Here is a 115343-nt window from a genome sequence, read left to right as displayed (position 1 = left end):
TTCAAGCAAGGTTTCCTGTGTAATTGCGCGCTTGCGTCCACATGAAAGTGGCGCGCTGCTGCCGGGTCGCACGCATCGCATGGAAGTGCTTGGCATCGGTCATCAGCGTTCGCGCGGTGTGAAGTCCGGTGTCATCATTGATCTGGATGCGGCTGAACAGTCCATTCGTCTCGCAGTTGATGCTGCCGAGCGCATGGCTGGGCTGACGGTTGATAGCCTTATCGTCAATATTTCTGCTGGACGCCTCAAGAGTGAAACCTTTACCGCGAGCGTCAATCTCGGCGGTCATGAAGTCGAGCAGACTGATATTCGCCGAGTACTGGCCGCTGGCGCCAAGCAGGCTCTTGCAGCAGAACGTCACCTCGTTCATTCGCTGCCGGTTGGCTACACACTTGATGGCGAACGCGGCATTCGCGATCCGCTCGGAATGCTGGGCGATAGCCTCGGCGTTGACATGCACGTGCTAACCGCTGATGCAGCGCCATTGCGCAATCTCGAACTCTGCATCAATCGTTGCCACCTTTCGGTCGAAGCTATCGTTGCCACCCCTTATGCGAGTGGCCTTGCGGCGCTCGTAGGTGATGAAGCTGAAATGGGTGCGGCTTGCATCGATATGGGCGGTGGCACGACGACGATTTCGGTCTTTTCCGAAGGTAAGTTCATTCACGCTGATGCTGTTGCCATTGGCGGCAATCACGTCACGATGGACGTGGCACGCGGCTTCTCCACCCGTATGGAGGATGCTGAGCGTCTCAAGGTCATGTACGGCTCGGCGCTGCCAAGCGCTGCCGATGACCGCGACCTCATCTCAGTTCCGCCAATCGGCGACGACGAGCGTGATGTACCCAATCAATATCCGCGCTCGGTACTGACGCGGATCATCCGTGCAAGAGTGGAAGAAACACTGGAACTGGTTCGCGACAGGCTGAACCAGTCCGGCCTCGGACATATTGTCGGCAAGCGTGTTGTCCTGACAGGCGGCGCAAGCCAGTTGCCGGGCATGCCTGAAGCTGCGCGACGGATTCTTGCAAGAAATGTACGTATCGGGCGTCCGCTAGGCATAGCGGGATTGCCTGAGGCGGCTAAGGGTGCGGCTTTCTCCGCGACCGTCGGACTTCTGATCTACCCTCAGGTGGCAGGCATTGAAGAACGGTCAGTGAAGGCAGCCTCCTCCGGTCTTATGACTGGTACGGGCGGGCGGATTCAACGTGTCGGCCAATGGCTGAGAGAGAGTTTTTGAGTACACATTGAGTGATTTGATTGCGTGATGTGGGCGTAACCATCAGCGTAATAACCAATTAGCACCGCGGCGGCGAAGCGGTGAGAGGCTTAAGAGGAACGAGAACCATGACCATTAATCTGCAAAAGCCGGACATCACCGAGCTGAAGCCTCGCATCACTGTATTCGGTGTCGGCGGTGGCGGCGGCAACGCGGTAAACAACATGATCAATGCCGGTCTGCGCGGCGTGGATTTTGTCGTTGCCAACACCGACGCGCAGGCTCTGACGATGTCAAAGTCTGAACGCATGATCCAGCTTGGCGCTGCTGTCACCGAAGGCCTCGGTGCTGGCTCCCAGCCAGAAGTTGGCCGCGCAGCCGCTGAAGAATGCATCGATGAAATCGTCGATCATCTTAACGGCACGCATATGTGCTTCGTAACGGCAGGCATGGGCGGTGGCACCGGTACAGGTGCCGCTCCTGTTGTGGCACGTGCAGCACGCGAACGCGGTATCCTCACCGTTGGCGTTGTTACCAAGCCTTTCCACTTCGAAGGTGCTCGCCGCATGAAGACGGCTGAGTACGGCATCGAAGAACTGCAGAAGAACGTCGATACCCTGATCGTCATTCCGAACCAGAACCTCTTCCGCATTGCCAACGACAAAACCACCTTCGCTGACGCCTTCGCAATGGCCGATCAGGTGCTCTATTCCGGTGTTGCCTGCATCACCGATCTGATGGTCAAGGAAGGCCTCATCAATCTCGACTTTGCTGACGTTCGTTCTGTCATGCGCGAAATGGGCAAGGCGATGATGGGCACCGGCGAAGCTTCGGGCGAAGGCCGTGCGATGGCTGCTGCTGAAGCCGCGATTGCTAATCCACTGCTCGACGAAACTTCGATGCGCGGTGCAAAGGGTCTCCTGATCTCGATCACTGGTGGTCGTGACATGACCCTCTTTGAAGTCGATGAAGCTGCAACCCGTATCCGCGAAGAAGTTGATCCGGAAGCCAACATCATTCTCGGCGCGACCTTCGACGAAGGCCTCGAAGGCGTCATCCGTGTATCCGTTGTTGCAACCGGCATCGACAAGCAGATTGGAGATGCGGCCCCGGCGCCGCTGGAATTTCGCCAGCCAGTAAAACCAGCCGCTCAGCAGGCAAAGCCAATGGCTCCGCATGGCGCTCTGCGTCTTCCGGTTACTGAACAGCCACGTCAGGCTGAATCAGCCGCTCCGGCTGCTCAGTCGATCGAAAGTGAAATGCCAGCTGCGACTGCTGCACCTGCAGCTTCGGCTGCTCCAGACTTCCGTCCGCAGAGCCGTATTTTCCAGGCTCCTGCTGCTGACAGCTTTGAACGCGCACCTGTTGCCCGTCCTGCAGCTCCACAGCCGCAGATGATCAACAATCAGGCGACGGCTCATGCGATGCAGCCGCAGGCATACCAGCAGCCACAGCAGATGCATGCAGAACCAGCTCCACAGCCACGTCCTGCTCCACGCATGCCGGCGGTGTCTGACTTTCCCCCAGTCGCTCAGGCAGAAATCAATGCACGTCGTGCAGCGCCTCAGCAGCCTGTTCAGGAAGAACGCGGACCGATGAGCCTTCTCAAGCGCCTGACCCATGGTTTGTCGTCGCGCCGTGAAGAAGAACAGCCAGCAGCTCGTCTGGAGCCAGCGCAGCATCGTGAGCCTGCAATGCGCCAGCCGGAACAGCGCCGCCCAATGCAGCAGGACAGCTCGATCTATGCTCCACGCCGTGGCCAGCTCGATGATCAGGGTCGTCGGCAGCCACGCGCTGCCTCAGAAGAAGATCAGCTCGAAATCCCGGCATTTCTGCGCCGCCAGTCGAACTAATCATCTGATCCGACTCTGAAATAGAAAAAGCCGTGGGATTCTTCCCACGGCTTTTTTCGTTAGATACCGTTGTTCACAATTGTTGCCTCAAGCGCTTCAGCTCGTGGTTTTGAAGCATGTTGTTGTGGGAAAGCCGTCCTCTGCATTTCCATGACGGGCTTTATACCAAGGTGCTACGATGCTGACGCATCACGCCTTGAAAAGGTTCAATCGCCACACGGACTTAACCAAAGTCCGATGAGTCTTACTCAATGAACTTTGGTATTAGTAGCCGTCGTTATACTTTGTAAGAAAGCGTGATTTTGAACAGCTGCCGAGCATCACTATTTTCTACGAGATAGCATGATAAGGTTCGCATATGGACGCGAGCCACTTTTCGTGCGTTCGTCGCTATTTTCGCCATATCTATCTTATTATAGAAATACATGACGGAAGCTGGTGATTGCTTAATACAGGCACTGCACGCTCGGTGGGGGCATCTCGGTAGAGGTTTCGCTCTTACTTCATATGATAATTAGATTGGACTGGTTTTGAGCGCTTATCAAAAAACAATCGGTCGCGCGGTGACGCTATCTGGCGTTGGCGTTCATGGCGGAGCGCCCGCGTCGGTGACGTTTCTACCGGCTGATGCGGATGCGGGTATCATTTTCCAGCGCTCGGACCTGGGGACTGCTTCGCGCGACATCCACGCTCATGTCTCGGAAATTGGTGCGACGGATCTGTCTACCGCACTGGGGCCGCAGGAAGCACGCGTCAATACCGTTGAGCACCTGATGGCCGCAATCGCTGCGGTTGGGATCGACAATCTGATTATCGAAGTGGATGGGCCTGAAATTCCAATTCTCGATGGAACGTCAGCACGTTTTATAGAGTCTTTTGACGAAGCCGGTATCGTGTTGCAGGAAGCAAAGCGGCGCTTTATTCGCATTTTGAAGACAGTGCGCGTTGAAGCCGGTGGTTCATGGGGTGAATTCCAGCCGTATTCTGGGACACGCTTTGAGGTCGAGATTGACTTTGAGTGCCCGCTTATCGGTCGACAGAAGTTTGCTGCCGATATGTCGGACGAAACCTTTCGCAAGGAGATATCGACGGCACGGACCTTTGGCTTCATGAAGGACGTTGAGCGCCTCTGGGCGGCAGGTCTGGCTCTTGGTTCCTCGCTCGATAATTCTCTTGTGATTGGCGACGATAATTCAGTAATCAATCCCGGCGGATTGCGTTTCAAGGATGAATTCGTGCGTCATAAGATGCTGGATGCCGTGGGCGATATTTCGCTTGCTGGTCTTCCGTTTATTGGCTGCTTCCGTTCTTATCGCGGTGGTCACAGATTGAATGCGGAAACCGTCAAGGCACTACTTGCTGACAAGTCGAATTACGATATCGTCGAAGCAAGCGGTGTGCGCCGGAATACAGACAGCTCGGATTTTGTAGCTGCACAGCCAAATATATCTGCGCCTTGGGCGCTTTAAAGTTCGTGTAGAAGGCTCGGACGTTTATGGCCATAATTGGGCCGTGATCGCCGGGTCTTCTGCGCTTTGAGTCGGCGTATTCGTTGTGGACTGACAGGCAAGCCTCTGCATTGGATGAGGAAAAGCCATTGGTTTGCATAGATATAGCTTTAGGCCGAGGTATTCATGCCTTATGCGCGCGAAATTCGGACGATTGATCAGCTTGACGATTGCCGATTTCGCCAGCATGTGGTTTATGAACTGCCAAAACAGCCTCGGCTATGTTTACCTATGCGCTGATGCTGATGTATTGGGAAGAATGGGGAAAGCCGTGAATTGAAGAGTTCACGTTGCTCCAGACAGAAAAGACGTTGCCAGATGGCCGGAGACCGCATGACGAGTTCGAAATTCCCGGTGAAGACGAAAACCGCGCTGCTAGCCAGCGCTCTTGCCGTTTTTGTTCCGCTTGCGGGATGTGCTAGCAAAAACGACGATATCGATCTTTCCAAGTATGTGGAGACGATCGATCCGGCGGACAAGCTTTACAACGAAGGTCTTGCTAACCTAGATGCAGGTCGTCTCGGCGAAGCTGCGAAGAAGTTTGCCGCTGTTGATCGTCAGCATCCTTACACTGAATGGGCACGTAAGTCGCTCGTCATGGCTGCCTTCACGAATTACCGTCAAGGTAATTACGAAGAAGCAATCAGCATGGCCAAGCGTTACAACACGCTTTATCCGACTTCGCCTGAATCTGCTTACGCTTACTACATCATCGGCTTGAGCTATTTCCGTCAGATTCCTGACGTGACACGTGATCAGGCCGCAAGTCGTCGTGCAATTGCCGCGATGCAGGAAGTGGTCGATCGCTTCCCGACCTCCGAATATGTTGACGACGCTAAGACGAAGATTCGTGTTGCTCGTGACCAGCTCGCCGGCAAGGAAATGCAGGTTGGCCGTTATTACCTTGAGCGCAAAGAGTATCTTGCCGCGATCAAGCGCTTCCGTCTGGTTGTTGAAGAGTATTCCAACACTCGACAGGTGGAAGAAGCATTGGCTCGTCTGGTGGAAGCCTATTATGCGCTTGGCCTGACTTCCGAAGCCCAGATGGCTGCATCGGTGCTTGGCAAAAACTTCCCAGACAGCCGCTGGTATAAGGATTCTTACAAGCTCTTGCAGAGCGGTGGTCTTGAGCCACGTGAGAATGGCGGTTCGTGGCTCGCCAAGGCCTCGGCACTCATCACGGGTGGCGGCGCCTAAGCCGATACCCGCATGCTGTCGCACCTATCGATCCGCGATATTGTCCTGATTGAAAGGCTCGACATCGAGTTCAAGACCGGCTTGTCCGTACTTACGGGCGAGACCGGTGCGGGCAAATCCATCTTGCTCGATTCGTTGTCGCTTGCGCTTGGCGCACGCGGCGACGCTTCTCTGGTTCGCCACGGCGCGGACCAGGGGCAGGTGACTGCCGTGTTTGACGTGCCTGGCGTACACCCTGCGAGAAGTTTTCTCCGTGATAATGGTTTTGATGATGACGGTGACGTTATCCTGCGTCGTCTCCAGATGGGTGATGGCCGCACGCGCGTCTTCATCAACGATCAGGCTGCAAGCGTTGCGCTGCTGCGAGAACTGGGCAAACGCCTTGTTGAAATCCACGGTCAGCATGATGACCGTGCGCTGATCGATATCGATATTCATCGTACATTGCTGGATGCATTTGGCGGACTTGATTCCGAGACCGCTGTTGTTCGCGAAAGATTCAAGGCTTGGCGCGATGCTGAAAATGCTTTGTCAAAACATCGTGCGCGCGTCGAGCAAGCGGAACGGGAAGGTGATTATCTACGCTCGTCTGTTGCAGAACTGACCAAACTTGATCCGCAGCCGGGCGAGGAAGACGAACTCGCAGAACGCCGCGCAATCATGATGAAATCTGAAAAGATCGCCGGTGACGTGAATGAAGCAGGCGAGCTTCTGTCGGGAAATGGTTCGCCGGTTCCGACACTGGCAAGCCTCGTGCGTCGCTTGGAGCGTAAAATTCCTGAAGCACCGCATCTTCTTGAGCCGGTTTGCAAGGCAATTGACGAAGCGCTCAATAGTTTGGCCCTTGCGCAGGATGGCATTGACCATGCCATGCGTGAGATCGACTTTGATCCGCGTGTGCTGGAACAGGTGGAAGAGCGACTTTTTGCTCTCAGAGCTGCTGCCCGCAAATATTCGGTCGCGGTTGAGGGCCTGCCAGCATTGCGCGACAAGATGGATGCAGACCTTGCCGATCTTGATGCGGGTGCGGAAAAGCTGATCCAGCTGGAAGCACAGGCAACCGAAACGCGTGCTTCTTTCGATACTGCGGCGAAGGCTCTGTCTGAACGCCGCAAGGACACGGCTGATCATCTAAAAGCTGCTGTTATGGCAGAGCTTCCGGCACTCAAGCTGGAACGTGCCGAGTTCATCGTGGAAATGACCACCGATGCCAATGCGCGCGCTGCTGAAGGTATTGATACGGTTGAATATTGGGTTCGCACCAATCCGGGCACCCGTGCTGGACCGATGATGAAGGTCGCCTCGGGTGGCGAGCTATCGCGCTTTCTGCTGGCGCTGAAAGTGGCGCTTGCTGATCGTGGTTCTGCCCCGACGCTTGTGTTCGACGAAATCGATACTGGCGTGGGTGGTGCGGTTGCTGATGCGATTGGTCAACGTCTGGCGCGGTTGTCGTCTCGCGTGCAGGTTCTTTCCGTCACCCATGCGCCGCAAGTTGCCGCGCGTGCCTCGACGCATTTCCTGATAGCGAAATCCGCGACCAATGAAGATCGCATGTCGACCTCAATTCGTTCGATCGGGGTTGATGAGCGGCAGGAAGAAATCGCGCGTATGCTTGCCGGTGCGAGCATCACTGATGAAGCGCGCGCTGCTGCTGAGCGTTTGCTGGCCGAGAACAGTGCACTCGCTATTTAGCGAGCTGTCAGCAGTCTGTGTGCGATTTGCTGTTTTCATAGGCGTAGCCTCTTTTCTTGTTTATGTTGGGCAAAATTGAATCAGCAGGTTTTGCCACGCATATGTCCGATATCTCCGTTGAAAAACTGACCGACCTTGAAGCTGTTGCTGAACTGGAGCGGCTGGCGCGCGAAATAGCTCATCATGATGAGCTCTATCATGCGAATGACCGGCCTGAGATTTCGGATGCAGATTATGACGCGCTGAAGCGGCGCAATGATGCAATCGAAGAGCGCTTTCCACATTTGGTGCGCACAGATAGCCCATCTTTACGCGTTGGCAGTACGCCGGTTTCAAAGTTCGCGCAGGTTGTTCATGCGCGTCCGATGCTTTCGCTTGGCAATGCGTTTTCTGATGAAGACGTGCGCGATTTTGTGGGCAGCGTTTATCGTTTTCTCGGACAGTTGCCGGATAATTCAATTGCTTTCACGGCTGAACCGAAGATCGACGGGCTTTCCATGTCGATCCGCTATGAGAATGGCGTCCTGGTCAGTGCTGCCACGCGTGGGGACGGTACGACCGGCGAAAATGTGACGGCCAATATCCGCACCATCGGCGAGATACCGAACAAGCTTCCGGCGGGTGTTCCTGCGGTCGTGGAAGTCCGCGGCGAGGTCTATATGGCCAAAAGCGATTTTCTTGCGCTCAACGAGCAGATGGCAGCTGAGGGCAAACAGACTTACGTCAATCCGCGCAATACAGCAGCGGGATCGCTGCGCCAATTGGATGCCAAGGTAACTGCAAACCGCAAGCTCAAATTCTTTGCCTATGCCTGGGGTGAGATGTCGGACATGCCTGCTGATACCCAACACGGCATGGTCGAGGTGTTCCGCAAATGGGGCTTTCCAGTCAATCCGCTGACGAAGCGGCTTAATAGTGCGGATGAGCTGATTGTGCATTATCGCGCCATTGGTCTTGAGCGCGCTAAGCTAGATTATGATATTGATGGCGTTGTCTACAAAGTGGACCGGCTGGATCTGCAAACGCGGCTTGGCTTCCGTTCACGCAGCCCGCGCTGGGCCATTGCGCATAAATTCCCGGCAGAACAGGCGACGACGATCCTGCGTGGCATAGACATTCAGGTTGGACGTACAGGCGCGCTGACACCGGTTGCACGACTTGAACCTATTACCGTCGGCGGTGTCGTTGTCACCAATGCGACGTTGCATAATGAAGACTACATCAAGGGAATTGGCCTCAAGGGCGAACGTATCCGCGATGAGGAACACGACATTCGCATCGGCGATACGGTGATCGTGCAGCGCGCCGGCGATGTCATTCCTCAGATTGTCGATGTGGTGTTGGAGAAGCGCCCAGCAGATGCTGTGCCGTTCCATTTCCCGCATGAATGCCCGGTCTGTGGCAGCCATGCGGTGCGTGAAGAAGGCGAAGCGGTCTATCGCTGCACAGGCGGTTTGACTTGCGCTGCTCAAGCGGTAGAGCGCATTCGTCATTTCGTATCGCGCAATGCGTTCGATATTGAAGGGCTTGGCGAAAAACAGGTCGAGTTCTTCTTCCATGCGGAAGATGACAACCTCAAGATCAAATCGCCTGCGGATATTTTCACGCTGCAAAGGCGACAGGCTGAATCACCCTTAAAGAAGCTCGAAAATATCGAGGGCTTTGGTGCAACTTCCGTGAAGAAGCTCTATGATGCGATCAATGACCGGCGTGAGATTGCGCTGCATCGGTTCCTGTTTGGACTCGGTATCCGCCATGTTGGCGAAGTGAATGCCAAGCGCTTTGCGAAGGCTTATCTCACCTATGATAAGTTTGCCGAGGCCGCGACATCTGCTGTTCCGCCGAAAGAAGGCGACCGCGCCGACAAGGGCAATGAAGCGTGGCAGGATCTGATTGCTGTCGAAGGCATCGGCGGTATTGTTGCCGAGGCTGTCGTCGATTTCTATGCCGAACCGCATAATGTGCAAGTGCTGAATGCGCTTCTGGCCGAAGTGAAGCCGCTCGATGAAGCAGCGCGCGTCGCAACTGGCTCGCCAGTGGAAGGCAAGACGGTGGTATTTACCGGCAGCCTTGAACGCATGTCGCGTGACGAGGCCAAAGCCATGGCCGAGCGGTATGGAGCCAAGACGGCAGGTTCTGTTTCGAAGAAAACTGATCTGGTTGTGGCCGGCCCGGGTGCCGGATCAAAGCTTGCAAAGGCTTCTGAGCTTGGCATTGAAGTGATTGACGAAGATGCGTGGCTCGCATTGGTTGGGGAAGGCTGATGGCTCCGTTCAAAGGTTTCGGCGACAAGGCCCTTCCCTTTCTGAAGGCGCTCGATTTTCATCAAAACCGCGAGTGGTTTGTTGAGAATAAGGACCTGTTTGAAGAGCACCTCAAGGAGCCGCTTGGCGATTTGGTTGAGGAGTTGACGGGGCGGTTTGAAAAAGCCGGGCTACCGTTCAAGGGAGATCGTGTGAAAGCGCAGTTCCGCATCAAGCGGGACACGCGTTTTTCCAAGGATAAGGCTCCTTATAACCGGCATTTGTCAGCGCTTCTCTCGAACTCTGGCACCAAATGGGACGAGAGCGGTTGCTTCTATGTCTGCATCGGTTTGCCGGGTGTGCGGGATTGCTATGCAGGCGTTGCATGGTGGGGGCCGAAGAAACAAGTTCTGCAAGCCATCCGCGATGCAATTGTCGAAAAGCCGGACGACTATCGCACTGTCGTGGCAAAGCTCAAGAAAAGCGGTTTGCAGATCAGTGACAATGATCGGTTAAAGCGCACGCCGCGCGGCTTTGAAAGCGTGACAGAACCGGATTTGCTCGATGCTATTCGTAACCGGCATTTTGCGGTGCGCCTGGAAATCGATCCGAAAACGATCACTCGTGCAGACTTGTCTGATCGATTGTTCAAGTTTGCCGAGCAGTCGCGCCCGCTGATAGATTGGGTAAAAAAGATTGAAGGCACGGTTCCGCAAACATCAGAGTAATGCATTGATCCATCATGCTTTCTTATAGGTGATGCTGAAATGCAGCTGATCACGGGCAATTTCTTGTCTGGGATTCTTATAGTATGATTTTTTGCGAAAACTGATTTCAACTTAGCGAAAAATTTCCTAAGCACACTCTCATATTAAGGCACGGAGATGCTCGCGCACCGCGCCTCGGTATGATTGAGGAGTGATTTTTGTGGATCAGGGTTTTCGGTCGGCACCGGCTTCAGCACGCAACGATTTTTGGGTCGGCGTCAAACGAGGTGTTCCCATTGTTGCCGCAGGCGCCCCGTTTGGCTTGTTGTTCGGTGCTGTAGCGCTCGATAACGGTCTGTCGATCAGCGAAGCCGTGTTTATGAGTGCGATGCTCTATGCGGGTGCGAGCCAGATGGTCGGGCTCGATCTTTTCGGCCAGAACATTGCGCCATGGATGATTGTTCTGTCGATCTTTGCGGTTAATTTCCGCCATGTGCTTTATTCTGCGACGGTCGGGCGGCGTATCCGCCATTTCACATTCATGCAGAAAGCGGCAGCTTTTTTTCTACTGGTTGATCCACAATATGCCGAGGTTGAAATCCGCGCCGAGGCGGGGAAGAAGATCAGCTTTGCCTGGTATATGGGCTTGGGCCTCACGATCTATGTCTGCTGGCTGCTTGAAACGCTTATAGGGGCGCTGTTCGGCAATCTGATTTCTGATCCCTATGCGCTCGGCATCGACTTCCTGCTGCCGATCTATTTTCTTGGCATGGTGATGAGTTTCCGCCATCGCGAGCACTGGTGGCCGGTGGTTATCGTCAGCGCTATTTGTGCTGTGGTTGCCTATAAACTTGTCGGCTCGCCGTGGCACGTGACGCTGGGTGCCGTAGGTGGTGTTTCGCTTGCAGCCATCCTCGCAAAGCCGCAAACAGGGGAGGCTTGAAACCATGTCAACGACGATCTGGATCATTCTTGCAGGTGCGGTCTGCACCTATCTCACCCGCGTCGGCGGACACCTGATTTTATCGCGATTTGAGCGTGTGCATTATCGCGTCGAAGCGGCATTGAATGCAGTGCCTGCTGCAGTTTTGACGGCAATCGTTGCAGCACCTGCATCGGATCATGGTTGGCGCGAACTGCTCGTGCTCGTCTTCTGCGTTTTGCTGTCATTGCGCGTTGGCATGATGACGATGTTTTTTACGGGCGCAGCGCTGTTGATCGCGCTACGCCACTTCTTTCCGGCCTAATTTTAAAGAGCAGCCGTTGCCGTCTCTAGCCACTTGGCCTGCGCGCCATCGAGATGACCGATAAGCTTCTCACGCACCCTTGCATGATAGGCGTTCAACCAGTCAAGCTCTTCCTGTGTGAGTAGTGTTTTGTCGATCAGGCGGCGGTCGATGGGGCAGAAGGTGAGCGTTTCAAAGCTCATCATCGGCAGATCACCGCCTGCTGGCACTTCCGCTTCTTTCACGATGATCAGGTTTTCGATGCGGATACCGTAAACGCCCGGCTTGTAGTAGCCCGGTTCGTTGGAAAGGATCATGCCGGGCAGAAGCTCGTGTGCGCCTTTCTTGGAAATGCTCTGTGGGCCTTCATGGACCGAGAGGTAGCTACCGACGCCGTGACCGGTGCCGTGCGCATAATCAAAGCCTTGTTTCCAAAGTGCAATTCGCGCCAGCACGTCGATGTCCTGTCCGCGCGTGCCTTTCGGGAAACGTGCGGTAGTGATCGCAATCATGCCTTTGAGAACAAGCGTGAAAGAACGGATCGTTTCAGGTTTGATAGTGCCGATTGCAACCGTGCGGGTGATGTCGGTTGTGCCGTCGCGATATTGTGCACCAGAATCGATCAGATAAAGCTCACCATCTTCGAGTTTGCGATTGGTATCGGTGTTGACGCGATAATGGATAATTGCGCCGTCTGGGCCTGCTCCGGAAATCGAATCGAAGGAAAGCTCTTCGAGCGGCATCTGGAAATCGCGACCAGCCTTGTCGCGGCTTGCTTCCAGTTGCTGCGCGGCCGCGATTTCATCAACTGTGCCAGGTGTCTTACCGTCAAGCCAGGACAGGAAACTGACCATGGCCACGCCATCACGCTCGTGGGCGGAGCGGGAGCCGTCGAGTTCAGCCTTGTTCTTAATTGCGCGGGGCAGGCGGGCGGGGTCCTTGCCGTGGATCACGCTACCACCAGCGGCTTCAACTGCAAGGCGCAACTTTTCTGCAGCTAATGCCGGATCAAGCAGGATGGTTTCGCCTTGTGCTGCCCGCGCGCTCAGGTGGCCTTCAAGCTTGGACGGTTCGCAAAGTGTGGCGAGCTGCGTGAGATAGGCGCGAGGTTCGATGGCAAGCTTTCGCTCGTCAATGAACAATTCAGGCTCACCTTCTGCCGGGATGATCGCAAAACTCAATGGAAGGGGTGTATTGGAGACGTCTTTTCCGCGAATGTTAAACACCCATGCGACGGATGACGGGTCGGTCAGCACGGTCGCGCTTGCGCCCGTGCTTGCCACGGCCTTCTGCATCTCCTTGATCTTGTCTTCTGCTTCATGGCCAGCAAAGCGGGCAGGCTGAATAGTGACCGGCGCAAGAGGCACTTCCGGCTGATCATCCCAGATGAGATCAACCAGATTTTGGGCGACTGGTACGAGCTTGCCGCCTTGGCTTTCCAGAGCTTCGCGCAATGCTGCCGCTTCCGCAATCGTGTGCAACCACGGATCAAAGCCAATCGTCAGGCCTTTGCCGTTTTCTGCGAGCCAGCTTGCAGGCGGATTGGTGACGAGGCTTTCATAGGAAAATACATTGCCATCAGTCTGATTGCGAACCTGCAATTCATAACGTCCGTCGATGAAAATGTAGGCGAGTTTTTTCAGGATCAGTGCTGCACCTGCCGAGCCCGTAAAGCCTGTGAGCCAGCTAAGGCGCTGGGCGCGTAGCGGTACATATTCGCCCTGATGTTCATCGGCGCGCGGAACGAGAAAGCCATCAAGGCTTTGCTCGGCCAGCTTCGTGCGTAGCAAAGCTACACGCGGCGCACCATTGGCCGGATCGGTGGTTACATCAAAAGTCTGAAAAGCCATGAGCGTAACTCGCAAAAATAAGGAAAGCAGCGTTATTTCAGGTGGCCACTAATTCAGGTGGCCATTATTTGAGGCGGCCATTATTTGAGGTGGATTGTGACCCAGCCTTCGCGATGAAAGGTTTTTTCGTGGGTAAGACCCTGCGCCTGATAGGCTGCAAGCACCATATCATGCTGGCTGACGAGGATGCCCGAAAGGATGATCGAGCCGCTTGGTGCCAGATGTGACTTGAGTGATGGTGCTAGTTCCACCAAAGGATTGGCAAGAATATTGGCGACGATCAGATCAAACGGTGTGTAAGAGCGGAAGATCGGATGGTCAAAGCCTTCTGCCGTCGCTGTGATGACGTGTTCACTCACATCATTGAGAACGGTGTTTTCGGCTGCAACGGTGACTGCAATCGGGTCGATATCTGTAGCGAGAACCGGGATCGGTGCAAGCTTGGCTATAGCGATTGCTAGCACTGCGCTTCCCGTTCCAAGATCAAGCGCATTGGTTGGATGCTCGCGCTCCACCACTTCCTCAATCATTTCAAGGCAGCCGGATGTGGTGCCATGATGGCCAGTACCAAAAGCAAGTCCGGCATCGATCAAAATCGGGATTTCGTTTGGCTGCAGCTTGTCGCGATCATGCGAACCATGCACGAAGAAACGGCCCGCACGAACAGGCTTCAGACCTTCGAGCGAATGTGTAACCCAATCAATGTCTGGCAGCTCTTCAGTTTCAAACTTGCCCGCGCCGACCAGGGCGTCGATACGTGCTGCAAGCTCTTCAGCCCCGTCCTCGGTATAGACGGAAACTTCAGAAATCTGACGGTCTTCATCGATTTCGGTAATCGCGATCGGAAAGCCGTCATCCTCGAACGCGCGTTCGAGGATGTCATAGATTCGTTCTGCTTCCGTCTTGTCCACTGAGAAGAAGAGGCGTGATTGGGGCATGGGTAAAAACTCTCTAAAAGATTCAGAGTAGTTCTTTAACCGTTTGCGCGGCCCTTTGCCAGATTCTTCAACTTTTGCAGTGCTGTATCTGCATTCTCTTGATAAGCGATAGTGCCACGGAAGCGTCCGCCCTTGTCGAGCAGAAACACGGAAGCCGTGTGATCCACGGTATATTCGCCATCTTCAGTCGGAACCTTCTTCGCATAGATGTGGTAAGACTTCACCACTTCAGCGACGCTTTCAGGCGTTCCGGTCACGCCAATGATACGGTCAGACACGTTGCTGACGTATGTTTTCATGATTTCCTGCGTATCGCGTTCCGGATCTACAGAGATGAAATACGCTTTAATATCAGCGGCTTCCGGACCAAGCTGTTTCAGATAGCCGTCCAGCTCGTAAAGCGTGGTTGGGCATACGTCCGGGCAATGTGTGAAGCCGAAGAAAACCAGAGAAGGTGTGGCGCGCAGATCTTTTTCAGTAAAAGGCTGTCCGTCCATCGCGACGAGATTAAACGATCCGCCGAAAGGCTCGTCGGCTGCGTTGCGGTCACGCAGCATATTGAAGCCAGCCGCACCGACAATTACGATGATGAAGGCGAAGATGAAGATGGGCAGGAATTTTTTCATGTCCAGTCAGCCTTGAATTTTGTTTTGCGTTTATCGCACATAAGCGCGCTAATTAGAATTTACATCGATCTGCGACAGGAAAGCGCTTATATGCAAGCACTAACTCGCCGCTGCAAACGATGTTGGAACGATAAACTCAGTCTAGCAGAATACAAAGATTTCAGAAAGTTTTGAAATGACGCAGGGTGAAGACCTCCGTTTCCAGAATAGCGAACCCCGTATTCATTCAACAGCACAGCTTAAAGCTTCGAAACTGGGCCGTTATGCCGACATTGGCGAGCGCGTGATCCTGCGTGAAGTGACGGTTGGCGACTTCACCTATTTTGAACGAAACGGCGAGGGGATTTACGCTGAAATCGGCAAATTTTGCTCGATTGCGGCCAATGTGCGTATCAACGCGCTTGAGCATCCAATGGAACGGCTGACGACCCACAAGGTGAGTTATCGCCCCAACGAGTATTTCCGTTATCTGGGTGTGGATGGTGATTTTCGTGCAAGGCGGCAGGCGAAGCGTGTCACAATCGGAAATGACGTGTGGATCGGCCATGGCGCAGTGATTACTCCGGACGTGACAATTGGTCATGGCGCAGTGATCGGCGCCAATGCTGTGGTGACAAAAGATGTAGCGCCTTATCATGTGGTCGGGGGCGTTCCTGCGCGTATCATCCGTAAGCGCTTTGACGAGAAAATTATCGATAAACTGCTAAAACTTTGCTGGTGGGATTGGCCGGTGGAAAAGCTCTATGAGGCAGTACCGGATATTCAGGCACTTGAAATCGAAGCATTTCTGGAGAAATGGGGCGATTAAGCATGACTCCCAAAAGTCGGAACCATTTTTGGGATAAACTCGTGCTTGAAAACAAAGAATTAAAGCGTGTCGCAATATTATGATCAAACGCGACACGCTTTAAGTGCGGCCGTCTTGCATTGCCTGATTTGCTTCTCCACTTGTCGTGTGGAGATTGTTGGAGATATCGAATGTCCAAATTGAGTAAGCTTGCCGGATTCCTAGTTGCACCGATGTTACTGCTCGGTGCCTCAGCAGCTGTTTCTGCCGAGGAGGTTGGCCAGGTTGGTGTTGACTGGCTTGGTAATGACATTGTGGTAGATGCCGTGCAGGACCCGAAAGTGCAGGGCGTAACCTGTTATCTCGCATCGTTCTCACGCGGGATGATCGACCGATTGCAAAAAGGCAACTGGTTTGAAAATCCTTCGAACGCCTCCATTTCCTGCGAGCAATCCGGCCCGATTACCATTGGCGACATCAAGCTCGGCAAGGGTGGCGAGCGGGTCTTTTCAGAGCGTACGAGCCTGATCTGGAAGAAGCTGGTCATCACGCGCATCTACGATCAGAAAAACAATACGTTGCTGTATCTCGCACACGCTACGCAGGTGCAGGACGGATCGGCCAAGACATCGCTCTCAACCGTTCCGCTTTTCAAGGGTGATGTAACTTGGGAACAAGGAAAGCCGGAGTAGGCCCGGCTGTTCTTATCTTAGGGATTATGCGCGCTGGACGAAGCTGTCGAGAACACGCTTTTGGCCAGCTTTGTCGAAATCGATGGTGAGCTTGTTGCCGTCGATTGTTGCGATTGTTCCATTGCCAAACTTGATGTGGAACACGCGGTCGCCAACGAAATAGTCTGACGGCTTGTCGGCTACCGATTTCGCAACCAGTTCACCGTCAATCGTGCGGCCTTTGACAGAACCACGACCGGCACCAAAGCCGGAATCCGTCTCGCCATATCCGATGCGTTCTACCTTGCTACCGGAACGTGAGCCCCAATTGTTACGCGTCGCTTCCGTGCGGTTCTGTTGCGCGCGCTGCCAGCCGGGCGTTGAATAGGTGTTCTGGAACGGATCGGCCTTGTCGAAGCGCGACTGTCCATAACCGCTATTGCCATAGCCACCGTAGTTGCCTTCCATCTCGGCCACTTCCACATGCGGCTCAGGAAGCTCTTCCAGAAAGCGTGACGGAATGGTCGATTGCCACATGCCATGGATACGACGGTTGGAAACGAACCAGATATGCAGGTTCCTTTTGGCCCGTGTCACGCCCACATAGGCAAGACGGCGTTCTTCTTCCAGGCCTGAACGTCCGCCTTCATCCAGTGCGCGCTGGTGCGGAAACAGTCCTTCTTCCCAACCGGGCAGAAAGACGGTTTCAAATTCCAGACCCTTTGCGGAATGGAGCGTCATGATGTTGACGGCATCCATATCTTCGTTCTTCTCAGCATCCATGACGAGCGCGACATGCTCAAGGAAACCGCGCAGGCTCTCATATTCCTCCATGGAACGGATAAGTTCCTTGAGGTTCTCGAGACGTCCCGGTGCTTCTGCCGATTTGTCGTTCTGCCACATGGCGGTGTAGCCAGACTCATCCAGAATGTTTTCTGCTAGTTCCGTATGCGGGGTATTGTCGATGAGCGACTGCCAGCGGCGGAAATTATCGACCACTTCGCGCAGAGCCGAGCGTGGCTTGGGCTTCAGTTCTTCGGTTTCCACCAGATCGCAGGCGGCAGCAAACATCGAAATGTCACGTGCACGGGCATAGTCATGCACCTGACGGATTGCTGCCTCACCAAGGCCACGTTTCGGCGTGTTGATGATGCGCTCAAGGGCCAGATCGTCTGCGGGTTGGGCCACGACGCGCAAATAAGCCATTGCATCGCGGATTTCGAGGCGTTCATAGAAACGCGGACCACCGATAACCCGGTAATTGAGGCCGAGCGTCACGAAGCGATCTTCAAATTCGCGCATCTGGAACGATGCGCGCACGAGGATCGCCATGTTGTTGAGCAAATGGCCCTGTCGCTGCGCCTGTTCGATCGCTTCGCCAACTGCACGGGCTTCTTCCTCAGAATCCCAAGCGGCGTGGATTTTGACTTTCGGATCGTCGGGATTTGGTGCTTCGGTGAAAAGTGTCTTACCGAGGCGTCCTTCATTGTGCGCGATCAGATGAGCGGCTGTGCCAAGAATATGCGCTGTCGAGCGATAGTTGCGCTCAAGCTTGATAACCACTGCGCCAGGGAAATCCTTATCGAAGCGGAGAATGTTATCCACTTCCGCACCACGCCAGCCATAGATCGACTGATCGTCGTCACCAACGCAGCACAAGTTTACTTTGTTTTCGCTCGCGCCGAGTTCGCTTTGATCACCGGCTCGCACTGGTGCCGTCGTCCTTGATTGCGGTCGCTGAGCAAGCAGGCGAAGCCACATATATTGGGCGGTGTTGGTGTCCTGATATTCGTCCACCAGAATGTAACGGAACTTCGCATGATATTCGCGCAGGATATCCGGATGCGCGCGGAAAATGCGGATTGGATGCAGCAACAGATCACCAAAATCGCAGGCGTTCAGGGTGCGTAAGCGTTCCTGATAGGCATGATAAAGTTCGCGACCTTTTCCGTTGCCGAACGAACGCGCATCGCCTTCCGGAATATCTGCAGGGCCAAAGCCTTTGTTCTTCCATCCATCGATCATGTTGGCGAAAGTGCGAGCCGGCCAGCGCTTATCGTCCAGACCTTCGGCCTGAATAAGCTGCTTGATCAACCGGATCACATCGTCGGTATCGAGAATGGTGAAATCAGAAGTGAGGTTCACCAGTTCCGCATGACGGCGCAAAAGCTTCACACCGATAGAGTGGAACGTGCCGAGCCATGGCATTCCTTCAACGGCGCCACCGACTAAATGGCCGATACGCTCTTTCATCTCGCGCGCAGCCTTGTTGGTAAAGGTCACTGCAAGGATCTGGCTTGGATAGGCAAGGCCAGTCGTCAGAATATGCGCAATGCGTGTGGTGAGCACGCGCGTCTTGCCAGTGCCTGCACCCGCAAGAACCAGAACCGGACCTTCGGTGGTCAGAACGGCCTGGCGCTGTTCAGGGTTTAGCCCCTGCAAATAATCGGGTTCACCGCGTTGCTGGTTGCGCGCTGCCATGGCTCGCGCGGCAATTCCGCCAGCCGTAGGTGTGCGGTCAACCGGTGCTTCATCGCCGAAGAACGGCATATCATCAGGGAAATCGGACATTGCTACCGAATGTAGTGATTCGCCGATGAAAAACCAGCGAAAGCGTTAAACTATTCGAGCTGCGTGACGCGGCGGTCGGTAAAATTGAGGCGGTGTGAAGCCAGAGCTTCGACCAGACCACGCATTTCCGGCTCGCGACTGAGCAGGTCGTCGAGTTCTGTCATCTGGTTCATTGCGATCAGACGAAGGATGTCATCGCGGATCGTACCATCAGCCCGACGCGGTAAATGTGCTACCGGCTGGATGAGTTCGAGTTTGGTGCCTTTGAGGCGCGCGCGCAGGCTCTTTTCGTCCGCATCCAGCGTTTCAACGAATGCATAAAGGCCAACGCCTTTCGCTGGCAGCGAATAAAGCGCCAGCGCCACATCCTTTACGCGCGGATCGGATTTGAGGGTGGCCATGATGGTTGGGCCTTCATTGTCGATCCGGTCGCCTGTGCCTTCACCATCTGACCAATTGAAGATACCGCGGGTGACGAAATTATAAACCTTCTTGCCGGTTGCCAGCCAGATACGCGACGGCAGCGAACGGCGTGCAAGAATGCGCTTCTCGGTCGGCGTCATCAGATCGGCAGCAAAGGCGCGCTTCTGCTTGATGAGATGGCGAAAATCTTCATAGGCCAGCAGGCGATAAAACGCACCACGACGACGATGCACGCTTGCAAGCTGGAAATCAATGACGGCTGCTTCGCCTTCTGGCGTCATAAGCCAGTTTTGCGGCTTCGCAAGGTCATTATGTGTAACGCCAAGGCGCCGCATGTCGCGTAGAATACGGTGTGCTGTACGATACCATTTTGGATCGGATGGACGCGCAAGATGCAGCGGTGTGCCTTCCGTCCACGAACGATAGAGCCCATCGCGGTCGGTATAAAGAAGCTGTGGAACACCTTCGATGCCGCGCACGGTCTTAAGGCCACGGATTTCGCGCCGCGCCAGAACCCATGCAAGCGGCTTCGACCACCATGGTGCAGCGCTGACCACACGACGGATGATACGTGTGTCGGGTTCGCCTGCAAAATAGCCTGCGCGAGTTTCGGAAAATACATCGCGTTTAAAGACGGCGGTTTCCACAAACTCCGGTATGCGGTCACCTTTTGCGGGTACATCAATATTTGGGTTCTGAGCCATAAAGTTCCACTAGCCGCTTGTGTCCCATCAATCAAGTTTGATGACACTGTTCGCCTGTTGCAATCATGTGAATGAGGGCGCAAAAGAACTCACATTGAGCTTAAAGCGCGCTGCGCTTTAAATTTTATTTTCAGCATGTCGTTATGGGAAAACCGGTTCCCACTTTTCCGCGACGTGCTCAGGGGAGAAAATTGATCATGCCGCAGAGTGACGATATCAAGCAGATCATCCGACAGGAGCAGGCGCTGATTTTCACGTCTTTTAATGAAAACGACGCGTTTTCGTTGGGCCAGCGGATACGTGATCTGGCTGTAAAGCAGAAGCTTCCAGTCGCCATTGATATATCGCTCTGGGATCGCCGTTTGTTCTTCGCTGCGACAGCCGGAACCACGGTCGATAACACGGAATGGCTTCGCCGCAAGTTCAACGTGGTGCGTCGCTTTCATGCTTCGAGCTATCGCCTTGTTCTGGAGCAGAACCGCGACGACAAAATGTTTGCCGCACACAAGGCGCTGGATGTAGCGGATTATGCATTGGCGGGCGGAGGCTTCCCAATCCATGTTGCAGGAGCGGGCGTTATCGGAACGGCCATTGTTTCTGGTCTGCCGCAACGCGAAGATCATAACCTTGTCGTGCGGGCCATTGCCGAGCATCTGGGACAGGACCCGGTCGCGCTGGCTTTGACCGCTGTTTGAAAATTGAAATACGGAGAATGAACGATGTCGCTTCAGAATGTGGTTGCCCTTCAGCGAAATGAGGAGGGCATTGCAGCCGCTGTTGCTATCCTGAAACAACGTTTTGGTGAACGCGCCCAGACCGGGCAGGCAATCCGCGAGCAGCATGGCCACACGACGACATATGTGCCGACGCAGGCACCCGACATCGTCATTTTCGCACAGACAACACAAGACGTGCAGGATGTCGTTCACATCTGCGCCGAGCATAAGGTGCCGGTGATCGCATTTGGTGCCGGTTCCTCGCTTGAGGGCCAGGTAAATGCACCTGCCGGTGGCGTGTCGATCGATTTGACTGGGATGAATCGTGTTCTGGCGGTTCATGCAGAAGACCTCGATTGTGTGATAGAGCCGGGCATTACGCGACGCGAGTTGAATGAATATCTGCGCGATACAGGGCTTTTCTTCCCCATTGATCCGGGTGCGAATGCAACGCTTGGCGGCATGGCTTCTACACGCGCTTCCGGTACAAATGCGGTTCGCTATGGCACCATGCGCGAAAACGTAATGGCGCTCAAAGCTGTCATGCCGGATGGTCGCCTGATCGAAACATCGAAGCGCGTGAAGAAGACCGCAGCGGGTTACGATCTCACCAGACTTTTGATTGGCTCGGAAGGTACGCTCGGCATTATCACCGAGCTTACTTTGAAACTGCAGGGCATCCCGCAGGCAGTATCGGGCGGCATCTGTCCATTCCCCGATGTTGAATCGGCCTGCCGTGCAGTGATCGAAACCATTCAGATGGGTATTCCGGTGGCACGCATTGAGCTGGTCAACAAGCTTCAGATGGAAGCGTTGATCCTGCATTCCAAACTGCCTTATGAAGCACAACCCTATTTGTTCGTAGAGTTTCACGGCACGGAAACCGGCGTTGCTGAGCAGGCGGAAATTTTTGGTGAAATTGCTGCCGAAAATGGCGGAGGTGAATTTCGCTGGACCAATGATCCTGAAGAGCGCGACCGGCTATGGCGTGCGCGGCATGATGCCTATCTGGCCTCCTTCCTTCTGCGTCCGGGTGCCAAGGGTGTCTCGACGGATGTTTGCGTACCGATTTCGCGCCTTGCCGATTGCATCGCAGAGACCGAAAAAGACTTGGCTGAAAGCGGACTGATCGCCCCGGTGGTCGGCCATGTCGGCGACGGTAATTTCCATCTTCTTCTGCTACTCGATACGGATGACGCAGCGGAAATGGCGCGGGCGGAAGAGTTCATGGATCGACTGGTCAAGCGCGCTCTGGCTATGGAAGGCACTTGCACGGGCGAGCACGGTATCGGCCAGGGCAAGATGAAATACCTCCCCATGGAGCTTGGCGAGGCGACTGATTACATGCGCATGATCAAGAAATCGCTTGATCCGGACAATATTATGAACCCCGGCAAGATTCTTATTCCGTGAATCAAATCAGCGGTTTGGTGAGCGTTTTTCAGACGTTGATTCAATCAGGTTTTTAATTCGGCTCGGCGTGAGGCACTTTGTCTTGTTATCGCCGGGCCTTGTTATCGCCGGACTGATGTCGTTTTTGCAGAAATATGATTAGACCCGAAAAGCATTTCACACTTTCCGGGCTCATGCTTTATGTTGCGCTGTAACGAGAGCGTGATTCACCGTTTGTTTTCGTGTAATTCTGAAATTCGCACAATACCGGAGTTTTTTCTTGGGCCGCATATTCGTCATCGTCGGAGGGCTTTTGGTGTTGCTTTTGACGGCAGCGCTTGTCGTGCCGCCCTTTGTTGACTGGAGCGGCTACCGTGCCGATTTCGAACGTGAAGCAAGCCGGGTACTTGGCCGTCCGGTGCATGTGACGGGTGATGTGAGTGCGCGTCTACTGCCTTTTCCTTCTGTGGCATTTTCCGATGTCCGCGTAGGTGATGTCGCCCGTCCGGTGATGACGGTTGATACGTTTTCGATGGATGCAGAATTGATGCCGTTTCTGCGCGGCCAGCTCTTGATTTTCGATATGCGCGTTGAGCGCCCGCAGGCCATTGTTTCCCTCGATAAGGACGGTAAGGTGGATTGGGCAATTCGTCCTTCCACGCCAATTGATCCGGCCCATATCAAGGTCGAGCGGCTTTCAATTCTGGACGGCACAGCGACCCTACATGATGAAGCAAGCGGACGTCTTCATACGGCGACATCTATCAATGCGGTGATGTCTGCGAATAGTCTTTCCGGGCCCTGGCAGGCCAATGGTACTTTGGATATTGAAGGGCAGAAGCTCGCGCTTGATCTCAACAGTGGTGAGGCAAAGCCCGATGGTTCGTTGCGACTGCGGGCACGTATTTCTCCCGATGCAATTCCCGCATCCTTTGAAACAGATGGCGATATTACTTTGAAGGAGGGGCGTCTCAACTATGCAGGCAACTTCTCGCTTCGTTCGGCGGATGCCGTTGCACTGAATACCAAAAATCAGAAGACACCAACTGAGAAGCCGTTTTTTAGCGATTTACGGCTGTCGGGCAAGTTCGAGGCGGACAGAAGCCGGTTTGATGCCCGCGAATTCCGTATGGAACAAGGGCCTGCCGATAATCCTTATGTGGTAAACGGCAAGGCATTTATTGATTACGGCGACACGCCGCGTTTTGATATCAGCGCCGATGGACAGCAGATTTTCTGGGGTCCCGTCGAAACCACGGAAGACCAGCAGGCTGTTACACCCGTGCCGCTCGGTGATCGTGTGGCACTTGTCCGCCGTATGCTTGAACAATTACCAATCCCCGGAATGCCCGGCAACGTGGAACTGCGTTTGCCTGCGGTGATTGCCGGTGGCACCACAATTCGCTCCGTGACGATCAGTGCAGGCCCTGACGGCAACGGCTGGAATATCCGCCAGTTTTCCGCTGATCTGCCGGGACGCACGAAGGTTGAAGCAAAGGGCAAGCTTTCTGTTGGTGAGGATTTTGGCTTTGCAGGCGATATGCTTGTGGCTTCGCGCCAGCCATCAGGACTTGCCTCATGGCTCAATGAGACTGTCGATGAATCGATCCGCAAACTTGATAGCGTCGGCTTTTCCGGCAACGTCGATCTGCGTGATGGCATGCAGAGTATTGACGAACTTGAAGTCGGATTGGGGCAAACGTCGCTGAAAGGCAGCTTCCTGCGACAAGTCGCTGGCTCTGCTGAGCCAGCTGTTACGCTTAGGCTTCATGGTGGCGCAGTCGATAGCGATGCGTTGCGGGCCTTTACAGGCTTTTTCTCAAGCGGTCATGGCATGGCTTCTCTTGAAGGGCAGGCGCTTGATATCGGTTTCAAGGTAGGGCCAGTTCAGTACGAGGATATGGAAGCAGGTAGTGTTGATCTTGCCGTGCGCGTGCATGGTGGACGTTTTGATTTTGATCGCCTGATGGTCAACGATGTAGCCGGTACGACTTTAACGGCGACGGGTGCCTATGAGCCGTTTGCGTCTGCGCCGTCAGGTACGCTGGATGCGACTTTGCTGTCTGCAGATCTGTCGCATTTTCTGACGCTGGTCGCGCATCGTCATCCACAAATCCCATTTTTCAGGTCGCTTTCGGCACGTGCGGACAATTATCCGGGCCTGTTTGATGACACCGAAATTAACATTATTGCCAATGCAGTCGCAGCGCCGAATGGTGATGCTGCGCCAGTCGCTTCTGCAAACAACAGTGCTGGCAAGAATGCTGGCACAGACAAGAGTGCGCGGACCAAAGAAGCGAACACAAAGACCCCCGCCAAGGGCGGTGAAGCATCTTTCAGCGTGACCGGCAAAGCGGGCGGGATGAAGCTGGATCTCTCAGGCACCACGAGTGGCGGGAGTTCCGAGAGTGATCCGATGCAGATGCAGCTGAACGGAACTGCAACATCTCAGAACGGAGAAACTGTTCTCGCGCTTCTGGGCCTGCCGTCACTGCCTTTGGGGCTTGCTGGTGAGTTGACGGCGGATTTAACCATGCAGGGTGCGCCGAGCGCAGGTATGCGGACACAACTTAAGCTAACGGCGCCCGATGGAACGGCTGCCGCCGATGGCATCCTCTCGCTAGTTGGAGGCGATATTGCCGCAAGCGGTAAGGCTCAGTTGAAATCTGACGATTTGCAGCCATTTATCGCGACAGCTGGTTATTCTTTGCCGGGATTTGGCGAAGGGCTGTCCGCTGATCTTTCCAGCGATTTCCAGTTTGCAAAAGGCCTTCTTCGCTTTCCGAACTTTTCTGGCAAGCTCGGCGGAGATGATGTTTCTGCGCGCATAGAAGCAAATTTTTCCGATAGCGGTCTGCCACAAATCAAGGGTGAGGCCAAACTGGCTTCTATCGAGCTTGGTAGTCTGGCAGCGATCATGTTGGGGCAGGAGGCTATTGAGCCTGTAAAGGCATCAAAAGTATCGATCTGGCCAAAGACACCATTTTCTGTGCGACCATCCTTGCCGTTGCTCATTGATATGAAGCTTAACGCAGCACAGGCTCATATGGATGGGTTTGGAGTTTTGAGCGATTTTTCTACCCGACTCCAGAAGGGCATGGATGATCTGACGCTTGGCGAGCTGACAGGTAATTGGGCCGGCGGCTATCTGGTTGGCAATGTTTCACTGCGCAACAATGATAAGACTGCGCTTTTGACCTCCGATCTCAAATGGAGCGGCGCTGCGCTTCAGGATTTTTACCGTCTGCCAGACGGTAGCAATCCCTTCTCAGGTACGGTGAAAGCCGCTCTGTCTTTGAATGGTAGCGGTACGAGCGTGGCCGATCTTGTTTCATCTCTCGCAGGATCAGGCAGTGCAGATGTTGAAAACTTTGCGATCAATGGCCTTGATCAAAATGCTTTCGCGGGGATGCTTACAGCGGCTGATGCCATGGGCGATCAACCTGCAGGCGCTTCCCAACTAGATGCAAAGCAGTTTGCGGCGATTGCAGACAAGGCAGTCGGTCAGGGAAGCTTTGCTGCTGGTAACGCACGGTTTGATTTCACTGTCGCCGGTGGCATTGCCCGACTGGCACCGATTAGCTTTAATTCCGGTGACACGGTGCTGGCAGGGGATTTACAGTTGGATCTCTCCACATTGAGTTTGAGCGGTGAAGGCAGCTTCTCTTTCAAGCAGGCTGAAGATACGCAGTCTGGCAGTGCGGCCAATCTCAGGTATTCAATCGGTGGGTTTTATGAGGAACCATCGGTTCAGTTCGATCGTCAGCCGTTGGTCCAGTTCCTAACGCAGCGCGCGCTTGAGCGGGAACAGGAACGCGTCGAGGCCATGCAGGCCAGCATCATGGAGAAGCAGCGCCTGCGTCGTCAGCTTGATCTGCTTTCATCGGATGCGCAGGAGCGTGAACGTTTGAGGCTGGAAGAAGAAGCACGTCGCAAGGCGGAAGCCGAAGCACGCGAACAGGCTGCACGAAACGCTCTCGAGGCACAGCGTCCCGCGGTTGGCGGCAATCCGCCAGCTCAGCTCAACGGGCAGCAGGGTGGACAGTCGTTAAATGAGTTTCTGAAGGATCTGGAGCAATCGCCGACTACGGCGCCAAGTCCACAGCCTTAGAGCGCGTTTCGATCTGATTGAAGCAGATCGGCGCTCTACCGCATCTTATTCGAAGCATAATCTTATCGATCCTCGGGTCACTCCGGTCGGATTATGTTCTAAATCTGAAGTCTCGATTTCAGCCAGTCGAGAACATAGAGGCGCAAGGCGGATGACAGGTTGATCGTGCGATCACGCTGTCCATCGATCCCGGCAATCAGTGATGCCACGGAAACCTGTCGTTTCTGTGCTATTTCTTCAAGGATTTCGAAGAACGGCTCTTCAAGCGTGTAGCTCGTGGCGTGGCCGCGAATAGTGACAGAGCGCTTTCGCAAGCGGGCTGACTGATTCACGTGTTCTCATCCGGTTTATCGCGCGAATCGAGCTTGTTGTTTGCGAGAAAGTTTTCGGTCTTACGGGTTTCTGCTTGCGCGAAATCTTTCTCGGCCTTGGTCCTGCCAAACAGAACTCTGTTCTGTTCAGCTTGCTTTTCCTTGGAGGCACGCGCCTTGTTCTTTTTGAACTGGCGCAGATTGATGATCTCACTCATGAATGCCTGCTGTAGCTAAGCCGCCAGAGGGATAACGGCCTCGACGCTTCTACTTTTCTGGGGTTTTCGGATTGGTGAACCACCATATCAGCAGTGAAAGTATCACGAGCAGAAGTAGTCCGAAAGTCATCTGCCACAGCGGAAAATTCGGCGCGTCTTTGGCGACAAAGAAGCCCGCAACGATGCCGCTAAACCATAAGACAATTTGAGCTATTAAACGCAGCATATTAAAACCGATCCAGATGAGTTGCCGTCGAGCCAGAACATTTCCAGTTTAAATTGAATCATTAGAAATGCTCTATCTTTTGTTTTTACGCACATCTTGTTCCGAAAACCCGTTCCCACTTTTCGGATGTGCTCCAGTATTTACAGAATAATAATCTGCACGCTTTGATTAAAGTCAATTACCATGCGATGGCCGATGACGAGTTAGAAATTTTAAAAACACAAAAAGCAAAACGCCGGCAGAAGTTTCTTCTACCGGCGCATAGAATGTTTCAGAATAAGATAAGACTTACTTTTTGCGGAAGGAGTCGAGCGAGACAACATCTGCAGACGGCTTGGGTTCCGTATCTTCTCCGTCAGCTGCTTCTTTATCCTTGGCGGCAGCATCTTCCTTCTCAGCCGCAGTCTTACGCGGCTTGGATTTTGATTTCGGCGACTTTGCCGGAGCTTCCTCAGAGGAGATCAGCTCAATCGAAGAAATATTGCTGCCTTCATCATTGTCGCTCGTCGGCTGGACAACGGACACATCGAATTCCAGCTCGAAATTCACTGATGGGTCATAGAAACCGCGAATAGCGGCGAAGGGGACTGTCAGCTTTTCAGGCACATCGCCGAAGGAAAGGCCGATTTCAAACAGCTGGTCCGTAACCAGCATGTCCCAGAACTGGTGCTGCAACACGACTGTCATCTGCTCAGGATATTTTTCCTTGAGGCGCGATGAAATGCGTACACCAGGCGCTCCCGTGAGGAACGTGATGAAGAAGTGGTGGTTTCCAGGCAAGCCAGTCGTCGCCACTTCCGCAAGAACCTTGCGAATGACGCCACGTAGGGCTTCCTGAGCTAGAATATCATAACGGATCAGGTCCTGTACCATATTTTGCTTATCCCACGGATTCGCGGGTTGATGTCAAGTTTGTTCTCAGGGGAATTGAAAATTATATCGTGAAAAAGCTCAACTCCCACGATGGTGGGACTGAAAGAGCAGTCAGGGCGCGAATTTGACGATGCTGAAAGGCAAAGTACGCAGCTTATGAGCGCTTACCAAAAGCCATCAGAAATGTACGCACGCCATTTATCGAGCTTTGCTCAATTATGGAATCGTCGATGCTTTGGCCTGTCAGGAGATGGTAATGGATATCGGCATTGATAAGCGCCAGATAGTGACGGGCAGCAAGGTCTGGGTCTTCGATCAGCAAATCGCCCGCAAGAGCAAGTCGCGCCAGATGGGCTGCAATAGCGGGCACACCTTGTGCGGGGCCTTTTGTGCTGCAAAGCTTTGCACCCAGTGGAAGAGCGTCCTCGTCGGATTGAAACACTTTGCGTAAAAATGCAGTCGAGGGATCATAAACGCAATTGCGACTCATCCTGATGGAGAAGGCGATAAGGTCGTCTTCAAGATTTTCGCTCGATTGCGGAAAGGTTGCGAGGACAGCAAAAAGGCTCGACATCATCCTGTCGAAAGCGTCATCCACAACGGCCGCCAACAGTGCTTCTTTATCACGATAGTGATTATAGATCGTCTGGCGAGATACACCGGCCTCACTGGCAATCAGATCGATACTCGCACCCTGAAAGCCATCGCGATAAAAAACGCGAGCAGCAGCGCAAAGAATGAAGTCGCGCTTCATGCATTGCCCCGGCTTGATGACCGTGGAACTCACCCCTTTGGGAAGGGTAGCGGGTCTATCCGATAGAACGGCGATATCGAGCATGTCAGTAGGTTTCATATCTTTAACATAAGACGACTTGACGGTTTGGACAATAGTGTCTAATTTTACAGTTGTGTCAAAACGGTTTTGACGATCCGTCCATTGTGGCGATTGCTACACTATTTTTAAAGGCTGGGATATCCGGTTGGGGGCCGGAAATGTCACGGAAATTATTAAAAATATGCAGCAGTAACATGTGGATAGAACATCTGTTGCGATATTTGGACTTTGGCTTTCCCATCCTCCCAAGCGGTGCCGCGGGCCTGAATGTGTCCAAAATCGCAACAGGCGACTCACGAAACATTGATGAAAGCGCTCCTCCCCATGACTTCTGGTCTCGTGCGCAATGCGATTATTCTCGGCCTTTTGTCCGCTATTGGTCCGTTTGCTATAGATATGTACCTGCCTGCACTACCGACAATCGCTTCAGATCTCCATGCGGAGACGAGCGCGGTGCAGATGAGTCTGCTTGCATTCTTTCTGGCATTGGCGCTGGCACAACTTTTCCTTGGACCTCTTTCCGACATGATCGGACGCAAGCTGCCGCTTTATGGCGGTCTGGTTCTGTTTTCCATCGGTAGTATCGGATCAGCCTTTGCATCGGATATTGATATTCTGGTGTTGTTCCGTTTTGTACAGGGCATTGGCGCTGCGTCCGGCTCCGTTATTCCACGCGCGATTGTGCGTGATTTGCACACCGGAGTGGATGCGGCACGCCTCATGTCTCTGCTGATGCTGGTTTTCTCCATCTCTCCAATTCTGGCACCACTCACCGGCTCTGTGCTGATCAGCTTTTTTGGATGGCGCAGCGTGTTCTGGGCGGTGTTTATTGCGGCGCTGATTGGCATTGCGCTTATTGGATCACTGCTCAAAGAGACACGTGGCGCGGAAGCGCGACTTGAGAGCAATATTAGTAGTGCGCTCAGCGGCTATGCGCGCCTGCTCAAAGACCGCTACTTCCTTGGCCTGGTAAGCATTGGCGGTTTTGGTATCTCGGCATTCTTCGTCTATCTGGCGAATTCATCCTTCGTGCTTATCGACCATTACGGTCTGACGCCGAGCCAATATGCGATCGCGTTCTCCGTCAATGCAGTGTCATTCTTCGCGGCTTCTCAGCTCAATGGGGTGCTTGGTGCACGCTTTGGACTGCGCCGTGTGGTCAAGATGGCAGTAACCGGCTTTGCCACATCCATGGTGGCGCTACTCGCAGTCATTCTGCTGGGCTATCAGTCGCTTTATGTGATGGCGGCGTTCCTGTTCGTCGGCTACGGCTTTTTAGGCTTGGTCATTCCGACAACGGCAGTGCTTGCGCTTGAAGATTATGGCGAGATCGCCGGAACTGCATCTGCATTGATGGGTACATTGCAGTTTGTCATTGGCGGTTTGGCCATTGCCGTGACGAGCGCTGTCTTCGACGGATCACCATTGCCGATGGTTGCTGGTATAGCGGCTTGTGCTGTCCTTGCATTCATCATCGCAATGATTGCACTTTCGTCCAAAACACAGCCAGCGGAGATAGAGGTAACGGAAACACAAGTGCCCGAAACCGAACCAGCTATCGTCTGACGTTGCTAAAGCGTGTCGCATTTCAAGTATGATCATGCGACGCGCTTTAAGCTTTATCCAGCGCGAAATGGCTTCGCCTTAAAAGGCCCGAAGACTAAAAATTCAATTGATGAGGGAAAGTGGAGGCTTCTGTTGCCAGGTGCCTCCGAACCCCGCCTTAAGGTGCTAACCCTAAGGGCTTTAGAGTGGGTTTCCCGCACCGCCATTAGGCAGCGAGAGCGTAACCCTGAGCTTTGTTGTCATTTGCAACTACTCAATTGACCCGATAACGGTGGTATCATGCCGAGCAAAAGAGCGATCTTTACACCCTTGTCGATCCTATTTCGCCCCCGCCACAGCACAACTTGCTTCTGAAGCATCTTGTGTTCTGGTGGAGGCGCCGGGTACCGCCCCCGGGTCCAATAGGTTTATTACATCGTCCATTTATCACCATAGTCAGCTTGCGCTGACACGCCGTATATAGGCGTCCTTCCTCGTGATTGGAAGAGGGTAGTTGTGATTTTACAGGTTGTTGGCGGCCGACTGGCTTCGCTTTTTGCGTTCATTTTTCATTGACAGCCAGCTTCCGCTGGTCAATCCTCGTGACACTATCGGTGCATGGCTTGATAGGGATCGAAATTCTCCGGCTCTGGCGGAGGTTTAAACGGGGCAAAGGCCCAATCGAAGGAGAGTGGATATATGAGTGAATATCTCGCGGATGTCCGTCGTTATGATGCTGGTGCAGATGAAGCCGTTGTCGAGAAGATCGTAAAGCATCTCGGTATTGCGCTGCGCAATCGCGATTCCTCTCTCGTTTCGGCGACGGACCCGGAAGAATTGAAGCGCGTTCGCGATAGCTGGGTGGCGAAAAAGCTCGGTGTTGCTGATGCTGCAAAAGCCGAAGAAGTGGTCAATCACGTGGCGGAAGTCATGAAGGGCGATCGCAACAAGCACCGCGTTACCTTCTATTATCTGGTAGCCAAGCAGCTCGGTAAGCTCGGCGACCTTTGATCTTTTTACTCCCCTGTGGAGTTTGAAACCTCGGTGCCTCGTCGCGCCGAGGTTTTTCTTTATAGTGGTGTCAAAACGAATCGGCCCGGAAAGTAATCCCTATGCGCACCTATCTCGACCTTCTCCAGCATGTGCTCGACAACGGTTCTGACCGTGGGGACCGCACCGGAACAGGCACGCGCTCGGTGTTCGGCTATCAGATGCGGTTCAATCTGGCCGAAGGCTTCCCGGTTCTGACGACGAAAAAGCTGCATCTGCGCTCAATCATCCATGAACTGCTGTGGTTTCTCAAAGGCGATACCAACATCGCTTATCTCAAGGAAAACGGCGTTTCGATATGGGATGAATGGGCCGATGAAAATGGTGATCTCGGTCCGGTCTATGGCTATCAGTGGCGTTCGTGGCCTGCACCAGATGGCCGCCACATTGACCAGATCGCGAATCTTTTAAAGATGTTGCGGGAAAATCCTAATTCACGACGTTTGATCGTCTCTGCGTGGAATCCGGCACTGGTCGATGAAATGGCTCTGCCGCCATGTCATTGCCTGTTCCAGTTTTATGTGTCGGACGGCAAGCTTTCCTGCCAGCTTTATCAGCGTTCGGCGGATATTTTCCTGGGCGTTCCGTTCAACATCGCATCCTACGCGCTGCTGACGATGATGATCGCGCAGGTGGCAGACCTTGAGCCGGGTGACTTCGTTCACACACTGGGCGACGCGCATATCTATTCCAACCATTTCGAGCAGGCGCGTCTGCAGCTTACCCGCACCCCGAAGCAGTTGCCGACGATGCGGATCAATCCAAATGTAAAAGACCTGTTTGATTTCCGTTTTGAGGATTTTGAACTTGTTGGATACGAAGCCGATCCAACGATCAAAGCTCCGATTGCGGTGTAAGACATGACAACTCGGAAGCCGATTGTATCGATCATCGTGGCTGCTGCTGAAAACAATGTCATTGGTCGTGACAACGACATGCCATGGAAGCTGTCGACCGATCTCAAGCGATTCAAGGCACTGACATTGGGCAAACCTGTCATCATGGGGCGCCGCACATGGGAGTCCATCGGTCGCCCTTTGCCGGGACGACCCAATATCGTTGTGACACGCGACGCCGCGTTTAGTGCGGAAGGCGCACTGGTTGTCGGTTCGCTTGAAGATGCAATAGATATCGGACGCAAGCTTGCAGCTGAGCTCAGTGTCGATGAAGTCTGCATTATTGGTGGTGGCAACATCTATGCTCAGGGGCTACCATTGGCAGATGTGGTGCATCTCACCCGCGTAGTGGCCACGGTCGATGGTGACACATATTTCCCTGAAATCGATTCGGAAATTTGGCAGGCCATTTCGACCGAGGACGTGCCCGCAGGTGAAAAAGATAGCCATCCAACACGCTATATTCGGTATGAACGGCGTGTTGCGTAAATTATAACGCAGGAAATTTGCCGCCTTACGTTGAAAGCGGCCCTCGCGATGCCTATAAAACGGTAACATTAGTTGATGACGGGAGGTGGCGCTTGCTTTCCCGTCTCCCGGACGAGAGGTGAGGATGCCCTGGAGTAATCAGAACGGCGGCGGTGGCCCATGGGGTGGCGGCGGCGATAATAATAACAATAACAATAATAACGGCGGCAACGGCGGCCCCTGGGGGCAGGGACCGAAAGGACCGCGCGGTGGTGGACAGAACACGCCGCCTGATCTCGAGGATATTCTTCGCAAAGGCCAGGACCGTCTGAAAAAGGTTTTCCCAGGTGGCGGCGGTGGCAAGGGCGGCAGCAATCGCGGCGTATTTTTCCTCATCGGTGCCGCGGTGCTGGGTTTTTGGCTTTTCCAGTCCATCTATACAGTACAGCCGGACGAGCTCGCAGTTGAACTGCGCTTTGGTAAGCCAAAGGCAGAGGTTTCGGAGCCGGGCTTGCATTTCCATTGGTGGCCGATCGAAACCTATGAAAAGGCGCAGATCGTCGAAAAGCAGATCAATATTGGCGGACAGGGCTCGCGTAACGCCACGCAGGGCTTGATGCTGACGGGTGATCAGAACATCGTCAACGTTCAGTTCTCGGTTCTTTACCGCGTATCCGACCCACGCGCTTATCTGTTTAACGTTGATAGCCCTGACTCGATGGTCCAGCAGGTTTCCGAGAGTGCGATCCGTGAGATCGTCGGCCGCAGGCCGGCTCAGGATGTCTTCCGTGACAATCGTGCAGCTATTGCGCAGAGCGTTCGCGAAATCGTTCAGGCTACGCTTGATCGGTATAATGCCGGTATTCAGGTGAATGCCGTTTCCATCGAAGATGCAGCGCCGCCACGCGAAGTGGCTGATGCCTTTGATGAAGTGCAGCGTGCGGAACAGGACGAAGATCGTTTCGTTGAAGAATCCAATCAGTACTCCAACCAGCGGCTTGGTCAGGCACGCGGTGAGGCAGCCCAGCTTCGCGAAGAAGCGGCAGCTTACAAAACCCGTGTCGTTCAGGAAGCAGAAGGTGAAGCACAGCGTTTTACCTCGGTTCTTGGTGAGTACCAGAAGTCGCCGGAAGTCACCCGTAACCGTCTTTTCCTTGAAACGATGGAACAGGTACTGAAGAGCACGAAGAAAGTTATCGTGGAACCCGGAAAAGATGTCGTGCCTTATCTGCCTCTGAATGAACTTATGCGTCAGCAACCGCGCCCCGGTGTAAACGCGACTACGACTGGCGGAGGTGCACAGTAATGGCTCAGAACAGGCTTCCGATTATTGGCGGTATCATTGCCGTCATCGTCTTCCTTCTCTACTCGGCGACGTTCATCGTCACCGAGCGCCAGCAGGCAATCGTACTGCGCTTCGGTCAGATCGTTGCCGTGAAGACCGAGCCGGGCATCTATTTCAAGCTGCCGTTCGGCTTCCTTGATGCAGATACAGTGCAGTTGATCGATGATCGTCTCCTGCGTTTCGACCTCGACGATATTCGCGTTCAGGTCTCGGGCGGCAAGTTCTATGACGTGGATGCATTCCTCGTCTATCGCATCACCGATGCCCGCAAGTTCCGTGAAACGGTTTCCGGTAGCACTTTGCTTGCCGAGCAGCGCCTGCGGACACGTCTTGATGCAGCATTGCGCGGCGTTTACGGTCAGCGTGGCTTTGAAGCGGCGCTTTCCGAAGAGCGTGGCGACATGATGCGTGAAGTAGCTAACCAGATGCGTGCCGATGCGACTTCACTTGGTCTGACCATTGAAGACGTTCGTATTCGTCGTACAGATCTGACTGCTGAAGTTTCGCAGCAGACCTATGACCGCATGAAGGCAGAACGTCTTGCCGAAGCAGAACGTCTCAGAGCTCGTGGTCGTGAAGCAGCTCAGCGTATCCGCGCTATTGCTGATCGTCAGGTTGTCGAAACATTGTCTGAAGCGCACAAGGAATCGGAAATCCTTCGCGGTGAAGGCGAAGCGCAGCGCAGTGAAATCTTCGCTCTGTCTGCCTCGAAAGATCCGGGCTTCTTCGCCTTCTATCGTTCGATGGCCGCGTATCGCGAAGCGCTGCAGACGCCCGACACAACGCTGGTACTTTCACCGGATTCGGAGTTCTTCAAGTTCTTCCGTGATGCTGGTGGAAAACTGGCAACGCCGTCGCAGTAAGAGAGATTATCGCAAATGAGCGATTTTCTAGCCGCCGTAGGACTTCTCTTCGTCTTCGAAGGGCTGCTCTACGGCGGCTTTCCTTTTTTCGCCAAGAAGCTTGCGCGGGATGCATCCGAGGCACCCGAAAGCATGTTGAGGATTGCAGGGCTTTCAGCGCTGGCAATCGGCGTCTTTATTGTCTGGCTTGTCAGGGGATAAGCCACTTCATCCGTTATATTTCTGCTCACCACTCTATGCGGGGCCGTAAACAGGCCGTATTTTGCAGCGATCTAATCCTTTCGATTTATTACCGCAGACAGAAACGGAGCAGAGCTTCATGGCAATTGCACCCAAGGCGGGATTTGCTCGCACCCTTTTAGCAACCGTAGCTCTTGGAGCGATGAGTTTTACAGGGACAGTGGCGATTGGCATGCCGCCAGCGGTTGCTCAGCAAGTTGGGGCACAACAGATTGCGCCGGTACGCCAAGGACCTGGCTCCGTGGCCGATCTTGCCGAAGGGCTCCTGGATGCGGTCGTAAACATTTCAACATCGCAGACAGTCAAGGAAGACGGCGAAGGCGATGGCGGCGTACCAATGCCGCAAGTGCCGGAAGGCTCACCTTTTCAGGAGTTCTTCAACGACTTCTTCAATGACAAGGATGGCAACAAGAGCAACGATTCGCGCAAAGTGCAGTCGCTTGGTTCCGGTTTTGTGATTGACGCCGAAAAAGGCTATATCGTCACGAACAACCACGTCATTGCCGATGCCGATGAAATCGAAGTGAATTTCGTTGATGGATCGAAGCTCAAGGCCGAGCTTGTCGGCAAAGATACAAAAACTGATCTCGCTGTGCTGAAAGTTGATCCGGCCAAACATAAGCTCACCGCTGTGCAGTTTGGTAATTCTGAGAAGGCGCGCATTGGCGATTGGGTTCTGGCGATCGGCAACCCGTTCGGCCTTGGTGGCACTGTTACAGCCGGTATCATTTCGGCCCGCAAGCGCGATATTCAGTCCGGTCCTTATGACGATTTCATCCAGACAGATGCCGCGATCAACCGGGGTAATTCCGGCGGTCCACTTTTCGATATGGATGGCAAGGTAATAGGCATCAATACGGCAATCTATTCGCCGTCGGGTGGTTCGATTGGTATTGGTTTTGCAATTCCTGCCGAAATGGCTGTCGGTGTCATCGATCAGCTGAAAGAGTTTGGCGAAGTGCGTCGTGGCTGGCTTGGTGTACGCCTGCAGCCGGTTACCGAAGATATTGCGCAGAGCCTTGGTCTAAAAGAAGCGAAGGGCGCGTTGATCGCCGGACTGATTGAAAATTCAGGCGTCGACAATACCGCCATCAAGGCTGGTGACGTTGTGATCCGCTATGATGGCAAGCCGGTTGAACGCGCGCGGGATCTGCCGCGTCTTGTGGCCGAAAGTGCTGTCGGTGATGAGGTTGATGTTGTTGTTGTTCGTGATGGTGAAGAGAAAACCATAAAGGTCAAACTCGGTCGTCTGGTTGAAGACGACAAGAGCACTGAAGCGGCGACAGAAGATCAGGCTCCTCCACCAGACATGGAAGAGGGCGAAGAGAGCGCAGAAGCGCCCGATGCGTCAAAACCCGATACTCAGAAAAAAGACCAGAAAGAGCAAGCCGCTACGACTGTGATGGGCATGAAGCTTGCGGAGATCAATGATGATGTTCGTGGTGAATTTGGCATCGCTGAAGATGTGGAAGGTGTTGCCGTGCTTTACGTCGCTCCGGGATCCGCTGCCGGTGAGAAGCGCGTCGAAACAGGTGACGTTATTGTCGATATCGGTCAGGTCACTGTGAAGACACCTGCTGATGTGAAGAAGCGGATTGATGCTTTGCGCCGCGAGGGCCGCAAGAATGCACTTCTGATGCTTGCTTCGCGTTCAGGCGAGCTGCGTTTCGTGACAATCCGCATCGATTAAGCTTTCGTCGCGTTACAAACAAAAAAGGCGTTGCGGTATATCGCAACGCCTTTTTTGTTTGTGTTCTGAATCGCTTAGGGGATTCCGTTACGAGTGCGATTCAGTCTTCGCAGGCTTGCCGATCCGGTAAACGACATGGCGCTTGAGATGTGGCGTCTCGTCCGGCACGCGCGGATGATCGAAGTCGCTGGCCGCATCGCGAACCATGTTGATGCGCTGCATGACTGATGTCGAGCGGTCGTTGTTGAAGACCGCGAAGGACACGACTTCAGGCAGTTCTAATGCTTCGAAGGCATAGGCAAGCAGCGCTTTGCTTGCTTCCGTCACATAGCCTTTGCCCCAGAATGGCCGCGCGAGACGCCAGCCAATTTCCACAGTGCCGTTTGGGAAATATGGTTCCAGATCGGTGCGTGCCAGCCCCGCAAAGCCGATGCATTGTCCGCTTTGTTTTTCTTCGAGAGCGTAAAAGCCCAAGCCGGTTTCTGCGATCATGGTTTGAAGAAGCTCGAACAGCTTATCCGATTCAGCACGATTGCGGCGGAACGGAAAGAAACGCATTACCTCATCATCGGAGTTGATTACGTGAAGCAGTTCACGGTCACGATCTTCCCAATTACGGATAGTGAGGCGAGGCGTTTCCAAGATGATCATTCAACGAAATCCGATTTGCGATAGCCCTGGATATAGAGGAGGGCGGTCAGATCGCCATGGTCAATGCGTACCTTGGCCTGAGTTGCGACTGCAGGTTTTGCATGAAGGGCAACGCCTGTGCCTGCAAGTTGGATCATGCCAAGGTCGTTGGCACCATCACCCACCGCGATAGCGTCCTGTGGCGTAAGACCGAGACGATCGGCGATCTCAACGAGCTTTTCAACTTTCGCTTCGCGTCCAAGAATCGGATCGGAAACGCTGCCGCTCAAATGTGCGCCATCGTGAAGGAGCGTGTTAGCGCGATCTTCATTAAAGCCGATCATTTCCGCAACGCGACGTGTAAACGAGGTAAAGCCCCCGGACACCAGCGCGGTATATGCGCCGTGCTTGCGCATGGTACGCACCAGTTCAACACCACCTGGCATTAGTGAGATGCGGGTGGAGATAACCTTGTCGATGACCGACAGTGGCAGGCCCTTAAGCAGAGCAACGCGTTCACGAAGTGCTGGCTCGAACTCGCTCTCGCCGTTCATGGCGCGCGCGGTGATGGCTGCAACGTGCTCACGCAAGCCAGCTTCTTCGGCCAGCTCGTCGATGCATTCCTGCTGGATCATGGTGGAATCCATGTCCGCAATCAGAATTTTCTTGCGTCGGCTATCTTGTTCCTGCACCACCACATCGACAGGCGCACCACCGAGAGAAGCGCGCAGTGTGTTTTCTGCTTCTTCGCGGGTGATCCCCGAGGCAAGTGGTATGTCGCAGGCGATGCCGTCAGCCAGCCAATAAAGTCCGGTTGCATTCACTGCGGCCGAGGCTTTAATCCCCAGCGATGGAACAAGCAGCGCTTTGGCCGGATTGGCAACCAGTGTAGCAATGAGGGAAACGGATCGGGACATGAGGAGCATTTCCTGCGATGAGTGAAGCGGCAAAGGATGCAATCCTGATAGCTGGCCCGACGGCCAGCGGCAAGTCGGCTCTTGCTCTTCATATGGTAAAGAAAACTGGCGGCTTCATCGTGAATGCCGATTCCATGCAGGTTTATGATGTGCTCGACCTGTTGAGTGCACGCCCGCAATCTGATGAGTTGCGTGAGGCTGAGCATTATCTTTATGGGCACGTGGCCCCATCCATTTCCTATTCCACCGGCAAATGGTTCGCCGATGTGGAGGCCCTGCTATCGCGTTCTGATCTCAAGGGGCGGGTGCCAATTTTTGTCGGCGGTACGGGGCTCTATTTTAAGGCGCTGCTGGGCGGGCTTTCTCAAATGCCGGAAGTGCCTGCTAATATACGTGATCATTGGCGCGGCCGGATGAGCGAAGAGGGGGCGGAGGCCCTTCACGTGATGCTCAAGGAGCGTGATCCTGAGATAGCGGCGACGCTCCGACCGACCGATAGTCAGCGTATCGTTCGCGCATTGGAAGTGTTTGAAGGGACCGGCAAGTCTCTACTACACTGGCAGAAGGCGACGGGCACGGCGCTGGTAGACGATGCGAGCGCGACCAAGATCGTGCTGTTGCCTGATCGCAAGTGGTTGGGTGAGCGGATTGCCCTACGCTTCAATTTCATGTGGGGTCACGGTGCGCTTGATGAAGTGCGCGCATTGATGGCGCTTGATCTTGATCCGGCACTGCCAGCGATGAAGGCAATCGGCGTGCGTGAGATCGCGGCATTCTTTGCCTGCGAGATGACACGTGAAGCAGCCATTGAGCGCTCCGTTATCGCCACTCGCCAATATGCTAAGCGGCAATCGACATGGTTCCGGAATCAGCTGGATGATAGCTGGAATACGTATAATTCCGGTGCTGAAGCGCTTGATAGGCAATAATCTTATCGAGAAAGGGGCTTCGACAGAAGAAAATATCGCGCTTGATGAATTTATGCGTTGACGGCGCGATTTTCGCTGATTAGTCTCCCGACCATGAACAGAACAGCTCTTATTCTTGTGGTACGAATGCGCATGGGCAGGATGGTGTAACCATCCGGCGAAAGCTCCCATGCGCGAAAGACAGGCTCCCTCGGGGGCCTTTTTTGTTATCTAAACACCAACGAAATTGAATATGTAAAGCAGACGGGAAGTGACGACGATGACGGCAGCAAAAAGCGAGGCGGCGACGATCTCCGCAGGGCAACGCGAAATGACCGGCGCAGAAATGGTGGTTCAGGCTATGATCGATCATGGCGTGGAACATCTTTTTGGCTATCCGGGTGGCGCTGTGCTGCCGATCTATGACGAACTCTTCCAGCAGGACAAGGTTCAGCACATTCTGGTTCGCCACGAACAGGGTGCAGGTCATGCGGCTGAAGGCTACGCCCGTTCAACCGGCAAGGTTGGCGTTATGCTGGTTACATCCGGTCCTGGGGCCACAAATGCAGTGACGCCATTGCAGGATGCGTTGATGGATTCCATCCCGCTGGTCTGCATTTCCGGTCAGGTTCCAACATCGCTCATCGGTTCTGATGGTTTTCAGGAAGCCGATACCGTTGGCATCACGCGTCCTTGCACCAAACATAACTGGCTGGTTCGTGACGTTAATGACCTCTCGCGCGTTCTTCACGAAGCTTTCCATATCGCTTCCACGGGTCGTCCGGGTCCGGTTCTGGTCGATATTCCTAAGGACATTCAGTTTGCAACCGGTATCTATACGCCACCGCAAACAACTCCGCGCACCAGCTATCGTCCGACAGTTGAAGGCGACAAGTCGGCGATCGCACAAGCGGTTGAAATGCTGCTGACTGCCAAGAAGCCAATTATCTATTCGGGCGGTGGCGTTATCAATTCTGGTCCTGCCGCAACAAAACTGCTGCGCGAACTGGTTGAAATCAGCAATTTCCCAATTACCTCGACCTTGATGGGATTGGGTGCCTATCCGGCATCGGGCAAGAACTGGCTCGGCATGCTGGGTATGCATGGTACATACGAAGCCAACATGACTATGCATGATTGCGATGTTATGCTGTGTGTTGGTGCACGTTTTGACGACCGTATCACCGGCCGCCTCAACGCTTTTGCCCCGCATTCGCGCAAGATTCACATCGATATCGACCCATCTTCGATCAACAAGAATGTTCGAGTTGATGTTCCGATCATCGGTGATGTCGCGCATGTTCTAGAAGATATCGTTCGCCAGTTCCGCGCATCCGACAAGAAGCCGGAGAAGAAGGCAATTGGTGCCTGGTGGGAGCAGATCGACCGCTGGCGTGCGCGCAACTCACTGGCTTATGCGCCGAACAAAGACGTCATCATGCCGCAATATGCGTTGGAACGTCTGAATGAACTGACCAAGGGCCGTAATACCTACATCACCACTGAAGTTGGCCAGCATCAGATGTGGGCTGCCCAGTTCATGGAATTTGATGAGCCGAACCGTTGGATGACATCGGGTGGTTTGGGCACGATGGGCTATGGCCTGCCTGCTGCACTTGGCGTGCAGATAGCGCATCCTGATGCACTGGTTATCGATATTGCGGGTGATGCATCGATCCAGATGTGCATTCAGGAAATGTCGGCTGCGATCCAGTTTGAAGCTCCGATCAAGATCTTCATCCTGAACAACCAGTATATGGGCATGGTACGCCAATGGCAGCAGTTGTTGCACGGCAACCGCTTGTCGCATTCCTACACCGAAGCAATGCCTGACTTCGTGAAGCTTGCAGAGGCCTATGGTGCGCATGGCATACGTTGCGATAAACCAGCTCAGCTCGATGATGCGATCATGGAAATGATCGAGATCAAAAAGCCGGTCATTTTTGATTGCCGCGTTGCCAATCTCGCCAACTGCTTCCCGATGATCCCATCCGGCAAGGCACATAATGAAATGCTGCTGCCTGATGAAGCGACCGATGAAGCCGTTGCTAACGCCATTGACGCCAAGGGCCGCGCCCTAGTCTGACCCGGAGATAAGAAAATGAACGCACAAAATCTAGCATCCGGCTCGGCATATTTCATTGCGGCGGATACGCAAACACCGGAAACCCATACGCTTTCCGTTCTCGTTGACAATGAGCCGGGCGTCCTTGCTCGCGTCATCGGCTTGTTTTCAGGTCGTGGCTACAACATCGAAAGCCTTACGGTTTCTGAAACCGAGCACGAGCAGCACCTGTCGCGCATTACAATCGTTACGCGCGGCACGCCAAATGTGCTTGATCAGATCCGTCATCAGCTCGAGCGTATCGTTCCTGTGCATCGCGTGGTTGATATGACCCACCGCGCTGTTGAGCTTGGCCATGAACGTCCAATTGAACGTGAGCTTGCTCTGATCAAGGTGGCGGGCAAGGGTGAAGCACGTGCGGAAACGTTGCGTTTGACCGATGCCTTCAACGCCAAGATCGTTGATGCGACGACAGAGCATTTTATTGTCGAGATTACCGGTAAGACCGCCAAGATCGATCAGTTCATTACGCTGATGAAACCGCTCGGTCTGGTGGAGATTTGCCGAACCGGCGTGGCCGCGATGAACCGCGGTCCTCAGGGGCTATAAGAAGCAAGTCAGATCGAGACAATATCGGTTAAAACCGGCACAATGTTTCGATTGTGCCGGTTTTTTATTGAGCTAATTTGTCTCTATAAATCAGGTCAAACTAATGTCTCTTGAAATCTTCCTTGCGCTTCTCGTGTTTGCATTTGTCTCGTCGGTTACGCCCGGTCCCAACAATCTGATGCTGCTCGCATCAGGGGTGAACTTTGGTTTTCGGCGCACAATTCCGCATATGCTGGGAATAGGTGTAGGCTTTTTCATTCTGTTGCTGGCGGTTGGCTTTGGTCTGGGCGCACTGATCGAAACGGTGCCGTCGTTTTATACGTCGCTTAAGTTCGCCGGCGGCGCCTACATGCTTTATCTCGCCTGGAAAATTGCTACGTCGCGCTCGATTGGTGAGTCCAAAAATAGCAATAGCGGCGAGCCGATGACATTCTTTCAGGCGGCTGCATTTCAGTGGGTGAACCCGAAAGCCTGGGTGATGGCGATTACCGGTATCGCCACTTATGCCAACCATGACAATTACTACGTAGCTGTACTTCTGGTGAGCGCCGCTTTCGCGATTGTCAATTTGCCGAGTGTATCCGTGTGGGCAGGTTTCGGCACTTTGCTGCGCAACTGGCTTTCCGATCCCGTTCGATTGAAATGGTTTAATCTTACCATGGCTTTGCTGCTCATTCTGAGCTTGTGGCCGATGTTAAAATGACGATGTAACGTTTTATTTTACGCGCATCTTATCAGAAAAGCATTTCACACTTTTCGGGATGCGCTTTGAAGAGGTGAACTATGTCTATGCTTCCGACCTATGACGATGTGGTTTCAGCTGCCAGACAAATTGACGGGCATGCGCATCGCACGCCGGTATTCACCTCTTCGACGATTGATCGCGAAACCGGCGCACAGTTCTTTTTTAAATGCGAGAACTTTCAGCGCATAGGCGCATTCAAATTCCGTGGCGCATTCAATGCCTTGTCTCGTTTCAATGATGAGCAAAAGGAACGTGGCGTTCTGGCATTTTCTTCCGGCAATCATGCGCAGGCAATCGCGCTTGCTGCCAAACTGTTGGGTATTGGCGCGACCATTATCATGCCTGAGGATGCTCCGGCGGCAAAGCTGGATGCCACGAGGGGATATGGCGCAAAGGTCGTCACTTACAACCGTTACACTGAGGATCGCGATACGCTTTCAAATAAGCTTGCTGACGAAGGCGGGCTAACGCTCATTCCTCCGTTCAATCATCCTGATATCATTGCTGGTCAGGGTACTGCGACGAAGGAACTGATCGAAGAAGTTGGGCAGTTGGATGCGCTGTTTGTCTGTCTGGGTGGCGGCGGATTGCTTGCAGGATCTGCTTTGGCTGCCACGGCGCTTTCACCGTCATGCGATGTTTACGGGGTTGAGCCCGAAGCAGGTAATGACGGCCAGCAGTCGTTCCGTTCAGGCAAAATCGTGCATATTGATGTGCCAAAGACATTGGCGGATGGCGCTCAGACACAGGCACTTGGCGATATGACCTTTGCCGTCATCCGCGACACAGTCCAGGATATCCTCGCCGTCAGTGATGATGAACTGGTGCAGGGAATGAAGTTCTTCGCAAGCCGAATGAAAATGGTCGTGGAACCAACCGGCTGCCTTGCTTTTGCTGGCGCGCTGCGGGTGGCGCCGACGCTGAAAGGTAAGCGAATTGGCGTTATTGTCAGCGGCGGTAATGTCGATCTTGATAAATTTGCTGCTCTGGTGAGCAAATAGGCAGGACCAGCGGCTTGGAGAGCCCTAGAGCGTATCGCGGCTCAATTATGCCATAGCGCTCGCTCTAGATTCTCTTAGTTGTCACATGTTCGCGAACGCTAAATGAAGCCATTTAGCTGCGACATGCTCGAGAGCGCTGTGCCCCTCTTGGGCGCACAAAGGTCGCTCTAACACTCTATATTTACGGCATAATTTTACCTTAAACTGATTCAAGTTGAAGGAATTATGCTGTAGCCGCTGTCTTTTTCCTATTTGAGAAGTGCGTAGCCAAAAGTGTGGCATTCGTTCACACCACACTGAACGCCGACCGAAATAAAATTGATTACACCAATCGCGATTACATAAAGACTGAGTACAGTCGCAAGAGTGCGAAGCAGTGGAAATGCTGCCAAAGGCTTCTGTTGCCATTGAACATTGCTGCCCCAGACAATGAGCTGAAAAGCAAAAGCAATCAAAAGTGCCACCGCAATAAGAACCGACCAAACTGGCATATGAAGTCCGAAGACCGCGCTGCCGATATATTCATGTCCAGGACGTGGATAGATGTCGAGTAATGTCTGACGCACCGATACAATCAGCAGGAACAGCGAGAAAATCATGCTCAGGCCAGTATTGCGATACGAGAAGCCGTGACGGAACTGCAGGATGATACCAAAGCAGACACCAAACAGGGCAACGCGTTGCAGAAGGCATAGCGGGCACGGTATTTCGCCATTGGCATATTGAAGTATCATTGCTGCGGTAAGAATAGCTGCAACGACCGCCATCATCCCGAGAAGATAAATATAAAGAAGCGCTGCAGGCAGTTTAGCGTCAGCAATATCATGATCTAATCTGAAAGTGCTCATGCTGCTTCTCCATGCACTTGTTTGATTGGCGTCAAGTCATATGCGAGCTGATGCAGCTGAAGTTGCTCAATGACCTGTGTCTGGAGCCAAGGCATTCGAAATCCGTAATCAGGGCTGTATATTTCCCAGAGAAATTGTTTAACGCCCAATGCGAGGCAAACGATAACAAGGAAGATTGCGACGGACTGACGTCCGAACCACGCGAAAATCAATGAAAGTGCCAAAGTTGCAAAAACAACAAGCATCATGGCTATACTCCTTTATATAAATACTATTTGATTCTAACAATTAAATTATAGTGAAAATTGATTCAATTTCATTTTTACACCTTACTATTACTTGGTAGCACAGATTAAATTTGCTATTTATTAGGATGTATTGATGTAATCCAGATTTACGCGAAACCGGGTAATGTCAAAGTTTTGATGCTGGTTTGTTCTCCTTCGCGCTTGCTCTTGTGCGGCGAATCCTGTCTGAACAACGGATGCAGTTTTCACCGGAGCAGGATCAGGCCTTGAAGGCCGTCGGAAAGTGGCTGAAGGAAGGGCGCTCCCCGATCTTCAGGCTGTTTGGCTATGCAGGTACGGGTAAGACGACGCTCGCGCGTTATTTTGCTGAACATGTCGACGGTGATGTGCAGTTTGCGGCATTCACCGGCAAAGCCGCGCAGGTTCTCCGCTCAAAGGGCGCGAACAATGCGCGCACGCTTCATTCGCTGATCTATCGCCCGCGTGGTGAAGAAGCCGTGGAAGATGAAACCACGGGCAAGACCTCGATATCACCGACCTTTTCACTCAACCGCCAAAGCCCTGTTGCCAAGGCCGCACTTATCGTTGTGGATGAGTGCTCAATGGTTGACGAACAGCTCGGTCGCGATCTGATGACCTTTGGCACACCTATTCTGGTGCTGGGTGATCCAGGACAGCTGCCTCCGATTTCTGGTGGTGGGTTCTTTACGGAGCATGACCCGGATTTCCTGCTGACTGAAATTCACCGTCAGGCACGTGACAACCCGATCATTCGCATGGCGCTCGATGTGCGCGAGGGCAGGGAACTCGATTATTGCGATGAGGGACGGGCAAAGGTCATTTCGAAGTCGGAAGTCAATCAGGATTTGGTTCTTTCTGCCGATCAGGTGCTTGTCGGCACCAACCGCACCCGCAAGCGCTATAATCAGCGGTTACGCGAGCTGAAAGGCTTTACTGCCGAATATCCGCAGGCTGGCGACAAGTTGGTTTGCTTGCGCAATGATCCGGCCAAGGGATTGTTGAATGGATCGCTCTGGAAGGTGATGACTTCATCCAAGGAGACGGTGAAGCCTGGTATCAACCTGCTGGTTTCGCCAGAAGATGAAGATCGTGGCGTTGCCAAGATTAAGCTTCTCAAGGCCCAGTTTGAGGACCCGGATGCCGAAATTCCCTGGCAGACGAAGAAGCGCTTTGACGATTTCGATTATGGCTATGCGTTGACTGTGCATAAGGCGCAGGGTTCGCAATGGGACAATGTCGTGCTTTTCGACGAAAGCTACGCCTTTCGTGATACGCGCGAGCGTTGGCTTTACACCGCCATCACGCGCGCAGCCGAGCAGCTGACTATCGTCAAGTAATCACTGCTCATTGGGTTCCGCATTGAGCCATTTCCAGGCTTCTGGCTCGTCTTCGGCTTCAAATGTTCGCATTTCTATTGAGAGAAATGGCTGCATGAGTGTGACGCTGGCTTGTATCCACAATGGTCCGCCGACGATCGCGTAACGGCGCAGATGTCTTAGCGATTTTGCGCGCATGGACAGCATGCTTTCGGAGAATGCTGAGCCCCAATCGACCCCTTCATAGCCGGTTAGTCGGATGAGAAGGTCGATTTCGTCATGCCCTTCATAGGCGGCATCGAGAAGGCCATAGAGGTTCTCAAGTGCTGCATCATTGAGATGTCCCTCAATTGCGAAGGCAAATACATCTTCACGACTGGTGGGAATGCGTCGAATGACAGGAATGTCTTCATTGCGCATCGATAACCTCCACTTCCTGAATGTTTTGTTTGACCTGATGTCATGATTTGGAGTGTTTTTTGAAGTCCGGATCGTTGAAACTGCTCCAATTATTTGTTTTTACGCATTTTCCGACGCAAAACCGCTTCACACTTTTGCTGGAAATGCTTTATTTCTCATGTTCAAACGCTTTTGGATGCGCAAAAGTTGCGGTGGGCTTGCGAAAAATACAGCAATGACGGCTGTTTGGGATTGCGTGCAGGGTGCGACCGGAAAACACTCACATTTTTTACCGGCAGGCGATATAAAGCCATATCCTGATTTGAGGGGGCGAAGCTCTATGCCTGCAAAACTGTCCGTCAATCTCAACGCCATAGCCATGTTGCGCAACCGGCGTGATCTACCCTGGCCAAGTGTCACCGGGCTGGGGCGCGCTGCCCTTGCTGCCGGAGCAGCTGGGTTGACCGTGCATCCGCGCCCTGATCAGCGACATATCCGTTTTTCCGATCTTGGCGATATTCGTGCTTTGATCGACGATGAATATCCGCAGGCTGAGTTTAATATTGAAGGTTTTCCCACGGAAGCCTTTCTTGAACTTGTGGAAAAGCATCAGCCAGAGCAAGTGACATTGGTTCCCGATGATCCGATGCAGGCGACGTCTGACCATGGTTGGGACTTCGAGACCAAAGCTGATTTTCTTTCCCCAATCATCCAGCGTTTGAAGTCAAACGGTATGCGCGTTTCTCTATTTGCTGACCCTGACCCGCTTGGCTATGACAAGGCAAAGGCCATCGGTGCAGACCGAATTGAACTTTATACCGGCCCATATGGTGCGACTTATGACGATCCAGCGGCTGCAGCACGAGAGCTGAGCCGTCTTGGTAAGGCAGCAGCTGCTGCCTCGGCACTTGGGCTTGCAATCAATGCAGGGCATGATCTGACAGTTGAAAACCTGCCCGCGCTGGTCAAACATGTGCCGCAGCTTAGTGAAGTTTCTATCGGTCATGGACTCACGGCAGATGCTTTGATGTACGGCATGCCTGTCACTGTTAGCCGTTATATAGGTGCATTAGCGGTCTGATTCCGACATTTGCATCCCTTGAGGCAGGCGTTAAACAAATGTCAGAATCAAAAAGGCCACTAGCAAGTATTTGAATCTAGTGGTCTTTGCGAATTTGACGTTTGAAACAGCATTTGTGTTGGTCGGGATTCAAACGTCAAATTCAATCCACTGGCCGGGTAGGCAGTGCATTGAGCGCATGGCTCGGAGCGAAGCCTTGCGAAATCTGCATTTGTGCGCGGGCGCGACAAGATATAGACCGCCCGCCTGATATACATGCGCTGGGGGCGCGCTGGATCGTTTGAGGGAAGCATACATGAAGTTTTCCGCAGTTCGTGTTCCGCGCCAGTGTGCCGGTGCAGATTACTTTTCTATAAAGAGTTTAACTTTGACACGTCAAACATATGGCTGATCGCCAATTGGTGTGGGAACTTTTTACAGCTATCGTGTATTCCCTAGCTGTGGACGGTTTGTTTAATTCTCACACGCTCTGATATTCCATCCCGATACTTACGACCTTGCGAGGTGTCTGCATATGAGCAGCGAGCAACCAGATAAGAACACGTCAGTCGCAGGAGATGCACTGTCGGGTTCTCAGAACACGCTGCCGGTTGGTGTTTCTCCTGAAAGCGCAATGGTTTCCGAAGAAAACGACCACTCTCACGATAGCATGAAGACGCTCGTCCTTGGCGCGCTGGGCGTTGTCTATGGCGATATCGGCACAAGTCCGATCTACGCTTTTCGTGAAGCACTACATGCGGCAACCTCGGATGGGTTTCTCTCCAGAAGTGACATTCTTGGTGTTGTTTCTCTCATCTTCTGGGCGCTTTTGCTCGTTGTTACGGTCAAATATGTGATTTTCGTGCTGCGCGCCGACAATAATGGCGAAGGCGGCATTCTCTCTCTGATGGCTTTGGTACGGGCTGCCTTGAAAGGGCGGCCCGACGTCATTCTGGCTGCCGGTATTTGCGGAGCAGCGCTGTTTTTTGGCGATGCCGTCATCACGCCTGCGATTTCGGTGCTTTCCGCAGTGGAAGGCGTGCAGATTGTTGCACCTCACATGACGCCGTTTGTGGTTCCCATCACTGTGGTTATTCTCGTTGTTCTATTCTCCATTCAGAAGTACGGGACAGGCAAGGTCGCCATCGTTTTTGGTCCGATCATGGCAGTCTGGTTTCTGGCGCTTGGTGCGTCCGGTCTTTGGCATATTTTTGACGACCCCACAGTGATGGCGGCGCTCAATCCTTATTACGCGCTGCGGTTTCTCGTGGTCAGCCCTGGCGTGGCGTTCATTACGGTTGGCGCGGTCTTCCTTGCCATGACTGGTGCCGAGGCGCTTTATGCAGACTTGGGGCATTTCGGACGCAAGCCGATTGTGCGGGCTTGGCTGTGGATCGTGTTCCCATGCCTGCTGCTCAACTATTTCGGGCAGGCGGCCTTCGTGCTTTCGCATGGCGAAGCTGCAGCATTACCATTCTTTCAGATGATGCCAGAATTTGCGCTCTGGCCAATGGTGTTGCTGGCAACTGCTGCAACCGTAATCGCCAGTCAGGCGGTTATCAGCGGTGCGTTTTCGGTGGCTCGTCAGGCCGTTCAGCTCAACATTCTGCCCCGTCTCGAAATCCAGCATACTTCGGAGAAGCTGCACGGGCAGATCTATATTCCGCGCGTCAATCTCCTGCTGGGCTTGACTGTTATCATTCTGGTGCTTGGCTTTGAGAAGTCCAATAATCTCGCGTCCGCTTACGGTATCGCTGTAACCGGCAATATGCTGGTCACGACAGGGCTGCTCTATTTTGTCATGACGCGCATCTGGAATTGGCGCGTGAGCCGTGCGCTGCCGTTGATCCTGGGCTTTCTCGTCATCGATATCATGTTCTTCAGCGCCAATATCATCAAGGTGCATGAAGGCGGCTGGGCATCGATTACCTTTGCGCTCATTCTGGTCATCATCATGTGGACTTGGGTGCGCGGTACCCGCCACTTGTTCCAGAAAACCCGCAAGGCTGAAGTGCCGCTCGATCTCATTGTTGAGCAGATGAACAAACGTCCACCGACCATCGTTCCGGGAACGGCGGTATTTTTAACGGGCGATCCAAAGAGTGCGCCAACAGCACTAATGCATAGCCTCAAGCACTATAAGGTTTTGCATCAAAACAACGTCATCCTGACGGTTGTCACAGCTTCCAAACCTTGGGTTTCGAGCGCCGATCGTGCGCGTGTTTCGCAATATAATGAGCGTTTCATGCAGGTGACGTTGACGTTTGGCTATATGCAGCAACCTAATATTCCGCGCGCGCTCGGCCTGTGTCGCAAGCTTGGCTGGAAGTTTGATATCATGACGACATCTTTCTTCTTGTCTCGCCGTTGGTTGAAGGCGTCGGCACATTCTGGTTTGCCGCTATGGCAGGATAAGCTCTTTATCCTGCTTGCCCGTACTGCATCTGATGCGACGGAATACTTCCAGATTCCAACGGGCCGCGTAGTGGAGATTGGAACGCAGGTAAATCTTTAAGACTGCGAGCCGCACTCTTCTTAAATTTCAAAGGGCGTCTTCTGAGAATTTGATTCCGGAAGGCGCCCTTTCTTTTTGAATTTGTTGGCTTCTTTCCTGTTGCTGACAAAGTGCTGGCGGCAACACGGGGATCACATTTCTAAAATCTTCGTTCATCGTGAAAAATCCTGCTTGACGGCCTCTCAAGCAAGGATTAATAAGCGGAACCGTACCGTACGGTACAAGGTGGAGGGATTGATCCGTGACTGATAAAAGCGACGAATTGCAGGCTCAGAAGCAGCCGTCTTTTTCGCCGCGTCAGAACGATGTTCTGGAGCAGGCGTTACGCCTTCTTGTCGAAGGTGGGGACCGCGCTTTGACAACGGCGAGCATTGCGCGTGCCGCTAATTGCTCCAAGGAAAGCCTCTATAAATGGTTTGGTGATCGTGATGGTCTGCTCACAGCAATGGTGCGCTGGCAGGCATCGAAGGTTCGTGTCGTGCCTGTGGCGCGCGAGAAACTTGATGCGGAATCGTTGTTCTCCAGCCTTGAACATTTTGCGCGTGACTGGCTGCTTGTGCTGTCGGGTCCGACATCTATCGCATTGAACCGTCTGGCTGTGAGCCATACGGCATCGGGTAAGTCGGCCTTGGGGGACATCGTTCTCGCGAACGGCCCGGTTGCGATGGCGAAGCGTCTCAAGCCGATCCTCGAAATGGGGCAGGAAGCAAAGCTTCTGGCTTTTGACGATATTGACGAAGCATTTCGTGCGTTTTTCGGACTTGTCGTCCGGGACATGCAGATCCGGTTGCTGCTTGGCGACCGGCTGGAACTGACTGACGAAGTGGTTATCCGGGACGCCCGGCGCGCCACAAAGCAGTTTTTCGCTCTTTACGGGGCATAAACCAACGGCCGACGAGAGAAGGCCACAGAGCAATCTGAAAAACAATCTGAATGAAGGGAATATGGAAATGCGCGTATATTACGATCGCGATGCAGACGTTAACCTGATCAAGTCGAAGAACGTCGTTATCGTCGGCTATGGCAGCCAGGGTCGCGCCCATGCGCTTAACCTCAAGGATTCTGGTGCCAAGAATGTGCGTATTGCGCTGCGCCTCGATTCCCCGACTGTAAAAAAAGCTGAGGCTGATGGCTTTGAAGTTCTCAGCGTTGCAGATGCTGCCAAGTGGGGCGACCTTCTGATGATGGCGACGCCTGACGAATTGCAGGCTGAAATCTATAAGGAACACATCCACAACAACCTGCGTGACGGTGCCGCGATTGCTTTCGCACACGGCCTCAATGTTCACTACGGTTTGATCGAGCCTAAGAAGACAACCGACGTTGTGATGATCGCGCCAAAGGGCCCGGGCCACACCGTTCGCGGCGAATACCAGAAGGGCGGTGGCGTTCCTTGCCTGATCGCTATCCATCAGGATGCTTCGGGCAACGCACATGATCTGGCTCTGTCCTACGCTTCGGGCGTTGGCGGCGGTCGTTCGGGCGTTATCGAAACCACCTTCAAGGAAGAGTGCGAAACCGATCTTTTCGGTGAGCAGGTTGTTCTTTGCGGCGGTCTGGTTGAACTGATCCGCGCTGGCTTTGAAACCCTTGTGGAAGCTGGTTATGCGCCAGAAATGGCGTACTTCGAGTGCTTGCACGAAGTGAAGCTGATCGTTGACCTGATCTATGAAGGCGGTATCGCCAACATGAACTATTCGATCTCCAACACTGCTGAGTGGGGCGAATACGTATCTGGTCCTCGTATCATCACTTCTGAAACCAAGGCAGAAATGAAGCGCGTTCTGCACGACATTCAGACTGGTAAGTTCACGTCCGATTGGATGCAGGAATACAAGGCTGGTGCAGCTCGCTTCAAGGGTATCCGTCGCATGAACGATGCTCACCAGATCGAAGAAGTTGGCGCAAAACTCCGTGGCATGATGCCATGGATTGGCAAGAACAAGCTGGTCGACAAAGAACGTAACTAAAAATCTGAGGCATTTAGGTTTTGGTCATTGAGTCGGCCAGAAGTCTGAATCTCATTAGATTTCGAGCGTTCTAAGATCAGATTAAAAAAGGGGCGTTTCTTACGCCCCTTTAGCACATGAAAGGCATTTGAATTTCTTGGCGCGAAGTGTTGCGCACGAAAAGATCGTCAAATGGCTAGAGGATTTATGTTTTGTGCGCGGTTAAGCCAAAACAATTCTGAATATCTTTATTCCATGTGAGCATGGAAAGAGGTGTTCTCGTCGGCTGAAATTTGCGCTATCGCTTCACCTTTATCTGGTGAAGTTTGAGGAGGCTTTGCCTTCAAACGAATTGAGGAGATTTCCCGTGCTGGACTGGGAAACTGTATTTGCAACGCGCTCGAAACGTATGCGCGCTTCGGAAATCCGTGAACTTCTGAAATTGCTGGAACGCCCGGATATTATTTCCTTTGCTGGCGGCATCCCCGATCCTGCATTGTTCCCGCATGACGAATTCCAGACCGCCTATAAGGATATCTTTGGCGGCCCTGAAGCCAATGCAGCGCTGCAATATTCTGTGTCAGAAGGCTATAAGCCGCTGCGCACATGGCTGGTGAGCGAGCTTGCCAAAATTGGCATTCCTTGCACCGAGGACAATGTTTTCATCACATCCGGTTCGCAGCAGGCGCTCGATTACCTCGGCAAGCTGTTCATCTCGCCAAATGACACGGCATTGGTGACAGCCCCGACCTATCTTGGCGCGCTGCAGGCTTTCAATGCCTATGAGCCAACCTATGATATTCTTTCGATGAATGGCAACCGCACGCCTGCGTCCTATCAGCAGATGGCTGAAAAGGCAGGCGGTCAGGTCAAGTTTGCTTATCTCTCAGCAGATTTCAGCAATCCGACCGGTGAGACCGTTAATCTCGCAGGCCGCGAAAAGCTGTTGGCCGATGCGGATGAACTCAATGTTCCGATCATCGAAGACGCTGCCTACCAGTATTTGCGTTACAATGGAGAAGCGATTTCGCCGATCCTTTCGCTCGATATTGCGCGTAATGGTGGCGACATTGAAAAGACCCGCACCATCTACTGCGGTTCTTTCTCCAAGACGCTGGCACCGGGCTTGCGCGTTGGCTATGTGGTCGCCTCACAGTCGGTCATCCGCAAGCTGGTCTTGATGAAGCAGGCCGCTGATCTGCATTCGTCGACGATCAACCAGATTGCTATTTACCATGTGGCGTCGCGTGGCTTCGACAAGCAGGTTGCGAAGCTTCATGGTGTTTACAAACATCGCCGTGACAAGATGCTGGAAGCATTGGCCAAATATATGCCGGAAGGCACTGACTGGACCAAGCCAGAAGGCGGCATGTTCATCTGGGTCACGTTGCCCAAGGGGATGGATGGCGCGGCATTGCTCGCAGCGTCGATTGAAAGCGAAAAAGTGGCTTTCGTTCCCGGCAAAGCATTCTTTGCCGATGGTACTGGCGCGAACACGCTGCGTCTGAGCTATTCCTGTGCAAATGACGAAATGATCGATGAGGGCATCATGCGCCTCGGTCGTCTGATCCGCACGCATTCCAAATCGGAAGCTGCCTAGTAAGAACAACAAGGCCGGAGTTTTCTCCGGCCTTTTTGTTTTATTGAAATGGCGAGTTACAGCCTGAACGCGGTCCTGCCAGCGGCTGGTAGGTATTGTCGGAGGTACGATAGCTGCGATAGCGGTTCGAGCACCACTGGATGTGGTTGCTGCTGGGCCCGAACGTCGTCACCGGCTTGCGGTTGGACGGACGCACCTGAAGAGGGTCGCCATTCTTATAGATCGGGATGCCTTCGCGCGAAATATAATTGCCACTGTCGCGACAGCCCACGCCATAACATTTACTCGAGCCGGCTTTTGGCTGATACGAGCGCGGCATAGATCCCATGATCGGCGGCTTGCTGGGCTGTAAGGACGGTAGATAGGGTGTTTTCCGCAGTTCAATCGCCGCAGCGTTGCCGATAAGGCTCGCTGCAAACAGGCCCGAACAAAGCGCCACACGCCAAATCTTACCCATCATCGTATTCCATCCTTATTGCTTCTTTTCATATGGGGATTGTTCGGCAGAAAATCATCAAGATCGCCAGATTTGGAAAAGAAGTTCTTGCCAATCATAACGCAAGTCGCGAGATTGCGCAGGCATGTTTACGATAGCCACATTTAATGTCGAAAATCTGATGCGCCGGTTTGATTTTTCCGGCTTTCGCAATGAATTGCATCAGGACCGTTCGCTCAAATTGTTCGAAATTGGCGATGAAACGCAATACCGTTTGCTGGAGCAGGCGCGTGCCGTCGCCCATGCAGATGATACGCGCCAGATGACGGCGTTGGCTATTGCTGAAGCTCGAGCCGATATCCTCTGTCTGCAGGAAGTCGATAATCTCGCGGCACTCAATGCCTTTGAATATGGCTATCTTTTCAAGATGATTGGCCAGGGCTACCGCAACAAATATCTAATCGACGGCAATGACAGTCGCGGTATTGATGTGGCGGTTATGGCGCGCGACACCACGCGCGATGGTCAACCCATCGAGATCACTCAAGTCACGAGCCACGCACATCTGACCTATAATGATCTGGAACTTTACCAGCCGGTGCTGGCCGAACTGGGGCTGGAACCGCACGACCGCATCTTCAAGCGCGATTGTCTCAATCTCGATATGCGAATTGGTGGCAAGCCTTTGTCATTGTTTGTGGTCCATCTGAAATCTATGGGCGGCGCGCGCAACGGTTTCGATGGGCGAACGGCATCATTGCCTGTACGACAGGCCGAAACGCTTGCGATCAGGCGGATTATCGAAGACAAGTTCGGGGTGGGGCAGACGGCTGATAAGCGCTGGCTCATCTGTGGCGATTTCAACGATTATCGCGAACGGATCGTCATCGATGGTGATGAGTGGAATGGGTACCAGTTTACTCCATTTACGGAAGAAGTAAGCGCGATCGATACGCTGCTCACTGATGGCTTTGCCGTCAATTTGGTTGAACGCCGCCCGGTCATGGATCGCTGGACGCTCTATCACACACGTGGGCCGCAAGAACGGCACCTTTGCCAGCTCGATTACATTCTGGCCTCGCCGTCATTTGCGAACAAGAACGAGAGTGCCATTCCACAGATTATTCGGCGTGGACAGCCATGGCGCACCATTTTCCCGCCAGGACAAGATGTTGAACGCTATCCGCGCGCCGGATGGGACCGGCCCAAGGCCAGCGATCATTGTCCCGTGGCCGTGACGTTGAACATCGTTTGAAAATGAGGCAACTGATGCAGCAGGTGAAAGAAAACACGATCTATGAAATTGATCGTGTCGATGTCAGGGTTCTGCCTGATCCTCTTTTTTATACCGAGCACAACAAGCCTGCCATTGCTGAAAACTGGAGAAAGGCGGTTGCTGCCAACTCAAGGCTGTTCGATGGCGAGATTTATCTGGCGCCTGAAGCGCATCTTGATGATCGGGTTTTTAAAGCGAGTTTCAGACGTACCAGTTTTGCAACGCTGATGTATTGGCGCGGTGATCTTGTAACCGAAAAGCCTTGGCATATTTTTGGTGTTGGCATCATGGTCTCTGCCGAGGGGCATCTGATTGCTGCGCGCATGAGCGCACATAACGCCGTGGCAGGTCGCATTTACTTTCCCGCCGGTTCTATCGACGACCACGATATTGTCGGTGACAGAGTCAATTATGAAGCCAACATGGCACGCGAAGTCTTTGAAGAGACTGGGATGGAGCTTGGCTATGCGAAGGTCGAGCCGAAAACTCATCTTGTTACCGCCGATGGTAGCATTGCGCTTTTCCGGCGTTATTATTTTGATGTGCCTACCGCTGAATTGCTGAAACGGATTAAAGATAATATCGCCAAGCAGGCTGAACCAGAGCTTGCTGAAATCATTCCCGTGACGCGATCAGGTGCCATGGGGGAGGCGACGCCGTCCTATGTTCGAGCATTTGCTGATTGGCATTTTAATAATCAACAGTGAGGTTGGTTCTGACAGATGACAGGGCGGCGAAATTGGCTATGCTCGCGGACTATCATCGACCGATGTGAGGGAGAATTTAAAGATGACCGAAGCTGCCAGTGCCGGCCGTTATTACGAGATTTTCGACGTTTTCGCCGATAAGGCTCTGGCTGGAAATCCATTGGCTGTTGTTCACGACAGTGAGGGGCTGACTGATGCGCGCATGCAGGCCATTGCGCGCGAATTCAATTTGTCCGAAACGGTCTTCATCTTTCCACCCGAAAATCCGGTTCATGAAGCTGCTGTGCGTATTTTCACGCCGGACTACGAACTTCCCTTTGCCGGACATCCAACAGTGGGCGCTGCCGTATCACTAGCGCGACATCGCAAAACGGGCGATGAGTCTGATCGCCTGGTAACACTGGAAGAAAAGGTCGGTGTAGTTCGCTGCGGCGTTATTCTGGGTGAGAATAGCGCCTTTGCCGAATTTGATCTGCCACGCCTGCCGGAAAAGCTTGATATAAAGATTGAGAAAGAGGAAGCCGCCGCCGCAATCGGACTGGGCACACATGAAATCGGTTTCGAGAATCATGTGCCTGCCGTCTGGAGTGCAGGCACGCCTTATCTTCTGGTTCCGGTACATAATCTGATCGCTGCTGCTAAAGTTTCGATCGATCCGGTTTATGTTAGCGAAAGCCTGCCACATGTCGCGGAGCGCCCGCTGCCGATTTATGTTTATTGTCGCGAGACAATTTTGTTCGATAGCAATTATCATGCGCGCATGTTCGTGACGGGCGCGAATGTTTATGAAGATCCGGCGACAGGTTCCGCAGCTGCTGCTTTTGCCGGGATGATTTTGGCCAAGGACAAGCCGGTTGACGGCAGTTCGCAATGGTGGATCGAACAGGGCATGGAGATGGGGCGTCCATCGCGCATTCGCCTTGAGCTAGATGTTACCAAAGGCGCATTAACCGGCGCGCGCATTGGCGGGACGGCAGTGAAGATTGCCGAAGGACGCTTATTCGTCTGAATATCTAGTTTTGATTGCAGTCAAAGCCCAATCGCTACCCTATAGTAATCTATCGATGGATTAGCCGAACGAGGGACGCCTGCCATGATAATCAAAGAAATGTCGGAACTTGATATCCGCGATATGATCCAGCATACGCAGGTTGGGCGGCTGGGTTATGTTCTCGATAACCGGCCTTACGTTGTGCCCCTCGGGTTTCGGTTTAGCGGTGGCTCGCTTTACTCATTCACAACTGACGGGCAGAAGACCGAGGCAATGCGGAAGAATGCAGCTGTCTGCATTCTCTTCGATCATATTGTTTCGCGCACCCAATGGCGCAGCGTGGTGGTGAACGGGCATTATCGGGAAATCATCCGCGAAGAAGAGAAGGCGGCCATCGTCAATATGATGGCCAACGAGCCGACATGGTGGGAGCCTGCATATACTAAAACCATCACCGGTGGCGGAGAGCAGCGCAAGTTGGACCCCGTCTTTTTCCGCGTTGATATTGAAAGCGCCACCGGTCATCAGGCAAGCTGAGTTTTAGCGCACGACCAGCACAGGAATTGAGCTGCGCGTTACGACCTCATAGGTCTGGCTTCCAAGCAACATGCCTTTCAACCCGCGACGGCCATGGGACGCCATGACGATCAGATCGTTACGCAGCTCTTTGGTCGTTTCGATGATGGATGTTGCAGGATGATGAGCAACGACGTGCAAAGTATGGATTTCAACGCCCGCTTCGACCGCGAGCTCGCGTGCACGAGAGAGCGCCTTATCGGCGTAATCATTCCACTCTTCTTCAAATCGTTCGATGAATTCGGGGCTATCCGTAAAACCACCAGGAAGTCCGGAAATTGAATAGGGAGCGGTCACCGTAATCACGGTTACCTTGCTACCCATGGCCTTCGCGGTATCAAAACCATGAATGAGACCGCGTTCCGCAAATTCCGAACCATCAGTTGTGATCAGGATATTCTTATACATCGTGCCCTCGCTTTGACTTTATGCAAATTTAAAATAGGTAGTGAATTGATCATATCAAACCGAATATGGCCTCACTACATGTATAGAACGGGAATTCTGTAATCCATGCCACTTGATTGCGATACGTTTCATGCAAGCTGGGTTGCAACTGTTCTTAATCTCGATTGGCCGTCGCGGGCTTCCACTCTCATTGAAGATGATTCCGAACGGGTAAAGCGTCAGAAAAAAGAGCTGGTGCGGATGTTTGATGAGGCGTCGGAGCATGGCATCAATGCCATGATTTTTCAGGTCTCTCCTGCTGCCGATGCTTTCTATAAATCGGAGTATCTGCCGTGGTCGTCTTATCTCACGGGTACGCTCGGAAAAGATCCGGGCTTCGATCCACTTCGCTTTGCAATTGCGGAAGCGCATAAGCGCGGGATCGAGCTGCATGCATGGCTCAATCCTTATCGCGTTTCGATGGATGTGCGACCAGCAACGCGGAAAGAACTGAAAAACTCTGCCGGCGATTCTCCGCCCAGCGTCTATAAAACCAATCCAGGCTGGGTGGCTATATCTGCGGATCGTTATGTGCTTGATCCGGGTATTCCGGATGTGCGCCAGTGGGTGACGAATATCACGGCCGAAGTCGTTCAGAAATATGATGTCGATGGCATACAGTTCGATGACTATTTCTATTACGAAACGCAAGGCTCGCCGCTCAAAGACGACAAAACATTCAAACGTTTTGGGACGCGGTTCTCCAGCAAACATGACTGGCGGCGCTACAATACCTATACGCTGGTGCAGGAAATTTCGCACAAGATCAAAGCGATCAAGCCACATGTCCGCTTTGGTATCAGCCCCGGCGGCGTCTGGCGCAATCAGATCGATGATCCTCGCGGTTCGCCGACGCGGGCGGGCAAAACCAACTATGATGGTGATTTTGCCGATACACGCGTCTGGGTGAGAGACGGCCTGATCGACTATATTGCGCCGCAGGTCTATTGGTCGTCAGGGCGTAAAGATGTGCCCTATGGCCCTATCGTGAAATGGTGGGCGGATACCGTCAAGGGCACAAAGACCGATCTTTATATCGGCATGGCGCTTTATCGCGCGGGTACTTCTGCGAAGTCTGAGCCGGAATGGGGTGCCGGCAATGGCGTGGACGAAATCAAACGCCAACTCGATATCAATGACGCGATCCCAGAGGTCAAAGGCAGTATTCTGTTTCGGCAGGGCTTTTTGTCTGATCCCAAGCTTAAAAGCGTATCGTCCTATCTAAAGAAGAGCTGGGGTAAGTGCCGCTCACCAAAATAGTGGGTGTGATTGCATATAATTATTATCTAATTGATTTAGATCAAAGAAAGCGGTCATGACCGGGTGCTAATGATCGCTCGTTGTCAGGTTCCACCAGAACTGACAGCCCGGGACGTCGAGGCCCAACCTAAAGCGACGTCCCGGCTAAACTTTCCGAATTAAATCTCAAGTTGTTTAGGGATCTGTCGAGCGCACCAGCGCGATCTTTTGCAATGTTGTACTGTCGACAGTCAGCGGGTGCTGTCAGCATTGCCCTCCATCTCACTAAATCGGCACCCGCGAACTTTCTTATATTTATTGTTATTTATCGCATGAAACTGCGATGCATTTGAGTATAGTTGATTTTAATCAAGGCGATCTCGCCTCAGTGAAAATACTGAACTCAGTCTGATTTAATAAAATCATTTGCCGCATAATTTAGCTGTGCGGGTCCGCAAGATGATGACGCAGAGGATATTTCGGCATGGGATTTAATCGCAAGCAGTGGATCGTAACCGGTGTGGTCGTGGCTTTGGCCGTCGGAGGCTACTATGCCTGGAAGACATTGAGCGATCCCGGTTTGCCGGATGGTATTGCAGGCGGGAATGGACGTATTGAAGCTGTTGAGATCGACGTTTCGACCAAAAGCCCAGGACGCATCCGCGAAATCCTAGCCGATGAAGGTCAATTCGTTGAAGCGAATGCCATTCTTGCCCGGATGGATACGGCTCAGCTTGAAAGTCAGCGCAAACAGGCAGAAGCACAACTGCGCCGTGCTGAAATAAGCATTGATACAGCTAAAAGTCTCGTCGCCCAGCGTGAAGCCGAACAAACTGCTGCGGAAGCAACCGTCGCGCAACGCGAAGCCCAATTGGATGCTGCCCAACGACGACTTGTTCGTTCACAGCAGCTTTCGGAATCGCGCACTGTTTCCCAGCAGGTGCTCGATGATGACCGCGCAACCGCTCAAGGTGCAGAAGCTGCTGTTGGTGCCGCCAAAGCCCAACTTGCGGCAACCGCAGCCGCGATCAGTGCTGCCAAGGCGCAGGTGGTCGATGCTGAAGCCGCGGTTGAGGCTGCAAAGGCAGCCATCGCGACAATCGACACGGATATCAACGATGCCACCTTGCGTTCGCCAAAGCCGGGCCGCGTACAATATCGCGTTGCGCAACCGGGCGAGGTGCTGTCAGCCGGTGGTCGCGTGCTTAATCTGGTCGATGTCAGCGATGTCTATATGACGTTCTTCCTGCCGACTGCGCAGGCTGGTCGTGTAGCTATTGGGGCAGATGCGCGCATAGTGCTCGATGCGGCACCTCAATATGTGATCCCGGCGACGATCAGCTTTGTTGCTGATGTTGCGCAGTTCACGCCGAAGTCGGTTGAAACGGAAGAAGAGCGCCAGAAGCTCATGTTCCGCGTGAAGGCAAAAATCCCACAGGATTTGCTGCAAAAATACATCCAGCAGGTAAAAACTGGCCTGCCAGGAATGGCTTACGTCAAGCTTGATGCGAATGCTGAATGGCCGAAGAACCTCGCGGAAACCGTAAAATGAGTGCGGCCTCGATAAAGGCTGGTGTGGAAGACGGTAGCTTTGTCGTCTGCGCTGAAGGTGTAGGGCTGTCCTACGGGTCTGCTGCTGCACTTCATAGCATCTCACTCGATGTTCCAGCAGGCTGTATGGTCGGCCTGATCGGCCCCGATGGTGTCGGCAAATCGAGCCTTCTTTCACTGGTCGCTGGTGCACGCGCCATGCAACAGGGAAAGATTGATGTGCTGGGTGGCGATATCTCCAACAAGCGCCATCGTGAGTCGGTTTTTCCGCGTATCGCTTACATGCCTCAGGGGCTGGGCAAGAACCTTTATCCGACACTTTCGGTGTTCGAGAATATCGAGTTTTTTGGTCGCTTATTTGGCCATGACAAGCATGAACGCGAACGCCGTATAGCCGATCTTTTGGCTCGAACGGGGATGTCACCCTTTGCGGATCGCCCGGCGGGAAAGCTTTCAGGCGGTATGAAGCAGAAAACCAGTCTTTGCTGTTCGCTGATCCACGATCCCGATTTGCTGATCCTTGATGAACCGACAACTGGTGTCGATCCTTTGTCACGACGTCAGTTCTGGGAGCTGATCGACGATATTCGCAAAGATCGTCCGGGCATGAGCGTCATTGTGGCAACGGCTTATATGGAAGAGGCCGAGCGCTTCGATTGGCTTGTGGCGATGAATGATGGCGCAATTCTTGCGACCGGAACGCCACAGGAACTGCTTGAACAAACAAAGACGCCCAATCTCGATGCAGCCTTTATTGCTTTGTTGCCGGAGGAGTTACGGGAAGGGCACAAAGAGGTTGTGATGCCGCCGCGCAATGCTGAGGCAGATAGCGGCATCGCTATCGAAGCTGAGCATGTCACTGTGCGGTTTGGCAATTTTACCGCTGTCGATAATGTGAGCTTCCGCATTCCGCGCGGTGAGATTTTCGGCTTTCTCGGCTCTAATGGCTGTGGCAAATCTACGACCATGAAAGTGCTGACCGGACTTTTGCCAGCGAGTGAAGGCACAGCGCGGTTGTTTGGACGCGAGGTCGATCCCAAGGATATCGATATACGCCGTCGTGTCGGTTATATGTCGCAAGCCTTTTCGCTTTATTCAGAATTGACAGTACATCAGAACCTGGAGCTGCACGCAAAGCTCTTTGGAATGAATGCGGAAGACACCCAGCGCAGAATCAAGGAACTCGCGCAACGTTTTGATTTGGCTGGGGTTATGGATGAGCTTCCAGAGTCTATGCCGCTTGGCATTCGCCAGCGCCTGTCTCTGGCTGTAGCACTCATTCATTCGCCTGATATTCTCATTCTCGATGAGCCGACATCGGGCGTTGATCCCGTTGCGCGTGATGCATTTTGGCAGATACTTGCCGATCTTTCGCGCAAGGATAATGTGACGATCTTTGTCTCGACCCATTTCATGAATGAAGCCGAGCTTTGCGACCGCATTTCGCTGATGCATGCGGGTAAGGTGCTGATCAGTGACACGCCAAAGGCGATCACAGAAAGTCGCAGTTCGGCAACGCTTGAAGATGCCTTTATTGCCTATCTCGAAGAAGCGATAGGCGAGACTGCGCCGCAGAAGAGTAATCAGGAAAAATCTGATCCAATACCCGAAAAGAAGCCGGTGAAGAATCCAAAGCCTTCATCAAGCTGGTTGCCTAATCCTCGGCGGATGCTCGCATTTTCTAGGCGCGAAGCGCTGGAGCTCAAGCGCGATCCGATCCGTGCGACATTAGCCATTCTTGGTACTGTCATTCTTATGTTCGTCATCGGCTATGGTATTAATCTTGACGTCGAAGACCTGACATTTGCGGTACTTGATCGCGATGACACCACGATCAGCCGGGATTATACCCAGCAGCTTGCCGGTTCGCGCTATTTCACGGAAAAGTCTCCCATTACCGACTATGACGAACTTGACCGAAGGATGCGTGAAGGCGAGATCAGCCTGGCGATTGAAATCCCGCCGAACTTTGGCAGCAATGTCGCGCGTGGTCGTCCGGTTGAGGTGGGGGCCTGGATTGATGGTGCGATGCCGACGCGTGCAGAAACCGTACGTGGTTATGTACAGGGCATGCACGCCAACTGGATGACGCAAAAGGCGCGCGAGCTTTATGGAAACGCTGCTACCGTTGGCAATTTCAATCTCGAAATTCGCTATCGCTATAATCCGGACGTGCAGAGCCTTGTGGCTATGGTTCCAGCAGTTATTCCGCTTCTCCTTTTGATGATCCCGGCCATGCTCGCGGTGTTGAGCGTGGTGCGCGAGAAGGAACTCGGTTCGATCATCAATTTCTATGTGACGCCAGTCACGAAATTCGAGTTTCTGCTTGGCAAGCAGTTGCCCTATATCGCGCTGGCCTTCCTCAATTTTTTGATGCTGACAGCCTTTGCGGTCTTCATCTTCCGCGTGCCATTTACCGGAAGCTTCCTGACCTATGCCACAGCAGCGCTGCTCTATGTCATCATCACGACTGGCATGGGCTTAGTGATATCGACCTTTATCAATAGCCAGATTGCAGCGATTTTCGGCACAGCATTGCTGACGCTCATTCCTGCTGTGCAATATTCGGGCATTATCGACCCCGTATCGTCGCTGCAAGGGGCGGGTGCTTTTATCGGGAAGATTTATCCGACAACTTATTTCGTGACGATCTCGCGCGGGACTTTCTCAAAGGCTCTCGATTTTTCCGATCTGGCGGGGTCGTTCCTGCCGCTGCTGATTGCGATTCCGGTGCTTACTGTTCTCGGCATTGTTCTCCTCAAGAAACAGGCGGGCTGAGATGCGGATTTCCAATATTTTCCAGCTTGGTGTGAAGGAACTGCGCGGATTAGCGCGTGATCCGATGCTTCTGCTTCTCATCGTCTATGCCTTCACGCTCGCAATCTATACGGCGGCGAAGGCTATGCCTGAAAACCTCAACAATGCGGCTATCGCCATTGTCGATGAGGATCAGTCGCCGGTTTCGGGTCGGATCACGACCGCGTTTTATCCGCCATATTTCGTGCCGCCAAAACTTATCTCGTCTCACGAGATGGATAAGCGCATGGATGCTGGTCTTGACACATTCGCACTCGATATTCCGCCGAACTTCCAGCGTGATCTGCTCGCTGGACGTTCGCCAACAATCCAGCTGAACGTCGATGCAACGCGCATGAGCCAGGCCTTTACGGGCGGTGGATATGTGCAGTCGATTGTGTCAAGCGAAGTGACAGAGTTTCTCAATCGCTATCGCGAAGACACGCAAACGCCCGTTGGCCTCAATTTGCGTGCGAGGTTCAATCAGGACTTGAACAAGGGCTGGTTTGGCGCGATCACCAACGTGATCTCGTCGGTAACGATGCTCTCAATTATTCTGACGGGTGCAGCCCTTATCCGTGAGCGCGAGCATGGCACCATCGAGCATCTGTTGGTGATGCCGGTAACGCCGCTTGAGATCATGGTCTCCAAGGTATGGTCGATGGGGATGGTGGTGTTGGTCGCTACGGCCTTTTCGCTGATCGTGGTGGTTCAGGGTATCTTGGCGGTGCCGATCAACGGTTCACTGACGCTGTTTCTGGCAGGGGCTGCATTGCAGCTTTTTGCGACCACCAGTCTTGGTATTTTTCTCGCAACGATTGCCGGTTCCATGCCGCAGTTCGGCCTTTTGTTGATGTTGGTTCTGCTGCCGCTGCAAGTGCTATCGGGTGGCACAACACCGCGCGAGAGCATGCCAGAAATCATCCAGAACATTATGTTGGCAGCACCCAATACGCATTTTGTGATGCTGGCACAATCGGTGCTGTTTCGTGGTGCAGGGCTCAGTGTTGTGTGGCCGCAATTGCTGGCAATGATTGTAATTGGCAGTGTACTTTTCTTCTTTGCGCTGCGTCGCTTCCGCGATTTCTTGAGATAGGAAAACCTTTGCAATTCAACAATCTGAATCACTTCGTTCTGAATGTGATTCAGATGGGGCACATTGTTGCAGTTGATAATCTTCCTTCCCCTTGCTATCGCTCGCTTCAGGAAACGGTTCTGCCCGAGAGGGTGGATGAAAAGGGAACACGGTGAAGCATTAAATTGCTGATGCCGAGACTGCCCCCGCAACTGTAACCGGAGAGTCATCCTCCTATGATCGTATCTTACGATTATAGCCACTGAGCATTCGTGTTCGGGAAGGCGGAGGACCGATGAAGACCCGGAAGTCAGGAGACCTGCCGTATCCAGTCACCCATGGCTGACACGAGGGGTGTTCAGTCGCGGCCGTCCGTAGCGGTGACATTGTGAAATGTTGCCGTGGGACAAAGACAGGGAGCTTGCGCCCTGATTTCTGACACCTGCGGTGAAGCAAAGCTTGCGCGCAGGAAGTAGAAATTAATGCATATTCTCCAATTATCTGCATATCTCGCATCGACCATTCTGGTGGCGGTGCCGTTGGATGCTATCGCACAGACAAACTTAAATGCACAGGATGGCGTCGTGCTTGACATGATTGTTGTAACGCCGCTGCGCCGCGCGACATCGTTGCAGCGTTCAACGTCTTCCGTCACGGTGATTGATAAGGCCGAGATTGAGCGCTCTGCTTCACCGGATCTCCAATCGCTGCTGCAATATTATCCGGGCATTTCGATCACCGCAAATGGCGGACAGGGATCGTCTTCCAATCTCTATATTCGGGGCATGTCATCGAAACAGACAGTCGTTCTGGTGAATGGCGTGCGAACAGCTTCGGCGACCACCGGGGCGACTGCGCTTTCCAATATTCCGTTGAGCTCAATTGATCGTATCGAGATCGCCAAAGGCGCGCATTCCTCGCAATACGGTGCCGATGCGATGGGCGGCGTCATCAACATTATCACCAAGCAGGGCGGAGCGTGTGGCGAGCGCTCTTTCTGCGGAAGCGTGACAACAGGTGTAACGCACCCATGGGGCGGTTATGTATCCGGCTCTCTGCAAGGGCGCAGCAAAGATGGTATCGATTATGCCTTTGGTGCGGCAGTGACCGGCACGCAGGGCTATAATTTCACGACTCCCGAAGCTTTTGGTTATGAGCCTGATCGCGATGGTTTCCTGCAGGGATCGTTCAACTTCGCGCTGTCGAAGGATTTTGACTGGGGCAAGATTTATGCCGATGGTCTTCTGAGCCGAGGACGCAATCAATATGATGCAAAAGCGCCGTCGGCCAACGAAGCTTACACAACCGCCTTTAGCGGCAAGCTTGGCGCGCGGGTCGATCACAGTTCAGACTGGTCCTCGACGATTGAATTCAGCTCAGGCCTCGATCACAGTAGGAATTTCCGCAAGGGCGTCAGTGGCTCAGACCGCTTTGAAACAAAACGCTATGGGGTATTTGCCTCCACAGAAAAGCAGTTCGATACCGGTAATGTCTCGCATGTGGTGACGGGTGGTGTTGAGGCTTATCGCGAAGAGGTGGATGCAACGACTGCTTATGCCGAGACAAGCCGCAATCTGGCAGCGGTGTTCGGCCAATATTCGCTTGAATATGATGCGCTGCGTTTTGATGGCGGCGTGCGCTATGACTACAATGAGCAGTTTGGCGACGTTGTGACGTATAATCTCGGTGGGAGTTACGAAATCCTGCCTGATCTCGTGTTGCGTTCGTCGTTTGGAACGGGCTTCCGTGCTCCTACCTTCAATGAGCTTTATTATCCCGGCTTTGCCAATGCCGATTTGCAACCGGAAAAATCGCGCTCCTACGAGATTGGCCTCAACTGGCAGGCCAGCGCCAACACAAGCCTTGATATGGCTTTTTATCAAACATGGCTGCGCGATGCGATCTTAAGCACAGCACCTTCCTATCTGCCCTATAATATTGCGCGGGCGCAGGTTACGGGTTTTGACGCGACACTTACCCATCGCTTTAATGATAGCTGGGGCTTTAAAGGCTCCATCGATCTGAAACGTCCGTTAGATGAAGATACCGATAATGATCTGGCCTATCGCGAACGGGTGAAAGCGACGGCGGAGGTGAACTTCAAGCCGATTGAGAAGCTCGATCTGACCGCAAGGATGCGTTACGGCGGCTCGCGCTATACCAGTGCTGCGAATACCAACAAGCTTGATCCTTATGTGACGGCTGACTTCATCGCGTTGTATGAAATCGACAAACAATCTCAGCTCAAACTCTCTGTGGAGAATATTTTCGACAAGGATTACCAGACCACCTCTGGCTATAATGCGCCGGGGCGCAGCTTCAATGTCGGGCTGACGCGGAATTTCTGATGAGACGCACAGTATGAAACTGCAGCAAGGATTATGGAAAATCAGGCTTTGCCTTGCGGCATGCCTGTTTCTCGCTGTGTTTCATTCAGCGCAAGCGCAGGAAATCCCTAAGCGGGTGGTATCGATCAATGTCTGTACCGATCAGCTGGCGTTGCTGCTGGCTGATCGCACGCAGTTGCAGTCGGTTTCATACTTGTCGCGAGACCCGCTTTTGTCGGTGATGATCGAGAAGGCAAAGCAGCTTCCGATTAATCATGGACAGGCGGAAGAGGTCTTTCTCATGAAGCCTGATCTGGTGCTGGCAGGCACGTTCTCTTCGCGGGCTACAGTTGGACTGCTGCGTGAACTCGGCGTGCGGGTTGAGGAGTTTGCGCCTGCACGTTCCTTTGAAGATATCAGGGCACATATGAAGCGAATGGGTGAATTGTTGGGGCGCAAAGAAGAAGCAGATCAACAAATTGCTGCGATGGACGCGGCACTCTCAGTAATCAAACGGCCCGAACATAAGCGCACCGTCGCGCTTTATTATGCAAACAGCTATACGTCAGGGCGCGGTACGCTGATTGATGAGGCGATCCGTCTGGCCGGACTTGACAATATCGCCGACAAAGCCGGTGTTCGCGGCTCGGCTATGCTGCCGCTCGAAATGCTGATTATGGAAAAGCCTGATATTCTGGTGCGCGGATCACGCGGTCGACCACCAGCTCTGGCTTTCGAGAATTTCGAGCATCCCGCATTGCGCGCGCTGGAAGGATATACACGAACAGTGGCACTCAACGATAATCTGACAGTGTGTGGCGGGCCGTTCAGCGTTGAGGCTGTGGCGAAACTCGCGGAGGCTGCGCGTGACTGAATCAAGTCGCTTTTATCTTCTGCTGTTTGTACTTGGCATGTTGGTGCTGGTGTTGTTCGCGCTTTCGCTGTTGGTTGGACCGGCATCGATCAGCATTGGTGATAGTGTTCAGGCGCTATTTGCCGGGCAGGGCGATGTCATCGTGTTGGTTATGCGCGAAATCCGTCTGCCACGTGCTTTGCTCGCTCTTCTGATTGGCGCTTCGCTCGGCCTTTCAGGAGCGGCTCTTCAGGGTTATCTGCGTAATCCGTTGGCGGAACCGGGGCTTCTTGGCGTGAGTTCTTCGGCGTCGCTTGGTGCGGTGATTGCAATTTATACAGGACTGTCACAGGTTTTCCCGCTGGCGCTGCCTTTGCTGGCATTAGTTGGTGCTTTTGCATCGGTCTTTCTTGTGAAAGCGCTTGCCGGACGCCATGCGGGAACACTTGCCGTCATTCTTGCTGGCGTTGCCGTGACCAGCCTTGCGGGTGCGATGACAGCTTTGGCGCTCAACCTTTCACCCAATCCTTTTGCCGCGATGGAGATTGTATTCTGGATGCTCGGCTCACTTGCTGATCGATCCATGACCCATGTTTGGCTTGCTGCCCCCTTCATTCTGATTGGCTGGGTGATGTTGTTCTCGTTGGGCCGTGCGCTCGATAGTCTCACATTGGGTTCGGATGCTGCCGCAAGCATGGGCGTCAATCTTTCCCGCGTTCAGGTCTTGGCTGTGGTTGGAACCGCCGCTGCAGTTGGAGCATCAACGGCGGTCGCAGGTGCTATCGGTTTCGTTGGGCTAGTGGTGCCGCATATTCTGCGCCCGTTGGTCGGTGCTCGACCGTCGCGCCTGCTTGTTGCGAGTGCCTTTGGCGGTGCCGCATTGCTGCTCGCAGCCGACGTGCTGGTGAGGATCATCATGCCAGGACGCGAATTGAAACTTGGTGTGCTGACGGCCATTATCGGCGCTCCCTTCTTCCTTTGGCTGGTCTTCAAATATCGGAGGCGGCTGGTATGAGCGTTCTCTCCATCGACAATCTTGATGTGTCGCTTGGGCGCAAGCCTGTGCTTGAAGCCGTTGGGTTTGAAGCAGGTGAGGGCGAGCTAATTGGTCTTATCGGTCCGAATGGTGCAGGGAAGACCACGCTTTTACGTGCGATTCTGAGGCTGACGTCATCAACAGGTAACATTCTGCTTGATGGCTCTGACCTCAGACGAATGCAGGTGGCTGATCGCGCCAAAATCATTGCTTATCTGCCGCAGGAGCGTGATGTTGCCTGGCCGGTCACAGTCAAAACGCTGGTGTCGCTTGGGCGCTCGGCGCTGAAACCGGCCTTTGCCGGGTTTGACCACACTGATGAAACCGTTGTTGAAACCGCAATGAAACGCATGGGTGTGGCTGAGCTTGCCTCTCGTCCTGCCAACGAGTTGTCGGGCGGGGAAAGAGCGCGGGTCTTGATTGCGCGTGTGCTGGCACAGGATACATCGATCATTCTGGCCGACGAGCCAGTAGCGGGCCTCGATCCGGCACATCAACTTGAACTGATGGAATTGTTTGCCGGACTTGCTCAAGAGAATAGAACGGTGATTGCCTCACTTCACGATCTTGGTTTGGCCGCGAAATATTGCACCCGGCTGATTGTGCTTGATGATGGCAGGCTGATTGCGGATGGCACGCCGGAGGATGTGCTCACACCGGCGCTTCTTAGAGATGTCTATGGAATTGACGCGCAACTGATGAAGATCGACGGCGAATTCATCCTACATACGCGCAAACGTCTCCGGTAGTTCATACCGTCTTCCACTGCCGTTCGAGGCTGGAAGCATAGATGCCTTCGATGGTTTTTTGCACCTCATAACCTTCGCGAAAATCCGCATGGCCGGTATTCTGACCCGCGATGCTCAACAGAAAGTCGCGCACTTCAATTGTCTTTAGATCATTGAAGCCAATCTGGTGTCCGCCAGCCACGCAGAAAGCGCCATAGGGTTCATGATCGGGTCCGGCGAAAATCTTGCGGAAACCCTGTCGGTCCTTTTTGTCTGAGAAAAGAAACAGATCGAGCTCGTTGAAGCGTTCCTGCGAGAAGTAGATAGAGCCTTTGGAACCTGATATTTCGAAGTCGTGCTGCATTTTGCGGCCACTCGCCACCCAATTGGCTTCGAGCGTGCCCGTCGCGCCGTTTTCGAAAGACACGAAGGCATGGCAGATGTCATCGACTTCCACCGCTTTCATTTGTGAAGGATTGGCTTGGTCGGCGCGTTCAGCGATCGCGGTAACGCTTTTGCCCATCACATCGGTAATGGGCCCGACAAGATAGCGCGCGGCTGCAATGATATGACTGCCTATATCCGCAAGTGCGCCGCCACCACCTGCCGGATCAAGCCGCCAGGACCATGGAATGCGGTGATCTGCCATGAAGTCTTCGGCGTGGATGCCGCGGAAATTTCTGATTTCTCCGATTTCACCACTGTCGATGATGTCTTTCGCAAGCTTGATCATTGGGTTCTTGAGATAGTTGAAGCCGACAGCGGTTTTGACGCCTTTGCGCTCTGCGGCCAATGTCATTTCAAGACATTCTGCGGCTGTGGGCGCGAGAGGTTTTTCGCAATAGACATGCTTACCAGCTTGAATTGCCGCGAGCGCCATTTCCTTGTGAAAGCGGTTTGGTGTGGTGATGTCGACCATATTGATGGCCGGGTGGGCGATCAGGTTGTGCCAGTTTCCTGTCGAATGCGCAAAGCCGAGTTGACGGGCAGCACGGTTGGCTATGTTGTCATCAACATCGGCCAACGTGTGCAGTTCAACTGTTAAGGGAAGGTCGAAAATCCGGTTTACATTCGCCAGGGCAAGAGCATGGGTCTTTCCCATGAAGCCCGATCCGATCAGACCCGTTACAACAGTCATTTTCTCCTCCCAGAGCAAAATTCAGAAAACGGTTTCCTACTTTTCAGGATGTATTTCGACAGCAGCTTATGTGATTGACATGAGCTAACAGAAATGGAATTATAATTCCACGAGAAATTTCTAATGAATGTTTCATTCTATTAAAGAGCGAAGGTCAGATCGAAATTGCCGGGATCAAATGCGTGGAGGCAGCCCCGGAATTAGCTTTGATCAAGGTACAGATAAATTAACAAACCGGCGGGGAGTGCCGGGTAGGGAGGAGTGAACATGAAATCTCTTTTAAAGTCGGCAGTTGCTGGTGTTGCACTGATGGCTGCGTCTTTCGCAGCGCAAGCACAGGATGTCAGCATTGTGGTCGTAAGCCACGGTCAGGCATCTGATCCATTTTGGTCGGTTGTAAAAAATGGTGTTGCTGAAGCTGCGAAAGATACAGGCGCAAAGGTGGATTATCGCGCGCCTGAAACCTTCGACATGGTGCAGATGGCGCAGCTGATCGATGCTGCAATCAATCAGAATCCGCAGGGCATTGTTGTTTCGATCCCTGACGCGGATGCGCTTGGGCCGTCGATTGAACGTGCGGTTGCCGCAGGTATTCCGGTCATTTCGATGAATTCTGGGTCTGACGCGTCCAAGAAACTCGGCGCGTTGCTGCACGTGGGTCAGGATGAGTACGATGCTGGTAAGGTTGCCGGTGAAGCACTGAAAAAGGCTGGCGGCAAGAAGGGCATTTGCGTCAATCAGGAAGTCGGCAACGTCTCGCTCGATCAGCGTTGTGCAGGTTTCAAAGAAGGTTTTGGCGATGTGACCGTCCTGCCAACCTCGGCTGATCCGACTGAAAACGAATCCAAGGTCCGTGCAGCACTCGCATCCGATACGGCTGTTGATACGATCTTGACCCTCAACGCGACACTTGCTGGTGAACCGGCGGTGAAGGCAGCTTCGGAAAGCGGACGCGAAGGTATTCACGTCGCGACTTTCGATATGTCGGCTGGTTTCCTTGAAGCGGTTGAAAGCGGCAAAGCGGATTTCGCTATCGATCAGCAACAGTTCCTGCAGGGATATCTTCCGGTCGCATTCCTTGCACTCAATGCAAAATATGGCCTGATGCCAGGTGGCAACGTGCCTTCTGGTCCGAACCTGATCACTAAGGACAAGGCCAAGCAGGTCGTTGAGCTGTCTGCCAAGGGCATCCGCTAAACAAGGCATAAATTCAAAACAACTCACCCGCCCATGAAAATGGGCGGGAATGGATAGTCATTCTCAGAAACTCGCGGCCGTCGTACAGCATGGGCTGGAGTGCATATCTCGCAGATTGAATCAAAATGATGCTCTCGTGGTCAGAATCCGACATTTGCATCTCTTGGATACAGGCGTGGGACAAATGTCTGAATCATGCAGACCACTTGCGAATTGTTTTAATGCGTATTTTCATGGATGCGCTTGAAGGAGGAAAGCATGAGTGAGCCAACTTCATCAGAGCAGCCCGCTCAGGCAGCCACAAATGACCCGGCAATCACTGCTGCACAGCATGACGAACGGCTGAAGAATGCCAGTCCGCTGCAGCGAATGTTGAGCCGGCCTGAATTGGGTGCTGTGTCCGGGCTTGTGCTCATCACGATCTTCTTCCTATCGACAGCCAATCCAGCGATGTTTACGGCAGCAGGTATCATGAATTTCATGGCACCTGCTTCACAGCTCGGCATTCTGGCCGTCGCCGCGGCACTTCTCATGATCGGCGGCGAGTTCGATCTTTCCATAGGATCGATGATTGCTTTCGCGGGCCTGATATTTGCGGCAGCACTTGTTGTCTTGCAGGTGCCACTTGTGATCGCGATCATCCTGACGCTAGTATTTGCGGCTCTTATCGGAGCTATCAATGCGCAGATCGTTCTCAAAACCGGACTGCCGTCCTTCATCGTAACGCTGGCATTTCTCTTTATTCTGCGCGGCCTTTCACTGGTCGGCCTCAAATGGGCGACGGGCGGCGCAACACAGTTGCGCGGTGTGAAAGAAGCAGTCGGCACCAGCTATCTCGCCGGATTGTTTTCGGGCGATGCTTTTCAGGGCCTGTTCGCATGGCTTGCCGAGAAAGACCTGATTGCTAAATTCCCCAATGGGCAACCATCTGTCAAAGGCGTGCCTGTCGAAGTGCTCTGGTTTATTGGCATCGCACTTCTAGCCACTTACGTTCTGGTGCGAACCCGCTTTGGTAACTGGATTTTTGCATCGGGCGGTGACGCATTGGCTGCGCGTAATTCCGGTGTGCCGGTCCGCCGCGTGAAGACCATCCTTTTCATGTGTACTGCGATGGCTGCTGCACTGGTCGCAATCCTCACCGTGCTGGACGCAGGATCAACGGATGCACGGCGTGGTTTTCAGAAAGAATTCGAGGCGATCATTGCTGCGGTTATCGGTGGCTGTCTGCTGACCGGTGGGTACGGCTCCGCCATTGGCGCGTTCTTTGGCTCGATCATCTTTGGCATGGTGTTGATCGGCCTGACTTACACGACCATTGATCAGGACTGGTATCTGGTATTCCTCGGCGGAATGCTGCTGATTGCCGTTCTCTTCAACAACTTCATCCGTAAGCGCGCCACAGGCGAGCGGTAGATTTTAGCATTCACGCAGTTTCGAACGGAAAGCCATTCCTACTTTTCCTCAAACTGCGCTGATAGGGAAGGCAAGTCATGACAACCCCGATCATTGAAGTTCGTAATCTTGTCAAACATTTCGGCCCGGTTATTGCATTGAATGGTGTATCGCTCAGCGTCGAACCGGGGCAGGTGCATTGTCTGCTTGGTGATAACGGCGCGGGCAAATCGACACTGATCAAGACGCTTTCAGGAGTTCATAAACCCACCAGCGGCGAGTTCTTCGTTGAAGGCAAACAGGTGACTTTCAACAGTCCCCGTGATGCGCTCGATCATGGTATTGCAACGGTCTATCAGGATCTTGCCATGATCCCACTGATGTCGGTAATGCGGAATTTCTTTCTCGGTCGCGAACCGACCAAGGGTATTGGGCCGCTTCGCTGGTTCGACGCACAGTTCGCAGAAGATGTTACACGCGAAGAGATGAAGAAGATCGGCATCGATGTGCGCGATCCGCAGCAAGCGGTAGGAACGCTTTCAGGCGGTGAGCGGCAATGTGTGGCGATTGCGCGTGCGGTTTATTTTGGCGCTAAGGTGCTGATTCTCGATGAGCCGACTTCCGCTCTTGGTGTGCGCCAGACTGCTATGGTGCTGAAATATATCAATCTCGTTCGCGAACGTGGGCTCGGCGTCATCTTCATCACCCATAATGTGCGTCATGCTCATGCTGTCGGTGACAAGTTCACAGTGCTCAATCGCGGCGCTACGCTTGGAACACGCACCAGAAGCGATGTTGATATGGATGAGTTGCAAAGTTTGATGGCGGGCGGTCAGGAACTGGCCGATCTGTCGTCTGCACTTGGTGGACGTGTTTAAGCCAGTTATTGGAGTTAACAATGAGCGGACAATTGACCGGCAAGGTTGCTGTCATCACCGGCGGCACTCAGGGACTTGGTGCGGCCACGGCGCGACTTTTCGCGGAAAGGGGTGCAAAGGGCATCGTGATCTGCGGGCGTTCAACCGAGAAGGGCAAGGCGCAGTCTGATGCTCTGGAAACGCTGGGTGCGAAGGCCGTCTTTGTTCAGGCTGATCTTGAGAAGGTTGAGGATTGCCGCAAAGTAATTGCCGCAGCCGATCGGTCGTTTGGCAGTATCGATATTCTTGTCAATGCGGCCGGGCTGACGGATCGCGGTGATATACTCGATACCACTCCTGAATTGTTTGATCGACTTTTTGCTGTCAACACGCGTGCGCCGTTCTTCCTTATTCAGGAGGCAATCAAGCTCTTCCGTCGGGACAAGGTTGAAGGCGCGATTGTCAATATATCCTCTATGTCTTCCATGGGCGGACAGCCGTTCATTGCGGCCTACTGCGCTTCCAAAGGTGCGCTAGATACTTTGACCCGCAATGTCGCTTATTCGGTATTGCGCAACCGTATCCGCGTCAACAGTCTCAATATCGGCTGGATGGCGTCGGATGGCGAAGATCGTATCCAGCGTGAGTTTCATGGCGCACCCGCCAATTGGCTTGATGACGCGGTTAAGGCCCAGCCGTTTGGTCGTTTGATCGACCCCGCGGAAGTTGCCCGCGCGATTGCGTTCCTGGCATCTGAAGAGTCTGGATTGATGACTGGCGCTATCGTCAACTTCGATCAGTCGATCTGGGGCGCATACGATTCGTCACCGCACCCTCAAACGCCGCTTTGATATTCTTGCCAGACTATTCTGTGCAAAAATCCTTCATAAATGTGCAGGATTTTTGCACCTGACGGTCAAAAAACTTAAATCTCTTGTGATCATGCTTGCTCTTACAAATTCTTGTGATTAACCAATCAATCCTTAGATACCGTTGAAATTGCGCTAAAAGGATGAGAAATCGTGGAGCAGGCAACGAGCGGAAAACGCAAAGGCGGACGCAAAGCGCTTTGGGCAGCTGTAGCAGTTATCGCCATCGCCGCAGCAGGTGCGGTCGGATATAAGATTACCCTCGAGAAAACTATCAACGCTCAGCTTGAAAGACGTGGTGGCAAGGCTGCTTCGGTTTCTGCCGACTTTCTCGGCCGCATTCATCTGACCGATGTGGTCCTGCCGCTGAAGGACGGGGCCAATGTAACAATCGCTTCGATTGAAGGCCGTCCAAAAGTGCTGTTTCTGAATGGCATGCTGGATGCCAAGGGCATCAATACACAGATCGCGCAGTTCAAGATTTCGCTGCCTAGCGTCCGTGTTGACGATGCGAATTTCGATATCCAGATGTTGCGCGACACCTTCGGTAATGGCGAACTGAACCTCGCCGAGCGCGTGGGACGCGTTTCGGCCAAGCGTATGACCGTGCCGGAAATCAACATTGTTCAGATGCTGAACGATAAGGAACAGAAGACGTCTTATAAGGATGTCACTCTGGAAGACATCGTTCACGGTCATGTCGCGCGCTATTCTTCAACCGGCGCGACCTTCGATCTTGACCTTTCGCTGCCTGACGAAAATGGTACGATCAATGAAGAGCGTATGGCTGGCACAATCGGTGCTTCCGAAGGCAAGGATATCGATGGCGTGTTCATAGCGCGTCTTTATACCGAAAAAGCTGGTCCAAACGACACGGAAGCCAAGCCTGTTTATGGTCCTTTCTCGGCAAAGAATATTGTCGTAAAGGGCTCGCAGTCGAACTTCAGCTATGATGAAGTTCGCAGCAATGGTTTTACCATGCGCCTGCCTGCGGAGCCGTTCACCGAGACACTGCAGAAACTGGAAGCAGCCAAGGAAATTGAGTCTCTTTCGCAGGAAGAGCGTAAAGAATTCTTCATGCGTCTGATCGGTCTCTTCGACACGATCGGCAAGGGCGATGTCGAGTTACTCGGAATGAAGATCCAGCCGGGCGATCCGGAAAAGGGCGAAGGCAAAATCGACAAGATGGCGATGTCCTTCGATAATAAGAAGCTCGACATGTCGCTGAACGGCTTCTCGGCTGGTAACGGCACTGACTTCGTGAAGCTGGACGAATTTTCGCTCAAGGGCTTCAACTGGGCGCCTTCGGCAGAAGCAGTGACAAAGTTTGCAGGCTTGAGCGACGAGGAAATGGAAAATTTCCCGTTTACGACGATGCTGCCTGAATTCGGCACGATGGTCGTCAAGGGTGTCGACGCCGATCTTCCGGGCGACAGCAACGCCAACGACGACGTTGATGTTGATGAAGATCAGGACACAACAGCAACGCCGCCAGCTAGCGGTCTGCCTGAGCGCATCAAGTTCAGTATGAAGAGCTATGAGCTGGCCTTGAACAAGCCGTTCAATGGTATTCCTACGGATATCCGTGTTGCTTATGAAGATATGTCTTTGCCCGTTCCTGCGAACAGCCACGAGGAAATGTATCAGCAGCTGCGCAAGCTCGGCTATGACCGTGTTAATATTTCTTCCAATCTGGAAGCCAATTGGGATGAAGCGAACCAAAGCCTCGTCATCAAAGACCTTTCGGTCAGCGGTAAGGATATGGGTAAGGTGTCCATGTCTGGTCTGATGGGTGGTTTCACCAAGGAGTTCTTCTCTGGTGACAAGGTGCTGGCACAGGTTGCGCTTCTGGGCCTTAAGGCACGTGAAGTTAAGCTGAAGATCGAAGAGCAGGGCATCATTGCCAAGGGTCTTCAGTTCTATGCCGATGAAAACGATATGACTGTCGATGAAGCACGCAGTACACTGACGCTGATCGCCAGTGCCGTTCTGCAGGAGCTTGCGGCCGATCAGCCGAAGCTTCAGGATGCGATCACCGCATTCTCGACTTTCATCGCGAAGCCGAATGTTTTTGAACTGACAATCAAGTCCAAGTCCGAAAAGGGTATTGGAGCGTTGGAAATGGTGGCTGCGTCACAGGATCCACTCTCAATGCTCGACAAGGTCGATATCGAGGCGAAAGCCGAATAAGGGTTTGTCCCTTATTTGATTTTAAATCGCTAATGCCGCTTTTAGAGCGCCGATCTGAATGAATCAGATTGGCGCTCTATCGTTTTAAATCAATGAACCGTGCTTTTCCAAAAAGCGATTCCGCTTTTTAGATCGATGCTATAGGGTGACGGCGTCCAACCTCCATCATTCGGATTCACCTAATGCTTAAAAACATAAATCCATTGCTCACCGGATCACTTCTCGAAGTGCTTGCAGATATGGGCCATGGCGACGATTTGGTTATTGTTGACGCCAATTACCCTGCACAGGCTTCTGGTGTGCAGGTGCTGGACTTTCCGGGCATCAGCGCGACTGATGTTGCAGAAGCTGTGCTCTCACTGCTGCCGCTCGACGACTTTGTTGACAAGCCAGCGGCTGTGATGGCGGCGCCGAATGAAACCCCTGCGATTTTCGGTGAGTTTGAAGCCGTCATTGAGAAGGCTGAAGGACGCAAGATTGCTGTCGATCAGATTGAGCGTTTCGCATTCTATGACCGGGCGAGTGCTGCCTATGCAGTCATTCGCTCAGGCGAGAAGCGCCTCTATGGCAACATCATTTTTAAGAAGGGCGTTATTCGCTCTTAACAAAAAAGCCCCGCAATGCGGGGCTTTTTCGTGATGAACAGTATTAGTTTTGCGGCTTTGACTGATGGTGTTCCATCTTGCCTTTACCACCGTGGTGCGGACCCTTTGGACCGTTGTGGTGGAATTTCTTACCAGCACGTAGTTCTTGGCGATCAAGTTTGCCGTCTTCGTTGCGATCGAGTGCTACGAATTCTTTCTGACGTTGCTTCTCAATCGCCTCCAGCGTTATTTTACCATCGCCTTTCACGTCGAGACGGCGCTCCATACGATCAGCAGCGCGGCTCACCATGCGCTTAAGCGCAAGCGCTTCGATTTCATCGCGAGAGAGTACACCGTCGCCATTGGTATCAGCGGCTTTCAATTCATCCATGCGAGAAAACTTTTCAAGATCAATCGGGCCGCGTTTGCCCTTGGCTCCATCGGTTTGCGTAATGGAAGTATCCGTCGCTGACTTGTCTGTATTGTCGCTCGATTTGTCCTGTGCGAAAGCAGGGGCTGAAAGCAATGCCGATGCAATTACGGCAATATACAATGTCTTCGATTTCATAGTGTTTTGACTCCATCACTCTATACAAGGGCGCCGCTAATTGGCGTGTGAGTAATGTCGGCCATATTAGGTGAACCTGATATGAACAAGCCAATTAATAATCGGTAATGTTATGATGGCTTCTTTGCGAGGTATCTTTCTCTGAACATTGAGAAGAGGCCAGCAGCGACAACGATGCCCGCGCCAGTGACTACATTCCAGGTTAGTTGCTCCTGGAACACAAGGACAGCAATGAAAGCGCCGATAACGAGCTGCAAATATGTGAGCGGTTGTACTTCACCGGCTTCGAGAATGTCGTAGGCACGAATGAGGCAGTAATGGCTTGCAATACCACAGGCGCAGAGCGCTGCCATCCACGGCCAATCGTGCGGGGCAATCGATTCCAAATGAAACAGACCAACGGCTGTGAGAACGACCGCGCCACCGATGCCCGTATAGAAGAAGCTGGTCATCGCGCTGTCATATTTGCTGACCGCACGCGTTGCGATGACGTAAATGGCAAACATTGTTGTCGCAGTTAGCGGGAACAGCAGGTTCAAGTCGAAATAGACGTGCGTCGGGTCAATAATGAGCAGAACGCCGAACAGTCCGACGACAATAGCGGTCCAGCGACGCCAACCCACTTTTTCGCCAAGGAAGGGCACGGAGAGCATTGTGACGAGCAGAGGGCCAACCTGGAAGATTGATTGCGCCATCGCCATGCCGACCCTGCTGAGGCCAAATACGAAGACAACAATTTCTGTTGCGAGGAGTACGCCGCGAAAAATCTGCAATGCAGGTTTCTTCGTTGATGCTGCGCGGGCAATGCCCCCAGACCGTGTGGCAAGCAAAATCACGAACACGGCGAAAGCCCAGTACCGCACCATCGTGATAAAGATCGGCGAGTAATGTGATCCAAGATACTTCGAGATACCGTCCTGCGCAGCGAAAATGGCGACGGCAACAAGTGTAAATGTGTAACCAAGGCTTTTGGGGGTCATGGGGAACTCATAATCCCACCGTGCCGGTTTCGCCATGCTTAATTATGCATGGCCGTCGCTATTTATGATTGATGTTATTTGGGAGTAAAAAGAGCATTAAATGCCGGTGCAACAAGTGAAGGCGGGATCGTCCAGCCATCATGTAATCAGCGGTAACTCTTTGTAAGAAAGGAGAAAATGGTGGGTGATGTAGGGATCGAACCTACGACCCGCTGATTAAGAGTCAGCTGCTCTACCAACTGAGCTAATCACCCACTCGCTTCTCCGAGGCAGCGGCCCCGGTGAGGTGAGCGGTTCTATAAAGGCCGCTTTTATGTCTGTCTAGCCTTCAATCGAAAAAAACCTAAAAAAAGTTTGACTGATTTCAAAAAGCCCAGAAATGCGCAGTTTTCTGAAAACAGCTTCTGCACGCATTTCGAGCATAAGTATCGGCTAATCGTTTTAATTGCTGATGAATGGTTGATTGAAAGGAATCAAATCACTCATGATTCTGTTTTTGAATCATTTTTCTTTGTTCGACGTTGTAACCTGCCTTGCGAATTTCCATATTTGCAAAGCTCGATCAGGACATGTCCAGGCCACGCAAGAGAGGGGATTGGCATTATTCGTTTGAGCTAAATCATTTGCGCTGCAAATGTCGCAGTCATGTCATCAATTTTTGATGCTTGTCTGAGATGCTTCGGCATATAAAAGACTTGATAAGCAAATATGATTTTTGCCATTGAGTAAAAATGTTGCAAGCGTTTGTGACGCGCAGGCAGGCGAGGGGTTCATGCACCGGATTGACCTCGTTTCAGAAAACCAGAAGTCGCCCCGATGTCGGGATGCGGTTTCATAATTCGGTTCGCGGCATTTTGAGGACGGAATGGAAAGCATAATTAGCGATCTCGGGCAGTTCATTTCCGATCATCGGGTATGGGCGGGTCCTATCGTGGGCATTATTGCCTTCGGCGAGTCTCTCGCTATTATCGGCATGTTCATTCCAGCTACCCCGATCATGCTCGCGATTGGTGGTTTGGTGGGGGCCGGGATCGTTGAGCCGTGGCCGATCATCATCGGTGCAATTGTTGGTGCTGTTATAGGCGACATTGTTTCGTATTTTCTCGGCTGGTGGCTTGGCCGCAGCATCATTCATAAGTGGCCACTGAACAAGCACCGCAGTGGTGTAGCGCGTGCGCGTCTGCTGTTCAGGCGCTATGGTTTTTCTGCAGTCTTCCTTGGACGTTTTTTCGGACCAGTTCGGTGTACCGTGCCAATGGTCGCGGGCATGATGTCAATGGACCAGACACGCTTCCAGACTGCAAACGTACTTTCCGCGATGGTTTGGGCACCGGTCATGTTCCTGCCAGGCTGGCTTGCTGGGCGTGGTTTCGGCGTTTTTGCCAAAATGAATGGCGATCACATGTTCTGGTTTGTCATCGGCATTACAGCTGTGACAATCGTTGCAACCGTGATCGGCATGCGCTTTTTCAAGGGGCGCCCGCGTCGCGAGCGCAAACGCGGCGTGCATGTTTCTCCAGCTGAATAGCATATGGTCTTGCGCGCGAGCCGCGCGTCTGCATAATGCAGCGATCACATGTCCATATGACAACATGGCATTTAGGAGCAGGCAGCGAGCCTGTTTCGTGTCTCTTTAAAAGGTTCATCGCGCTTTATGCCCGACGACAGTTCTGACGATTCGTCTTCACGAAGTCCCGCTCCCTGTATGGGAGCATCGGACTTAAAAGGCTTTGAGCTTTCTCACGCCGTCTGCAGTTTCTTTGGGCCGATCCGTATTTCAACGGTTCGGGAGGGAAACGCATGCGGCGTTTTTTCTGTTTCCCCTTCACTCTGATTTTATAGGAGCCGACACATCATGGATTGGTCCATGGACTGGATTGCCGACCCCAATGCCTGGATAGGTCTCGTGACATTGGTGGTGCTAGAAATTGTTCTCGGCATCGACAATCTCGTCTTTATCGCCATTCTGGCCGATAAACTTCCACCTCATCAGCGTAATCGTGCGCGTATAATTGGTCTTTCGCTGGCCTTGCTGATGCGCCTTGCGTTGCTGGCTTCGATCTCCTGGATCGTGACGCTGCGTGAACCGCTGATCACCGTGATGGAGCTTTCGTTCTCTGGCCGCGATCTCATTATGCTGGTCGGTGGTCTGTTCCTTCTCGCCAAGGGTACGATGGAGTTGCATGAGCGCCTTGAAGGTGCACATGGGCATAAGAACACACGCGTCGCACATGCAATCTTCTGGCAGGTTATCGTTCAGATCGTCGTACTCGATGCTGTCTTCTCGCTTGATAGTGTGATCACAGCGGTGGGTATGGTGCAACATCTGCCAGTGATGATGATTGCCGTCATCATTGCTATCGTAGTAATGATGCTGGCATCCCGCCCACTCATGGACTTCGTCAACAAGCATCCGACAGTGGTTATCCTCTGTCTTGGCTTCCTGATGATGATCGGCTTCAGCCTCGTCGTTGAAGGTTTCGGCTTCCATATTCCAAAGGGCTATCTCTACGCGGCTATCGGCTTCTCAGTGCTGATTGAGGCTGCGAACCAGATGGCGCGCAAGAATCGTGAGAAACTGGTCACCACCAACGATCTGCGTGAAAGAACCGCTGGTGCTGTGTTGCGTCTGCTGGGTGGTCATCGTGGCGATAATCCTTTGTCGGATACGGTTGATGTGATTGCTCAGCAAACCGCAGCCAGCGATGTCTTCTTGCCGGAAGAAAAAGAAATGATCCGTGGCGTTCTCGATCTTGCAGATCGTCCTGTGCGCTCGATTATGTCGCCGCGAAACGAAATCGAGTGGCTTGATCTTGATGAAGATGAAGCAGAGCTTCATCAGGCGATCCGCAAGCTTTCGCATTCGCGCGTCATTATTGCCCGTCGTCAGGTCGATGAGTTTATTGGCGTAGCTTCGGTCAAGGATCTGTTGCTCGATATGAGCGATAAGAAACCGATTGATTGGGATAACGTCGTCAAGCAACCGCTGGTCATACATGAAAACGCTAATGTGCTGCGGGTCATGGAACAGCTTCGTGTTTCACCCGTGCAGCTTGCTATCGTTGTAGATGAGCACGGCTCCTTCGAGGGTGTGGTGACGCCTACAGACGTGCTTGAGGCAATCGCTGGCGAATTTCCTGATGAGGACGAAGAAGCTGCTGTTGCGGAATCAGATGGACAGGGCGGCTATCTTGTCGATGGCTTCACCGATATTCGCCGTCTGAGCAGTATCCTGCAGCGGGATCTTGTTGATGACGGCGATCGCTACACGACGCTTGCAGGCTATGTCCTTTGGCATCTGGGTCATCTGCCTTTGGGTGGAGAAAGCTTCATGGCGGACGGCTTCGAGTTTCACATCGAGGCCATGAGTGGTCGACATGTCGAGAAAGTTCGGATTAGGCCGGTCGACGACTACGAGGTGTAATTTGGAATAATTTTGCGGGTATCTGCGCGGGTACTCGCAAAATATTTCACCCTGTTAACTCCGATAAAATAAGTCGGATATTGACTTTATCGCAGAAGCCTTCAAAATTAACACATCGTTCATTGTTGCGGCGAAAGCGCGACCCAAATTGGGCTTCAGATTGCAGCATTGAAATGATGATCGCGAAACGGGCGCGAACAGGAGGCTCTTATGAACCGCAAACTTCAATTGCTGGTACACGGCGCAAAAGATACTATGCTGCGCATCACGGCTTATCTGGAACAGCCTTGGCGGGGAATGAAGCTGAACGCCGAAGAAATCGCAGAGCGGCGCCGTAGCCGTCTAGAGCGTGGTGAGCAAAATTTCCTTTGGTGCTGGCAGCATCGCGGCTTCTGGTAGAAGCTAAAATCTGAAAGAAGTTTAGAAGGCCGGGTGTGTAAGCTCCCGGCCTTATTGTTTTTATTTCCTATACTGGGCTTTTGTTGGAAAATTTTTCTCATGCTGATTTTGTGATTAGGCGGGGTTTCCAAGAATGGTTGTGAAAGTGGTTTATATATTTAAATCAATGATTTAGATTGATTCTTGGCCTTCTCTCTGTAGATTTGTTTCCTACAGCGTCAGCCCAAAAATCGGAATCGATTTTCGGAAAGCGCGATGCGCAGATTCAATGGCTTAGAGCATCTTTTGTGCGCCCAAGAGGGCGCAGGGCGCTCTGGCTGAAATCGATTTATGAGCGCTTTGCGCAAGCAAAGTGAGAAGGGTGCGATCTATGAAGAAAATTATTCTATATGCGGCGGTGGCGCTTGGTCTGGGTACGGCCCCTGTTCATGCGCAAGAGCCAAAGGAAATCCTTAACGTATCTTATGACATTGCGCGTGAACTTTACGAGCAAGTCAACAAAGCGTTTGTGGCTGACTGGAAGGCCAAGACTGGCGAAGACCTCACTGTTAATCAGTCTCATGCCGGTTCATCCAAGCAGGCACGTTCCATTCTCGAAGGTCTGGAAGCCGACGTCGTGACCTTCAATCAGGTGACTGACGTTCAGGTTCTGCATGATAAAGGCGATCTGATCCCTGCCGATTGGCAGAAGCGTTTACCGAACAATTCTTCACCTTACTATTCTTTCCCCGCTTTTCTTGTTCGTGAAGGCAATCCGAAAAATATCAAGAACTGGGACGATCTCGCGCGTGACGATGTGAAGGTCATTTTCCCGAACCCTAAGACCTCGGGCAATGCACGCTATACCTATCTTGCTGCGACTGCTTACGCCAATGAAGCTTTCAAAGGTGACCAGGAAAAGGTTCACGAGTTCATCGGAAAGATCTTCAAGAATGTGCCTGTGTTTGATACAGGCGGTCGTGGTGCAACGACAACCTTTGCCGAACGCGGCATTGGTGATGTTCTCGTAACCTTTGAAGCCGAAACACGTGGAACCGAAAAGGTTCTGGGCGAAGACAAGTATGATGTCGTTGTGCCTGAAGTCAGCCTACTCGCTGAATTCCCAGTCACTGTCGTTGATAAGGTTGTCGACAAGCGCGGCTCGCGCAAGATTGCGGAAGCTTATCTCAATTATCTCTATGCACCGGAAGGTCAGGAGATCCTTGCGCAGAACTTCAATCGCGTCCACGACAAGGATGTGATTGCCAAGCACAAGGATATTTATCCTGATGTGCGTCTCGTAACGGTCGAAGATGCTTTCGGTGGCTGGGAGAAAGTGCAGAAAGATCACTTTGCCGAGGGCGGCGTACTTGATCAGCTCTTCACGGCTAAGTAAACAAGACTACCTGGCGAGGGCACCCAGCTCTCGCCTTTCTTTTGGAAAAATCCAGTGTCGCTTCTGAGCATGAAACGCAATTCGGTGCTGCCGGGGTTCGGATTGACCCTTGGCTGCACCTTGCTTTATCTGGCTATCATCGTAGCCCTGCCGCTTCTGGCAATGATCCTTAAAACTGCAAGCCTCGGCTGGAGCGATTTCTGGAATATCGTCACATCGGATCGCGCACTCGCAACGTATCGCATTACAATTAGTGCTGCCGCCGTAGCCACCGTGTTCAACGGTCTGTTTGGACTGCTGCTCGCATGGGTGCTGTCACGCTATCAGTTTCCGGGCAAGCGACTGATCGATGCCGCGGTTGACTTGCCATTCGCTTTGCCCACGGCTATTGCTGGTTTGGCACTGGTGACGTTGTTTGCTCCAAATGGTTGGTTCGGGCGTTATCTGGAGCCACTGGGCATCAAGGTCGCCTATGCGCCACTCGGCATCATGATCGCAATGTTTTTCACCAGCATTCCCTTTGTCATTCGCACAGTACAGCCGGTTCTGGAGGACATGAGTGCGGATGTGGAAGAGGCCGCACGCAGTTTGGGCGCCAGTCCTTGGCAGATATTTTCACACATCATCTGGCCGACCATTTTCCCGGCCTTTCTCGCGGGAGCGTCGCTGTCATTTGCGCGCAGTCTCGGCGAGTTCGGATCGATTGTTTTCATCTCTGGTAATCTGCCCTTCGAAACAGAAGTAACGTCGTTGCTCGTTTTCATCCGGCTTGACGAATATGATTATCCTGCCGCAGCAGCGCTGGCCTCAGTGATGTTGCTGATGGCGTTCTTCATGCTTCTCGTGACCAATCTTATTCAAGCAAGGCAGCTTCGTTATGCAGACCGTTAGTGCGAGCCTGCAGGCGCGTAATGCGCCTGGTCCAGTGCGAAACTTGCTGATCTGGCTTGCGACCATTCTGTCGATAATTTGTATCGGCGCACCCGTGGCGCTTATCTTCTCTTACGCGCTCAGCAAGGGCGTAGGTGTATTTTTCGGCGAAATCCTCAAGCCTGATACGCTGCATGCCGTCTGGCTGACTATTCTGACGGCAATTGTGGTTGTGCCGATCAATATGGCTTTCGGTATTTGCGTTGCATGGCTCGTCACGAAGTTTCGCTTCCCCGGACGCAGGTTGCTGATCACCTTCGTCGAGATTCCTTTCTCTGTCTCACCGATCGTTGCCGGCGTGACCTACCTCTTTCTCTACGGTTCGCAGGGGCTGCTCGGGCCGCTGCTCGAATCCTATGATGTGAAGATCATGTTCACGGTTCCGGCGATTTTTCTGGTGAGCCTGTTCGTGACATCACCTTTTGTGGCGCGCGAACTTATTCCGTTGATGGAAGTGCAGGGAAGTGACGAGGAAGAGGCTGCCCTTACACTTGGCGCCAATGCGTGGCAGACATTTTTCTATGTGACATTGCCCAATATCAAATGGGCGCTGCTCTATGGTGCCGTGCTTTGCAATGCGCGAGTGATGGGCGAGTTTGGGGCTGTGTCTGTCGTATCGGGTGCTATTCGCGGGAAAACTAATACACTGCCATTGCAGGTCGAACTTCTGTTCAACGACTATAATGTCGCCGGAGCCTTTGCGGCTGCTTCAACGCTGGCTGGCATTGCACTTCTTACGCTCGTTCTGAAAATCTGGCTCGAACGCAAGCAGCACAGTTAAAGCATTTCCAGCAAAAGTGGGAACCGGTTTTGCGTTCGGAAATGCGTAAAAACAAATAGTTACAGCGGTTCCAACGATTCAATATTAACTGGAACCGCTGTAAAAATAAAACCGCCTGCTTTTTCGAGAGCAGGCGGCTTGCGGTCACGCTGCTTGGGAGAGCGTGTGTCTTATTGGTTCACGGTGAAGCGATGAGGCGAGGATTGAGCCTTCCGGCCAACGGCTGAAACCGCTTTCCACATTGATGTGTCCGGCATGGCCGACATCAACAAACCCGGAACCCCAGATATTAGCGAGCGCTTCCGCCTTGGCGAAGCTCATATAATTATCATTGCGGCTTGCAACGACAATCGATGGGAAAGTCAGCTCATGACGTGGCAGGGGAGCGAAGCTTGCAAAGCGGCTGTCTTTGCGGGCCATAGTTTCAACGTCTGCTGGCGCGACCAGAAGTGCACCAGCCACATGCGCTGCCGCAGGGCGGCTTGCGAGATGAGAAACCAGAATACAACCAAGACTGTGGGCGACCAGAACTGCGCCGGGGTTCTCAGCAAGTTTGGCCTCGAGCGCGTGCATCCAGTCGGATAGCACAGGATAGTGCCAGTCGTCTTGTTCGACAAGCACTGCTGACGGATCGTCATGCAACCATTGGCGCTGCCAGTGGCCTGCTTCCGATCCCTTGTAACCGGGGATGATCAATGTCGCAGGCATGCGTAGTTCCTCTTGGAAATGCCTTGAGATAAGGCTGTTTGTGCTGCGCATTGGGAGGTTATGCGAAGCAATTTCCAAGATAGGGGCAGTTCAACGTCAATTTAAGGAATATTAATTCAATTAGAGGCGAGTAAGTGAAAATTATACCCGCCTCTCAAGCTCTATTTCTTTTGTTTGTCATTCCAGCGGAGAACGAATTGCGACTTCTCGAAAATGAGAACCACGATCAGCGACATGGCAAATGGAATGAGCAGATAGAGCAGACGAAAGACGATGAGCGCCGCCAGCACATCGGCGGGATTCATATCAGGCAGGCCAGTGAGGAATACCAGTTCCAGTACTCCTAGACCGCCTGGAGCGTGCGATATAAGGGCGGCTGAGAACGAGACCAGGAAGATGCCGAGAATGATGAGGAAACCAGGATTTCCTGCTTCCGGAAGTGCGAAATAGATGATACCCGCAGCGCCAATGAGCTCTAGTGGAGCGACAATCAGCTGCTGGGTGACGACAGGCAGGCGCGGATATTCAAGACGAAACTTACCGATTTGCAATGGGCGCAGCTGCAACCAGCTACCGAATACATAGAGCAGAACAAAGGTCAACATCAGCAACGCGATGACAATCGACACCGTCGGAGTAAGGTCTGTATTGAAGCGCATGAGAATATGCGGTTCCAATAGCAAGACGATGCTAGAGGTTATGATCACGCCAAGGATGAATGTGAAAGAGCAGAAGGCGATCAGTACAGCGATTTCACTGCCGGGCATGCCTTGCGAGGAATAAGCGCGGTAGCGAACCACAGCACCGGATACGACCGATGCGCCGATATTGTGCGATAATGCATAGGTCGTAAATGAGCAGAGGGCTATGAAGAGCCAGGATATTTTCCGACGTAGATGAAGAAGTGCGATGCGATCGTAACCGGCTAGCGAACTATAGGCGAGAAGGGCTGCTGCAGTTGCCAGCAACCAATGATGTGCACGGATCGCGTAGAGACTATCAAGAACGTCTTCAAGCGAAATGCTGCGTAGCTCCCTATAAAGAAGCCAGGCTGAAACAATGACTGCTAGAATGCCTATTACTGGCCAGATGTAATCCTTGAACTTCATTAACCAATCACCGCAACTTCAACTCGCATGTAATTCCCCTTTATTGATCGTCCCGGTCTTTGCATCAGGTTGCTTCCGGTTCGATCCCCTTCAATTCAACCAAAGTTTCGGACGAAGTGCGAGGTGCCTGAACGTTCTCGCTCCGCTTCCCATTTATAATCGCTCTCTCCATGGCTCCGGCGATTTCCGCTTCACCAAGGATGACGGAGTCCGCACCAAGATCGTGCAGATACTGTGCTTCTGCTGGCGAACAGGCACGCACAATGATGCGTAGACTTGGGTTCGCCGCACGAGCGAGTGATGTAGCACGCCCCGCTTCAAATGCATTTGGTATAGCAATCACCAGATTGATCGCTTCCCGAGGATTCGCCGCTTCCCATATTCCTGCATCAGAGGCATTACCCGCAATAGCTTCAATGCCGATTTCTTTCAATCTGAAATAAATCTTGGGCGAATCTTCGATCACGAGGAAAGGAATGTGCTTTTCCTGAAGACTTGCAGTCACGCGTTTGCCGATTTGGCCGTAACCGACGACAATTGTGTGGTGTTTCAAACCTGTCAGCGGCAAAGGCATAGGCTCAGATACGTCCACGTTTGTTTCGCCCCATTCTGCCGAGGTTATGTCGTTGCCCATACGCTTCTCAATCCACGGCCGCATACGTTCAGCAACGATGAACATGACAGGATTGAGGAAGATGGACAGGATCGCGCCAGCGAGGATCAAATCACGACCCTCGGGCGGCAGCAAGTTGAGACTGACGCCAAGGCCCGCCAAGATGAACGAGAATTCGCCGATCTGCGCGAGGCTTGCCGAAATGGTCAGAGCAGTGCCGACCGGTCGCCGAAATGCACGGACGATGAAGAATGCTGCTACCGATTTGCCAACCAGAATGATCAGGAGTGTTGCGATCAGGGGCAGGGGATCGCGAATGAGGCTCATCGGATCAAACAACATGCCCACAGAAATGAAGAACAGAACCGCGAAAGCATCACGCAAGGGCAGCGATTCTTCTGCAGCTCGATGACTGAGCTCAGACTCGCTCATCACCATGCCTGCGAAAAATGCGCCAAGTGCGAAGGAAACGCCAAAAAGATGAGCCGCGCCGAAAGCGACGCCGAGTGCAATCGCGAGAACGCCCAGTCGGAAAAGCTCGCGCGAGCCGGTCTGCACGATGACGTTCAAAACCCATGGGATTACTTTGCGTCCCACCACCAGCATGAGAGCCACAAAAACGGCGACCTTTGCGATAGTGAAAAGAATGATGCCACCAATGCCGAGGCCGAGCCATTCGGCGATTGGATCGCTTGCTGCGGCATGGTTGGTCTGGCCGCCGATACTTGCAAGTGCAGGTAGCAGAACCAGCGCCATGACCATGGCCAGATCTTCGACGATGAGCCAACCAACGGCGATGCGCCCCCGCTCAGTATCGATAAGACGAAGATCCTGCATTGCGCGCAAAAGCACCACCGTACTCGCGGTGGAGAGTGCAAGGCCAAAAACCAGTCCGGCTTTCACATCCCAGTCTAGCGCAAGGCCGAGAGCGGTACCCAATGCTGCTGCTGTTGCGATTTGCGCCAGTGCGCCGGGAACAGCAATCGCTTTGACGGAGAGCAGGTCTTTGAGAGAGAAATGCAGGCCAACGCCGAACATCAGCAAAATAACGCCGATTTCAGCCAATTGGAGAATGAGTTCCTGATCGGCAACGAAACCGGGCGTGTGCGGGCCAGCGATGACGCCAGCAAGCAGATAGCCGACAAGCGGGGAGATTTTAAGACGGGTGGCAATGGTGCCGAAAATAAAGGCCAGACATAACCCAATGACGATTGTCGCAATCAAAGGCGTGTCATGGGGCATAGGGATGCCTTCCCGTTTTCAGTCTTATAAATTTTTATGGAGAGCCGGGCATGATCGAAACCATGCCCGGCAATGAGGTTATTTCTGTGCAGCTGCGTTGTCTTCAAGCACCTTGTGCGCTTCCTGACGATGCTGCCACCAGTTGCCCAGCAACAGCAGGATCGGCGCGGCGATGAAGATCGACGACGTCGTTGCAATGAAAATACCGAACAGCATCGGCACGGCAAAATTATGAACGGCGCTGCCGCCCCAAATTGCCATTGGCAAGAGACACAGGAACGTCACGACCGAAGTATAGATACAACGGATGAGAACTTGATTGATACTCATGTCAACGATTTCACGCAGAGGCTTCGATTTATAAAGGCGCATGTTTTCACGCATGCGGTCATAAACCACGACCTTATCGTTTACCGAGTAACCGATAGCGGTCAGAAGCGCTGCGATGGCTGTCAGGTTGAAGTCAAGCTGAAGCAGTGCGAAGAAACCGACCATCTTCGTGGTATCGAGAATCAATGTGATAATCGCGCCCACTGCGAAGAACCACTCGAAGCGCCACCAAAGATAGATGAGCATACCGAGTGCCGAAAGCACGACCGCGATGAAGCCTGAACGGGCCAGTTCGCCGGAGACCTTTGGTCCCACAACTTCTGTACGCTCAATCTTCACGCCTGGATCGATTTCAGTGACGGCGTCGCGCATCTTGTTGACTGCGACTGTCTGCGCTTCTTCGCCGCCATCCTGACGTTGAATACGGATCAACACATCATTCGGGCTGCCGGCAGATTGCAGGGCAACTTCACCAAGGCCAAGTCCACCGAGCTTTTCACGCAACTGCCCGAGATCGGCTGGTTGTGAGGTGGTGATTTCTGCCTGAATACCGCCCTTGAAGTCGATACCGTAATTCAGCCCCGGCTTGAAGAAGAGCACGATCGAAGCAATCGACAAGACAATGGAGACGCCGATACCGAAGAAACGCGCATTCATGAAGCGGAAGTTCGGGTTTTCAGGTGCAATCTTTACCAGTGGCTCGATGTGAAGCACCTTGAGTTTACGACGGCGGACATACCACCCCATCGCCATACGAACCAGCGTCACGTCGGTGAACATCGAAATCACGATACCGAGCATCATGGCGACAGCGAAGCCGCGTACCGGACCTGTGCCGAACATGAAGAGAAGCAAGGTCGAAATCAGCGAGGTAACGTTGGAGTCAACGATTGTTGCGAAAGCGCTATGGAAGCCTCGGTCAAGGGCAGCCATCGCGCCAAGGCCTTTGCGCGTTTCTTCCCGAATACGTTCGTTAATAAGAATGTTCGCGTCAACCGCGATTCCGATACCCAAAATGATACCGGCGATACCGGGCAATGTCAGCGTCGCGCCGATAAGGCTCAATGCTGCAAAGGTCAGCAGCGTGTGGAGCAGGAGCGCCACATTGGCGATCAAGCCCCAAACGCCATAAAGAAGCTGAATGAAGATTGCGACCAGAATAAAGCCAGCAATACCAGTGATCAGACCCATCTTGATGGCGTCGCCACCAAGGTCGGGACCAACGGTGCGTTCTTCGATGACGGTAAGTGGAGCGGGTAGAGCGCCTGCGCGCAAGAGTGCAGAGAGAACAACACTGTCCTGAACTGTGAAGCTACCGCTGATCTGGCCGTTACCACCCGTGATTGGCTCACGAATGACCGGCGCGCTTAGCACCTTGCCGTCAAGAACGATCGCAAAAGGCCGATTGACGTTCTTAGTCGTAATATCCGCAAACTGACGTGCGCCAAGGCTGTCGAAGCGGAAGGAAACGATTGGTTCGTTGGTACGCTGATCAAATCCTGCACGCGCATCGGTCAGACGCTCGCCGGACAGGGCAACCTGATCTTCAATCGGGTATTTGATGTTGGGATCTTTTGAATCCGGCAGAATGCTGACGCCAGGCGGCGGTGCATCATTCGGATTTGCGTCCGCTACCATGTGGAAGCTCATTTTCGCCGTGCTTCCGAGAAGCTGGCGAAGCTGTGCCGGATCTTGAAGGCCTGGAAGCTGAACGACGATACGGTCAGAGCCCACGCGCTGGATCGAAGGTTCGGCAACGCCAACCTGATCCACACGCTGGCGGATGATTTCAAGGCTTTGCTGAAGCGCTGAATCAAGACGATAGCTGAAGCCAGCCTGTGTCAGCGTCAGGCGGATCTGATTGTCGCTGGACGCGACATCGATATCGTTGATCGCTGCGCCGAAACCGCTCGTATTAACCTGCGAAATCAGTGTCTTGAGAGCAGTGTCAGCTTTTGCACGCTGATCGGCGTCAGGGATAGTCACAATGACGGAATCACCAACGGCGCGGATCGACTGCGGCTGAATGCGTTCCGCACGCAGCTTGCCGCGCGCGTCGTCAAGAAGTGCTCGCATACGATCTTTTTTGAGACCAGCTGCATCCACTTCAAGGACGAGATACGAGCCGCCACGCAAATCGAGGCCCAACGTAACTTGTCGTTTCGGGAACCAGGACGGCATCGCGTCAAGGTGCTGCTGTGTGAAGAAATTGGGCAAGGCGATAATGACGCCGATCAAAACGATCAGGCCATAAAGCACAGCGACCCATTTAGAAGTACGCATGAGTTGAAATTCCGGATATTGAGCGCTTCAAATTTCGTATTAAATACAAAAGCATAAAACGCATTTTTCGTAAGTGATTCAGGACTGGTCAATGCCAATCTCAAGGACGATCTTTCAGGCACTCACGGGTGGTGCACGAACCGAAGCATGTGTGCCTCGTGAAAGTCTCAAAATCGTGTTTGTGATTGCAGCCTCGACAGGCTTTGTGTCGAAGAATGCAAGATCACTCGGCAGTACCGATAGGCCTGCACCATTTCCATCAGGATATGCTGCTTTGATTTTTGCTGCAATTGCCTCTGCAAGAACGGCGCGCATTGGCTGCGGTACAGGCGTCGATTGTTGACGAGCAGGTATAGCAGGTGCATCAGCAACCTGCTGCGCGGCCATGCTTTTGGGCGTATTGCGGGAGGCTTCATTACCGAGTGCAGAAAGGTCCACAGCAAACATAAAGGCTGCAAACGACAGGACGCACGTCACGAACAGCATGAAACCATGCTGACGATGACGATCAGTGTGCTGATCCTTGTTGTTTGTGCCCTTAATCAAAACGCTCGGACTTTCCTCTACAGTCTTTCCGCAGAAATTAGCCAGTGCCAGAGTGGTTTTCCATCGGTCTAAGCCACTCTAGTTATTCGATTTTATGCAAAGCCCGATTCAAAAATTTTGTATTCTTCTCGGGACTTAGCGTTGACACCTACAGCATCGATTCACAAATTGGAATCTATTTTTGTCGAGTTCAGTGTGTCGTTTTGAATGGCGGCTTGCGGTACGGTGTGAATTAGCAGGTGAGCAAGGGCCGAGATCACCAACAGAAACGTTCGTTCGTCTATAAAACAAATTTAGATTTTCAGGCGGATGTTGTAAGGCTTGCTTCCGCTTTAACGAGCCTTATGTAGAAACAGTGATCGTGAAATTGGCAGAGTTCAAATTGGCATATTTACCGACGTTCCGCGCCATTGCATTTGCATTGTCCGCTTTTGCTGTGTCGCTTGGGGCGCTGGACGGTTCTTTTGCTCAGGATAACAAACCGAAACCGGTTCAGCCTGCTGCTCAACAGTCGGCTCCCCCTGAAACTCCTGTTCCGGCAGCGGCCGTCCCCGCGCCAACTGCAAATAGCATACCAGTCTCCAGCGTGGTGCAGCAGCAAAAGCCGATCATCAACGATCTCAAGCAGCAGACGAAAACCATCAATGATCAGTTGCAGAAGTCATCCACCAGCGATGAAACGCTGGCCAATCTCAAGCTGCAGCTTGATGGTCTTTCCAAGAAACTGCTTGATGCAGGCGTAGCATTTCGTCCGCGTCTGACCGAAATTAACACGCGGCTTGAGCAATTGGGTGCGGCTCCTTCGGGTGATCAACCAGCAGAGCCAACCATTGTTGCAGAAGAGCGTGCGCGCTTGGCTGCTGAAAAAGCCGAAATCAATGCAGTCATCGGCGAGACCGAGGATGCATCGCTATCAGTCAATCAGATGTCGGCAAAAATCGGCAATATGCGCCGTGATTTGTTTGCACAGACACTCTCTCAGCGGGTCAGCCTCGACCTGACGCTTGGTACGGAAGTTACATCCGCTGCGGGCGACCAGATGGTTTCGCTGTGGAGCATTGTAAAATCATGGTGGCGCTTCGTTTCAACCTTCAAGCTGAACTCGTTTCTTGCCGCGGCTTTTTTTGCATTCGTCGCGGCATTGATCATCCAGCTTGGCGCGCGCCGTATGCTTGGTTCTCTCTATGAGCGCGATCCGACAATTGAAGCGCCATCCTATCTGAGCCGCCTGTCCGTGGCTTTCTGGTCAACAGCTATCCCATCGGGTGCGGTTGGTGTTTTCCTCGCCACAACATATTTCTTTCTCAATTACTTCAATGTCTTAAGACCTGATATAGCAGCACTTTTACAGTCGCTCTTTATTGTTCTCGGCATTGTTTTCTTCATTAGCCGGCTCGCGTTTGCCTGTATCAGCCCCTACACACCCGCGTGGCGACTGGTTCCTGTAGCCCCCCGTCCGGGCCGGGTTCTTGTCTGGCTGATTACTGGTATGGCGCTGATCAACGGGCTCGACTCGTTCTTTGGCAAGGTCAATCAAATCCTTTCCTCGCCACTTTCACTGACGATGGCAAAAAGCCTGCTTTCGACTGTGGTAATTGGCGTTTTGATACTGATCATAGCGCTGTTGAAGCCTATTGAGAGAAACGGTGAAGAGGGCGTTCGCCCTTGGCCGAAGGCATTTCGGATTTTCCTGATTATCCTGGGTCTGCTGCCAATCTTCGCTGCGGGTTTCGGTTTTATCGGTCTTGCCCGCTTTGCAGCGCAGCAGATTGTCGTAACCGGCGCTTTCCTCGTGACCATGTATCTCGGTTTCCTTACAGGACGTGCCATTTCGGAAGAGCAGGCTTTTGCTTCCAGCCCGATAGGGCGAGTGATGCGCGATCGCTTTCATTTTGATGAAGCGACTCTCGACCAGATCGGGCTTGCGGTTGGCATTCTCATCAATTTTGTCGTGGCATTGGTCGGTATACCGCTTGTGCTTATGCAGTTCGGTTTCCAGTGGTCAGAGCTGAAAAGCACCTTCTACAATCTGATGACGGGCTTCCAGATCGGAAATATTTCCATCTCGCTGATGGGGATTCTCACGGGTATCGCACTTTTCGTCCTTGTCTATCTGATGACGCGCTGGTTCCAGAACTGGCTCGACAACAGTGTCATGGCACGCGGGCGCGTTGACTCCGGTGTGCGCAATTCGATCCGCACAGTGATCGGCTATGTCGGGTTGGTTCTTGCAGCTCTTGTCGCCGTTTCTGCGGCAGGCTTCAATCTTTCCAGCCTCGCACTGATTGCTGGTGGTCTGTCGCTTGGTATCGGTTTTGGTCTTCAGAATATCGTCCAGAACTTTGTTTCCGGTCTGATCTTACTGGCTGAGCGGCCGTTCAAGGTTGGTGACTGGGTTGAAGCGGGAACCGTCAGTGGTATCGTCAAAAAGATCAGTGTTCGTGCGACGGAAGTGGAGACGTTCCAAAAGCAATCGATCGTTGTTCCTAACTCAACCCTTATCAATGGCAACGTCGGTAACTGGACGCTTCGCAATAAGCTCGGACGTATCGATATCAACGTGCAGGCAGCCTATACGGACGAGCCGCGTCGCGTTCACACGTTGCTGCTGGAAATTATCCGCAGCCATCCGTCGATCCTGAAAAATCCGGAGCCGTTCGTAGCCTTTCAGAGCATGACGGACTCGCTGATGATCTTCGATGTCTATGCGCATGTTGCAGATATTACATCGACGGGTGGTATCAAAAACGAGTTGCGATTCCAGATTGTTGAGCGATTCCATGCTGAAGGCATCCAGCTGGCTTCATCTTCCACTGATCTGGTGCTAGGAGTTTCTGAAATAGAGAAACTGTCCGAGCTGGTTAATAAAGATGTCCCGGGCGCTGCAAAAAAGCGAAAGGAAAAGCCATCGGGGCCAGAAAAGGCTGATAAGCCAGAGCACGATGACAAGGTCTGAATAAACAGATGCAATTTATGAACATGTCGTTCAGTTGCAGTTCAGTTTTGAAGCTTTATAAATGATCGTGAAAAGGGACAGGCGCACTGTCTCGGAGCAATAAAGCCGATATCTGGCTCGAATGTTCGAAGTGTAGCGGAGCAGGGGAAACGATATGAACAGAACTCAGATCAATTATGCTGGCAAGGTCGCATTTGGTGCAATGCTCGCGATTTCGTTCTCCATACCGAGCCTTTATGCTGCGACTGTTGCCAATAACGACAGCTCAGCACAGACCATCGTTGTCACCGAGGGCGCTTCCAAACGTGAAATGCTTGTTGCACCGGGCGAAACAGTAGATTTTTGCAGCGGTGGTTGCTTTGTAACCTTCCCGAATGGTGATCGTGAGGCGCTGAAGGGCGACGAAACGATTACGATTTCCGGGGGCAAAGTGACTATCCAGTAAGCTGATCGTAATACCAAGACGCTGAGACGCTGGCGCATCAGGTCTTGAAAATGTTCAATTGCCACACGCGCTTACAGCGGTTCCAGTTAATATTGAATCGTTGGAACTGCTGTAACTATTTGTTTTTACGCATTTCCGAATGCAAAGCCGGTTCCCACTTTTGCTGGAATTGCTTTAACCAATATCCTCTGAGTCCCACTTAGCGGATATTGGCATAAGAAATTGAAAAAGCCGGGGTATTGCCCCGGATTTTTTATCAACTACGCGGCTTGAGGCTTTCTGGGTCGTAAAGCGGCTTGTAGCCAATCGACACGACTTCGACGGGGTAGGTCTCGCCGAAATATTCCACGTCGAGCTTGCGGCCTTCCTGACAATAGGACCAAGGCAGATAAGCAAGTGCGATATTCTTGCCGATGGTCGGGCCGTAAGCAATGGATGAGGTGAACGAACGGCGTCCAAGTTCATCGACTAGTGTTTCGCCGGTTTCAGGGTCCATAACCGGTAGAATACCGACCGGGTAGCGAGCCACACCCTTTTTATCGACGTTCTCGCTCATAACCAGCGTGCAGAGCATAGCTGGCTGATGATCGCGAGCCTTGTATTCAAGGTGTTTGGCCTTACCGCTGAAGTCAGCTTCCTTGACCTTTGGGCGTGCGAGGTCCGCTTCGAGCAAATTATACTCGGTGAGCAGGTCTGCATTCTGAAGTCGAAGGCTTTTTTCCATGCGGCGCGTATTGGCATAGGTTTCAACGCCCACGGCGATTGCGCCGGTGGAGCGCAGCGCGTCCCAGATGGCAAGACCGTCCTCATAGCGCATATGCAATTCCCAGCCCTGTTCGCCAACATAGGAAATGCGGAACGCGGTTACGTCTTTGCCTGCAATGCGGATCGGCTTGATGGCCGCAAATGGGAAGTTTTCGAGATCAAGACCTTCAGGATTTTCGACAACCTTCTTGAGATTGTCGCGGGCATTCGGTCCCCAGATTCCGATGGTGACGTATTTTTCCGTTACATCAGTGATGGTAACATCAAAGCCTTTATCTTCGGCTACGCGACGCATGTAATGGAAGTCGCGCGGACCAGCATCGGCGCCGTTGATCATGCGGATACGGTCAGCCATGCGGATCGCAGTGAAGTCGGCACGCACCATACCTTCCTCGTCGAGGAAGTGGGTGTAAATGCCTTTTCCGATATTGGTATCGCCGCCGATCTTTGCGGCACATAGCCATTCCATCAGTTCGACATGATCTGGACCTTCAATGTCATACATGGCGAAATGCGAAAGATTGATGATGCCACAATCGTCGCTCAGAGCTAGATGTTCGGCGTTGGAAACGCGCCAGAAATGGCGGTTGTCCCATTCGTTTTCACGTACCGGAATGCGGTCGCCGTATTTTTCCAGTAGATGTTCATTAGCAGCATAGCCGTGTGCACGCTCCCAGCCGCCAAGCTCCATGAAATGGCCGCCAAGTTCCTTCTCGCGTTCATAGAATGGCGAGCGGCGAATATTACGCCCCTTGGAGAATGGCTCTCGCGGATGGACTGCTGGGTTATAGACCTTCATCGCGGTTTCGGTGCAGCGATCCCAGATGAATTGCTCGGTCAACTGATGCGGATAGAAGCGCGAATAATCGATGGCATGATGATCGATGGAAGTACGGCCATCGGTCATCCAATCGGCGATGAGCTTGCCCATGCCGGGTCCGTCCTTGACCCAGATGGCAACCGCATACCAAAGGCCGCGCACCATCTGACTTTCGCCCATAGATGGACCGCCGTCAGTTGTCACCTGCAGGAAACCATTGAAAGAGTGGCTTTCATTATAGCCCAGTTCTCCAAGGATCGGCGTCAACTCGATTGCGCGTTCAAGCGGTTCGAGAACTTGTTCCATATCGAGATCGCGCTGTGATGGCGACAGACGCGCTTCATGCTTTTCAAGAAGATCACGTGGATGGCAGAGGCGCGGATTGGTTTCCTCGTAATAGCCCCATTCGATCTGACCGCCTTCGGCAGTCTTCGGGTCGCCTGTATCGCGCATATAAGCTGAATTGCCTTGATCGCGCAGAAGCGGCCAGCCGATTTCCTTGCCGGTTCCGGCAAATTCATTGTAAGGGCCAAAGAATGTCAGTGGATGGTCAATTGGCATGACCGGGAGGTCTTCTCCGACCATTTCAGCAATAAGACGGCCCCAAAGACCTGCGCAGATGACGACGTAATCGGCTTCAATCGTACCGCGATGTGTGACGACGCCCTTAATGCGACCATTCTCAACAATGAGCGACTGCGCCGGGGTGTTGGCAAAGCTTTGCAGTTTGCCTGCAGCTTCAGCCTGATCGATCAGCTTGCCTGCTACTGTTTGTGAGCGAGGGATGACAAGACCTGCATCCGGATCCCACAAGCCGCCCTGAACGAGACTCTCTTCAATAAGAGGGAACTTCTCTTTGACCTCCGATGGTTCCATCAGGCGGGCGCGTGTGCCAAAGGCTTTGCCCGAAGCCACCTTGCGCTTCAACTCTTCCATGCGGGAATCGTCGCCAACACGCGCGACTTCAATACCGCCGACGCGGGCGTAATGGCCCATCTTTTCGTAGAAATCGATGGAGTAGAGCGTCGTCCAGCACGACAGGAAATCATGACTGGTCGCATAGCAGAAATCGGATGCGTGCGCTGTGGAGCCAATATCGGTGGGGATGCCGGACTTATCGATACCGACGATATCGTCCCAGCCACGCTCAATCAGGTGATGAACGACCGACGCGCCAACAATACCGCCGAGCCCGACAATGACTACTTTGGCCTTCTTAGGAAACTCTGCCATTTTATGCGATCCCATTTTGTATTTGACGGAATCATAGTGGTTGGCATTGGCCGACAATTGTCATTCTACGACATAATAACGGCGTGAGGCGACCGAAGCTTATTGGTTGTTACACATTGATTAGAATGCGCTGATCTAATCATACGTCAAGCTGACGATTTGAATCAGGGTGTAGGATTATCTGTATGATTTTAAAAGAAAAGCCGCGTCATGAAAGATGCGGCTTCTGAGACAAGAATGGTGGTTAAGCTGCGACGAGCATTTTACGATCTGCTCGCTCCTGCTGCGGCGAACGTCCATAAAGTTCACGATAGCACTTGGAAAAATGCGACGCGGAAACGAAGCCACACGCGACCGCCACTTCGACCACTGGCATGGATGATTGCAGCAACAGATGACGCGCTCTGTCGAGGCGTATTTCCAAATAATAGCGCGCGGGGGAACGGCCCATTTCCTGACGGAAGAGACGTTCGACCTGGCGACGCGATAGGCCAATATTATGGGCCACGTCGATAAGCGCTTCCGGTTCTGAAAGATTGGCCTCCATCATTTCGATGATGGTGAGTATCTTCGAATTCTGAATACCGAGACGTGCACGCAGCGGCAGACGCTGACGATCATGCGGATTACGGACACGGTCGGTGAGAGCCTGTTCGCAAATTCGATTGACCAGATTATCATCGAAATCATCGCCGATAAGCTTCAGCATCATGTCGAGCGCCGCCGTTCCACCTGCGCATGTGTAGATGTTGCTGTCGACCTCGAAGAGATCGGCATAGACCTCGGCCTTTGGAAAGGCTTCTGAAAAGCCGGGCAGGTTTTCCCAGTGAATGGCACAGCGTTTGCCGGAAAGAAGGCCGGCTGCCGCAAGAATGTGCGCCCCGGTACAAAGACCGCCGACCGCAACGCCGCGGTTATATTCCTCTCGGAGCCACGCGAAGACTGACTTGTTGCGGAATTCTTCGACAAAGACGCCGGAGCAGACAAACACCATGGATGGGCGTTGTTCGCGCTGCAAAAAGCGGCGCTCATCTTCCAGCGACGCATTGACCGCGCACTCCACGTCATTGGATGCTTTAACCGGTTTGCCATCGGTGGAGGTGAGCCGCCAGCGATAGGCCTCATAGCCCAGCATTCGATTAGCAATACGCAGCGGTTCAATCGCTGTCGCGAATGCGATCATCGAGAAGTCAGGGACCAGAAAAAAAACAATAGACCGCTTAATCGATGAAGCTTGATTCATAGCCTGATCGTTCCCATTCTCGAAAGCCTTTACTGCGGTTCCCGACGCAGTCCAGGCTTTGTGCCTCCGTCATGACATTGGAACCTCGTTCAGGCCCAGTCACCCGGTCGCATTTTGACCGGTTATCCTGTCGCTCCAGCCCGGATTTATAGGGGGTAGGCTATGACGCAAACAGGATAGATATATTGAGACATAGAACTTTCAGATTGCATAGTGCGGCTAAATGCCTGCCGTATATTGGCACCTATATGTCGCTAAATTGAGGGCAGGGCATATCCTGCCCTCAATTGCCTTTTCGCGCCCCTGTCAGGAAGGCTTTTTTGGTATGCCTGGGAGGCGGTCATCAACGTTTGGCCAGCCGATATCATGCAGGATATGTTCGGGTAGTGCTTCCAGCGCACGACGGCTGCGCGTGATACGGCGTTGATAAGCCCATGTGGCGTACAATTGCACGATTGCCGTACGAGCCTGCTCCAAGCGACTTAGAAATGCTGGCAGGTTTGATGTATTTCTTTCCTGCACCACTTCACATTGAATGCTCATTTTCGTTCTCCTGATCAAAAATAGAGATCGAGCGGTTGTTGCAGTCAGAGTGATCTCAATTGTTAGAGAGTGTGCTTCCGTCTTGACGTTCAATCAAACGAAATATAGAAAGGTATAACATCAGAAAAATTGAACTAACAAAAAGCGGAGTCCATTATGACAGCGCCGGTTCAGCATCCACTGCCTATGCTCGATATTGATGTGCTGCGTACATTTGCAGCCATTGCAGATACGGGCAGCTTTTCGGCGGCGGCAAATGTGGTGTTTCGCACGCCTTCAGCCGTTTCGATGCAAATCAAGAAACTTGAGGAACAACTCGGTGTTGCGGTCTTTGAGCGCGACGCTCGGTCTGTGACACTGACCAGCGACGGCGAAGTGCTGCTTGGCTATGCACGGCGTTTGCTTGCTCTCAATCGCGAAGCAGTGGCAAAATTTGTGGCCCCGACCGTTACAGGCGTGGTTCGGCTCGGTTCGCCGGATGACATCGGGGAATGCGTGTTGCCGCTCGTTTTGAAGCGCTTTGCTGAAACCCATCCGGGCGTGACTGTCGATGTGGTGATTGATCAGAGCAGCAATTTGCGCAAGCGGTTGGACGAACGTCGTCTGGATGTGACGCTGATCAATCTTTCGCATACGGTTCCAAGCAAAGGCGATATCGAAGTATTGCTTGATGAGGAACTGGTTTGGGCTGGAGCCAAATGCGGCACCGCCTATCGCCGTGATCCGTTACCGCTTTCGATATGGGAAGAGGGCTGTGCTTGGCGGGGAAATGCTCTGGAAGCTCTTGAGAAGTCTGGCCGTCCTTACCGCATCGCTTATATGAGCTCTCACTCAACAGGCCAGCGGGCTGCGATCATGGCTGATCTTGCGATTGCGCCTTTCGGGAAAACTTTGCTTGGTGAGGGGATTGTTGCGCTAGGCGCCGAACATGATCTTCCGCAGCTTGGACGTTATCAGCTTGGGATGATTATCAAGCCTGATGCGCGACAGCATATCCAAGTGGTTGCCGAACATTTGCGCAATGTATTCGAAGCCTATCGCCGTAGCGGTCGTTTCGATACTTTTCGTAATACGTGAGCGGGTACACAAATCTTGGGAGGTTTTGCCCATTCATTCTCTTGCCAGCGAATAAACCTGCGCTAGTTTCTTATGTGACAGCCGACTAACGGCTTCACCGCCAGAATACCGGGCAACTCACGTCAGGTAGTTTGGGAGGCATATATGGTTGAATTGCTTATCTCAATGGAGAGACTGTTATGAAGCTATCCCGCATTGTCCCCGTTGCAATCGTTCTTTGTGCTTTCACGCTCGCATCTTGCGCGAATACCGTGCGCGGCGTTGGGCGCGACGTTAAAGGCACAGCACATGCTGTGCAGGAAACAGTGGAATAAAGCAAAATGGTCCGGGTTCGTTACCCGGACCATTTTCTTGATAGGCTCCAGTTAAGATTGAATTTCTGGAAGCGTTCTATCTATTTGTTTTTGAGCATTTGTCTCAAACAAAACTGCCACGCACTTTTCCTAGAAACGCGTTAATTCTGCAAGAAATAACTCACGGTTATATTCATATCCGGGCGGGTTTTGTATGCGATCTTAGTTGTTGTGATTCCTGTTTCAGGGATCTTGATCTGCGCTTCATTGATAAGCGCTTCTATGCGCTCGTTAGGCGTTGCATCTCCAAACCACATCACCAACGTAGGTCTCGCCGCATTTGCTGCGCCAAAAGGCGTTTCAGGATGGATGACCTGAAGCGATGGATCGAACAGGCGGAAGTTCCCGGGTATCTGGGCATTATCCGTAAGTATTGTCTTAAACTCACCCTGATGCTTCACTTCATCGTAAAGCCGCTGATATTCCAGTTGTCCATAAGGCGGCGTGCTTGAGCCATATGTCAGATAATAGGCAAGAATTGGCGGCACGATCAGTGCCGCAACAACGCTGACCCTCGCAAAATCTCTTAGGGCATTACTGCCGGTGCGATAATGCGAAAACCAGGCGGCGGTCGCTGCAGGCAACAAGAACAGCACGGGTTGCAGCCAGCGATCTTTAATGTTGTTGACGCCTGCAGCAACCACGCCAAAAAGCACGATCAACATACCGATCACCAGTAGGTGACGCATGAATGTTTCGCCGGGTGTGAATGGTTTTGGCGGCGATGTACGTTCTTTGAAATGTATAAGTGCGATAATGCCAGCAATCGCGAGCGCTACGATTGAAAACAGAAATGCTGCTTCAACGAAACTGCCAACGCCGTGCAAACGATCAGCGAAAAGATCACCGGAAGCGCCGATTTGCAGCTTGGCAGATCGTGCAATGACGCTTGATTTATGCGCCAGCATCCACAAACCAGTCGGCGCAAAGGAAATGCCGAAAGCAATGATTGTGACGAGCGACAGCTTGGAAAGCAGAATTCTTCTATATTCGGGAACAGACAGACCGGTGGCAATCAGCATGACAACGAAAATCGATGCATTGAATTTGCCCAGAATGGCCGCCGTCATGGTAATTCCGAGTACGGCTGCCGAGCCCACATGACGGGAACGCACGTGCCATGCGAAAGCCAGAAAGGCCCAACCACACCCTGCTGTGCCTGCGATGGAATGCGTTAGTGCCCGCTGTGATTCCCAGCCGATCTGCGGAACAAGAAACAGTCCCAGCATTGATGCGGATGCAACAACGCGCGAGAAACCCAGCAGACGCATTGCGCCGAACACGCTGAGGAACAAGCTTGCAAGCATGCCGAATTTGACGATTTGCAGTGTCAGCATCGAGGTGCCTAGCACCGAGGCAGCGATATTTGTTATCCATGTATAGAGCGGAGGCTGCGAGCCGCCATATCCCCAATCAAGATAACCAATATTGGCGAGTTGCTCGGCATCATCAAGGCCTGCACCATTTGACACAAACGTTACCAAAACCGCCTGAAAAGCGAAGTAACAAAGGACAAATAGTACTGCCGTCGGCAGACCGAAGGTATTTTTTCCGGCTGAATTCGCCGTTATTGGTTTTGTTGTATTCAAAATCTATAGGTCCCAGAAAGAATAAGGTTTTTGTTCGGCTAGCAAGCAGCGGTTAGCTTTCACAGGATTATGGCCTTAATTCAATCGAAGCAGCTAATTCTTATGCAAAAATCACGTATAATTTATGATTAATAACAATGGCAAAAACCGCGCTGCCTCGTCAGGTGCACGGTCTTGCCAAAAACGCATGGCGTTCCCGCCAAACAATACACAGGCGGGAGAGACTGAAGCTCCGGTACGCAGTACCAAATCCGGAGCATCGAGAAGGTTTAACCCGTCTCTTGCTCCCTTTTAGCCCAACATCGTTACCGGACGGTTATCAGATACTTAAGCAAATCTAAACAAAGCGAGTTTTTTCGCTTTTCCGGAGAAAAACTGCATCAGTCTCCAGTTTTGGTTGCGCGTAGAAAGTTGATGATACTGGAAAAATCTTCTCCGCCATGACCGTCTTTGTCAAAGCGGCTGTACAGTTCTTCCGCGTGTGCACCCAAGGGGGTGGCTGCACCAGAGCTTTTTGCGGCTTCCTGTGAAAGCTTCAGGTCTTTCAACATTAACGCTGCGGCGAAGCCGGGTTTGTAATCACGATTGGCTGGCGAGGTTGGCACTGGGCCGGGTACCGGGCAGTAGGTTGTCAGCGACCAGCACTGACCTGACGAAGTTGAGGCCACGTCGAATAACGCCTGATGGGAAAGGCCTAGTTTTTCCGCCAGAACAAACGCCTCGCTGACACCAATCATGGAAATGCCGAGGATCATGTTGTTGCAGATCTTGGCTGCCTGTCCCGCACCATCGCCACCGCAATGCACGATTTTGCCAGCCATAGGTTTGAGAATTGGCTCTGCTTTATCAAATGCACCTTCTCTGCCGCCTGCCATGAAGGTGAGGGTGCCTGCTGCAGCTCCGCCTGTTCCGCCCGATACGGGTGCATCAACGGAAAGGTGCCCGTGTTTGGCTGCGATCTCATGGGCCTTGCGCGCCGAATCAACATCAATTGTCGAACAATCGATGAAAACTGAATCTTTTCGGGCTTTAGGCGCGATGTCTTCATAAACGGAAAGAACATGTTTACCCGCAGGCAGCATGGTGATGACCGCGTCGACATCAGCGACGGCTTCAGCTGCGCTGGCGGCGATTGAAAGGCCGTTCGCTTTCGCTTCTTCCAGATGCGCGGGCAATAAATCGAAGCCAACAACTTGATGCCCGGCTTTCACCAGATTTGCGGCCATTGGACCGCCCATATTGCCGAGGCCGATGAAAGCGATAGTGGCCATGATTTCCTCCTTAGAAGCATTTGAGCCAAAAGTGCGAAGCGGTTTTGCATTGGATAATGCGTAAAAACAAAAAGTTAGAGCGGTTCCGACGATTCAGTCCCAACTGGAACCGCTCTAAAGTATATGTATCAGCGTCCGATCATCTGGCGCGCGATGATAACGCGCATGATCTCGTTGGTGCCTTCCAGGATCTGGTGAACGCGCAGATCGCGGACGAGCTTTTCGATGCCGTAATCGTGCAGATAGCCGTAGCCGCCCAAAAGCTGCAGCGCATCATTGGTGACATCAAAGCCTGTGTCTGTCACAAAACGCTTAGCCATAGCGGACCATTTGCCTGCATCGTGGGTTTTGCGGTCGAGTTTGCTCGCGGCGGTGTAAAGGAGCTGGCGTGCCGCAGACAGCTCTGTTTCCATGTCGGCAAGCCGAAATTGCAATGCCTGAAAACGATCAATCGTCTGGCCGAATGCTTTGCGCTGGCCTGAATAATCAAGTGCCTTATTAAGAGCTGATTGCGCGCCGCCCAGCGAGCAAGCAGCGATGTTCAGCCTTCCGCCATCAAGTCCGGCCATCGCAATCTTGAAGCCAGTACCTTCATCGCCCAAACGATTGGCGACCGGAACGCGGCAATTATCGAAGATGACTGTTCGGGTGGGCTGCATATTCCAGCCCATTTTGTGCTCGTTTGCTCCAAAAGACAGGCCGGGTGCATCTTTCGGCACAACGAGAGTGGAAATTCCTTTCGGGCCGTCCTCCCCGGTACGCACCATAGTTACGTAAAGGTCAGTCGCGCCTGCGCCCGAAATGAACTGCTTGGTTCCGTTGATGACATAGTGGTCGCCGTCGCGCTCGGCACGCGTGCGAAGGGCTGCTGCGTCGGAACCGGAACCAGGCTCGGTAAGACAGTAGCTTGCGAGGGTTTCCATAGATGTAAGTTTGGGCAGGAACATCTGGCGCTGGTTTTCATCGCCAAATGTGTCGATCATCCATGCAGCCATATTGTGTATGGAAATAAACGCTGAAAAAGCAGGACAAGCTTCGGCCAAAGCCTCAAAAATAAGGACTGCATCCGAGCGCTTGAGCGCTGAGCCGCCAACATCGTCGCGGACATAAATGCCGCCCATCCCCAGAGGGCCGGTTTCTTTAATGACGTCTATGGGAAAGTGTTTGTCACGATCCCATTGCAGCGCATGAGGCGCTACAAAATCGGCAGCAAAACCACGCGCCATCTCCTGAATAGCGAGTTGGTCTTCGTTGAGTTCGAATTGATTCTGGTCCGCCGTATCCATGGTTTCCTCCCTATGAGCACCGCGCTTCCTATGGCGACTAGACCACAACCTTGTCAGACTGCCAACGCCCTATTGGAATAATGTTGCTCACTTTTGTAATAATCGGATGCGCATTTTTGCATATAAACTTGCGGAAAGGAGCAGCGATTGCCAGTCGTAGAAACTTGGGATAGGCACGGGGCATGACACGCGCGATCATGTTTCAGGGAACGGGTTCGGATGTCGGCAAAAGCGTGCTTGTTGCAGGTCTTTGCCGGGTTGCTCGCAATCGCGGACTGATAGTCCGGCCATTTAAGCCACAGAATATGTCCAATAATGCAGCCGTCAGTGACGATGGCGGCGAAATTGGCCGCGCACAGTGGCTGCAGGCATTGGCCTGCGGTGTACCATCATCTTTTCACATGAACCCGGTTCTTTTGAAACCGCAGACCGATATGGGCAGTCAGGTGATTGTTCAGGGGCGGGTGCGGGGCGAGGCACGCGGCCGCTATTATCAACAGTTGAAGCCGCAACTAATGGCGGCGGTGATGGAATCTTTCGCAAAGGTCAGCGACGGTGCTGATCTTGTGCTGATCGAAGGGGCCGGTTCGCCTGCCGAGATCAATTTGCGCGCTGGTGACATCGCCAATATGGGCTTTGCGACGCAAGCCAATGTGCCGGTAGTGCTGGTGGGTGACATTGACCGGGGCGGGGTGATTGCCTCACTGGTCGGCACGCACACAATTTTGTCAGAAGAAGACCGTGCGATGGTGCGTGGGTTTCTCATCAATAAGTTTCGCGGTGATATTTCGCTGTTCGATGATGGCTTGACTGCGATCACAGACTTTACCGGTTGGCGTTCTTTCGGCGTTGTCCCGTGGCTCAAAGCAGTGTCGCGTTTGCCAGCAGAAGATTCGGTCGTGCTGGAACGGGCAACGCGCGGTGATGCCCAGGCGCTGAAAGTAGCAGTGCCAATGCTGCCGCGTATCGCCAACTTCGATGATCTTGACCCACTTAAGGCGGAAGCACAGGTTGAAGTTGTCATGGTTCCGCCTGGTCAGCCTTTGCCCAATGACGCAGGCCTTGTCGTTCTGCCGGGAACAAAGTCCACGATAGCCGATTTGATTGCCTTCCGAGAAAACGGTTGGGAGCATGATCTTCATGCTCATGTGCGACGCGGGGGGTATGTTCTTGGTATTTGTGGCGGATTTCAGATGCTTGGAAGCCGCATCAGTGATCCTGACGGTATCGAAGGGCAGGTTCGCGAGATTGAAGGGCTTGGATTGCTCGATGTTGAGACGGTCATGGAGCCGGAAAAAGTAGTGCGCAATGTCGCGGCTCGCTCGATGCTTTTTGATACAGCCCTTGAAGGTTACGAAATCCATATAGGCCGCAGCATAAGCAGCACGGGGAGCGCAGATATTATTCGACCGTTTGCCCGGATAGATGACCATGATGACGGAGCGGTATCAGCGAATGGCCGGATCATGGGCACTTATCTGCATGGTGTGTTCGGTGCCGATGCATACAGACACCAGTTTCTGGCTTCTCTCGGCGTCAGTGGTTCGGGCATAAACTATCGCGCGAGCATAGAAGCAGCACTTGATGAGCTGGCCGACGGATTGGAGCGGTGTCTCGATATCGATGGGCTGTTCGCACTCGATTGACGCCGTCATAGCGAAAGCCTAGTGTCCTTTTACGCAATAGGTTTTTGCCGGGACGAATCTCGGCAATACCAAAAGGGAATGCGACGGACGGACCCATATCGGGCGTCTTTATCGCAGCCGACCCCGCGACTGTAGAACGGAGAGGGATGAGGCAGGCCGGGCAACCGGCAACCACTGGAAACCATCGACTGGTTTCTGGGAAGGTGCTTCACTCCTTACGACCCGTGAGCCAGGAGACCTGCCTGCTGCGTGAAGGACATTGTGTCCGTACCCCATGGGAGGTTTTCCCAGCTGCCTGCACGGAGGTTGTCATGGCTGCGCGTAAAGAAAATTCACTTTCAACTACCCTCCCTCTACCCCTTGCTGCTCGTCTTGGTACGGCGGTGGTGTCGCTTATGCTCGGCGCGTTCCTGATCTACGGCGTCGGTCTTGCGCATTCAGATACGCTGCATGATTCGGCGCATGACACGCGTCATTCCTACGGCTTTCCCTGCCACTAAGCTGCTCGATCAAGCTTGTACGATTTGGTGCATTGAAACGCTCGATGGTGGACGGCCATCTGAGCGAAATTGCTGTTGAGGGTATGAAATGTTGATCCGTTATTTGTTGGCTACGCTTGCTGCGGGCCTTTTGGCTGGGCTTTTGGTCACGCCTGCGATGTATCTAAAGACTGTGCCGCTGATCATTCAGGCGGAAACCTATGAAGACGCCGGTGGCGGTCATAGCCATGGTGATGTGGAAGCTGCCGCGCCACATGATCATGCTGCTGCTGCGCCTGCAGCCAGCGAAGGCGAAGAAGCTGGAGCCGAACTGCCATTTGGCCGTCTCGGCAACACGGTTCTTGCCAATCTTGTCGCGGGCGCAGGCTTTGCGCTGTTGCTTGGCGGTGTTGCATTGCTGCTTGGCCGACGTATCACGCCGCAAAACGGCATTTTCTGGGGGATGGCCGGTTTCTTTGCGATCGCATTTCTGCCAGCTCTTGGGCTTTCGCCGGAATTGCCGGCTATGCCTGCTGCAGATTTGGCGCAACGTCAGCTCTGGTGGCTTTCAACAGTCGTTCTGAGCGGTGTCGGCATTTATTTGCTGGTTCTTCGCGGCGAGGTCATTTCCAAGATCCTTGGTCTGGTTCTGATCGTTGCGCCGCATCTTTACGGCGCGCCGCATCCTGAAGATATTTCCTCGCCAATTCCATCGCTGCTTGCCTCGCAATATGCTGTCGCGTCTCTTGCGACCAATCTCTTCATGTGGGCGGTAATCGGCCTGGCACTTGGCTGGTTCATTCAGACTTACGCAAAATCGGAAGTCGAAGGCTGATAAACATGGCTTCGCCCGGAAATGAAAATGCGAAAATCACATTCGTTCTTGGCGGAGCCCGCTCAGGAAAATCGTCGTTTGCGGAGACAATGGTCGAGACGTCCGGGCTTCAGCCTGTTTATCTGGCGACAGGACGTGCGTTCGATTCTGAAATGGAAAGCCGTATCGTAACGCATCGCGACCGGCGCGGTCCGCAATGGCAAACGCAAGAAGAGCCGCTTGATCTTGTGGGCGCTCTTGAAAAACATACAGGTAATGACCGCTTCGTGCTGGTTGATTGCCTGACGCTCTGGATCACCAACCTGATGATGGCAGAGCAGGACATCGCGAATGCAACTGATGTTCTCGTTGCCACACTACCAAAGCTTTCCGGCCCGGTTGCTTTCGTCTCCAATGAGGTAGGGCTGGGCATTGTGCCGGAAAATCGTATGGCGCGGGAATTTCGCGACCATGTCGGTTTTTTGCATCAGGCGGTGGCTACAGCGGCAGATGAAGTTTATTTTCTGGCGGCAGGATTGCCGCTCAAAATGAAGGGATAATTCGATGCATGGTCAGAAGATACCGGCAACCGTGATCACGGGATTCTTAGGTTCTGGCAAGACAACGATGATCCGCAACCTGTTGGAAAATGCCAATGGCAAGCGGATTGCGCTCATTATCAATGAGTTTGGTGATCTGGGCGTTGATGGCGGTATTTTGAAAGGTTGCGGCATCGAGACTTGCCGCGAGGAAGATATCATTGAGCTGAACAATGGCTGCATCTGCTGCACCGTGGCAGACGATTTTATCCCAACAATGACCAAGCTTTTGGATCGTGCAGATCGTCCTGATCATATCGTCATTGAAACTTCGGGTCTTGCCCTGCCGCAGCCGTTGGTCGCAGCCTTCAACTGGCCGGAAATCAAGACACAGGTTACAGTCGATGGTGTGGTGACTGTGATTGATGCTGCAGCCGTTGCCGAAGGTCGTTTTGCTGACGATCACGACAAGGTCGATGCGCAGCGTGCGGCGGACGAATCTCTTGATCATGAAAGCCCTTTAGAGGAACTTTTTGAGGACCAGATTCATGCGGCTGACCTCATCGTTCTAAATAAGTCTGATCTTATCGATGCGGCTAAGCTTGATCAGGTGAAAGCCGATGTGGCAGAGCGTTCATCGCGCCGCGTCAACATGGTGCCTGCAAGTTTCGGCAAGCTCGGTGCCGATGTACTGCTCGGTCTTGGTGTGGGCACGGAAGACGATATTGCCAATCGCAAATCGCATCATGAAATCCATCATGCTGATGGTCATGAGCATGATCACGATGAGTTCGAGAGCTTTATTGTTGAGGCCGGATCGGTTGCCGATCCAAAGGCTTTTGCAGAAAAGCTAAAGACTGTCATCGCCGATCACGATGTTCTGCGTCTTAAGGGCTTTGTCGATGTACCGGGCAAGCCGATGCGTTTGGTTGTGCAGGCGGTTGGTCCGCGTATCGAACATTATTTCGATCGCCCATGGGGTGCTGGCGAGGAGCGCAAAACGCGCCTCGTCGTCATCGGTCTACATGACATTGATGAAGTGGCAATTGCCGAAGCGGTGAAAGACGCCGCTTAATCCATGCATCTTTTACTTGCCCAGAAAGGTACGATTAACGACGGCAACGAGGCCATCGATCTTGGCCAGACGCCGGGTGACATACTGTTCCTTTCCGCTGCCGACACCGAATTGGCCAGTCTTGCCCAAGCTAATCAGCTTGTGCAGGGCGGGCCAAGCATACGGCCAAGTCTGAGACTCGCCAATTTCTTGAGTCTCACGCATCCGATGTCGGTTGATAGCTATGTGGAGCGCACGGCGCGCCATGCAAAGCTGATCGTGGTGCGCATCATAGGCGGCGAGACTTACTGGCCTTATGGGCTTGAGGCATTGCATGCGTCCGCGCTTGCGCATGGGGCAAAAATTGTTGTGCTGCCGGGAGATGACAAGCCCGATTATGGTTTGGACAGGTTTTCCAATGTGTCTAGCGCAGAACGCGAGGCGCTTTGGCATTATTTGATTGAAGGCGGAACGGCGAATACGATCGCGTTTCTGAGCTATTGCACTGCCCTGATTTCAGATTCCGAAAAACCGGAAGGAGCAGCACCGCTGCTGAAAGCGGGACTGTGGTGGCCGGATGATACGGTGTCGTCGCTTGATAGCATCAAACGTCATTGGCCGGATGCAGACGCGCCAGTTGCTGTAATTATCTTTTATCGTGCTCTGGTGCAAAGCTGTCAGACGCAGCCGGTAGAGGCTTTGGTTGAGGGCTTGAAGGCGCAAGGGCTCAATCCGCTGCCGATTTTCGTTTCAAGCCTCAAGGACCGGCTGTCTGCTGCAGTTGTGGATGGGGTGTTTGAAGATTGCACGCCGGATATTGTGCTCAATGCCACCGGCTTTGCGATTTCTTCGCCGGGGGCAGAGCGTAAGCCGACTGTGCTTGATAAGCGCGGCAATATGGTTTTGCAGGTGATTTTTTCCGGTACGCCAAAGGCTGTCTGGGAGACATCGCAGCAGGGTCTGCTTGCACGTGATCTCGCGATGAATGTCGCACTTCCAGAAGTTGACGGACGTGTGTTGTCTCGCGCCGTCTCGTTCAAATCTGCGAAGCAATTCGATGCATCGGTCGAAGCCAATATCGTCACCCATGAGCCGGATGAAGGCCGCGTTGCTTTCGTGGCAGAGCTTGCCGCGCGTTGGGTGCGGTTGAAACGCAAGAAATCGCATGAGCGTCGTGTTGCGCTGATCCTTGCCAATTATCCCAATCGCGATGGACGGCTCGGCAACGGCGTCGGTCTTGATACGCCTGCGGGAACGGTTGAAGTGTTGCGTGCCATGAAAGGCGAGGGCTATGTGGTCGGTGATATTCCAGCCGATAGCGATGCCTTGATGCGGGCTTTAATGGCTGGCCCAACCAACGCCGCACGTGACGGGCGTGAAATCCGCGAAACCATTTCGCTTAATCAATACAAGCGCTTCTTTGAAACGCTTCCCAATTTGATTCAGGATGAAGTGACGACACGTTGGGGTGCGCCGGAGAATGATCCCTATTTCGCGAATGAGCTTGATGCCTTCGCTTTGCCGCTTATGCGCTTTGGTGAAACGCATGTCGGCATTCAGCCAGCACGCGGGTATAATATCGATCCGAAGGAAACCTATCATTCGCCCGATCTAGTGCCCCCGCATGGCTATATTGCTTTTTATGCCTATTTGCGTGAAGTGGCGGCGATCGATGCCATTGTCCATATGGGCAAGCATGGCAATCTGGAATGGCTGCCCGGAAAGGCTTTGGCGCTCTCCGAAAACTGCTATCCCGAAGCGGTCTTCGGCCCTATGCCGCATGTCTATCCATTTATCGTCAATGATCCGGGCGAAGGCACACAGGCCAAGCGCCGTGCAAGTGCTGTGATCATCGATCATCTGACGCCGCCTTTGACACGTGCGGAAAGCTATGGGCCTCTTAAAGACCTCGAAGCGCTGGTCGATGAATATTACGAGGCGTCGGGTGTAGATCCGCGTCGCCTCTTGCGGCTGAAAGGCCAGATACTCGATCTGGTGCGTGATATTGGCCTTGATCGTGATGCGGGTATTCATGCCCATGACGATGAAGACATGGCGCTGCAAAAGCTTGACGCCTATCTCTGCGACCTCAAGGAAATGCAGATCCGCGATGGCCTGCATATTTTCGGACTGGCGCCAGAAGGGCGATTGCTTACCGATCTTCTGGTCGCTCTGGCACGTGTGCCGCGCGGCATACCGCTCTCGCTTGGCGGGTTGTCCGGCGATCAGAGCCTGCAAAGAGCAATAGCCCGTGATGCCGGGCTTGGTGAGGGTTTTGATCCGCTCGATTGTGTGATGTCTGACGCCTGGTTGGGGCCAAAGCCAGAATTGCTGGTCGCGGCAAGTCCTGCCAGTTGGCGTATAGCTGGCGATACGGTCGAACGCATTGAACTGCTGGCAGCGCAATTTGTTGCTGGCGAAGTTGAGTGCCCGACTGATTGGATTGAGACGCTGGCCGTTCTGCACTCTATCAATACGCATTTGCGGTCCAAGGTGGTGGCGTGCGGTCTTTCGGAAATTGACGGATTTCTGTCTGCGATCTCCGGGCGGTTTGTTCCGCCGGGGCCATCTGGTGCGCCGACGCGTGGACGGCCTGATGTGTTGCCGACAGGGCGGAATTTCTTCTCAACCGATAGTCGCGCCGTGCCAACCCCGGCCGCGTGGGAGTTGGGACGTAAATCTGCAGAACTGCTGATCACGCGTTACACGCAGGATCACGGCGAATGGCCGACTTCGTTTGGCTTGACCGCGTGGGGCACGTCCAATATGCGCACGGGCGGCGATGATATTGCGCAGGCCTTGGCGCTCATCGGCGTGAAGCCGGTTTGGGATATGGCCTCACGCCGTGTCACAGGCTACGAAATCGTGCCTTTGGCGAAGCTTGGTCGTCCGCGTGTGGATGTGACTTTGCGCATTTCCGGTTTTTTCCGCGATGCGTTTCCAGAGCAGATCGCGCTGTTTGATAAGGCTGTACGCGCTGTCGGTGCGCTGGATGAAGACGCAGAAGACAACCCCATTGCTGCACGGATAATGGCCGAGCGCGAGCGCCTGATTGCAAGTGGTGCGGATGAAAAGACGGCAGAGCGTCGCGCAGGCTATCGCGTATTTGGCTCAAAGCCGGGGGCTTATGGTGCGGGCTTGCAGGCATTGATCGATGAAAAAGGCTGGGCTGGCCGCAACGATCTTGCCGAAGCCTGGCTGGTGTGGGGCGGTTATGCCTATGGCGCTGGCGAAGACGGGCAGGCCGAGCGGGGGCTTCTTGAAGAGCGCCTTCGTTCCGTGCAGGCCGTGGTGCAAAATCAGGATAATCGCGAGCATGATCTGCTCGATAGTGACGATTATTATCAGTTTGAAGGCGGAATGGCCGCAACTGTCGAGAAGCTGACTGGCTCAATGCCGGAGGTTTATCACAATGACCATTCTCGACCCGAAAAACCGGTAATCCGCACACTGGAAGAAGAGCTTTCGCGTGTGGTGCGTGGACGTGCTGCAAACCCCAAATGGATCGCTGGCGTGATGCGTCATGGGTATAAAGGCGCGGCTGAAATTGCTGCCACTGTTGATTATCTCTTTGCCTTTGCGGCCACGACCGGCAAAGTCGGCAATCATCATTTCGAGGTGGTCTATCAAGCCTATATCGTTGATAAGGCCGTGCAGGATTTTATGCTGGATAAAAATCCTGCGGCGCTTGCCGAGACAGCCGCAAAACTCAATGAAGCGATTGAGCGTGGTTTCTGGGCACCGCGTTCTAACTCGGCGCGGTTTGAGTTGGGAAATCTTATGAAACTGATTCCAGAAAGGGTGCTAAATGGCTGAGAAATCTGCAAAACTTCTTTCGATGACGGAAGAGGA

General features: G+C 52.9%; 99 protein-coding genes, 1 tRNA gene, 1 other RNA gene and 2 riboswitches (2 of these 103 cut by a window edge). Of the genes, 68 read left to right on the top strand and 33 right to left on the bottom strand.

Annotated features, from left to right (window positions below; genetic code table 11):
• From ftsA to CES85_RS16660, 9 genes are all read left to right on the top strand, one after another.
• Positions 1-1240, top strand: partial view of a cell division protein FtsA gene (gene ftsA / locus CES85_RS16700; protein WP_095446957.1) — the 3' portion only. It extends 83 nt beyond the left edge of the window; 1240 of the gene's 1323 nt are visible here — the last part of the coding sequence; its start codon lies off the left edge, out of view; it ends in the stop codon at positions 1238-1240.
• 107 nt (positions 1241-1347) lie between these two features.
• Positions 1348-3072, top strand: coding sequence for a cell division protein FtsZ (gene ftsZ, locus CES85_RS16695; RefSeq protein ID WP_095446956.1), 1725 nt, complete (start codon positions 1348-1350; stop codon positions 3070-3072).
• 530 nt (positions 3073-3602) lie between these two features.
• Positions 3603-4541, top strand: coding sequence for a UDP-3-O-acyl-N-acetylglucosamine deacetylase (gene lpxC, locus CES85_RS16690; protein WP_095446955.1), 939 nt, complete (start codon positions 3603-3605; stop codon positions 4539-4541).
• Positions 4542-4913: 372 nt separating this feature from the next.
• Positions 4914-5777, top strand: coding sequence for an outer membrane protein assembly factor BamD (locus CES85_RS16685; protein WP_095446954.1), 864 nt, complete (start codon positions 4914-4916; stop codon positions 5775-5777).
• A gap of 12 nt (positions 5778-5789) precedes the next feature.
• On the top strand, positions 5790-7469 hold the full coding sequence (gene recN / locus CES85_RS16680; RefSeq protein ID WP_095446953.1) for a DNA repair protein RecN: 1680 nt from the start codon (positions 5790-5792) through the stop codon (positions 7467-7469).
• Between the two features lie 101 nt (positions 7470-7570).
• Positions 7571-9733, top strand: coding sequence for an NAD-dependent DNA ligase LigA (ligA, locus tag CES85_RS16675; protein WP_095447929.1), 2163 nt, complete (start codon positions 7571-7573; stop codon positions 9731-9733).
• Positions 9733-10440 carry a DUF2461 domain-containing protein gene (locus CES85_RS16670; protein ID WP_095446952.1) on the top strand — a complete coding sequence of 236 codons (708 nt, stop codon included), beginning with the start codon at positions 9733-9735 and terminating at the stop codon, positions 10438-10440. Before ligA ends, CES85_RS16670 begins: the two co-directional genes overlap by 1 nt.
• A gap of 199 nt (positions 10441-10639) precedes the next feature.
• Positions 10640-11362 carry an AzlC family ABC transporter permease gene (locus CES85_RS16665; protein WP_095447928.1) on the top strand — a complete coding sequence of 241 codons (723 nt, stop codon included), beginning with the start codon at positions 10640-10642 and terminating at the stop codon, positions 11360-11362.
• A gap of 4 nt (positions 11363-11366) precedes the next feature.
• A complete protein-coding gene (locus tag CES85_RS16660) occupies positions 11367-11666 on the top strand; it encodes an AzlD family protein (RefSeq protein ID WP_095446951.1) in 300 nt (99 codons plus the stop codon).
• A 2-nt stretch (positions 11667-11668) separates the two neighbouring features.
• Here the strand turns inward: CES85_RS16660 and CES85_RS16655 are convergent, their stop codons facing one another.
• The 3 genes from CES85_RS16655 to CES85_RS16645 form a co-directional block, all read right to left on the bottom strand.
• Complete coding sequence (locus CES85_RS16655; RefSeq protein ID WP_095446950.1) at positions 11669-13495, bottom strand: aminopeptidase P family protein; 1827 nt, start codon at positions 13493-13495, stop codon at positions 11669-11671.
• 80 nt (positions 13496-13575) lie between these two features.
• On the bottom strand, positions 13576-14433 hold the full coding sequence (locus CES85_RS16650; RefSeq protein WP_095446949.1) for a 50S ribosomal protein L11 methyltransferase: 858 nt from the start codon (positions 14431-14433) through the stop codon (positions 13576-13578).
• Positions 14434-14468: 35 nt separating this feature from the next.
• Positions 14469-15059 carry an SCO family protein gene (locus CES85_RS16645; protein ID WP_095446948.1) on the bottom strand — a complete coding sequence of 197 codons (591 nt, stop codon included), beginning with the start codon at positions 15057-15059 and terminating at the stop codon, positions 14469-14471.
• 175 nt (positions 15060-15234) lie between these two features.
• Between CES85_RS16645 and CES85_RS16640 the strand changes: the two genes are divergently transcribed.
• A complete protein-coding gene (locus CES85_RS16640) occupies positions 15235-15867 on the top strand; it encodes a DapH/DapD/GlmU-related protein (protein WP_095446947.1) in 633 nt (210 codons plus the stop codon).
• Between the two features lie 170 nt (positions 15868-16037).
• On the top strand, positions 16038-16538 hold the full coding sequence (locus CES85_RS16635; protein WP_095446946.1) for a CreA family protein: 501 nt from the start codon (positions 16038-16040) through the stop codon (positions 16536-16538).
• A gap of 24 nt (positions 16539-16562) precedes the next feature.
• Here the strand turns inward: CES85_RS16635 and CES85_RS16630 are convergent, their stop codons facing one another.
• Both CES85_RS16630 and CES85_RS16625 read right to left on the bottom strand, forming a co-directional pair.
• Positions 16563-19088, bottom strand: coding sequence for an ATP-dependent helicase (locus CES85_RS16630; protein ID WP_095446945.1), 2526 nt, complete (start codon positions 19086-19088; stop codon positions 16563-16565).
• A gap of 50 nt (positions 19089-19138) precedes the next feature.
• Positions 19139-20215, bottom strand: coding sequence for a serine/threonine protein kinase (locus CES85_RS16625; RefSeq protein ID WP_095446944.1), 1077 nt, complete (start codon positions 20213-20215; stop codon positions 19139-19141).
• A 197-nt stretch (positions 20216-20412) separates the two neighbouring features.
• Here CES85_RS16625 and CES85_RS16620 point away from each other — a divergent pair, with 197 nt between their 5' ends.
• The 3 genes from CES85_RS16620 (at position 20413) to CES85_RS16610 (ending at position 26434) form a co-directional block, all read left to right on the top strand.
• Entirely contained in the window at positions 20413-20910 is a 498-nt protein-coding gene (locus CES85_RS16620) for a heme-degrading domain-containing protein (protein ID WP_095446943.1), read from the top strand.
• A gap of 24 nt (positions 20911-20934) precedes the next feature.
• Positions 20935-22344: an FAD-binding oxidoreductase gene (locus tag CES85_RS16615; RefSeq protein ID WP_095446942.1), complete on the top strand. Its 1410-nt coding sequence runs from the start codon at positions 20935-20937 to the stop codon at positions 22342-22344.
• Between the two features lie 259 nt (positions 22345-22603).
• Positions 22604-26434 (top strand): AsmA family protein, encoded by a 3831-nt coding sequence (locus tag CES85_RS16610; RefSeq protein ID WP_095446941.1) that lies wholly within the window; start codon positions 22604-22606, stop codon positions 26432-26434.
• A 98-nt stretch (positions 26435-26532) separates the two neighbouring features.
• On the opposite strand, the gene CES85_RS16605 is transcribed toward CES85_RS16610, so the two are convergent.
• From CES85_RS16605 to CES85_RS16590, 4 genes are all read right to left on the bottom strand, one after another.
• A complete protein-coding gene (locus CES85_RS16605; RefSeq protein WP_095446940.1) occupies positions 26533-26766 on the bottom strand; it encodes a ribbon-helix-helix domain-containing protein in 234 nt (77 codons plus the stop codon).
• Positions 26763-26963, bottom strand: coding sequence for a DUF4169 family protein (locus CES85_RS16600; protein ID WP_095446939.1), 201 nt, complete (start codon positions 26961-26963; stop codon positions 26763-26765). The genes CES85_RS16605 and CES85_RS16600 overlap by 4 nt, the downstream gene beginning before the upstream one ends.
• A 514-nt stretch (positions 26964-27477) precedes the next feature.
• Positions 27478-28062 carry an SspB family protein gene (locus tag CES85_RS16595; protein WP_095446938.1) on the bottom strand — a complete coding sequence of 195 codons (585 nt, stop codon included), beginning with the start codon at positions 28060-28062 and terminating at the stop codon, positions 27478-27480.
• 154 nt (positions 28063-28216) lie between these two features.
• Positions 28217-28915 (bottom strand): TetR/AcrR family transcriptional regulator, encoded by a 699-nt coding sequence (locus tag CES85_RS16590; RefSeq protein WP_095446937.1) that lies wholly within the window; start codon positions 28913-28915, stop codon positions 28217-28219.
• A gap of 306 nt (positions 28916-29221) precedes the next feature.
• Here CES85_RS16590 and CES85_RS16580 point away from each other — a divergent pair, with 306 nt between their 5' ends.
• Positions 29222-30463 (top strand): multidrug effflux MFS transporter, encoded by a 1242-nt coding sequence (locus tag CES85_RS16580; RefSeq protein WP_095447927.1) that lies wholly within the window; start codon positions 29222-29224, stop codon positions 30461-30463.
• Positions 30464-30581: 118 nt separating this feature from the next.
• Here CES85_RS16580 and ssrA read toward each other — a convergent pair.
• Positions 30582-30952: a transfer-messenger RNA gene (ssrA, locus tag CES85_RS16575) on the bottom strand.
• A 189-nt stretch (positions 30953-31141) separates the two neighbouring features.
• On the opposite strand from ssrA, the gene CES85_RS16570 reads away from it, so the two are divergent.
• From CES85_RS16570 to CES85_RS16540, 7 genes are all read left to right on the top strand, one after another.
• The gene (locus CES85_RS16570; RefSeq protein ID WP_095446935.1) at positions 31142-31453 is read left to right on the top strand and encodes a DUF2853 family protein; all 312 of its coding nucleotides are present in this window, start codon (positions 31142-31144) and stop codon (positions 31451-31453) included.
• Between the two features lie 101 nt (positions 31454-31554).
• On the top strand, positions 31555-32349 hold the full coding sequence (locus CES85_RS16565; RefSeq protein WP_095446934.1) for a thymidylate synthase: 795 nt from the start codon (positions 31555-31557) through the stop codon (positions 32347-32349).
• Positions 32350-32352: 3 nt separating this feature from the next.
• Positions 32353-32877 (top strand): dihydrofolate reductase, encoded by a 525-nt coding sequence (locus CES85_RS16560; protein ID WP_095446933.1) that lies wholly within the window; start codon positions 32353-32355, stop codon positions 32875-32877.
• Positions 32878-33001: 124 nt separating this feature from the next.
• Positions 33002-34162, top strand: coding sequence for an FtsH protease activity modulator HflK (hflK, locus tag CES85_RS16555; RefSeq protein ID WP_095446932.1), 1161 nt, complete (start codon positions 33002-33004; stop codon positions 34160-34162).
• Positions 34162-35064 (top strand): protease modulator HflC, encoded by a 903-nt coding sequence (gene hflC / locus CES85_RS16550; RefSeq protein ID WP_095446931.1) that lies wholly within the window; start codon positions 34162-34164, stop codon positions 35062-35064. The genes hflK and hflC overlap by 1 nt, the downstream gene beginning before the upstream one ends.
• A 15-nt stretch (positions 35065-35079) precedes the next feature.
• Entirely contained in the window at positions 35080-35265 is a 186-nt protein-coding gene (locus CES85_RS16545; RefSeq protein WP_007875705.1) for a DUF2065 domain-containing protein, read from the top strand.
• 118 nt (positions 35266-35383) lie between these two features.
• Positions 35384-36994 (top strand): Do family serine endopeptidase, encoded by a 1611-nt coding sequence (locus CES85_RS16540; protein ID WP_095446930.1) that lies wholly within the window; start codon positions 35384-35386, stop codon positions 36992-36994.
• Between the two features lie 87 nt (positions 36995-37081).
• Here the strand turns inward: CES85_RS16540 and CES85_RS16535 are convergent, their stop codons facing one another.
• Together CES85_RS16535 and serB are read right to left on the bottom strand one after the other, a co-directional pair.
• Entirely contained in the window at positions 37082-37645 is a 564-nt protein-coding gene (locus CES85_RS16535) for a GNAT family N-acetyltransferase (protein ID WP_095446929.1), read from the bottom strand.
• The gene (gene serB / locus CES85_RS16530; protein WP_095446928.1) at positions 37642-38541 is read right to left on the bottom strand and encodes a phosphoserine phosphatase SerB; all 900 of its coding nucleotides are present in this window, start codon (positions 38539-38541) and stop codon (positions 37642-37644) included. Before serB ends, CES85_RS16535 begins: the two co-directional genes overlap by 4 nt.
• Positions 38542-38558: 17 nt before the next feature.
• On the opposite strand from serB, the gene miaA reads away from it, so the two are divergent.
• The 5 genes from miaA to CES85_RS16500 all read left to right on the top strand — a co-directional run bounded on the left by miaA (position 38559) and on the right by CES85_RS16500 (position 43869).
• The gene (miaA, locus tag CES85_RS16525; RefSeq protein WP_095446927.1) at positions 38559-39470 is read left to right on the top strand and encodes a tRNA (adenosine(37)-N6)-dimethylallyltransferase MiaA; all 912 of its coding nucleotides are present in this window, start codon (positions 38559-38561) and stop codon (positions 39468-39470) included.
• A 259-nt stretch (positions 39471-39729) separates the two neighbouring features.
• On the top strand, positions 39730-41535 hold the full coding sequence (locus CES85_RS16515) for an acetolactate synthase 3 large subunit (protein ID WP_191793743.1): 1806 nt from the start codon (positions 39730-39732) through the stop codon (positions 41533-41535).
• A gap of 15 nt (positions 41536-41550) precedes the next feature.
• Complete coding sequence (gene ilvN, locus CES85_RS16510) at positions 41551-42123, top strand: acetolactate synthase small subunit (RefSeq protein WP_095446926.1); 573 nt, start codon at positions 41551-41553, stop codon at positions 42121-42123.
• 103 nt (positions 42124-42226) lie between these two features.
• Complete coding sequence (locus CES85_RS16505) at positions 42227-42826, top strand: LysE family translocator (RefSeq protein WP_095446925.1); 600 nt, start codon at positions 42227-42229, stop codon at positions 42824-42826.
• Positions 42827-42906: 80 nt separating this feature from the next.
• Positions 42907-43869, top strand: coding sequence for a threo-3-hydroxy-L-aspartate ammonia-lyase (locus CES85_RS16500; protein ID WP_095446924.1), 963 nt, complete (start codon positions 42907-42909; stop codon positions 43867-43869).
• Positions 43870-44117: 248 nt separating this feature from the next.
• Here the strand turns inward: CES85_RS16500 and CES85_RS16495 are convergent, their stop codons facing one another.
• On the bottom strand, positions 44118-44717 hold the full coding sequence (locus CES85_RS16495; protein ID WP_235901863.1) for a disulfide bond formation protein B: 600 nt from the start codon (positions 44715-44717) through the stop codon (positions 44118-44120).
• Positions 44714-44965 (bottom strand): hypothetical protein, encoded by a 252-nt coding sequence (locus CES85_RS16490; protein WP_095446923.1) that lies wholly within the window; start codon positions 44963-44965, stop codon positions 44714-44716. Before CES85_RS16490 ends, CES85_RS16495 begins: the two co-directional genes overlap by 4 nt.
• A gap of 236 nt (positions 44966-45201) precedes the next feature.
• Between CES85_RS16490 and CES85_RS16485 the strand changes: the two genes are divergently transcribed.
• The gene (locus CES85_RS16485) at positions 45202-46323 is read left to right on the top strand and encodes an ATP-dependent DNA helicase (RefSeq protein WP_094577604.1); all 1122 of its coding nucleotides are present in this window, start codon (positions 45202-45204) and stop codon (positions 46321-46323) included.
• Here CES85_RS16485 and CES85_RS16480 read toward each other — a convergent pair whose 3' ends face one another.
• On the bottom strand, positions 46324-46722 hold the full coding sequence (locus tag CES85_RS16480; protein ID WP_095446922.1) for a SpoIIAA family protein: 399 nt from the start codon (positions 46720-46722) through the stop codon (positions 46324-46326).
• A 319-nt stretch (positions 46723-47041) separates the two neighbouring features.
• Between CES85_RS16480 and CES85_RS16475 the strand changes: the two genes are divergently transcribed.
• On the top strand, positions 47042-47782 hold the full coding sequence (locus CES85_RS16475) for a pyridoxine 5'-phosphate synthase (protein ID WP_095447924.1): 741 nt from the start codon (positions 47042-47044) through the stop codon (positions 47780-47782).
• Positions 47783-48395: 613 nt separating this feature from the next.
• Positions 48396-50276 (top strand): potassium transporter Kup, encoded by a 1881-nt coding sequence (locus tag CES85_RS16470; RefSeq protein WP_167388311.1) that lies wholly within the window; start codon positions 48396-48398, stop codon positions 50274-50276.
• 27 nt (positions 50277-50303) lie between these two features.
• Here the strand turns inward: CES85_RS16470 and CES85_RS28130 are convergent, their stop codons facing one another.
• Positions 50304-50432, bottom strand: coding sequence for a hypothetical protein (locus tag CES85_RS28130; RefSeq protein ID WP_268967528.1), 129 nt, complete (start codon positions 50430-50432; stop codon positions 50304-50306).
• An 85-nt stretch (positions 50433-50517) separates the two neighbouring features.
• On the opposite strand from CES85_RS28130, the gene CES85_RS16465 reads away from it, so the two are divergent.
• The 3 genes from CES85_RS16465 to CES85_RS16455 all read left to right on the top strand — a co-directional run bounded on the left by CES85_RS16465 (position 50518) and on the right by CES85_RS16455 (position 53825).
• Positions 50518-51159 carry a TetR/AcrR family transcriptional regulator gene (locus CES85_RS16465; protein ID WP_007875688.1) on the top strand — a complete coding sequence of 214 codons (642 nt, stop codon included), beginning with the start codon at positions 50518-50520 and terminating at the stop codon, positions 51157-51159.
• A gap of 67 nt (positions 51160-51226) precedes the next feature.
• Complete coding sequence (gene ilvC, locus CES85_RS16460) at positions 51227-52246, top strand: ketol-acid reductoisomerase (protein WP_095447923.1); 1020 nt, start codon at positions 51227-51229, stop codon at positions 52244-52246.
• A gap of 346 nt (positions 52247-52592) precedes the next feature.
• Positions 52593-53825, top strand: coding sequence for an aminotransferase-like domain-containing protein (locus CES85_RS16455; RefSeq protein ID WP_095446920.1), 1233 nt, complete (start codon positions 52593-52595; stop codon positions 53823-53825).
• 40 nt (positions 53826-53865) lie between these two features.
• Here the strand turns inward: CES85_RS16455 and CES85_RS16450 are convergent, their stop codons facing one another.
• Complete coding sequence (locus CES85_RS16450) at positions 53866-54285, bottom strand: BA14K family protein (protein ID WP_095446919.1); 420 nt, start codon at positions 54283-54285, stop codon at positions 53866-53868.
• Between the two features lie 121 nt (positions 54286-54406).
• Here CES85_RS16450 and CES85_RS16445 point away from each other — a divergent pair, with 121 nt between their 5' ends.
• From CES85_RS16445 to CES85_RS16430, 4 genes are all read left to right on the top strand, one after another.
• Positions 54407-55516: an endonuclease/exonuclease/phosphatase family protein gene (locus tag CES85_RS16445; protein WP_095446918.1), complete on the top strand. Its 1110-nt coding sequence runs from the start codon at positions 54407-54409 to the stop codon at positions 55514-55516.
• 14 nt (positions 55517-55530) lie between these two features.
• Positions 55531-56244, top strand: coding sequence for an NUDIX hydrolase (locus CES85_RS16440; RefSeq protein ID WP_095446917.1), 714 nt, complete (start codon positions 55531-55533; stop codon positions 56242-56244).
• An 82-nt stretch (positions 56245-56326) separates the two neighbouring features.
• A complete protein-coding gene (locus tag CES85_RS16435; RefSeq protein WP_095446916.1) occupies positions 56327-57253 on the top strand; it encodes a PhzF family phenazine biosynthesis protein in 927 nt (308 codons plus the stop codon).
• A gap of 84 nt (positions 57254-57337) precedes the next feature.
• Positions 57338-57772 (top strand): pyridoxamine 5'-phosphate oxidase family protein, encoded by a 435-nt coding sequence (locus CES85_RS16430; protein WP_095446915.1) that lies wholly within the window; start codon positions 57338-57340, stop codon positions 57770-57772.
• Between the two features lie 3 nt (positions 57773-57775).
• Here the strand turns inward: CES85_RS16430 and CES85_RS16425 are convergent, their stop codons facing one another.
• Positions 57776-58219, bottom strand: coding sequence for a universal stress protein (locus CES85_RS16425; RefSeq protein ID WP_095446914.1), 444 nt, complete (start codon positions 58217-58219; stop codon positions 57776-57778).
• Between the two features lie 105 nt (positions 58220-58324).
• Between CES85_RS16425 and CES85_RS16420 the strand changes: the two genes are divergently transcribed.
• From CES85_RS16420 to CES85_RS16385, 8 genes are all read left to right on the top strand, one after another.
• A complete protein-coding gene (locus CES85_RS16420) occupies positions 58325-59518 on the top strand; it encodes a glycoside hydrolase family 10-like protein (RefSeq protein ID WP_095446913.1) in 1194 nt (397 codons plus the stop codon).
• Positions 59519-59981: 463 nt separating this feature from the next.
• Entirely contained in the window at positions 59982-61049 is a 1068-nt protein-coding gene (locus tag CES85_RS16415) for an HlyD family secretion protein (RefSeq protein WP_095446912.1), read from the top strand.
• Positions 61046-63826, top strand: coding sequence for a ribosome-associated ATPase/putative transporter RbbA (gene rbbA, locus CES85_RS16410; RefSeq protein WP_095446911.1), 2781 nt, complete (start codon positions 61046-61048; stop codon positions 63824-63826). Before CES85_RS16415 ends, rbbA begins: the two co-directional genes overlap by 4 nt.
• A 1-nt stretch (position 63827) precedes the next feature.
• Positions 63828-64940, top strand: coding sequence for an ABC transporter permease (locus CES85_RS16405; protein ID WP_095446910.1), 1113 nt, complete (start codon positions 63828-63830; stop codon positions 64938-64940).
• Positions 64941-65037: 97 nt separating this feature from the next.
• Positions 65038-65260, top strand: a riboswitch (cobalamin riboswitch).
• Positions 65261-65401: 141 nt separating this feature from the next.
• Entirely contained in the window at positions 65402-67267 is a 1866-nt protein-coding gene (locus tag CES85_RS16400; protein WP_095446909.1) for a TonB-dependent receptor domain-containing protein, read from the top strand.
• 13 nt (positions 67268-67280) lie between these two features.
• The gene (locus CES85_RS16395) at positions 67281-68120 is read left to right on the top strand and encodes an ABC transporter substrate-binding protein (protein ID WP_095446908.1); all 840 of its coding nucleotides are present in this window, start codon (positions 67281-67283) and stop codon (positions 68118-68120) included.
• Positions 68113-69114 (top strand): FecCD family ABC transporter permease, encoded by a 1002-nt coding sequence (locus tag CES85_RS16390; protein WP_095446907.1) that lies wholly within the window; start codon positions 68113-68115, stop codon positions 69112-69114. The genes CES85_RS16395 and CES85_RS16390 overlap by 8 nt, the downstream gene beginning before the upstream one ends.
• Positions 69111-69884 carry an ABC transporter ATP-binding protein gene (locus CES85_RS16385; RefSeq protein WP_095446906.1) on the top strand — a complete coding sequence of 258 codons (774 nt, stop codon included), beginning with the start codon at positions 69111-69113 and terminating at the stop codon, positions 69882-69884. Before CES85_RS16390 ends, CES85_RS16385 begins: the two co-directional genes overlap by 4 nt.
• Position 69885: 1 nt before the next feature.
• On the opposite strand, the gene CES85_RS16380 is transcribed toward CES85_RS16385, so the two are convergent.
• Positions 69886-71001, bottom strand: coding sequence for a Gfo/Idh/MocA family protein (locus CES85_RS16380; RefSeq protein ID WP_095446905.1), 1116 nt, complete (start codon positions 70999-71001; stop codon positions 69886-69888).
• A 267-nt stretch (positions 71002-71268) separates the two neighbouring features.
• Here CES85_RS16380 and CES85_RS16375 point away from each other — a divergent pair, with 267 nt between their 5' ends.
• From CES85_RS16375 to CES85_RS16350, 6 genes are all read left to right on the top strand, one after another.
• Positions 71269-72198, top strand: a complete 930-nt coding sequence (locus CES85_RS16375) for a sugar ABC transporter substrate-binding protein (RefSeq protein WP_095446904.1) — start codon at positions 71269-71271, stop codon at positions 72196-72198.
• A 258-nt stretch (positions 72199-72456) separates the two neighbouring features.
• A complete protein-coding gene (locus CES85_RS16370; protein WP_191792993.1) occupies positions 72457-73611 on the top strand; it encodes an ABC transporter permease in 1155 nt (384 codons plus the stop codon).
• A 77-nt stretch (positions 73612-73688) separates the two neighbouring features.
• Entirely contained in the window at positions 73689-74468 is a 780-nt protein-coding gene (locus CES85_RS16365) for an ATP-binding cassette domain-containing protein (RefSeq protein WP_095446903.1), read from the top strand.
• A gap of 20 nt (positions 74469-74488) precedes the next feature.
• A complete protein-coding gene (locus CES85_RS16360; protein WP_095446902.1) occupies positions 74489-75298 on the top strand; it encodes an SDR family oxidoreductase in 810 nt (269 codons plus the stop codon).
• A 171-nt stretch (positions 75299-75469) separates the two neighbouring features.
• Positions 75470-77506 (top strand): aq_1923 C-terminal domain, encoded by a 2037-nt coding sequence (locus CES85_RS16355; RefSeq protein ID WP_095446901.1) that lies wholly within the window; start codon positions 75470-75472, stop codon positions 77504-77506.
• A 182-nt stretch (positions 77507-77688) separates the two neighbouring features.
• Positions 77689-78111: an RbsD/FucU family protein gene (locus CES85_RS16350; protein ID WP_095446900.1), complete on the top strand. Its 423-nt coding sequence runs from the start codon at positions 77689-77691 to the stop codon at positions 78109-78111.
• A gap of 43 nt (positions 78112-78154) precedes the next feature.
• Here CES85_RS16350 and CES85_RS16345 read toward each other — a convergent pair whose 3' ends face one another.
• From CES85_RS16345 to CES85_RS16335, 3 genes are all read right to left on the bottom strand, one after another.
• Complete coding sequence (locus CES85_RS16345; RefSeq protein ID WP_095446899.1) at positions 78155-78658, bottom strand: EF-hand domain-containing protein; 504 nt, start codon at positions 78656-78658, stop codon at positions 78155-78157.
• A 110-nt stretch (positions 78659-78768) separates the two neighbouring features.
• The gene (locus tag CES85_RS16340) at positions 78769-79638 is read right to left on the bottom strand and encodes a DMT family transporter (protein WP_095446898.1); all 870 of its coding nucleotides are present in this window, start codon (positions 79636-79638) and stop codon (positions 78769-78771) included.
• Between the two features lie 178 nt (positions 79639-79816).
• Positions 79817-79892, bottom strand: a tRNA-Lys gene (locus CES85_RS16335).
• Positions 79893-80503: 611 nt separating this feature from the next.
• Here CES85_RS16335 and CES85_RS16325 point away from each other — a divergent pair.
• The 6 genes from CES85_RS16325 (at position 80504) to cysW (ending at position 86547) form a co-directional block, all read left to right on the top strand.
• Positions 80504-81166, top strand: a complete 663-nt coding sequence (locus CES85_RS16325) for a DedA family protein (RefSeq protein ID WP_095446897.1) — start codon at positions 80504-80506, stop codon at positions 81164-81166.
• A gap of 327 nt (positions 81167-81493) precedes the next feature.
• Positions 81494-83062, top strand: a complete 1569-nt coding sequence (locus CES85_RS16320; protein ID WP_095446896.1) for a TerC family protein — start codon at positions 81494-81496, stop codon at positions 83060-83062.
• 210 nt (positions 83063-83272) lie between these two features.
• On the top strand, positions 83273-83461 hold the full coding sequence (locus CES85_RS16315) for a hypothetical protein (RefSeq protein WP_095446895.1): 189 nt from the start codon (positions 83273-83275) through the stop codon (positions 83459-83461).
• A 370-nt stretch (positions 83462-83831) separates the two neighbouring features.
• A complete protein-coding gene (locus CES85_RS16310) occupies positions 83832-84836 on the top strand; it encodes a sulfate ABC transporter substrate-binding protein (protein ID WP_095446894.1) in 1005 nt (334 codons plus the stop codon).
• 69 nt (positions 84837-84905) lie between these two features.
• Positions 84906-85727 carry a sulfate ABC transporter permease subunit CysT gene (gene cysT, locus CES85_RS16305; protein WP_095447921.1) on the top strand — a complete coding sequence of 274 codons (822 nt, stop codon included), beginning with the start codon at positions 84906-84908 and terminating at the stop codon, positions 85725-85727.
• Positions 85714-86547 (top strand): sulfate ABC transporter permease subunit CysW, encoded by an 834-nt coding sequence (gene cysW, locus CES85_RS16300; protein WP_095446893.1) that lies wholly within the window; start codon positions 85714-85716, stop codon positions 86545-86547. Before cysT ends, cysW begins: the two co-directional genes overlap by 14 nt.
• A gap of 144 nt (positions 86548-86691) precedes the next feature.
• On the opposite strand, the gene CES85_RS16295 is transcribed toward cysW, so the two are convergent.
• The 5 genes from CES85_RS16295 to CES85_RS16275 all read right to left on the bottom strand — a co-directional run bounded on the left by CES85_RS16295 (position 86692) and on the right by CES85_RS16275 (position 93318).
• Positions 86692-87255: an alpha/beta hydrolase gene (locus CES85_RS16295; protein WP_095446892.1), complete on the bottom strand. Its 564-nt coding sequence runs from the start codon at positions 87253-87255 to the stop codon at positions 86692-86694.
• A 161-nt stretch (positions 87256-87416) separates the two neighbouring features.
• Positions 87417-88364: a lysylphosphatidylglycerol synthase domain-containing protein gene (locus CES85_RS16290; RefSeq protein WP_095446891.1), complete on the bottom strand. Its 948-nt coding sequence runs from the start codon at positions 88362-88364 to the stop codon at positions 87417-87419.
• A 64-nt stretch (positions 88365-88428) separates the two neighbouring features.
• Positions 88429-90219, bottom strand: a complete 1791-nt coding sequence (locus CES85_RS16285) for a cation:proton antiporter domain-containing protein (RefSeq protein ID WP_095446890.1) — start codon at positions 90217-90219, stop codon at positions 88429-88431.
• 78 nt (positions 90220-90297) lie between these two features.
• Positions 90298-92832, bottom strand: coding sequence for a protein translocase subunit SecD (gene secD / locus CES85_RS16280; protein WP_095446889.1), 2535 nt, complete (start codon positions 92830-92832; stop codon positions 90298-90300).
• A gap of 114 nt (positions 92833-92946) precedes the next feature.
• Positions 92947-93318 carry a hypothetical protein gene (locus tag CES85_RS16275; RefSeq protein ID WP_318285352.1) on the bottom strand — a complete coding sequence of 124 codons (372 nt, stop codon included), beginning with the start codon at positions 93316-93318 and terminating at the stop codon, positions 92947-92949.
• Positions 93319-93760: 442 nt separating this feature from the next.
• Here CES85_RS16275 and CES85_RS16270 point away from each other — a divergent pair, with 442 nt between their 5' ends.
• Both CES85_RS16270 and CES85_RS16265 read left to right on the top strand, forming a co-directional pair.
• Positions 93761-96334, top strand: a complete 2574-nt coding sequence (locus CES85_RS16270) for a mechanosensitive ion channel family protein (RefSeq protein WP_095446887.1) — start codon at positions 93761-93763, stop codon at positions 96332-96334.
• A 154-nt stretch (positions 96335-96488) separates the two neighbouring features.
• Positions 96489-96779: a hypothetical protein gene (locus CES85_RS16265; protein ID WP_095446886.1), complete on the top strand. Its 291-nt coding sequence runs from the start codon at positions 96489-96491 to the stop codon at positions 96777-96779.
• Positions 96780-97035: 256 nt separating this feature from the next.
• Here the strand turns inward: CES85_RS16265 and CES85_RS16260 are convergent, their stop codons facing one another.
• The 3 genes from CES85_RS16260 to CES85_RS16250 all read right to left on the bottom strand — a co-directional run bounded on the left by CES85_RS16260 (position 97036) and on the right by CES85_RS16250 (position 101383).
• Positions 97036-99597 (bottom strand): GcvT family protein, encoded by a 2562-nt coding sequence (locus CES85_RS16260; protein WP_095447920.1) that lies wholly within the window; start codon positions 99595-99597, stop codon positions 97036-97038.
• A gap of 244 nt (positions 99598-99841) precedes the next feature.
• Entirely contained in the window at positions 99842-100840 is a 999-nt protein-coding gene (locus tag CES85_RS16255) for a GlxA family transcriptional regulator (RefSeq protein WP_095446885.1), read from the bottom strand.
• Positions 100841-101146: 306 nt separating this feature from the next.
• The gene (locus CES85_RS16250; RefSeq protein ID WP_095446884.1) at positions 101147-101383 is read right to left on the bottom strand and encodes a DUF1127 domain-containing protein; all 237 of its coding nucleotides are present in this window, start codon (positions 101381-101383) and stop codon (positions 101147-101149) included.
• Between the two features lie 156 nt (positions 101384-101539).
• Between CES85_RS16250 and CES85_RS16245 the strand changes: the two genes are divergently transcribed.
• A complete protein-coding gene (locus CES85_RS16245) occupies positions 101540-102460 on the top strand; it encodes a LysR family transcriptional regulator (protein WP_095446883.1) in 921 nt (306 codons plus the stop codon).
• A 179-nt stretch (positions 102461-102639) separates the two neighbouring features.
• Positions 102640-102774, top strand: coding sequence for an entericidin A/B family lipoprotein (locus CES85_RS16240; protein ID WP_007875604.1), 135 nt, complete (start codon positions 102640-102642; stop codon positions 102772-102774).
• Between the two features lie 140 nt (positions 102775-102914).
• Here CES85_RS16240 and CES85_RS16235 read toward each other — a convergent pair whose 3' ends face one another.
• The 3 genes from CES85_RS16235 to CES85_RS16225 all read right to left on the bottom strand — a co-directional run bounded on the left by CES85_RS16235 (position 102915) and on the right by CES85_RS16225 (position 106959).
• Complete coding sequence (locus tag CES85_RS16235) at positions 102915-104285, bottom strand: ArnT family glycosyltransferase (RefSeq protein WP_235901865.1); 1371 nt, start codon at positions 104283-104285, stop codon at positions 102915-102917.
• A 497-nt stretch (positions 104286-104782) separates the two neighbouring features.
• Entirely contained in the window at positions 104783-105673 is an 891-nt protein-coding gene (mmsB, locus tag CES85_RS16230; protein WP_095446881.1) for a 3-hydroxyisobutyrate dehydrogenase, read from the bottom strand.
• A gap of 128 nt (positions 105674-105801) precedes the next feature.
• Positions 105802-106959: an isobutyryl-CoA dehydrogenase gene (locus CES85_RS16225; protein ID WP_095446880.1), complete on the bottom strand. Its 1158-nt coding sequence runs from the start codon at positions 106957-106959 to the stop codon at positions 105802-105804.
• A gap of 182 nt (positions 106960-107141) precedes the next feature.
• Here CES85_RS16225 and CES85_RS16220 point away from each other — a divergent pair, with 182 nt between their 5' ends.
• From CES85_RS16220 to cobO, 7 genes are all read left to right on the top strand, one after another.
• Positions 107142-108605, top strand: a complete 1464-nt coding sequence (locus tag CES85_RS16220) for a cobyric acid synthase (protein WP_095446879.1) — start codon at positions 107142-107144, stop codon at positions 108603-108605.
• Between the two features lie 21 nt (positions 108606-108626).
• Positions 108627-108865, top strand: a riboswitch (cobalamin riboswitch).
• Positions 108866-108916: 51 nt separating this feature from the next.
• A complete protein-coding gene (locus tag CES85_RS16215) occupies positions 108917-109105 on the top strand; it encodes a CbtB domain-containing protein (protein ID WP_095446878.1) in 189 nt (62 codons plus the stop codon).
• An 88-nt stretch (positions 109106-109193) separates the two neighbouring features.
• The gene (locus CES85_RS16210; protein WP_095446877.1) at positions 109194-109919 is read left to right on the top strand and encodes a CbtA family protein; all 726 of its coding nucleotides are present in this window, start codon (positions 109194-109196) and stop codon (positions 109917-109919) included.
• 5 nt (positions 109920-109924) lie between these two features.
• The gene (gene cobU / locus CES85_RS16205) at positions 109925-110458 is read left to right on the top strand and encodes a bifunctional adenosylcobinamide kinase/adenosylcobinamide-phosphate guanylyltransferase (RefSeq protein WP_095446876.1); all 534 of its coding nucleotides are present in this window, start codon (positions 109925-109927) and stop codon (positions 110456-110458) included.
• A gap of 4 nt (positions 110459-110462) precedes the next feature.
• Positions 110463-111512 carry a cobalamin biosynthesis protein CobW gene (gene cobW, locus CES85_RS16200; protein WP_095446875.1) on the top strand — a complete coding sequence of 350 codons (1050 nt, stop codon included), beginning with the start codon at positions 110463-110465 and terminating at the stop codon, positions 111510-111512.
• A gap of 3 nt (positions 111513-111515) precedes the next feature.
• Positions 111516-115307 carry a cobaltochelatase subunit CobN gene (gene cobN, locus CES85_RS16195; RefSeq protein ID WP_095446874.1) on the top strand — a complete coding sequence of 1264 codons (3792 nt, stop codon included), beginning with the start codon at positions 111516-111518 and terminating at the stop codon, positions 115305-115307.
• Positions 115300-115343 carry the 5' end (the start) of a cob(I)yrinic acid a,c-diamide adenosyltransferase gene (cobO, locus tag CES85_RS16190; RefSeq protein ID WP_095446873.1) on the top strand. Its footprint extends 595 nt past the window's final position, so the window shows 44 of its 639 coding nt (coding positions 1-44); its start codon is at positions 115300-115302; its stop codon lies beyond the right edge, outside the window. The genes cobN and cobO overlap by 8 nt, the downstream gene beginning before the upstream one ends.

Origin of the sequence: Ochrobactrum quorumnocens, from assembly GCF_002278035.1 — a bacterium.
In the GTDB taxonomy this organism is placed as follows: Bacteria; Pseudomonadota; Alphaproteobacteria; order Rhizobiales; family Rhizobiaceae; genus Brucella; species Brucella quorumnocens.
The sequence above is the reverse complement of the archived record's forward strand: the minus strand, read 5'-3'. Positions and strand labels throughout refer to the sequence as shown.

Coding starts and splice junctions, on each gene's coding strand:
- CES85_RS16435 (WP_095446916.1), top strand. CDS start 56,327: ATGACCGAAGCTGCCAGTGCCGGCCGTTATTACGAGATTTTCGACGTT.
- CES85_RS16650 (WP_095446949.1), bottom strand. CDS start 14,433: ATGCCCCAATCACGCCTCTTCTTCTCAGTGGACAAGACGGAAGCAGAA.
- CES85_RS16565 (WP_095446934.1), top strand. CDS start 31,555: ATGCGCACCTATCTCGACCTTCTCCAGCATGTGCTCGACAACGGTTCT.
- CES85_RS16540 (WP_095446930.1), top strand. CDS start 35,384: ATGGCAATTGCACCCAAGGCGGGATTTGCTCGCACCCTTTTAGCAACC.
- recN (WP_095446953.1), top strand. CDS start 5,790: ATGCTGTCGCACCTATCGATCCGCGATATTGTCCTGATTGAAAGGCTC.
- CES85_RS16275 (WP_318285352.1), bottom strand. CDS start 93,318: ATGCTGTTCGTGACGTGCGTCCTGTCGTTTGCAGCCTTTATGTTTGCT.
- CES85_RS16395 (WP_095446908.1), top strand. CDS start 67,281: ATGAAACTGCAGCAAGGATTATGGAAAATCAGGCTTTGCCTTGCGGCA.
- cobN (WP_095446874.1), top strand. CDS start 111,516: ATGCATCTTTTACTTGCCCAGAAAGGTACGATTAACGACGGCAACGAG.
- CES85_RS16415 (WP_095446912.1), top strand. CDS start 59,982: ATGGGATTTAATCGCAAGCAGTGGATCGTAACCGGTGTGGTCGTGGCT.
- cysT (WP_095447921.1), top strand. CDS start 84,906: ATGAAACGCAATTCGGTGCTGCCGGGGTTCGGATTGACCCTTGGCTGC.
- CES85_RS16480 (WP_095446922.1), bottom strand. CDS start 46,722: ATGCGCAATGAAGACATTCCTGTCATTCGACGCATTCCCACCAGTCGT.
- CES85_RS16255 (WP_095446885.1), bottom strand. CDS start 100,840: ATGAATCAAGCTTCATCGATTAAGCGGTCTATTGTTTTTTTTCTGGTC.
- CES85_RS16505 (WP_095446925.1), top strand. CDS start 42,227: ATGTCTCTTGAAATCTTCCTTGCGCTTCTCGTGTTTGCATTTGTCTCG.
- ilvN (WP_095446926.1), top strand. CDS start 41,551: ATGAACGCACAAAATCTAGCATCCGGCTCGGCATATTTCATTGCGGCG.
- CES85_RS16290 (WP_095446891.1), bottom strand. CDS start 88,364: ATGAAGTTCAAGGATTACATCTGGCCAGTAATAGGCATTCTAGCAGTC.
- miaA (WP_095446927.1), top strand. CDS start 38,559: ATGAGTGAAGCGGCAAAGGATGCAATCCTGATAGCTGGCCCGACGGCC.
- CES85_RS16405 (WP_095446910.1), top strand. CDS start 63,828: ATGCGGATTTCCAATATTTTCCAGCTTGGTGTGAAGGAACTGCGCGGA.
- CES85_RS16370 (WP_191792993.1), top strand. CDS start 72,457: ATGAGTGAGCCAACTTCATCAGAGCAGCCCGCTCAGGCAGCCACAAAT.
- CES85_RS16295 (WP_095446892.1), bottom strand. CDS start 87,255: ATGCCTGCGACATTGATCATCCCCGGTTACAAGGGATCGGAAGCAGGC.
- CES85_RS16375 (WP_095446904.1), top strand. CDS start 71,269: ATGAAATCTCTTTTAAAGTCGGCAGTTGCTGGTGTTGCACTGATGGCT.
- CES85_RS16385 (WP_095446906.1), top strand. CDS start 69,111: ATGAGCGTTCTCTCCATCGACAATCTTGATGTGTCGCTTGGGCGCAAG.
- CES85_RS16220 (WP_095446879.1), top strand. CDS start 107,142: ATGACACGCGCGATCATGTTTCAGGGAACGGGTTCGGATGTCGGCAAA.
- cobW (WP_095446875.1), top strand. CDS start 110,463: ATGCATGGTCAGAAGATACCGGCAACCGTGATCACGGGATTCTTAGGT.
- CES85_RS16570 (WP_095446935.1), top strand. CDS start 31,142: ATGAGTGAATATCTCGCGGATGTCCGTCGTTATGATGCTGGTGCAGAT.
- CES85_RS16325 (WP_095446897.1), top strand. CDS start 80,504: ATGGAAAGCATAATTAGCGATCTCGGGCAGTTCATTTCCGATCATCGG.
- cysW (WP_095446893.1), top strand. CDS start 85,714: ATGCAGACCGTTAGTGCGAGCCTGCAGGCGCGTAATGCGCCTGGTCCA.
- CES85_RS16645 (WP_095446948.1), bottom strand. CDS start 15,059: ATGAAAAAATTCCTGCCCATCTTCATCTTCGCCTTCATCATCGTAATT.
- CES85_RS16470 (WP_167388311.1), top strand. CDS start 48,396: ATGGTTTCCGAAGAAAACGACCACTCTCACGATAGCATGAAGACGCTC.
- CES85_RS16265 (WP_095446886.1), top strand. CDS start 96,489: ATGAACAGAACTCAGATCAATTATGCTGGCAAGGTCGCATTTGGTGCA.
- CES85_RS16260 (WP_095447920.1), bottom strand. CDS start 99,597: ATGGCAGAGTTTCCTAAGAAGGCCAAAGTAGTCATTGTCGGGCTCGGC.
- hflC (WP_095446931.1), top strand. CDS start 34,162: ATGGCTCAGAACAGGCTTCCGATTATTGGCGGTATCATTGCCGTCATC.
- CES85_RS16420 (WP_095446913.1), top strand. CDS start 58,325: ATGCCACTTGATTGCGATACGTTTCATGCAAGCTGGGTTGCAACTGTT.
- CES85_RS16475 (WP_095447924.1), top strand. CDS start 47,042: ATGCCTGCAAAACTGTCCGTCAATCTCAACGCCATAGCCATGTTGCGC.
- cobU (WP_095446876.1), top strand. CDS start 109,925: ATGGCTTCGCCCGGAAATGAAAATGCGAAAATCACATTCGTTCTTGGC.
- CES85_RS16365 (WP_095446903.1), top strand. CDS start 73,689: ATGACAACCCCGATCATTGAAGTTCGTAATCTTGTCAAACATTTCGGC.
- CES85_RS16545 (WP_007875705.1), top strand. CDS start 35,080: ATGAGCGATTTTCTAGCCGCCGTAGGACTTCTCTTCGTCTTCGAAGGG.
- CES85_RS16215 (WP_095446878.1), top strand. CDS start 108,917: ATGGCTGCGCGTAAAGAAAATTCACTTTCAACTACCCTCCCTCTACCC.
- CES85_RS16250 (WP_095446884.1), bottom strand. CDS start 101,383: ATGAGCATTCAATGTGAAGTGGTGCAGGAAAGAAATACATCAAACCTG.
- CES85_RS16445 (WP_095446918.1), top strand. CDS start 54,407: ATGTTTACGATAGCCACATTTAATGTCGAAAATCTGATGCGCCGGTTT.
- CES85_RS16620 (WP_095446943.1), top strand. CDS start 20,413: ATGCCGCAGAGTGACGATATCAAGCAGATCATCCGACAGGAGCAGGCG.
- CES85_RS16580 (WP_095447927.1), top strand. CDS start 29,222: ATGACTTCTGGTCTCGTGCGCAATGCGATTATTCTCGGCCTTTTGTCC.
- CES85_RS16670 (WP_095446952.1), top strand. CDS start 9,733: ATGGCTCCGTTCAAAGGTTTCGGCGACAAGGCCCTTCCCTTTCTGAAG.
- CES85_RS16225 (WP_095446880.1), bottom strand. CDS start 106,959: ATGGATACGGCGGACCAGAATCAATTCGAACTCAACGAAGACCAACTC.
- ilvC (WP_095447923.1), top strand. CDS start 51,227: ATGCGCGTATATTACGATCGCGATGCAGACGTTAACCTGATCAAGTCG.
- serB (WP_095446928.1), bottom strand. CDS start 38,541: ATGTCCCGATCCGTTTCCCTCATTGCTACACTGGTTGCCAATCCGGCC.
- mmsB (WP_095446881.1), bottom strand. CDS start 105,673: ATGGCCACTATCGCTTTCATCGGCCTCGGCAATATGGGCGGTCCAATG.
- CES85_RS16495 (WP_235901863.1), bottom strand. CDS start 44,717: ATGAGCACTTTCAGATTAGATCATGATATTGCTGACGCTAAACTGCCT.
- ftsZ (WP_095446956.1), top strand. CDS start 1,348: ATGACCATTAATCTGCAAAAGCCGGACATCACCGAGCTGAAGCCTCGC.
- CES85_RS16660 (WP_095446951.1), top strand. CDS start 11,367: ATGTCAACGACGATCTGGATCATTCTTGCAGGTGCGGTCTGCACCTAT.
- CES85_RS16595 (WP_095446938.1), bottom strand. CDS start 28,062: ATGGTACAGGACCTGATCCGTTATGATATTCTAGCTCAGGAAGCCCTA.
- CES85_RS16240 (WP_007875604.1), top strand. CDS start 102,640: ATGAAGCTATCCCGCATTGTCCCCGTTGCAATCGTTCTTTGTGCTTTC.
- CES85_RS16485 (WP_094577604.1), top strand. CDS start 45,202: ATGCAGTTTTCACCGGAGCAGGATCAGGCCTTGAAGGCCGTCGGAAAG.
- CES85_RS16285 (WP_095446890.1), bottom strand. CDS start 90,219: ATGCCCCATGACACGCCTTTGATTGCGACAATCGTCATTGGGTTATGT.
- CES85_RS16655 (WP_095446950.1), bottom strand. CDS start 13,495: ATGGCTTTTCAGACTTTTGATGTAACCACCGATCCGGCCAATGGTGCG.
- CES85_RS16450 (WP_095446919.1), bottom strand. CDS start 54,285: ATGATGGGTAAGATTTGGCGTGTGGCGCTTTGTTCGGGCCTGTTTGCA.
- CES85_RS16490 (WP_095446923.1), bottom strand. CDS start 44,965: ATGATGCTTGTTGTTTTTGCAACTTTGGCACTTTCATTGATTTTCGCG.
- CES85_RS16685 (WP_095446954.1), top strand. CDS start 4,914: ATGACGAGTTCGAAATTCCCGGTGAAGACGAAAACCGCGCTGCTAGCC.
- CES85_RS16640 (WP_095446947.1), top strand. CDS start 15,235: ATGACGCAGGGTGAAGACCTCCGTTTCCAGAATAGCGAACCCCGTATT.
- CES85_RS16430 (WP_095446915.1), top strand. CDS start 57,338: ATGATAATCAAAGAAATGTCGGAACTTGATATCCGCGATATGATCCAG.
- hflK (WP_095446932.1), top strand. CDS start 33,002: ATGCCCTGGAGTAATCAGAACGGCGGCGGTGGCCCATGGGGTGGCGGC.
- ligA (WP_095447929.1), top strand. CDS start 7,571: ATGTCCGATATCTCCGTTGAAAAACTGACCGACCTTGAAGCTGTTGCT.
- CES85_RS16400 (WP_095446909.1), top strand. CDS start 65,402: ATGCATATTCTCCAATTATCTGCATATCTCGCATCGACCATTCTGGTG.
- CES85_RS16245 (WP_095446883.1), top strand. CDS start 101,540: ATGACAGCGCCGGTTCAGCATCCACTGCCTATGCTCGATATTGATGTG.
- CES85_RS16345 (WP_095446899.1), bottom strand. CDS start 78,658: ATGAAATCGAAGACATTGTATATTGCCGTAATTGCATCGGCATTGCTT.
- CES85_RS28130 (WP_268967528.1), bottom strand. CDS start 50,432: ATGAACGAAGATTTTAGAAATGTGATCCCCGTGTTGCCGCCAGCACTT.
- CES85_RS16635 (WP_095446946.1), top strand. CDS start 16,038: ATGTCCAAATTGAGTAAGCTTGCCGGATTCCTAGTTGCACCGATGTTA.
- CES85_RS16560 (WP_095446933.1), top strand. CDS start 32,353: ATGACAACTCGGAAGCCGATTGTATCGATCATCGTGGCTGCTGCTGAA.
- CES85_RS16320 (WP_095446896.1), top strand. CDS start 81,494: ATGGATTGGTCCATGGACTGGATTGCCGACCCCAATGCCTGGATAGGT.
- CES85_RS16360 (WP_095446902.1), top strand. CDS start 74,489: ATGAGCGGACAATTGACCGGCAAGGTTGCTGTCATCACCGGCGGCACT.
- CES85_RS16340 (WP_095446898.1), bottom strand. CDS start 79,638: ATGACCCCCAAAAGCCTTGGTTACACATTTACACTTGTTGCCGTCGCC.
- CES85_RS16615 (WP_095446942.1), top strand. CDS start 20,935: ATGTCGCTTCAGAATGTGGTTGCCCTTCAGCGAAATGAGGAGGGCATT.
- rbbA (WP_095446911.1), top strand. CDS start 61,046: ATGAGTGCGGCCTCGATAAAGGCTGGTGTGGAAGACGGTAGCTTTGTC.
- CES85_RS16535 (WP_095446929.1), bottom strand. CDS start 37,645: ATGATCATCTTGGAAACGCCTCGCCTCACTATCCGTAATTGGGAAGAT.
- CES85_RS16425 (WP_095446914.1), bottom strand. CDS start 58,219: ATGTATAAGAATATCCTGATCACAACTGATGGTTCGGAATTTGCGGAA.
- CES85_RS16315 (WP_095446895.1), top strand. CDS start 83,273: ATGAACCGCAAACTTCAATTGCTGGTACACGGCGCAAAAGATACTATG.
- CES85_RS16625 (WP_095446944.1), bottom strand. CDS start 20,215: ATGGCTCAGAACCCAAATATTGATGTACCCGCAAAAGGTGACCGCATA.
- CES85_RS16515 (WP_191793743.1), top strand. CDS start 39,730: ATGACGGCAGCAAAAAGCGAGGCGGCGACGATCTCCGCAGGGCAACGC.
- CES85_RS16630 (WP_095446945.1), bottom strand. CDS start 19,088: ATGTCCGATTTCCCTGATGATATGCCGTTCTTCGGCGATGAAGCACCG.
- CES85_RS16350 (WP_095446900.1), top strand. CDS start 77,689: ATGCTTAAAAACATAAATCCATTGCTCACCGGATCACTTCTCGAAGTG.
- CES85_RS16210 (WP_095446877.1), top strand. CDS start 109,194: ATGTTGATCCGTTATTTGTTGGCTACGCTTGCTGCGGGCCTTTTGGCT.
- CES85_RS16380 (WP_095446905.1), bottom strand. CDS start 71,001: ATGACTGTTGTAACGGGTCTGATCGGATCGGGCTTCATGGGAAAGACC.
- CES85_RS16440 (WP_095446917.1), top strand. CDS start 55,531: ATGCAGCAGGTGAAAGAAAACACGATCTATGAAATTGATCGTGTCGAT.
- CES85_RS16590 (WP_095446937.1), bottom strand. CDS start 28,915: ATGAAACCTACTGACATGCTCGATATCGCCGTTCTATCGGATAGACCC.
- secD (WP_095446889.1), bottom strand. CDS start 92,832: ATGCGTACTTCTAAATGGGTCGCTGTGCTTTATGGCCTGATCGTTTTG.
- CES85_RS16500 (WP_095446924.1), top strand. CDS start 42,907: ATGTCTATGCTTCCGACCTATGACGATGTGGTTTCAGCTGCCAGACAA.
- CES85_RS16310 (WP_095446894.1), top strand. CDS start 83,832: ATGAAGAAAATTATTCTATATGCGGCGGTGGCGCTTGGTCTGGGTACG.
- CES85_RS16600 (WP_095446939.1), bottom strand. CDS start 26,963: ATGAGTGAGATCATCAATCTGCGCCAGTTCAAAAAGAACAAGGCGCGT.